Below are 115,343 nucleotides of genomic sequence, written 5' to 3'. Positions count from 1 at the left end.
TTTATGATTTTCTACCTTTGCCTGTACTATAGGCTTGGTGGAGCCAAGTTGAGAGTGGGTAGTTAATAAATGTGTAGGCGTAGCCCGTCGTAGACATTGCAACTGACTTTGCTCTGACGAATAAGCGGATGAGTCAGCTTTTTTGTGGATTTGTAGCCGTTCTTTCATCGCTAGTTTCAAAAGTCAATAGTGGGTAATCTATATATTATGTCACTTACTTAAAGATCCCCGACTTCTTAAAGAAGTCGGGGATCTGTGGATTGCGATAATTTCTACCGAATTAAGAACGCCGTACATTTAAGCAACACCATTCTTTGCGTTTCCACAGGGTAGCAACAACCCAGCCATTTTCTTCTAAAGCGTCAGCAACAGCTTTAGATTGTTCTAGTAAAATACCACTGAAGATTGCCCAAGTTTCAGGTTTAGCGATCGCACTCATTTCTGGAATTAATTCAATAATTACATGAGCCAAAATATTGCAGACGATACCATCCACTGGGCTTGCAATTAGTTTTGTCAAAACGTCTACACTTCCCAGTGCAGGTAGTAAACGTTCTGGATTAATATCGTTCAGCGCACCATTACTGATAGTTGATTGCACCGCCAAAGGGTCATTATCTACTGCATAGACTTTCTCTGCTCCCAATAGCAGCGCCCCAATGGAAAGGATACCAGAACCACAGCCAATATCCGCAATTACCAGATGTTCGTGTTTGCCACTATTACCCACAAACGACTGTGAAACTCCACTTAGCCGCATTTCCAGCGATTCCAAACATAGCTGAGTGGTTGCATGGTTGCCTGTACCAAATGCTACACCAGGATCGAGGCGAATTACTAACCGTTCCGTTGTTTCTGGTAATGGTAGCCAAGCGGGGTTAATTAAGAAGCGATCGCCTATTTCTTGTGGATGCCAATATTGTTTCCAGCTAGTCGCCCAATCTTCCTCATCAATTAACTGCCATTGCAAGGAAGGAGATGAAACTCCTACACAGATAGCATCTTGACGCAGCCACAGCGATAGGGCTGCCAAATCTAGTAGCTGTGTTTGAATTGTCGGCAGATAAGCCCTGACTAAAGATGAATTTCCTTTATTTTCACTAGCTGTCCCACGACAGCCAAAATCTTCCAGTCGCCAAAAGATCGATTCTTCTAGGTCTGGTTCACATAAAATATTCAGTTCCCACCAGGTGTTTGCCATTTTTGTGTGCTGTTAGCGCTAGCGGGGCGTTCAGCCCATGCTGAGTGCTGAGTGCTGAGTCAAGAAAAGTTAGGAGTGAATAGTTAGGAGTTAAAAGTTAAAAACTCCTAACTCCTAACTCCTAACTCCTAACTCTCTCAAACTCAGCACTCAGTACTCATAGTGTTACTGTATATGCGTCCCGAATACCAGGGACTTTTATAATCTCATCCAAAATGCCCTCTGGTAAAGGGTCATCTATACTCAGAGCCATTACGGCATCACCACGGACGATTTTACGACCTACTTGCATACTGGCAATATTCACATTAAAACTGCCGAGTAGGGAACCAAGTTTGCCGATAATCCCTGGCATATCGCGGTGCAGGGTAAACAACATATATTTGCTGGGTGGGACGTTAATCGGGAAACCATCAACGTCGGTGAGGTGGATTTCCCGCTCACCCAACAAAGCACCTGTGACAGAATGAGTACCTAAAGTACCCGTGGCTTCTAGATGCAGCGTGCCGGCATAGTCTCGAATGGAAGCATCGCGGGTTTCAATCACCCGAATTCCGCGTTCTTTGGCTTCTATGTTGGCATTTACGTAATTTACTCGTTCCCGCAAAGCTTGGTAAAGTAGTCCTTTGAGGGCAGCGACGATCAAAGGCTGACTTTTGTTGGTTGCGAGTTCCCCTTGCAGTCGAATATTGAGTACTTCCACCCGTCCGCCAGCTAGCTGTCCTACCAGATTACCTAGAGTTTCTGCTAGTTGCATATAAGGTTTGAGTTCTTCCAACACATCGGGGCCGAGTCCAGGAATGTTGACGGCTGAACGTGCTGGTAGTCCTAAAAGTACATCGCGAATTTGTTCGGCAACATCAATAGCCACATTCACTTGAGCTTCTGCGGTAGAGGCTCCCAAGTGGGGGGTGAGGATAACTTCTTTACCTAGCGATCGCAATTCCGATTCACCCAGTGGTTCTGACTCGAACACATCCAAGGCTGCACCGCCGATTTTACCCGCTTTCAGAGCTGCCGCTAAAGCTACTTCATCAATAATCCCACCACGAGCGCAGTTGATAATCCGAGCGGTGGGTTTCATCTTTGCCAAGGTTGTGGCATTGATTAAGTGGGTAGTTTCTGGGGTTTTCGGGATGTGGAGGGTGATATAGTCTGCTTGCTGGAAAAGTAAATCTAGTTCCACTAACTGACAGCCAAGTTGTTCGGCTCGTTCGGTAGAAATAAATGGGTCATAAGCTAGGAGTTTCATCCCCATTGTCTTAGCTACAGCCGCAACATGGGAGCCAATTTTACCCAAACCGACAACACCGAGAGTTTTTTTGTAGACTTCCGCGCCAACAAAGCTATTGCGATCCCACGCACCGCGTTTCACCGAGGCGTTAGCATCGGGGATGTGGCGAGACAAAGCCAAAATCATTGCTAGCGCATGTTCAGCCGCAGCAATTGTATTTCCCTCTGGAGAATTGACTACCACAATTCCCCGGCGGGTGGCAGCGGGAACATCCACATTATCCACACCCACACCCGCACGACCGATGATTTTTAGCTGGGTGCCGGCATCAATGATTTCTTGAGTGACGCGCGTACCAGAGCGAATCATCAACGCGTCATACTCACCAATAATTGCGATCAGTTCCGCTGGTTTTAGACCTAGTTTGACATCAACGGTTGCAACTTGCGAAAGAATGTCAATTCCAGCTTGGTCAATCGAATCAGAGACAAGAACCTTAGACATGATTACTTCATTTAAAGCTACAGGTTTTGCTGCACAAGACTTTTTAGTTTAGTCTTTATCTGTCGCAATTCAGCAAAAATTATTCGTTTGAATATCGACTTAACCTTAACTTACACTATCTGGTGGTGGTATCAAAGCATTAGTTGCTTCTGGTGGATACTGCCTCCTAAGTATTTGAAGGTGAGTGGCTATTTGCATCATCCTGTCGCTAAATATAAAGCATGAATAGCACTAAGCACCGATATATTTATTAATAGTTACCAAAATTTTATCGGCTGAAGCAACTTTCTGAGTGGGGTAAAAATGCCTGTATTCTTGACTGGGCTGCAACTTGAGATCGGGTAATGCTATAGACAACCACGAAACGAGCGAGTAACTATTATATCTATCAAATCTTGGCTATTTCTAAATACCACAAGTGGTATCCCTTAGTCAAAGCAAAATATTGCAACTTTTATCCCAAACAGGCGTTTAAATTCACCAACTGTTCAGCTTTTGATTTGTTCGTATCGCATATTACCAGAGTTAGTTTTCTGGTCAATGCCCCATCTTACCATAAAATGTTTGTGCAAGAGTCTAAGGAAGTCGTGAAAGCTTTCTGGGAAGTTTGATATTCTCTTGAAGATGAATAAAGCTCAATTAACTAACATCATCTAAGTCATTCAATTAAGTCATTCAATAATATTGAAGCTAAAACTAAAAATATTTACTTCCAAAAGCTGGAAGGCAAACAGGATCGTATCTATCTTTGTAAATAATTATTTTGATTTTTTTATTCCTAAAGATTCAACTTAATCAAGGCAGATTGCAGATAAAGATATGTCAATAATCTTGTATGATTTTTTCAGTAAGTTAACTATAAACAACAACAAATAGAATAACAAATACCTAGACTCGTAGGACAACGCTCTAATACTGGAGCAAATATCACCAGCTTAATCATTCTGCTCGCCATATTTGGGGTACTTTCCGAATACTTTGGTGTGATTGATATAGTTCCCGGTTTTGGACGAGAGGGACGATATTTTCAGCTGAAGTTTCAGGCGACTAACGAACAATTGATTCAACAACCAAATCAATAAAAATACCAGGGATATATATAATACTTAAAGGTAGTGATATTATCGATAAAGTGGTCGTCACCTACGACACAGGTAAGAAAATTGTCCGAATTATAGATTTAATTTTTGATCGGGAACGCAATCAACTTTTGGGTTTTCTAGTTGCAGAGAAGGGATTGTTTCGAGACGCAAAAGTGATTCCTCTACAAGAGGTACAAGCGATCGGGTCAGATGCGATCGTAGTTAACTCGAAAGAATCTGTTGTGAAGGCACATCGTGTCCCTGTAATTAAAGAGATTCTGCACCAGAATATCGTGTTGAGAAAAAAGAGAATTCTGACTACAGAAGGACTCGACCTGGGTGGATTGGTCGATTTGTTCTTTGATGAGCATAGTGGACTAGTGGAAGGATACGAAGTTTCTGGCGGTGTATTTGCCGATGCTTATTCGGGGCGATCGTTCGTTCCTGCTAGCGAAGCACTGAAAATTGGTGATGATGTTGCTTTTGTACCTCCAGAAACTGCTCAATTGATGGAAGAACAGGTCGGTGGTATCCGAGGAGCCGTTCAGGCAACTGGAGATAGATTACAGGACTCAGCCCAGACTACTAACCGCAGACTGCAAACAGCAGCTCAAACTGTGAACGAGCAACTGCAAAGCTCGGTAGAGAAAGTGAACCGCGGGCTACAGTCAGCGAGCCAGAATGCAGGTGAGCAATTGCAAGCCGCAACTGATGCTACTAGCAGCAAACTACAAGACTTCAATCGAGATGCAACTGCTTCCCTGACAAACAATTTGGTCGATCCTGCCGAACAAAAGGTATATGTGATTGGCAAGTGTGTGGAGCGGGATGTGCTGACTCCAGATGGAAATGTACTGCTACTAAGGAGTCACGCAAAAATAACTTGAACACTTTTAATTGGAAAGTAAGGCTGACAGCTTATTCAAAATTAAATTTGTACAACTTATTTTTACATGATGCCTAAAGGGTCAAGAAGTCACCCTCGTCAATGCAGAAGCGGCCGATCGCCTGGGTATCCTTGATGAACTCTATCGAGCCACGGGTGGCAGTCTGACTGCCAACATCAGCCGCAATTTACAAGCAGCAACAGAATCTGTTAGCAATCGAATTGGCAGCGTAACTCAGAGCAGCACCGCTAGTCTGCGTCACTCAGTTGATTCCTTGGCAGCAAATGTAAATGTAGCGATCCAGCAGGCAAGAAAGAGGGCGCAGAGTCTTGCGAACAGTGCGTACTGACGATGGCTTAATTATTGCGGCATCTGGGCAGATTGTGACAGAATCCCTTCTCGATCGCGCTCAGATTTACGCTAAAGAAATAGAATTGCTGAACGCTGTCGGGCTGAATCTGGCAACCGCAGTCCGTTCTACCGTGAGTGACAGATGGTTAGAAAACAAAGTTCAACTGGGCGATCGAGCAAGCATCGCTCAAGAGAATCTCAACACTTTCTGGCAAGCCTTGAAAGCGAAGGCAGAAAAGTTACAAAGACGTAGCAGACGGGCAATGAAAAATCAACGGATTGAACAAGCATTGGGTCGTCCAGTTACTCGTGTCATTCTTGACCCAGAAGAGAACGTGATATTGAATGTAGGTGAATTGATTACACATCGCGCCGTCAGTCAAGCTGAAACAAGTGGAGTTCTGAATATCTTACTAAGTTCGGTTTATAGCAAGGAGCCGCAAATCTCTGACAAGGAGTTACGTGCTTCAGAACATGGAACGGCAGCCTTAGTACATCATGGTAATGGGCGATCGCAACTTGAATCCAAATCGATCTTGTGACTTTGACCATAAAATAATCAAAAAGGTCAAGATGCTTATTTATCGTGTGCAAGTAAATTAGGTAGGGGACTTCCAACAAATAAATTACCCAATCTTGTGGGGTGGACGACACGAGTACCCTTGTATATCGGCGCTCATGTTGCTCACCCCACAAGAAGTAGTTGAGTATTTTTTTATTTGTCAGTCTCTAGAACAAAAATATGCACTAACGATTGATTTCTGCGAAGACATCGCTAGCAGATAAATCGCTATAATTCTGGTGAGCCAAATATCCTTTGAGTTTTGGGGAAACCAGCCATGTTAGAGTACAACTTGCCAAGGTACTTGCCCTCAGCCGAGGAACTACCAGACTCTGATGAAACGCCTGTGGATAATGAACTGCAAGAATTAATACCAGGCTTGCTAAAGGCGATCCTGCTGATACTTTGGTCAGAACGCATGGATGTTAGATTTATGTATTTTTCATAAATGATTGTTGAAATTTCTGCATCTCATCAATTAGATTGCACACGCTTGATGCAATTGCGTCCATGTAACTTAGCAGCATATAGCGCTTGATCTACTACTTGCAATAACTCATCAGTGGTTTTTCCATGATCTGGAAACACGGCCACTCCACCCGAAACCGTTGTATGTATTTCTTTATCTCCAGATTCCAAACACGCAGCTTGAAACGATAACCGGATTTGTTCGGCGAACTCAAATGCTTTCTCCTGTGTCAGTCCTGGTAAAGCTAATACAAACTCCTCACCACCATATCTGCACACAATGTTTTGAGAATCACTATAGTCGCGAAGAATATCTGCAAATACCTGAATTACGCGATCGCCAGTCTGATGACCGAATGTATCATTAATATTTTTAAAATAATCGATATCCATAATTATCAAGGCAACTTGCTCAGAATCCCGCATTGCTCGTATTAGTTTTTTTGGGAATATCTCGTCAAAATAACGCCGATTAAACAAGCCTGTCAGTCCATCCCGCATAGCCTGTTCTTGTAACTGAACCTGTAATGTTTTAATTTCAAGTACCTGTTTTTGCAAATATTCATTCGCGTGTCGGAGTTCAAATTCAGCCTGATAACGTTGGGTAATGTCACGCAAAACAAGTAAACGGCCTGTTAACTGCTTGCGCCGATTGTGTAATGAGGTAATTAGTAACTCTACATAACAAGGAGTTACCGAATCTATGAATATCTCTGTTTTGACGCTTTCATGAGTATGGTACAGCCTGATAATTTCTGGCCATTTTGCCAAAACTTGAGCGGCGGGTTGTCCAATATGCTGCTTTTTCACCCCAATAAGATGTTTGAGCGCCGGATTAAAGTCAATAATCCGGTTCTTGGCATCCAACACCATCACACCGTCACTCATATTCTCAATCAACGTGTCTCTAGCGACAGGAACGAGGTCAAACATTTGGAAGCGAAACAGGCTAACAAAATAGAACAGTCCAGCCAGCATAAAACTCATGGGAGTAATATTTAGACCAGGAGGAGTGAGGCGGAGCATATACAAGCTAGCGCCTAATATTGGTAATACTGCGCCAACTAATGCCATGCTTGACTGCCGACGATACAAAACTGATGGCACTAAGGCTTTCTGAATAAGCATTACTACCCCTGTAAGCGTGTAGATGTAAACACAGGTCATGATCCAAAAAAAACCAACATTATGTTGATAAATCACAAAATTACTTCCTTTGGGATCTGGCAAAAAGCCAGACCAGACTAAACCATGCCATTCGTTTGTTGCTACCAAAATCACATTGAAGGTAGGGATAGCCCACAGCAACGCAGTATTTCGAGGCGTTAGCCAACGATTTTTGTTCGTGAAGTGCATTGCAAATATGAGGAAGAGTGTAATTACACTGCCTGAGCCGACATACTCCAGCTTTGACCAAAATATTTTTTCTCGGAGGATAATTGCTGCTGCTTCCATTGCTGCAACTGTAGCGTATCCCGCGATCGCTAGCATCATCGAAATAAAAGGCTTGCTAGCCAAAGAAATTGAGCGACGCTGCCAAGCTGCAAACGCAACAGTCGTTGAGATGATTACAGTGAGACTCAGAAGAACAAAGTAGAGATTGTACTGAAAAAGCATAGTTACGAAGCATTTTATAGCTGATCTCAACTTTATGAGATAAGTTTGATCCAGTAATTTTTATAATTACTTCAAAGTGATCAAGTTACAGCATAATTCTGAATTCTGAATTCTTACAGAAAAACTATTGCTTTTTAGGGATAACGTTCCTGATTCCACTTTTAGAGCCAACAGTATCACCTTTGTAGCGAGGGATGATATGAATACTGGCGTGCATAATATTTTGACCTGCGGCTCTATTGATGTTCATTCCTACATTAAAGCCATCAGGCTCAAATTCTGTTGTGAGAATTTCTTGTACTTTATTCACCAAAAACCAGCAAGCAGATTGTTCTTTAAATGGTAGTTCAAAATAACTGCTAACATGACGTTTAGGAATAACTAAAACATGACCTTTAGTTATAGGATAGCCATCAAAAATAGCATAAGCAGTTGCTGACTCAGTTAATAGCCTGAGAGTTTTATAGGGATTACAGAATATACAATAGTTAGATGAATTTCGCTGATGATTATAGTGGATATATTCATATACTTCCCGATATTCATCTAAGCAAATTGAAGTAAAGGGAAGTTTGGCAATACACTGATAGGTAGGTTTTTTGTGAACATAATGTTCTCGAAACCCTTCCCTCTTGATATCCCTTCTTACAGCATAATAAGCTTTGCCTCCTGGTTTTAATAAGTGTGATATTTCCATTAGGACATTAGTTTGTTCTTCGGTAAATAAGACATTTAAAACATAAAAGCAAATTATTGTATCAAATTTAGTATCAGGATATTCTGGAAAATAATAAGGGTCATAGCCTGTAATATCACAACCTTTTTGGTGCAGTATTTTAACATCATTACCAAAGCCACAACCAAAATCTAAGATTTTGCCTTGGAGAAGGTTTTGATTTAACAAAAACTGCGCTGGAAATGATAGATAATTTCTTTCGATCGCAGTAAGATGGCTGAACTGATTTTTTTGCTGTTTCATGGAATGAATTTTGGTGCTGATGTACCAAAATTATTATTCCCAGCATTTGTTAGGTTATGCGATATCTACAACGGGTTACGCCTACGCATCAGGGTCAATACCTAGCTCACGTAACTTAGCTGCTAATATATCAGCACGTTGGCGTTCCTGTTCAGCTCGTTGGCTTTCCTGTTGGGCGCGTTGGCTTTCCTGTTCAGCTCGTTGGCGTTCTTGTTCAGCCCGTTGGCTTTCTTGTTCAGCGCGTTGGCGTTCTTGTTGGGCTTGTTCACTACTCCACAACAGCAAATTTCCTTCTGTATCCCACCAGCGCAGCCAATTCATGGTTTGGCATAATCTTTCACCTTGCCAAATTCCGAGAAATAACTCTAACTCAGGAATCCAAAAGCGTCCATTGGCGTCTGCTTGCTGCAAGGTATATTGTCCATTTTGCAAGCAGCGTAGTTCTATGCTTGGTTCGTAAGGGTCGTAGGTTACGTAGGTTGGAACTTGGAGAATCTTTTCATAATAATAGAGTTTACCGTAGGGTGAAGTTGAACGGACTGAGAGTTCTCCGCCTTCTGTGTCTGAAAGAAATTCCATCACCACAGCCACAGCAGCGCCTTCTAAATTCGGGGTGTAGCTGCGACGAACTACATTTGTTCCCACAGACTGCACTTGAGGAACGTAAAACCAGTCTGGGGCTTTGACAACGATTTTTTTGTTGACTGTGGCTACAAGTCCAAAGTTAGAGCCAATCAGCATCTGGGGTTGGATGCGTGCTGCGGTTCCCAAAGCATCGGTAAGCGCAGCAGCGATCGCAGGTTGTTGAATATTTTCCACTGGATCGTCAGGTAAAATGAAGTCGGCTGGAAGTGCTTCCCAAGTAACAGTTGGTTCTTTTTGGATGGGGTTAACTTGTAAAACCATAAAACTACTCCCAATATGAACGCACAGTATATAGGAATCCGATTTGATTTTTGATATGTAGGGGAGCCAGTGCTTTGTGGAGGTTCCCGCCGCTCGTTTCCCCTTGGGAGAAGGTGGCGTTGTGTTATGGCCGGATTAGGGGATCTGACCCCCTATTCGCCAGCTGTATCCTCAAAGGAGTTGGGAATCTGCGGGTTGCAATTCTCACAAATCAAATAAGATTTGAAAAGTTAGGAAGATGGTTAACCCAAGGCGGATTTTAACTCACTTTCCGCTTGTCCCAACGCATCTGGTAATTTGCTCGCATCGCGTCCGCCTGCTTGGGCTAAGTTCGGTCTTCCACCGCCACCGCCACCGCAGATTTTAGCGATCGCACCCACAAATTTACCAGCTTGCAGTCCTTTTTTGTTCACTTCTGGACTAAAAGCTGCAACTATACTAACTTTCCCTGCTTCAGGAACAGAACCCAGTACCACTGCACCGTTACCGATTTTTTGCAACAAGCGTTCGGCTGCGGTTTTCAATGATTCTGGATCAACATCTTCTAATTGGGCGACAATAATTTTATGGCCGCCTACGGTTTCTGCTGTTTGTAGCAAGCTGTCTGATTTAGCGATCGCTAGCTGTACCTTTAAGGTTTCTAATTCTTTCTGGCTATTTCTCAGTTCGCTTTGCAGACTTGTGATTCTGTCTGGTAATTCTTCGGGTTTAACTTTAAAGCGATCGCTCAAATCCTTAACTACTTTATCCCGAAGGTTGAGATAATCTAGTATTGCTGGCCCCGAAACAGCTTCAATCCGCCGCACCCCAGAAGCTACGCCAGCTTCCGAGATAATCTTGAACACGCCAATTTCAGCAGTATTACTGACATGAGTCCCACCGCATAGTTCCATTGATACGCTGGGAAAATCAATTACCCGCACTTCATCACCGTATTTTTCGCCGAACATAGCAACAGCACCTCTAGCTTTTGCTTCTGCTAAAGGTAATACTTCCACTTTCGCAGCATGGGCCTCAGCAATCCAACTGTTCACCTGTTCCTCAACTTGTTGGACTTCTTCTGCTGTCAACGCGCGGGGACAGTTGAAGTCGAAGCGCAACCTATCAAAGGAAACGAGGGAACCAGCTTGAGATATGCCCTCATCAACAATTTTCTTCAACGCCGCTTGCAACAGGTGCGTTGCGGTATGGTTAGCTTGGGCGCGACGCCGACAAGCCGGATCGATTTGGGCTGTAACATTATCGCCTACGCGCAGTGTACCGCGTTCGATGCGTCCGAAGTGAACAAAGAAATCAGATTCTTTCTTCACATCTTCTACGCGAACTACAATCCCATCACCAGAGATATAACCGCGATCGCCGATTTGTCCCCCAGATTCAGCATAAAATGGCGTTTTGTCAAGGACAATTTGCACCTCTGTTCCCGCTTCTGCTTCATCTTGCGAAACACCTTCTACCAAAATCGCTTCGACTTTCGCCGTCGCCGCAGGTTGGGTATAGCCTAAAAACTCGGTGACTTGGATGTGTTCTGCTAATTTGTCGAGGGAACCTTGCACAGTTAAATCGATGGTTTCATGTGCTGCTTTAGCACGTTCCACCTGCTTTTGCATTTCGGCATCAAATCCCGCGTCATCAACTGTTAGATTATTTTCCTCGGCAACTTCTTGAGTAAGTTCGAGGGGAAATCCGTAGGTGTCATAGAGGGTAAAGGCACTTTCACCGCTAATTTGAGTTTCCCCTCGCTGTTTCACCTCTTGGATGATTTCTTCTAGCAGTTTTTCGCCTCTATCCAGAGTTCTGAGAAAATTGGATTCTTCCCGTTGCAACTCAGCTTTAATTGCTGCTTCCCGTTGGCGCACATTGGGGTAAGCTGATTCTGAAAGAGCGATCGCAGTTTCGGCAACTTGGGTAGTAAATTCACCAGAAATCCCAATTAATCGCCCATGACGCACCACCCGCCGAATTAATCGCCGCAGCACATAACCGCGTCCGACGTTGGAAGCGCGAATTTCATCAGCAATCATGTGGATGACAGCCCGAATATGATCGCCAATGACTTTTAGGGAAGTTTTGGTTTTTTCATCACTGCTGTGGTAATCAACACCAGCAATTTGCCCTGCTGTTTGGATAATTGGGAAAATCAGGTCAGTTTCGTAGTTATTGGGCACTTTTTGGAGAATTTGCGCCATTCTATCCAAACCCATGCCGGTGTCGATGTTCTTGTTTTGCAGCGGCGTTAAACTGCCTGATGCATCCCGGTTATACTGCATGAAGACGAGGTTGTAAAACTCGATGAACCGGGAATCGTCTTCTAAATCGATATTTTCGTCACCGCGTTCTGGGTGGAAGTCGTAATAAATTTCGGAACAAGGGCCACAAGGGCCAGTCGGCCCAGATACCCAAAAGTTATCATCTTCGCCCAAGCGTTTAATTCTCGCTACCGGCACACCAATTTGATCGCGCCAGATTCCAAAGGCTTCATCATCATCTTTAAAAACGCTGACGACAAGATTTTGGGGGGAAAAGCCAAAGATTTGTGTAGAGATTTCCCAACCCCAAGCGATCGCTTGTTCTTTAAAATAATCACCAAAGCTGAAATTACCCAGCATCTCAAAAAACGTGTGATGCCGTTTAGTGCGTCCAACATTTTCGATGTCATTGGTGCGGATACACTTTTGCGAAGTCGTAGCCCGCTTGAATTCTGGTGTGCGCTGCCCCAAGAATATTGGTTTAAATGGTAGCATCCCCGCGATCGTCAGCAGCACGGTTGGGTCTTCTGGCACGAGGGAGGCACTTGGAAGAATTTGGTGTTCCCGTTGGGCAAAGAAGTCGAGAAATATGTTGCGAATTTCGTTACCGCTTAGGTACTGGGGATTTGAAGACATAGGTGTTTTTAACTTTAGACTTTAGACTTGGGCGTAGCGGCACTAGGTAGGTGTATTTTCATAAATAGCTTTATATATTCTTGCATTTTGTTTCATATTACTGCCAGCGAATTGTGCCAGTCGGTGAGCAAAATGCAGCAATTAGGATGTTTTTACACCATAATCTAACTCTGGTGAGATGCGGGAGCGCTTTTTGATGGTTAAGATTAATCCTTAAGAAATAGTTTAAAAAATCGATATTGAGGTAACAAATGGCACTAAAACTGAAAGTATCAAATATTGCTTGTGAGGGATGTGCAGACACAATTACTGAGTCTATCCACGTTATGGAACCTGAGGCTAAGGTGGATATCGATGTTAACGCTAAAACTGTCACGGTGGAGTCCGCAGCTTCTGAAGAGTCAATCAAACAGGTGATTGTTGCTGCTGGTTACACTGTTGAAGGTTATTGACTCGGTTCTAGGTTTTGACAAAAGGTTAGATTTTAATATCTCAGGCGACTCTGATAAATTTTTTTTATATTTATTCTGCTTTTTTACGGGCGGAATAGAACTAATTTACCCACATTAGGGGCAGGTTTTGACATCAAGTTTTTTATTTAGCTTTGTTTTCTAGATTTATGATGTTGCGGCAAATAAAAAAAGATGTGAGTTAAGTAAATAAAGAAACACAAATAAAGCGTAGGCAGAGATATTTTATTTATCTTGTTAACGCATGGTGAAACTTGGGTTTATCCTCACTTAAAACTGCGAATTTTACACTACAAATTCGGTCTGTATTTGTAGGGAATGTTAGTAGACAGGAAGCTACTATCCATAGCAGTAATTAGTTTTGCTGTCTATTTTTTTGCCATTCAATTCCTATATTGATACTTGATAAAAGCCTAGTTCATAAAGAAAAAGGCTGAAGTTCTCTATGGCAAATAACATTTTTAATTCAATGAGAAAAGTTTGGTTTTTATAATTCAATGAAAAAATTTTATATTTTCTTTATTTTTCTACTTGGGAATAAATTTATCTGCCTGATGTGACAGTGATGACAAACTATTTGTTTTGGTAGTTTCATCAGGAAAATAGCACTTAAGAAACTACAGGAATAGGTTTTCTACATCCCAATAATATTCAGTATTTTTACTGTTTTAAAAACAAACTCTAAAGAAGACATTAGTTGTCAGAAGTGGATATTTGAGAAACTGTAATAGTAAATATAAAGCCTTAAAAGGAGATTAAACTTGGAAAATCACTGTAAAATTGGCGTTCCAAAAATAATATATCAAGAAATATAACTCAGCCTCAAACATCATATTTAGTATTAGGCAATAAAAGCAGTAAGTTACTCAAGTTAATCTCTTGAAAATTTAAATAGGATAAAAAATAAAGCAATGAATATTTCTATTCTGGTCTTTGGAAAAAAGAATTTTATCGCCACACTTCCAGATCAGATCCGTTATGCGACTGCTTTTAGTGTAGAAGTTATGGACAATCTAAATCAGGCAGTGTCGCGAATTAAAATAACGCCTCCCTATATAATACTGGTGCAGGCTAGTCTGGATGGCAGTATGGAACTGTGCGCTTGGTTGAAAGACCAGACAAAATTATCGTGGATATACTGTATTCTCTTTGAGGATCGTTCGCAGCAGCTAACTGATCGAAATAAGGGTTGGCACAGGGAATTGGAAATGAGTGCTGCGACACTAAAGCAGGGAGCCGATGCTTATATTTGGCATCTGATTGAAGAAAAAAAAGATCATAGCTTGGCAGAGTTGACTGCAAATCATGGACTCATACTTGCTCAATTGACAGTTGGCTTGCGGAAAGCACACAAATACCGAGATTTGATTCGGACAAATGATATGTTATCTGCGATCGCCTTAGCAGATTCGTTGACAGAATTAAATAATCGTCGGGCTTTAGAATGGGACTTACCCAGACAAATTCAAAGAGCCAGGACTCAAAAAACTTCTCTGAGTCTGATTATTCTGGATGTAGATCATTTCAAAAAAGTTAACGATACTCATGGGCATTTAGTAGGCGATCGCATTTTGCAAGTATTATGTCAGCGTTTGCGCCACAATCTGCGCTGTCAAGATACAGCATTCCGCTATGGTGGTGAAGAATTTGTAATACTTCTGGCTAACACTAGCGATGACGAAGCATTATTAGTAGCCCGTCGTCTCAATCGCATAGTCAGCGATGAACCATTTGCACTCAACAATAAACTGACAATTAATATCACCATTAGTCTGGGCACAGCTTCTCTGCGATCTGAGGATGATGAGCAAGGAGAGAGTCTGCTGCATCGTGCCGATCAATGTCTGTTACAGGCTAAAACTTCTGGGCGTAATCGAGTTATTGACTCCAACTACCTATCTCATCATGGCTCACATTTGAAAGCTGTTTCTTCATGAAAGTGGGCATTGAGAATGAATTGGCTTTTGAAATTAGTCCTAAATATTGCATGAGGCGGACAACTGTTCGACCTTGCGGACTACCAAGCTATCCGATAAATTAACCCACGCAGGTGGGTTTTGTCTGTATAGCCGCGATTTCTAATCGCCTGGTTTATTAATAATTTCATTCCAAAGTTGCTGGCGGAATATTTTTTAATTGGAAGTACCTGGTTTAATTTTTTGCTGTTTTATCCATCCACCCAAATCGATGCCAATATCATTTAAAAGTTTTTGAGCATATTCATAACGCTCTGTCTTAATTAAGTTGAATTCTAAAAGTAGACGAGTTTGATAGCGTAAAATATCTAGCTTACTATTCAATGATTCTAAATGGGCTAATTTCTGTTTAGCATACTGTGCTACGATCAGAACATCTAATAAATCGTATAGTTCTGTAATAATCCTATTTCCTAGCAAAAATTTATGATCTCTAGGAAGGCGGTTTAAAATTGGCACATACCACTTGATCAAATCGTAAGTTTTTTGTATGATTGGTAAATCATTCACCTACGCAAAACTAGAAAATAAAAGCTAAAAAAAATTATCGAGCAGAGCGCGAGACATTAAGAAGTGTAAAGAAATAAAGGTTAGAGTGCTAAAGGGCGAGAGCGTAAAGGGCTATCAAGTCCTGCCCCTAACCACCACAACCCGAAAACCCACGTTGCCGCCCTTATTGACACGCGTGTAATAGTTGCGAAGCGCCGAGCGGCAATACCTGGGATTGAGGCGCCACGAACCACCACGCAGCAGGCGATTTTGATTATCATTATCAGATAACCAAGCACTTCCGTCTTTTGGCGCTCCGTTATAATTTTCGTGCCACTCATCCTGACACCATTCCCAAATATTACCATGCATATCAAATAAACCAAAGGGGTTAGCAGGAAATTTACCCACATCTGTTGTTTGCTTACGATATTCACCGTTTGGGGCAGAACCATAGGTATAGTTACCATCGTAGTTCGCTAAATCCGTTGTAATCGTTTCGCCAAAATAAAACGGCGTAGTCGTTCCCGCCCGACAAGCATATTCCCATTCTGCTTCACTGGGCAAGCGATAGGTTTTCTCAGTCTTTTTAGATAGCCGAGCGCAAAACTCAATTACATCATCCCAAGAAACCCGTTCAACAGGTCGATTAGCACCTTTAAAATTGGATGGGTCGGGATTTAAATCAATACTAACCTTGGGTAAGGCGGCAACAGCTTTCCATTGACTCTGAGTTACTGTAAATTTCCCCATAAAAAAGGGTTGAATGGTGACAGAGTGATGTGGGCTTTCCCTGCTAACTCTTTCTGGCTCACTCTCTAGTGAACCCATAATAAATTTACCACCAGGAATTGCAACCATTTCCAGAACTACGCCATTACCCAAGTTTTCTGTAAAAAACTCGGCGCGTCCACGGCTACGGTTAATTTCATAAGTTTTTTTCCCCATACCTAAAAATCCTGCTGATTTGGGGGTTAGAGTCGCTGTTTCAAACTCAAAAGGCTGAGTTTGAATACCTGGGGGAGATGATTCCCTTTTTAGTCGTTCTTGTAATTCTGCTTCCCGTTTTTGATTTTCGGCTCTTTCTTGTTCTTGGCGTAATCTTTCCGCTTCCTGTCTTTTATTTTCAGCTTTTTCTTGCTCTAGACGTAATCTTTCTGCTTCGCGTTGCTGGCGCTCATATTCTATTTGTTTTGATGCCAGCACTCGTTGTTCAATTGGTTGTATATCTTCATCCCGAAGATTCAAAATATTTTGTAAGCGTTTTAAGCCATTGCGGTCTTTATTACTGAGTGGATATTGTTTGATCTGAGATAAAGCTTGCTCATAACGCTGCAATTTTTGCTGGCGCTGACGATAAGGTTCCAAAACCTCAAACTCAATTGCATCAGCCTCATCAGTAGATAACCTCAGATTATTCCGAAACTCATTCAGATAAAAGCGGTTGCCTACAGAAATATCTCCTTCATCCTCAAGGGCAATATTATCAAATTCCTTGCGATATTTCAGGCTGGGGTCATCCTTGGACGACTTTGCCAGAAAAATCCGATAACCGTCCTTAAAAGGATAAAATTCTGGTGTCATAGCGGGGGATGCTTCTTGCACTTTGCTTTTTGCATACCTATGCAACTCGTCTACCGCAATCAAGCCATCCCCGTCTATATCCGCTGCACCTTTCTCAATTCCTTCTACCAGATAGTGAGTGTAAACTGAAAGTTCTAAGCCATCGGACTCAAAAGCATATTGCGTAGAAGTGGAAGCAGTGAGAATTGCCCTTCCCTCGCCTCCTAAATGCTGTTGCAGGTCAATAGTACCACTATCTTTAGCTGTCAAACCCCTGGCAAAAGCACCACTAAAGCAGCAATCTAAAATTACTACCAGTCGCCTGGAATTGCTCTGGTTCATCCAACTATGTACATTTGTGGCTGCTACGGCTGAAGTAGGGATTAATTTTCCCTGACTTTTCCGCGTGATGGAAGTCGAGAAGTAAAAATCACCACTTTCGATTCTCACGCCATGACCAGAAAAGTATAAAAGCAGCAAGTCATCTTTCTGACGATGGGCATACAAGTTATAAATAGCATCTTCCATCTCCTGCCGTTGGGGATTTTTCAGCACCATGACATCCGCCTCGGCAAAATCACCCATTTCTGGGTTTACCAAAACTCGCCGCATCGCCTCGACATCTTTAACAGCATTTGGTAGGGGGTTTAAACCTGGCTCATATTCACTAATCCCTATTAGCAGTGCGACTTTTGCCATTTAGCTGTTTGACTTATTGTTCAAAAAATCTTGTGCTTTCTGTAGCGCAAATTCAAACTCTTCTCGACTGCTGGCTTCGATATTGAGTTCTCTGCCATCAGGCGCTTTCACCCCTATCTATTCTGATGCTAGTGCGATCGCTGCATAAATATTGCTCGGCAAAGACAAAATATTTGAAGTTGGGGATATAAAATTGTGATCGCTATATGCTCTTATCTATTCTGATGCTAGTGCGATCGCTGCATAAATATTGCTCGGCAAAGACAAAATATTTGAAGTTGGGGATATAAAATTGTGATCGCTATATGCTCTTATCTATTCTGATGCTAGTGCGATCGCTGCATAAATATTGCTCGGCAAAGACAAAATATTTGAAGTTGGGGATATAAAATTGCGATCGCTGCATAAAATCGATAGGGTAACTTTTATCAAAAATCTATTCATCGTCCACATCTGCAAATATAGATTTTAAATCCCTATAACCGCTAATTACCCGCACAATCACAACGCTATCTTCAAAAACTCGATAAAATATAATGTAGCCATCTAAACCTATTCCTCTAAGGCTTGCATCAAATTTGCTGTAACTTCGTCCTATATTCGGAAATTGAGCTATGTTTTGGCACTTCTTATTAAATTCTTGAATAAATATTTCCCCTGCGTTGATATTGCGAACTAGAAAATAATCCAAAATTTCATCTAAATCTTGACTTGCTTCTTTGGCAATAAAATATTCCATTACCCTTGAGTCTCACGCGCTTTGCGTAATTTTTCTGACAGTCGCGCCATCACCACTTCACCATTTATTACGTCTCCACTTTCAATAGAAGCAAGCCCAACAGCTATTTTTTTATGGGTTTCTTCTTCCCATTCCTGATAACCATTCTCCCATTCTTCCAGCAGTTTCAATGCTTTAGCAATCACATCTTCAGCATTTTCATATCTACCTGTAGCAATTCGGGTTTGTATAAATTGCTCGTATTCCGCCTTAAGTTGGATGTTCATAATTGTTATTCCTAGTTAGCGAAGAGCATTCCCCAAACTATGCTCTAAAATTTATCTAAATTCATTAAAGCCTTAACTTATGCTTCTTACCGAACTCATACCGCTAGTTAAAGAATTATCCCACACTGATAAACTCTTACTAATACATTTCCTGGCAGCCGAATTGTTAAAGGAATCAAGTTTAGTTCCATTGGATGCTGAGGACAAAGTAGCTAGTCTTGGCTTATATGATTCTTTTGAAGCTGCTGCTGTTTTAGCGAAGGCATTAGCAGAAGAAAAAGCGGCAACACATTGTTGATAAAGTTAGATTTGCATTTACTGAAGTAAATCCAGAAATCGGTGCATTAAGTACGCTGCCTTATCTACCGCTAATTCTCACTTATCAGAATCGTTCGGTAAGTGTATCAGGCTTGCTAGATACAGGTTCTACTGTCAACGTATTGCCCTACGAAATCGGGTTAACGCTGAGAGCAGTTTGGGAACGTCAAAGACTCTCCTTTTCATTGGGTGGTAATCTGGCTAGGTTTGAGGCGAGGGCATTGGTGTTGATGGCGAATGTTGAACAATTTCCGACAGTAGAGCTAGCTTTTGCTTGGACAAGAGATAGAAACGCCCCATTGATTTTAGGACACATGAATTTCTTTTTAGCGTTTGATGTATGCTTCTATCGTTCTGAATTAGCGTTTGAAATTAGCCCTAAAATAGCCTGATGGAAATAGTGAAACCCAACATTATATTAGGTTAAAGTTGGGTTTCACTGCATTCAACTAGTTTGATTAGGCGGTATTTGCTCAGGTGGCGTTTCTGCTGGGGGAGCGAGTACCGCATCCGGCGCAATTTCTTCTACAGGAATCGGTTGCTTATCCTCAATTTCAAAATCTGGTTGCGCTGCTTCCACCAATTCAGGAGATGGGGGATGTGGGGGAATCGCTTCCGGTACAATCTCAGTTTTTGCTTCAGTGTCAGTAGTAACTGTCTCCTCTGCTGGTGGTTCTGGTATGACAATAGTTTTGTCGATAATCTCAATAGCAGGTTTTTCCGCCAAAACAGAGATAATATCTTCAGGTTTGGGGGTTGTGGGTGTCTTTTTACTCACAGTCTGCTGCACCTTGTCTTTCGCGCCACTGAACGTGCTACCCAGACCTTTTTGCAACTGGCCCAGCCGTTCCTGAAGGGACAACTTATTCACCTGTTCTTGAATGCCAGTTTTTACCGTCTCAGCACTGGGTACTTGGGTTTGTTGTGCCTGTGGGGTCAATTGCCGACGTAATGATAGAGTTTGCCAGCCAAACCAGACCAAAAGAGCCACACTAGCCACATGACCCAGCAACAAACCTCCAGTAATGCGTGGTGCAAACACCCATAAAACTAAAGCGTAGAACAGTCCCACACCACTCCATATAAAATCATTCTTACGATGGATTTCTGGGAAAAAGAAAGCTGCTGTGTAAATGGCTAAACTACCAAGACCGACCACCAAAGCTAGGACAAATGCCAGCATTATTTGGTTACTCCTTTGACTAGAGATTGGGGACTGGGGATCGGGTACTGGGGATCGGTTACTGGATATTAGGTATTAGGAAGAAAAACTAATTTAGTAAATTAAATTCCTTCCTAGTGCCCAGTCCCCAGTCTCCAGTCCCCAGTCCCTCAACTAACAATTTTGCAAATTTTGCCAGTCAATTGTTGATTTAGATACAATTTAAAATTAATTATCCATGTTAGTTGTGGATTTTTGTCGTTTATATCAAGTCTTAAGGTCTTCTTTAGGGGAGAACGGAAAATATCGGACTACCCTTATAGGTAAAGGATCTGCAAGAGTTAGCCAGAAATTTTTTATGACACTACAAAGCTTTGGTGTGATTGGATTAGCCGTTATGGGTGAGAACATCGCTCTCAACGTGGAGCGCAATGGCTTCCCAATTGCAGTTTACAACCGCTCCCGAGAAAAAACGGATGCGTTTATGGCGCAGCGTGCCACAGGACGGAACGTCAAAGCCGCCTTTACTCTAGAAGAATTCGTTGCCTTATTGGAACGTCCCCGCAAAATTCTAGTAATGGTGCAAGCTGGTAAGCCAGTGGATGCGGTGATTGCTCAACTCAAACCCTTGTTAGAAGAAGGCGATATCATTATTGACGGTGGCAACTCTTGGTTTGAAGATACAGAACGCCGCACTCAGGAATTAGAACCCGCTGGGCTTCGGTATCTTGGTATGGGTGTCAGTGGCGGTGAAGAAGGGGCGCTGAATGGCCCATCTCTGATGCCTGGAGGTACAACAAGCTCTTACGAGTTTCTATCGCCAATTTTCAACAAAATTGCTGCCCAAGTCGATGATGGCCCTTGTGTAACCTACATTGGCCCTGGTGGTTCTGGCCACTATGTCAAAATGGTACACAACGGCATTGAGTATGGCGATATGCAGCTAATTGCTGAAGCCTACGACTTGCTGAAAAATGTCGCTGGATTAGACCATAATCAGCTACATGAGGTGTTTGCTGAATGGAACACCACCGATGAACTCGATTCATTTTTGATTGAGATTACGAAGAATATCTTCCCATATCTTGACCCAGAAACAAATAAACCCCTGGTGGATTTGATTGTTGACGCAGCCGGTCAAAAGGGAACTGGACGCTGGACTGTGCAAACTGCATTGGAATTGGGAGTTGCTATTCCTACAATTACAGCAGCAGTTAATGCCCGGATTATATCTTCGATTAAAGATGAGCGGGTTGCAGCATCTAAAGTCCTTACAGGCCCCAGTGGCAAGTATGACGGGCAAACCAAGGACTTTATCAACAAAGTCCGTGATGCTCTCTATTGCTCAAAAATCTGTTCTTATGCTCAAGGGATGGCGTTGCTATCCACAGCTTCAAAAACATATAACTGGAATTTGGATCTGGGCGAAATGGCGCGGATTTGGAAAGGTGGTTGTATTATTCGCGCTCGCTTTTTGAATAAGATTAAGAAGGCTTTTAGCGAAAATCCAGCTTTGCCTAACTTGCTGTTAGCTCCCGAATTTAAGCAGACAATTCTTGATAGACAGACTGCTTGGCGGGAAGTGATTGCGACAGCTGCAACAGTGGGAATTCCAGTACCCGCATTTAGCGCATCCTTGGATTATTTTGACAGCTATCGCCGCGATCGCTTGCCTCAAAACCTAACTCAAGCACAACGCGACTACTTTGGCGCACATACCTACCTGCGTCTTGATAAGCCCGGAAGTTTCCACACTGAATGGGTACCCATTGCTGAAGCTAAGAAGTAAATTTTCACACATCTACACCAGGATATTGTGAAAACTTAAAAAGTTTCAGAATACAGTTTTAAGGGTGGCTCTGAGTTTCAGAGTCACTTTCTTTTTAGGGAACTCCAAAAAATAAATTTGTCTAATTAACAGTTTCCTCAGCAGCATTAGTCAGACAGTAATAACAGGGGCTTTGTAATTATCTAGAAGACGATTAATTATGTAGAAACGCAAAACATAGCGTTGATTTTACCAGATAAATTTTAAGGATTGTTATTACCAAGATATTTAGCTTTTAATTCTTCTAATTCTTCATCTATTTTGCTTTTATTAGAAGGCTGAGATGTAGGATTTGGTGGCTGTATTTTATTTACTTGAGGTTTGCTGTTACCCATAAATTGGGTTTTCATTTCTTCTAATTCCCGCTCCAGTTGACTAGGAGATTTCGATACAAAAGCGGCTGGAGAATTTGGTGGGGCTTGAGGGATAGCTTTTGGTGGGATCGCTGGCGTAGCCGCTACTTTCGGCTGTTGATTTAAGTCTTTGAAAACTTCATCTACTGTTTGATAACGCCGAATTGGAATACTTTCTAGCATCTTGTTGAGAATGCGACTCAACTGATTACTGATGGGAGCTTGCAAGTACTGCTGCCAAACCCATGTATCGTTGTTGGTATCATAGGAATCGAAAGGCGAGCGCACTGTTAATAAATTAATACAAGTCGCCCCCAAACTATAAATATCGCTGGCGAAAATAGCCCTACCTCTCATTTGTTCAGGGGCTACATATTCTGGACTACCAATACTAGTACCAGTTTTATTTAAGGCAGCGCCAGTGGCAGATTTAGCAGCACCAAAATCTACTAATACTAGTTTGCGATCGCTCTCGCGTAAAATAATATTTTCTGGCTTAATATCGCGGTGAATTACGTGTCTGGCGTGACAAAATTGTAATACTGATAATAAATCATTTAATAGTTGCCAGATTTGCGCTTCACTAAAAGCACCTCTATGTGCCAATTCTTGGGCTAAGTTTTGCCCGTCGATAAATTCCTGTACTAGATACTGCCGAGCTTCTTGGGTAAAATATGCCAGTAGTTCGGGAATTTGAGGATGCTTGCCCAATTCATCTAACTGCACTGCTTCTTGGTTAAATAACTCTACGGCTTTTGCCAGCGTGTTAGTGCCTTGGGATTGGGGATAAAATTGCTTAATTACGCAGCGTGGTTTTGAGGGTTTATCCTCATCCACAGCTAAGAAAGTTTTGCCAAAACCACCTTGTCCGATTGGTTTGATAGCACGGTAACGTTCTTTGAGGAGTAACTTGGAACCGCAAGTCACGCAAAAGTTGACATGATTGGGATTTTCAGGCTTGGGACAATGGGGATTAAGGCAGTAGCTCATACAGGCGATCGCTCTTATATGTCTTTATTTTCTCCTGTCCCAGGCAAAAGGGGTTTAGATTCGCCAATTATCCAGTATCAAGCTGCTGAAATGGGTAATTGACAAGTCATCACCCATAGCAGTGCTAATTAACCCATACCTTCCATAACTGGATGGAAGTAGAAGGCGAACCCCAATACTGTATAGGCTGCTAATAACAAAGTACCTTCCAGCCAATTGGACTTACCATCGGAACTAATACTATTGGCAATCAACACTGACACAACCACAGCTACTAATTCAAAGGGTTTGAAATCTAAATCCATTGGTTTACCTAATATCCGCCCTGCTATAACTAACACGGGTGCGACAAATAGGGCAATCTGCATACTTGATCCCACAGCTACCGAAAGGGAAAGATCCATCTTATCTTTCATTGCCACGGTGACTGCTGTGGCGTGTTCAGCCGCGTTACCGACGATGGGAACCAAAATCACCCCTGTAAATAGCGCCGTCAAACCTAGCTGAGATGTGGCTACTTCCAGAGAATCTACTAGCATTTCTGACTCAATTGCCACTAGCAAGGTACATACTAGCAACACGCCAACCCACAACATCATATTTGGTTTCGCGTGAGGGGTTTCCTGTTCTTCTGTCTCTGCTACACCCACATCATATAAATAGGAGTGGGTTTTCATCGAAAATAGCAGCGTTAGGGCATAAACCAAGATTAATACTACCGCAACAGCAATAGAAAGATTTTGCAGCGTTTCTTCGTTAATTCCTTGAGAGGTATAATTCATTGCCGTTGGCATCAAAATGGCAATCACCGCCAAATTCATCGAAGCAGCATTCACCCGCGCCACAATTGGCTGAAATGTCTGTTCTTTGTAGCGTAGTCCTCCCAAAAGCATGGAAAAACCCATCACCAGTAGTAAGTTGCTAATAATCGATCCCGTGATACTGGCTTTGACTACATCTATTAACCCAGCGTTCAGCGCTACTAGGGCGATGATTAGTTCTGTAGCATTGCCAAAGGTGGCGTTTAACAAGCCCCCCATTGATGGCCCGACTACCACAGCAATTTCTTCTGTGGCTGTACCCATCCAAGCTGCTAAGGGCAGAATTGCTAATCCTGCTGTAATGAAAACTGTCAATTCTCCCCACTCCAGAAAGTGAGCTGCTACAGAAACCGGGATAAACAGTAATAAAACGAAAAGAATAATGTTTTTGGTTGACATTTGTTGTTTTGGGTTGAGGGTATCATTCACAGCGAGCAATCCTAAATTTTAAATTTGGAGTGTTGAATTAACAATCACTTTCACTCAGCACTCCCATAGGATACTCTCAACCGTCTGTAGACCAATTCAGAAATTGTACTGTTTTCCCTTCACCGCTGCGGATGTTGTGTAAAATCAGATTGCGATATAATGAGTTTTCGTAATCTTTTGTTGCAAAAGTATGAATTTGAGCCAAAATATTACATCAGAAATGGGGTTTAATATATTAAAAGACAATTAAAATTTTGATTGGCGCTAAAGAAGAGAAAACCCCTAACTGAGGCTTTGTTCAATGGCTAATTACTTTGAGCCTTCAGGGAAAGGGCTGTGCGATAACGCAGATTTCCCACTACAATAAAACCGCTTGGTCAAAAATTTGGTTGGGTCTCATAGTTGTTGTTTATACCGGATTTTGTGTGAGAACTATTGTAGAAAGGTTTACGCACAATGTTTTCGGTGCAACTGCAAGTTTTTTGTTTTGGATAAATATACATGACTTCTGCTGCCCAAATGCCAGCTAACTCTGGCTCAACGTTAACATTCCATTCAGATCCTAATAACACCAAAGAAACCGATCCCCTGAACAAGGCTAATGGTGTTTATGTGACGGTGCATGGTCATTTTTACCAGCCCCCAAGGGAAAACCCTTATCTGGACGCAATTGAACGCCAACCGAGCGCTGCACCTTTCCATGATTGGAATGAGCGGATTCATTGGGAATGCTATCGTCCAAACGCCTTTGCCAGAGTCTTAAATGACCAAGGCGAAGTGGTGGGGATCGTCAATAATTACGAGTATTTCAGTTTTAATATTGGGCCAACGCTGATGTCGTGGCTAGAACGCTACGATGTGGAGGTTTATCAGCGGATTTTAGAGGCGGATGCCAAGAGTAGCGATCGCTTGCATGGTCACGGCAATGCGATCGCGCAAGTATACAATCACATCATCATGCCTCTGGCGAACGAGCGCGACAAATATACCCAAATTCGCTGGGGTAAAGAAGACTTCCGCTCCCGCTTTGGCCGCGATCCCGAAGGGATGTGGCTAGCAGAAACTGCTGTAGACTATGCCACCCTAGAAGCTCTTGTAGCTGAGGGGATTCGCTTCATCGTCCTGGCACCGTCTCAAGCACTGCGTTGCCGTCCCCTGCCCACTGCCGATCATCCCCATCCAGAATGGATTGAAGTCGGTGGTAGTCAGATTGATTCCACCCGTCCCTACCGTTGTTATTTGAAGCCCACACTAGATACTTCATCTTCACCTCTGAGTGCGATCGCCACTAGCTCCAAGGATGGTAGTACAGAAGAATTACCCTACATTGATATCTTCTTCTACGATGGGCCGATATCGCGGGACATGGGTTTTAGTGATGTCGTTTATAATTCCAGTCACTTTGCCGGCCGGATTGGTTCAGCTGTGCGTGGGGATCATCGTCCAGCACAGTTGATTTCTGTGGCGACGGATGGGGAAACCTTTGGACACCACAAAAAGGGAACAGAGAAAACTTTAGCCTACGCCTTTACCAAAGAGTTTCCTCAACAGGGTTGGACGGTGACGAACTTTGCCCACTACCTGAGCTTAAATTCTCCCAGTTGGGAAGTGGAATTAAAATCAGTCACAGCCTGGAGTTGCGCCCACGGTGTTGGCAGATGGGAAGATGACTGTGGTTGCGGTGGAGAAGGCTCAGTTTGGCATCAGAAATGGCGTCGTCCTTTGCGGGATGCCCTAAATTGGCTGCGGGATCAGCTGACTGAGGTGTATGAGGAACATGGTAGACAGTTATTTCGCGATCCCTGGCTAGCACGGGATGAATATATCCAAGTAATGCGCGATCGCTCTGCTAGCAATGTCAACCGTTTTCTCTCCCGTCATCAAACTCACAAACTAACCGCAGCCGAACAAGTAGACGCCCTGCGCCTGTTGGAAATGCAGCGTCACGCGTTGTTGATGTTCACTAGTTGCGGTTGGTTTTTTGAAGAAATTTCCCGTCCAGAGGGGACGCAAATTCTGCGCTATGCCGCCCGTGCTTTGGAATTGGCAGGGGATGTGGCAGGTGTGCAGTTAGAAAAAGGCTTCGTCAAACGTCTTGGTTTAGCCCCCAGTAATGTGGATGAATTCAAACACGGTGCGGAAATTTATCGCCAACTCGTGTTAACTGCCCAACTTGGCTTTAAGCAAGTGGCAGCCCATTACGCCATTACTTCCCTATTTACCAATCAGAAACCAGCAGAAACGCACAATTCCTTACCGAGAAAAGATGCTGCTGACAAACAGTCTCAGCGTTACCATAAGCGGGTTTATTGCTACGCTGCCAATGAGCTAGATTACCAACTGCAACGGATGGGATCGCTAACTGTGGCTGTGGGAAATTTAAAGCTAGTATCAGAGATTACTTGGGAAAGTGAGCATTTGGTATTTGCAGTTCTGCATTTGGGAGGCTGGGATTTCCATTGCGGCATTCAACAATTTACCGGGCGGCGTAACTACAGCCAATTAAAAGAAAAGCTGTTTGGGGCACTAAAACAAGCTAGTGCGGCTCATACGATCTTGGCGATGACACAGCTATTTGGAGAAGAAGCTTTCAGCTTGCAAAATCTATTTGCTGAAGAACGCCACCGGATTATGCGGTTGCTGAGTCAGGAAACACTGGCACGTTTAGGACAGTTGTATACTCAAGCCTACCGCGATAATTATGGTGTGCTGATGGCGTTTCATCGCGATGAAATCGCAGTACCGCAAGAATTGCAGGTTGCAGCCGATATTGCTTTAGGGCATCGCTGTCTAATGACATTGCGATCGCTTGAGCAAGATATCGCTGATCCCCAAAAGAGTTGGAGTCACATCTTAGAATTGGAGGCGATCGCTACTGAAGCAAAACATCTGCGTTGTCGGCTGAATATTCCCGACGGTAAACAGATGTTAGAACAGTTAATTGCGCGATCGCTCTGGCAATTATTGCACGATGCCAATGGTAGTTTTAATGCAGATATCCAACTATTGGAACGATTGATTGATGTCGGGGATCAACTAAATATTGACATTTCCCTACAGCGATCGCAGGAACTATACTTTAGTTGTCTGCAAAGTCAGATAGCGCCAGTGTGTATTACTAGCGTTGGGAATGAAGGAGATAATCAGTGTCTTCAGTTGCTCAAGTTGGGCAAAAAGTTAGCCGTTGATGTCAGCATCATTTCAAATCAATTGGGATAGATGTAGGGGCGCACTACTGTGCGCCCAAAGTGCGTAATGCATCCACACGAGAATCGTTATATAGCGCAATACAGTTCAGATAAGCCCAAAAACCTGATGTAGAGACGCGATTTATCGCGTCTTGAAAGACCAATTATCTACACCAATAACCCTTACACCCAAGCATATTTAAGAACCGTCATAAATCAAAATACCGCCGGAAACGGGGATCAATATTGTCTGTTTTCTGCTGATTACAGGTAAAGCAAAGAGTTTGGAGATTGCTGATATCGTTTTGACCGCCACGAGCGAGGGGAATGATATGGTCAATGCTGAGGTTAGTTTCTACAGTAGTTTTACCGCAGCTTCGGCATTGATATTGGTCACGTTGAAAAACATATTTCTTTACTTCCGGCGGGATACGAATGCGGGGAGTTTTGCTCATTTCCTTAGTTGCTAAGAAATCCTTCCAAGCTGGGTACGTCTACCCAACTTGCTTTTGTATGCGATTCATGGGATAAATCCATCAATAACTGAGAATAAATTCCTTCTCGCAGCGATGGTGTAATTTCCTGATTGCGGTTAATTCCTTGTATCCATTGGTCTACTACGCGGATAAATGCCGAAATGCGTCCATCAGCATAATTTTTAGGAAAAATTAACCGATTTGGTATTTCTATTTCCGTTAGAGGTTTACCTGGCTGGGAACCCCAAACACGAAAACCATGTATATAATCTTTTTGATTTTCACTGCCCACAATTAATGTACCGCGATCGCCATATACTTCTACCCAATGGGTTCTTGATGCATGAACAACCGCACTGATAGAAAGTTGGCAAGGTGTACCATTTGCTAATTCCAGCGTTAATATACAGTTGTCATCGGTATCCACTGGCTTGGATTCCCCACTAACAGGGTCAACTCGTGTGGGAATCGCAGTAGTTAAATGGGCGTTTAATCTACGGACTGGCCCGAATAACCAGTGAATGTAATCGAAGGCGTGGGAACCCAAAGATCCCAATGCACCGCCTCCTTTCTCTTTATCAGAATACCAATTCCAAGGGCGGGAAGTATCAGCACGAGAAGAACCTAACCAATCAATTTTAATTAGGCGTAACTCACCCACATAGTCTTCTGACAATAATTCTGCAAATAACTGCCATGCTGGTACAAAGCGGAATTCAAAATCTACAGTTGCAATCACGCCTTTTGCTTTAGCTAACTGATAAAGTTCTTTAGCTTCAACTGCATTTAAGGCTGTCGGTTTTTCTAGTAATAAATGTTTCCCAGCTTGCAGGACAGTTTTTGCCATTTCGTAGTGCAAAAAAGGCGGCGTAGAGATGCTGACTGCTTGCACTTCTGGTAATGCCACAATATCTACAAGTGAGTCGGAAGCGTGAGGGATATTATGGGATTCTGCTATAGCTTTAGCTTTATTGATATCTCGGTGATAAACAGCGACTACCTCAGTTTGAGGATGTGCTTGAAATCCAGGGATGTGGACTTTTTGACCAAATCCAGTGCCGGCGATCGCAACTCCCATCATATAATTTTTATTCCCATATTTATATCAAACAGTGATCAGTGACATTAGCGTTAACCAAAAAAGGCTTAATCATTTGTTATCGTAAAACTCTAATTGTGAGAGGGTAACGATAATACTCACCATTGTAAGCTTTGATAGCAGCAAAGGTCACTACAAATGATTGTAGTAACAGCTTTAATGAAATTAAAGACATGAGAAAAATTAATATGCTATCTAAGGTGGTTTTTATTTCATTAACTGAACCATTGGTAGTTACTGCTAGACTAAAACTTGTTAACACTAAAATTAATGAAATTACTATGACAATAAACGTGTATAGTGTTAAAGAAATTTGAAAATTTAATGATTCCTTTCCTTGGAAATCAATCCAGGGATATTGCGCTTTTTTGAATCGCCAAATTAGGAGTGGAACTAAAAGATTTAGAGGTAAATATAAAGGGATGCCAAGAAAGACTAAAAAACATAATAATATCCATCCTAATAAAGCCGAGAGATGACATAACATCGCCCATATACGCATTTTTTGTTTAGGCTTTTCTCTCATGGCTGTTTATGGGTAAGTGGATTTTCGAGATAATTCTCCACTGTAATTATCTATAAAAAAGCCAAACAAGAGCTTAAAATCTGAGGATTTCTCGGTCATAATTATCGGGAAGAGGTTCTATTTCCCAGACTATGCCTTCTCCTGGCAGTAGCGCAACTTCTACATAAAGTAGTTCTACGGCAGTTATAGCTATATCTTCGTTGTTGGCAAAGGGCTGTAAATCTTCTGTGAGGAGTCGGAGTTTAAAACCACCAGGAATGGCTGCCCCCACAATCAGGTTACGTAACTCAAAGCGCCAAACTGTTGTGTCTGATTCGCGTTGTGGTAAAATCAGCAATTCATAGATTTGACCTGCGATTGCTAGTTGGCGAGATAAAATAGATTCTGGTTGCCTTTGGTCAACACCCCGCGCCCCAGCCGCACTCAGTTGGAAATCAAAGCTTCCCCAACCGACAGCTTCCGCAACTTGGTCAACACCCCCTTGCAACCATTGCAGAACCGACCACTGTTCTGGTAGTCCCAAGCGTCGTTGATATAAGCTTTTTCGCCAACCGCCATGTTCAATTAACCCTCCCCATAATTGAAAAGGGATAGCTAGTCTCGGTATAAGTATTTCTGGATTTCCCAGACGGGTAATTAAGTTTTGTGCTTGTAGTTGCGGTATGGGAAGAATCTCTTCAATCGCGCTACGTGTTGATTCTTCTGGGCAAAGTTGCTGCGCCACCGCTAAAACGCTGATATCATTAATGATGTCGGCAGCATCAAGAGCATAAGTGCGATCGCTTGCATCATAACTACCCTGAGATTTGAGTTGTGCATGGGTGCAATAACCCCAAACTCTCACATAGCCTTCATCTGGTTCTACCTGCACAGCTAAGTAATAATCACCTACCCAACTAGGAATATCCACCCATTCTTGCGGTACTCGCAATTCACTTAAATCAATTGTTTCACTGGGAATCAAGATAAATCGAGTCGCCTCTGAGGTGATTGCGGTTCCATTTACTAGTTCCCAAAAACTGGATAAAACAGTCGTAGTTGGCCAGACTTTTGCTTGCGGTGTGACATCCTCTTGTAACCATAGCAAAACAGCACTTAGGCAAAGTTCATTAATATAACCTTGATAGCCAGAAGTGGGGTTAGAAAAAGATTGACTGTAAACATCCGCCTGATTTTGGGTGGCGGTGGGGATTTCTAAAATCAGGTCAGTTGGGTTAGCAAAAGTAAATATACTGGTGTCAGCAGTCATGGTGGTTATTCTGGTTTTGGGGATTAGTAATAATTTCTCAGCCATTCCTCCATGACTGTATTTATAGTTTTGAGTAGGTCTGAAGTAACAGAAATATGCAAATTATCTTGACTCCAGTTAGCTAAAGACCGCAACAAAACTTCCTGCGCTTTTTTTAGTCGCCGCGAGACAGTATACTGCTGCATTTGTAATTGTTTAGCAATTTTGTCTTGAGTTAGTTCTTGACCATAGTAAAGTTGTACAATCTCTTGTAATTGCGGTTCAAGTTGAGCGATCGCTACGACTAAAACTTTCTTAATCTCAGTTTGCTGAGAGATTCTAGTTTGTTCTTCTTCTTGGGCAACAATTTCATTGATTAGGGATTCTTGTTGACTTCCCGTGAGATTATCCAGCCACTCCCAGGAATCATCGCCACCTTTGGGGGTATTGAGAGACTCTGGGGTGGGATAACAATACTTGCGTACAGATTTAGCAGCATTTACCAGCCATTTTTCTAGAATTTGGGCATTGACTTGCTGACTACTTTGTGAATTATAAGCTTTAGCGATCGCTTCCCAAATTTTATCGTCAGGTCGAGAAAGTTGGCGAGAAGCACCAGTTTTCTTAGGAAGATATAGGGTTGTGAAACAGTTCCAAGCAAAGATATAAGCATTAATATTCTCTGGGGATAAGCCAGCATTTTGCAAAGACTCCACCAAAAGCTTTTTAGTGATTTTCCGTAATAGTCCCCAATCTGTACAAATATCAACTTCCCTTTTTTGGCGCAAAGTTTCGCGGATAGTACTGCTAAAGATGGCGTTGGCGTAGCTTTTTAAGGTAAAACCTTGATTGGGGTTAAAACCTTTGAGGACTTTATCAACTTGAGCGATCGCAATCTGAAAACAGTCTGACAGTTTATACTGAGTACTGGCAAAACTAGCAACCGTCTTTTGGGATACCCAATAACAAGGTTCTTGCAAATAAGCCATGAGATGTTGCCTAGCTAGTGACTCAGTTTCGGGAAGCTGCCAAAATTTATACCAATAAAGTGTCCAAAAATATTCAGAAGTTTCTTGTGGCGTATGGTTTAGACAACTTTGGATACTACGACGCAAACTTGATTCTATCGCCCAACGACTAAAGCGATCGCCAGTAAATTGCACAAAAGTTGAAAATATTTCAATGATGCTTTGTCGGGGTTGCATAAAAATTAGAAAATTCAAAATTAAGTTTAGTACACTGTGGCGTCAGTTTGCCTACCTGTAACCAGTTGTTCTGAAAGGATGTTTGAAAAGTTTTTTTGGTAACATCTAAGCCTGGAAAACCTAACCCCCCAGCCCCCCTTCCCTACAAGGGAATGGGGGTTTCAAAGCCTCTCCCCGAAACGGAGAGAGGAATGAAGAGGGGTTTTGAGTATACTTTACAACTTTTCAAACAACTTCTGAGCCTCTTGTCTGCACCTTGTCTTTTCACAACTCAAATAGGACTACTATATATAAGCCTTTATTCTCATCGTCAACATTGCAGCATTCCTCATCAACATTGAAACATTCCTCATCAACATTGAAACATTCCTCATCAACATTGCAACATTCTTCATAAACATTGCAACATTCCTCATCAACATTGAAATATTCCTCATCAACATTGAAACATTTCTCATAAACATTGCAACATTCCTCATAAACATTGCAACATTCCTCATCAACATTAAAGCAATTGTGAAGAAAAACAGGTAAAAACTAAAAATTAAGAAAAATCACTCAGACTTGCTTGTATTTTTTAATAAACATAACTATTCACTAATTTTACTGAACCAAAAAACAGCTTTACTAAGGCAAACTAGCTCTATAACTCTCTCTAAGGAATATATCTATGTCCCGTAAAAAACGTACATCCCGTATTCTCGAAAAAGCTGAATTGAGATCGGCTGGGCTAAAAGCAATTGATTTAAATATGAATTTTGGTGATGATTGCGATTTACAAAACCTGACTAAATCAATTGAGCAGTTACGAACTATGCTTGATGCTTATAACACTGCTTTAACTGTAATTGACTCTTCCAAAACTAAAATTGATGCAATGGAAAAAACCTTAAGTAATCTTACAGATAAGATGGTAAGAGGAGTTGCTTTTAAATATGGCAAAGACAGCAGCGAATACGAAATGGCGGGTGGCGTTCGTGATAGTGAACGTGTTCGCAAAAGCAGATTGAGCCGTCTGAAAGCTGTTGCAGGGGAAGTATCAGATGAAAATGCTAAAATCGCCTAAGAAAGTACTACCGGAAGCACGAAGCAAACGGTAAGAAAGCTTTTCCCAAGGGATATGGAGCATGAACAAACGCTACATCGTTCATTAAAACCATTATTTTGACTGCTGCGATCGCCTATAGTAAGGCGTAACCCATGACAATTTCTTCTATTTACTGATCCTCTTTGATAAGTAACAATTATATACAGCTAATATCAGGCATTTTCATGCATATTAGGTTATGCACTTTGTAGTATATTTTCATTTTTTACCATGTTGAAAATACTGCAAAATGGGAACTTAAATAATTTTACTTGTCTAAATACTGATTAGAGTTTATAGTGGTACGGTGTTTTCCGTTCCACTTGACTCGGCAGGTTTATACCATGATTTATTCTCGCAAATTACAGAAGTATTTTGCAGGTTTTTCCTTGTCTGTAATATTAGTAGCTGATTTAGTCCTCACACAAAAAGCTCCTCCAGCTTTAGCCGAAACAGTAAATTCATCTATCAAAAATGCTGTGACATTCAGTTGCAATGATAGTGAAGCGACAATCAAAGCTAAAAATGGGCCCAGAGTAGTTAATGGATCAACAAGCTTTTACATTGGTTATCAGCAACTCTCAAATAACAAAAACCCTGTAACTATCCGCTTCAATAATGGGATAAAAACATGGTGTCGAACTGATTACGAAACAACAAATGACGATGGTACAGGTTACGGATTGTATTGGAATGGAAGTGATGTTTTATATGGCATTTACTCTTCCACTGGCAGTCAGACGGGTAATGATTTTCGCCGCTTTGCTAGTGGACGTTGGTTGACTAGCTATGGTAGCGGAGGCGGGCCAAAAGTCGCAGTTATAGCCCGGATTAATCCAGCTAACGGCGAGGTTTCTTATGCCACATTTTTATCTGCAAAAAAGGCAGATAATGGACAAACCAACTCTTTAGTTGTTAACAACCTATCATGGAATGGTGCAAATTTGACTGTGCAAGCAAAGTCATGGTGGACTCCCCGTCGCGCTAATACAAATTCCATGAGTTGCTCTGGTTCATCACCTTATCCATACACAGTTATATTCACTGGTGATTTAAGAACAGTGACCTCGGCTTCAGCAAATACTTGTAGTTAAAAGGGAAAAATTCAGCTATCAAATTGAGGAAGTAAATTATTTTCAGTTGTTTAAGTAGTTAACAAAAGCCTTAGTGAATAGAATTCGCAGAATTGATATCAAGTCCGGTTAATTACTTATGATTACCGCATCCGTGCAAAAATCAGGAAAACCTCTTTCTCACTGCTCCCTGCCCTCTGCACCCCTGTGGTCTAAATGATAAGTCTTTACCCGAACATGATATGACGGGCACATAAACAAAGCCCACTTTCGTGGGCTAATAGAAAATCAAGCTTTTTTAACTCGCGCTAGCGAGTTTTGTCTGTGTAGATGCAGTTTCTCACCGTCAATTTCACTTCTGATTCCTAACTCCCGGATTCTGCTGCATCTGCCCCTAATTGTTTCCATTTGGACGCTGAATAATTGTCTCCACCACCCGCCGCTTGGCTTTAGGATCGATACCTACTAAGCGCACATATTCACCGCTATATTCTGACAAAGTTGCCTCTAAATTTGAGATGGCATCAGACTCAGCATCGATGTGGCTATGAACACAAGTTTGCCAAGAACCTGTGCGGAAGCGGCGCTCATCTACGTGTTCAATACTAATTTTGTAACCTTGAGACAATAATTGCCGAATCTGTTCTTGTGTCTCTAAAGTTAAATGGGCACTTGATGCTTGCTGTTTCTGGAATTGATTAGTTTTTACTTCTTTGGTTGCGCCATTTGACGGCTGACTAATTGGTGTTCCAGCAGTAGGTGGTGCAGATTGAGAATTTCTACCTCGATTTAGTCGGTTGTAATCATCAACCAAATGGGAATTTTCCACCCGTTTTTGTTCGCCAACCAGGAAGTTACCAGACTCGATTAAGTGAGACAGCCTGAAATCTGGCTTTTTAAATTCTGGTGGCCCTTGAGTGCTGTTAACCACATTCAAGGATATCTGCTCAAAACCTACTTTATGGATGTAGTTGCGGATTTGTTCGTCATAAATACGCGATCGCAAAGCGCTAAAAAAGTCAATGGACTGATTGACAAAAGTATCAACTAGCTGTTCAACTTCCTTCTGTGACAATCCATCCGGTTCAAAAATCCCCTTGACAATTCCCACCTTGTCATCTCTATCTGGTTCCCAGTAGAATTTCTCCATCCGTCCATCCCGAATTAACGGTGCATAGAGGGTAGAAAAATCATTACCTGTGACAATAATTGGCACACGATGTAAAGGTGTGGAATCATAGCTTCCCGGCAACTGCACATCTGTGGGATTATCAGCAATATTCATCAGCGTGGCATTCACCAACTGCGTGTTTACAGTATATTGAGTGCCTTCATCAAAGCGTCCAGCACCCGCATCTAAATCGTTAATCATCAATACACACATTTTGCCGCGTACCTTGATCAGTTCCGCTGTTTCCCGATAACGCAGCCGAATCAACCGCGCTGGATCTCCTGCATCTGGACTTTCCAATTCGCCGCCAGATACGTGAGTCACCTCGATCCCCATTTTCTCGAAGACTAATTGACATTGAAATGTTTTGCCTTCTCCTTTGCGTCCATGAATACCCAAAATCACAGGAACTCGCACGCCAGGAAGCTTCAGAAAATTTTTGGTGATGTGGACAGCGAGTTTGTCCAAAAAGCGGGGAGCGATGTAGTAACCCATGAGTTTGTCTTATGAAAAATTAACACTTCTAAGGTTAATGTTAAGTTTTTTTTGGGGATAGCGATCGCTTTTCTTTCACACAGGATACAGTTTAATAGTATTGTCAGTGGTAATGCTGACAATACTATTAAATTGTGGAATCTAGCCACAGCAGAAGAGAGGAAATCCGCACTCTCATCGGTCATTCCAACTCGGTTCTTTCCGCCGCCTCCAGTCCAGATAGCAAAACAGTTCTCTAGATATCTTTGATGTTAAAATGCCATTGGTTTTGGGTTACGCTGTAGCTTGACTCAACCGATAAGATCCGCGTTTGCATTCACGACCCGCATGAAAAATATAGCTCTAGTATCTGCCACAGTTCTGATCACCACATCTGGATTGTTGTTCCAGACAATGCAAGCCGCCTCTGCCTTAAATTGGAACTGGAATTATTCTGGTACTGGCATAGAGGCAAATGGTACTTTCACCACTAATGACACTCCTAACAATTTAGGTTTTTACACGATTTCTGGAATTACTGGTACACGAAATGGTGAAACGATTACTGGTCTGCAAGCAGCTGGGACTCCAATACCGGGAAATGAACCTTTTGATGTTGACAATTTCATCAGTCTTGATGCTCAACAGTTAACGGGTGACGGTTTTGGGTATTCCACTTCAGCGGGAAACTACTCTAGTCCGTTTTTCGCGAGTTTTTTGCCGACACCGGGTTATTTAGAGGTTTTTTCTGCACCGCCAATTATACCAGGGTTTGAAAATTTGGGTTCAGAAGATAGTGAGTTACCCATTAGTTTTACTGCAACCATAATCACCGTTCCTGAACCGACCTCCATCCTTAGCCTATTCGCCCTCAGCATTCTCGGCGCATCTTCAGCCCTGAAACGTAAGAAGTCATCCAAATTCACTCAAAATTAGCTCGGAAAAAGTCTCTTAAAAACCATCTATATAGGACTCTGGGTCTGCCTTCTCCATATATGCAGTTCTTTCTATCCATACCATAAGGACGGACTACCTGCCATCAAGTAGAATTTTTATAACTTGTTCATAACTCATCAATACTAATTGAGATTACATCCGGATCACACTGGTGCAAGCAAGTTTATTTATAGAAAAGGAAGAAAAGGACTGCTTGCATGATGATTAACAAAATTTCTGCTTTAGAAGCATGTTGGCATACTTCTGCTCCGTGGGGTCAAGCCATGCCTCCACTAGCAATTCAAATGCTCGAGAAAGTCTTTTTATCAAGCTCGAATTTGTCAGGCTACTGCTGCGGTGTTTACTGGGAGAAACAAGAGTGGATTTATGCGATTGTTTGCCAAAGTGAAACACTCTACTTGCCTCGAGAAGAATTTTATGGAACAAGTTTGCTAAAAAAAGCTCCGGTTTCGACTCCAATTTTTAAATTGGGTGATGTGGTGGAAGTTGATTTTGGTGAAAAACCAGCACATCGGATTATTCAAGGTGTTTTTAGCCTAAAAAACAATTGGCTTTATGCCGTAGAGTGGTGTTCTCCTACCTTAGAAGAAAAAGCATTAGCTCAAAGTAGAATTATCTGGCTTGCGGATGTGGATTTAGTCAAAGTGGATGCATGACTATGTTTTTGAAGTTATAGCAAAAAAGTGAGGGCGCTCCCTGAGCGTGATTCCGAAATTAGGTTGACAATAATCAATACACTCTATTTATCACTAAAACCCAACACTTCATGCATGGGAGCATAGGATTATTAAGTATTGTTGATATTTTTAGACAGAGGAATATGGTTGCAATAAGGTTCGGTTAAGAATATTTGTAGGTTTTGTTGGGTTTTACTTTGTTCAACCCAACAAAACCTACAATATGTTGGGTTTCGTTCCTCAACCCAACCTACACACTTTTATTTTTTGAGACATAAATCTCTTAATTATGTCTGATTAGCTAGTAATATAAATTACTTTTTCCAAATTATATCACAGCGATATTTTACTAAAAATCTGATCAAAAAGAGCTTTTTATCGGATATATACAGAATTTTTATTCCGTAGAATCTATTTTTAGATAATATAAAAAAAAGACTTAAATTAAGGAGTTATGTCCTAATATTTGGTCTGACAAACTTGATTTTTAATGTTTACTAAGAAAGAATGAATATTGAGTCTAACATCTTGTAGACACTCTTGGTGACAACTTAACCTTATCCAATGTCCAAAGTCCGCGAAAGCGGACTTTTTTTTATGCAGCCTCAAGCATTGTGAGGTAGTTGTGCTATTAATGGTTTCTTTGATTTGATGCCGTCCAACATATTCGCCACTACCGCTATCTGTCGCGCCAGCAGTTATTTCACTTCGTTAACTGAGCCGGGCTTTAGCTGGTGGGTACTGGTGTCGTCTAGTGTGAGCATTTGTGACAAAGTGCGATCGCCCTCAACGGGGTTTGGGCAAAGAGGCGATCGCATTTTAAGGTTATTTGGGTTTTTGGCTGTGATCGCAATTTACCTGTAAAGCAGTTCCGAGCCGATAGTTGAGCCTATAATTAGAATTGTTGGGGAGACTCCAAAGCATGAGTGAAACTGCGGAAAAACTTAAACTCGAACTATCTCAGCTTTCTGCAAAAGAACGTGCTGAAATTGCCTACTTTCTAATTCATTCTCTAGATGAGGGTATAGATGATAATCTAGAAACTGCTTGGGATACGGAATTAACCCAACGATTGGAGGATATTAATCGCAAAACAGCTATTGGAGAACCATCATCTCAAGTTTTTTCTGAGTTGCGAGAAAAGTACTCGTGAAGTTTATTGTTATCCACACCGAAGCTCGAAAGGAGCTTGACGCTGCAATAGCTTACTATGAAGCTCAAAAAGTAGGCTTGGGACTAGATTTACTGTCTGAAGTGGAAAAAGTTATTCTTAAAATTCAGCAAAACCCCAATTTAGGAACCCCACACAAGATTGGGGGAATACGTCGTTATGCTATTCAACGTTTTTTTCCCTATCTGATTTTTTATCCGGTGCTTGAAGAAGTTATTTGGGTTATTGCGTAGACGCTTTGCGACTTGCCATTAGGCATCGCACATAGTAAGCGCAAACCGAATTACTGGAAACAAAGAAATATTGAAATTTAATTAGCTAATATTAACCGTACTATCGCTGAGTGCATAGCAGTCAACCGCCGAACTATCTGGTCAATTTCCAAATCTAATATGCTGTAATCAATGACTGCCTGACGAATCGGTGTATGTCCTTGATTGACAGCTAGTTCTTCTATCCTGGCTGTACGCAGTGCTTGCAGGTGCGGTTGAATTTTTTGCAGCATTTCTTCCAAGTCAGGTAAGGGCGGTGGGGTAATTTGCTGCTGTACTGAATCAGCTAACTGCTCTAACACTAGCGAAATTTGGCGGACAAAGGTTTCTAATTCCGGGAGTGGCGCTGTTCCTCGAAAATGTTCCAGATGTACTGCCAATACTGTTACGGCGTTAGTAAAACGTCCCATATACAGCAGCAGCGTCATCACTGGTTCTACTAATTCTTTGTACATTTGGGGTTCGCGCAGCAATCCTTGGAAGGAAGCCTGGGCATTACCAATTGCCAGCCCAGTTTGTCGCCGTTGACTGATAATAGTAGAGTCCCGCTCCTTTGTACCTTGGTAAACAGCCATCACATTCCAAAAGTATTTGTGACATTCTCGTAGCGCCGTGGCGAGTTGACTGGGTAAACGATCGCGTTCCCAATTTGGCCATAAAAAGTAATGACTCGCAAAAGCGAGTCCCGCCCCTATTAATGTATTCAACACCCGAAAACCAGCAAGTTGCCAACTAATGGGATGACCAATATCGATAATCAGTAAGACAAAGATTGAGAAGAAAATCACTGAGTACCCATAGTTGAAACCGATCAGGGAAACGCCAAAAAATACTGTTAGCAGAATGATGATGTCTAATACAGGCTTACTCGTGATGGTTGCAAGTAAGATAGCAGCTAAGACAGCTCCTAAGATTGTCCCGCCAACTCGCTGGAAAAACCGTTTGAAAGTTGCACCCAAGTTTGGTTTCAGGACTAATATAATTGTCAGTGTTACCCAATAGCCCATTGGTAAATTTGTAACGCTGTATAAGATCACGCCTACAGTTAGACTCACACCAATGCGGAGAGCATGGCGAAAGATTGCTGAGTCTAAGGTGAGGTTTTCTTTAAGTAAACTTAAGAGCGATCGCTGTTCATCTTCAAATAAAAGAAGTCTATCTATATCTCGTTGACTCATTTTGCTACGATCTGCCAGAGATTTAGCTGTCTGAGCCGTGTATTGCAATTGCTTGATCAGTTTTTCGATCATCAGCACCAGGTTACTGAGAGCAACCAGGGTTGTGTAGTCGGTTTCACTCCCAGCAATTGCTTTTCTTTGCAGACTTTCTTGTTCTTTCAGGGCTTCATAGATGCGCTTGAGATTTCCCAAGTCGATGCTAGCAGGCTTCCGAGATATGACTTTTGCTATGGCTTGAAGAATGACTGATATTTCTGCGAGTGCATCGTCTACTAATTGCTGGACTGTATGATATTGCTGTTGTTGGAAGTTAGTTTCTAGTAATTCTGTTAAGGCAATAACTAAACCAAGCAAGCGATCGCCATCCTGAATTAGCAGCAAAAATGGCTCATTCACCCAACTCCGAGACGACTGTCCAATCCGTAATGTACCTAAAGTAGTGCGTGCTGTCTCTAACGCTTTTCTAATTTCGAGAATATTTTCAGTTGTTGCTACTTTACCTACAAATGCCTGAATGTAGTTGGCGATTGCACTGAAACAGTCAGCCAAAGCTAGCCGTATTAGATCGTAAGGTCTAAAAGGCCACATTACTAAGGAGAGTAACATTGCCCATCCACCAGCAATTAGGCATAGTAGCGATCGCACGAGTGCAACTTCCAAGTTTCCTGGCTGTGCGATCGTGGTAATAAATGATATCCCTACCACCAAACCGACATTGGCACCAGCATTACCGTACAGTGACGCAAAACCGGAAGCAAGTCCCCAGAGTAATGTCAGCACTACAGCTAGTACCGGAACTTGAGCGACTAGAGTACCCACAAATACTGAAACAGCTATTCCCAAAGTAGCCTGTGCCATCGCCTTAGCTTTGATTTGGTAAGGGCCACCAACATTCGCTAAGTTGACAAAGTGAGCCATTAAACCAACCAATAGTCCGCTTTCTCTTTGGTTAATGAGTTGCCCAATTAGCATGGGAACTCCCAACGCTAACGCAGCTCGTAAGCCGTTGGATATTGCTGGTTTTCCTGGCTCTGACTGGATCAGAAATCTGAGGAAATTACTTCGATTCAACTGCATTGTTTTTGTTAACAAAACAAAATTCTTATCTGAATTATCTTAATATTTTGATATATTTCAGATTTATTCTAATTCATCGTGGGCAATTAAGAGCTTTTCCAGAAACTAAATATTAGGATGCACATTTTGCCACTTATATAATTCATCCTTAATTATTCGTTAACAGATATAAGTTTTATCGTGGATAACGCACTATGGCTGTGGTTATCTGATAAAAAGCCTTATTCTGATGTAAATAGCTGTAGTTCAAAGTGACTATTATCAAGATATATAAATAATTTTGGTTGCTGATTGTTAATGTTTGAATAAATATTAACAATAAAACAAAAAAAGTAAAATAACGTCAACGAATTTGATAGAAAAAAATATAAAATCTGTCCAAAAGTAGAGATAATTTTTAGAAGATGAAAACAATAAAAACCATTTACTTGGATAAGGTTTGATGTCGAGAAACTGTTCCAACTTCAGGGGAGAATTCAGCAAGTGAAGGCTCCGGTGTTATAAACCTGAAGAGTAAATAAAAGAGGCGTTGCTGAATCAAGGGATGATTCTTGTAGGGTGGGCGTCTCGCCATTGGTGTCAAGTTAAGCTCAAACTTCCTATGTCAATAAGCATTTAGGCTTAAAAATTCGGTTTTCAAGGGACAAAAAACGAACTTTTTCATGGACTATTAATGCTTTGTTTATTAGCATCACTCCCAGCTTGCGTATAAAAGTCAGAAAAAAGTTCACCTTTATACTTCCTTCCTAACAAAACCTATCGTTGACAAATGGGTTTTAACCTTAAGTTGACACTAATGGCGTCTCGCCCATCCTGAAATACAAGGGACGGGCAAGATGCCCATCCCACAAAACTAGCAAAATCATTCCGCAAATATGCAACGCCATAAAAGGGACTGGGCATGGAAAAGAGGCATCGGGGCGGGGTGCAAAAGGGAAAACTCTTCTCCCTTGCTCCCAGCTCCCTTGCTTCTTCCCCAGTTCCCGATACATAGAGAAAAAGTTAAGCGCGAGGACATAGATTTAGTATGGCTAATAGCAGTGCAATCACCCCAGCACGACACTTGAGTGAAAAGTTACCTTTACCGCTCAAGCGTTTGGCAGATTTGGCTTATAACTACTGGTGGAGTTGGAGTGGCGATCGCATCTCCTTATTCCAAACAATTGATCCCCAAGAATGGGAACGCTGTGGACATAACCCAGTAGCGATTTTAGAGTCGGCAAGTTATGAGCGTCTGACGCAATTAGCAGAAGACCCATTTTACCTAAAGCAGATATCCGCCCTCGCGCGTGAGTTTGACCAATACATCAACCAGCAAGATACTTGGGTCAGTCGAGTTGCACCGCAAGTATCTGCATCTCGCCCCATTGCTTACTTTTGCGCCGAATTTGGCATCCATGAATCTCTACCCGTCTACTCTGGCGGCTTGGGAATTCTCGCCGGGGATCATCTGAAATCATCATCAGATTTAGGTGTGCCGTTGGTTGGTGTTGGCTTGTTATATCGCCAAGGTTATTTTCGGCAACGCTTGAACCGCCAAGGTTGGCAAGAAGATTATTATATTGACAACCCCTTTGGCCACATGCCCCTGGAGTTGATTAAAAATGAGCAAGGGGAATCGGTGACTATCGAGTTACAAGTTCGCCAACGGGTTGTGAAAGTGCAAATCTGGCAAGTGCAAGTTGGGCGAGTCACATTATATTTATTAGATAGCGATCGCAATGATAACGATCCCATTGACCGCTGGCTAACAGGACACCTATATGGCGGTAACTTGGAAACCCGCATCGCCCAAGAAGTCGTTTTGGGAATTGGTGGTGTTCGCGCCCTACACGCCTTGGGAATTGAACCTTCTGTCTATCACCTCAACGAAGGACACGCTGCATTCTGCACCTTAGAAGTTGCGCGGGTAGAAATTGAGCGGACTGGTAAATCCTTCTATGACATCGAAGCCAAGGTGCGGAACAGTTGTGTATTTACCACCCATACCCCCGTTCCCGCCGGTCATGATGTCTTCTCACCCGATTTAATCGATTCCTTCTTTGCCAGCTATTGGCCGCAATTGCGACTTTCCCGCGAGCAATTCTTGGCACTCGGTGCAAGACGATTGGGCGATCCTTGGGAACCCTTTGGGATGACCGTTTTAGCATTGCGGATGTCGCGTGCTTGTAATGGTGTGAGTGAATTACACGGTCAAGTTTCCCGTAAAATGTGGACAGTTCTCTATCCGCAGCGATCAGAAGACAAAGTACCAATTGGTTACATTACCAATGGCGTTCATGCACCCACTTGGACTGCACCCCTGTTAGGTGATTTATATAACGAATATTTGGGAGAAGACTGGAAAAATCGCGCCGTCGATCCCAAGATGTGGGCTAAAGTTGACGAGATTCCCGACGAGGAACTGTGGTCGCGGCATCTCATCCTCAAAGAAAGATTGATTGCCTTCACCCGTTATAAGGTGAAGAAATCACGGGAGTTGCGTGGCGAAAATCATGAACTCATTCAAGCAACAGAAAAACTACTCGATCCCAACGTATTGACAATTGGATTTGCCAGACGCTTCAGCCCTTATAAACGCGGGGATCTGATTTTGCGTGATGCCCAACGCGCACTGAAGATTTTTGGTAATGCTCAACGTCCAGTACAAATTATCTTTGCCGGGAAAGCGCACCCAGCCGATGAAGAAGGTAAGCGGATTATCCAACGCTTGATGGAGTGGTGTCACAATTCCGGGATTATCAACCGAGTCGCCTTTATTGAAGATTATGACATTTACACTGGTCAAAAATTGGTGCAAGGTGTGGATGTTTGGTTAAATAATCCCCGTCGTCCTTTGGAAGCATCTGGTACGAGTGGGCAAAAAGTCTGTTTTAACGGCGGTCTTAATTGCAGCGTTTTGGATGGCTGGTGGTGCGAAGGCTACCAAACAGGGCCAGATGGTAAAGGAATTAACGGTTGGGCAATTGGTGAAGATGCTAATACTAGCGATCAAGAATTGCAAGATCGGATTGATTCGCGATCGCTTTATCAGCTGTTAGAAGAAGAAATCGTTCCTTTATACTATGACCAAGATGCCCAAGGCATTCCCCACCGTTGGGTGCAAATGATGAAAACGTCCATTAAGACAAATGCGCCGTTATTCAACACCGACAGGATGATTGCCGACTACGTTTCACAGGTGTATGTCCCAGAGATTTCTAAGAGTGTGGAACCGATTTTAGCTAAAGTTCTGCTTTAGATAATTTTCAGTTTCCTGGTTAAATAGAGGGGCGGGTTTTCTGCCCCTTTTTTTGCTCTTAGTATCGCCTGCGATAAGATCGAGAATAAATTCATGCTGTGTTTATGGCAACCCAACTCAGCCAAGCCAAATCACCAACAGAACTGGTAATCTCTTGGGAAGCTTTGCCCAAAGATTTTCAACTAGAGGATGAACCAGTGGAGAATACCGGTCAGCCACTTTTGGCTGGTGCTTTGCGTGAAAGCTTAGAAATCATTGGATTCATCCAACCCCAGATATTGATAGCTTCAAACTTTGGTCTTTGTGCCACTATCAACGAGCAATTTATTGCCAAAGTACCAGACTGGGTTTATGTGCCGTCGGTTAATGAAGTGGTGGCTAACCGCAAAAGTTATACACCCAATTTAGAAGGAGATATTCCGGCGATCGCTATCGAATTTTTATCCGATACTGAGGGTGGAGAATATTCAGTCAAGCGAACTTATCCACCAGGAAAATGGTTTTTATACGAACAAATTTTGCAGATTCCCATCTACGTGATTTTTGAACCTTATGGCGGCTTATTAGAATATTATGAACTGGAAAATAAACGCTATGAGTTAAAGCAACCTGACGAAAATGGTCGTCATTGGATTGATGTAATGGGCTTATTTTTAGGAACTTGGCAAGGAACAAAAGAAGGTCGCACTGGGTATTGGTTGCGCTGGTGGGATCGAGATGGTAATTTGTTACCGTGGGCTGTAGAACAGATTGAACAAGAACGCCAACGCGCCGAACAAGAACGTCAGCAAAAAGAACGACTGATTGCTTATTTGCAATCACAGGGTATTGACCCAAATGACTTACCCCCGTTTTAGTAGATGATTGGTCTTTGAAGACGCGATAAATCGCGTCTCTACATCAGGGTTTTGGGATTATCTGAACTGTATTGTGCTATAGAAATTCTAAACTATTTGCATCAGGGATAACTTGTTTTAATCTTCAAGCATCTCTAATAATTGCGCCTCAGTTAGCTGCGTAATTCCCAATGAAATTGCTTTTTCTAACTTAGAACCGGCATCTTCTCCTAAAACTAAATAATCTGTTTTTTTACTTATTGAATCAGTCACTTTTCCACCAGCTTTTTGAATTAAAGCCTTCGCTTTATCCCGCTTTAAGGTTGGCAATGTTCCCGTAATTACAAAAGTTTTACCTGCAAACTTTTGATTACCATCACCAACTATTTTTGTTTCTTCAGCAGCAGTTAATTGCAATCCTTCTGCTTGTAGGCGTTCTATTAACCTTTGGTTGGCGTCAATCCGAAACCACTGGTACACAGATTGGGCAATTTCAGCACCAATACCGTAAATTCCTTCAATATCTGATTGCTTTGCTGTCGCTAACTGCTCTACAGTGAAATATTTCTGAGTCAATAATTGAGCATTTACATTGCCAACGTGACGGATGCCTAAACCATACAATACCCTTGACCAAGGTTGATTTTTTGATTGAGCGATCGCATCTATCAACTTCTCTGCCGACTTTTTCCCCATCCTTTCCAATGCAGATAATTTCTCTGCTGTCAACTCATATAAATCGGCAACGGAATGCACTAAACCTTTATCAACGAGTTGATATACCAGCTTTTCTCCCATGCCTTTAATATCTAAGGCATCACGACTTACCCAATGTTCAATGGAACCTTTGAGAATCGCCGCACAGGAAGCATTGACGCAGCGAGTCACCGCCTCACCTGATTCTCGCACCACCAATTGGCCGCAGACTGGGCAATGGGTAGGCATAACGAAGGGTTCGGTGTCAGCGGGACGGAGTTCTTTGATTACCCTTACCACTTCTGGAATGATTTCTCCAGCTTTGCGGACAATCACAGTATCACCAATGCGGATGTCTAATTGAGTAATGCGATCGCTATTATGTAAAGTGGCGCGGGAAACTGTTGTTCCCGCCAGTTGCACCGGGCGCATCTCGGCTAACGGTGTTAACGCCCCCGTTCTCCCCACATTCACAGCAATATTTTCCACACGGGTGGGTGCTTCTTCGGCTGGATACTTCAAAGCGATCGCCCAACGGGGGAATTTCTGGGTAAACCCTAGCTGTTCCTGAAGTTTAAAAGAATTCAGCTTCACCACTACCCCATCAGTCATGTAGGGTAAATTCAGCCGTTCTGTGTCCCAGTATTCATAATATTTTGCCACTTCTGCGATCGAGGCACACAGTTTGTGGTTGGGGTTGACTCGAAAACCCATCTTTTCTAATAACTCCAACGCTTCCCATTGAGTATTGGCAATACTGGTGTCATCTCTACCAGGAATGTGCAGCGTGTAGCCAAAGAAATCTAACCGCCGTTTAGCGACAATGCGGGAGTCTAATTGCCTGAGTGTACCAGCTGCGGCATTGCGGGGATTGGCAAATAATTGCTCACCTGCTTTTTGCCTTTCCTCGTTGATTTGTTTAAATACTTCCAAAGGCAAAAACGCCTCGCCTCGCACTTCCACCCTTTCCAGAATTTCTAAGCCTTCAAAATTCAAACGTAAGGGAATTGAGCGAATTGTCCGCACATTTTGGGTGATATCTTCACCCGTCACCCCATCACCCCTAGTTGTCCCCCTAACTAGAACGCCATTCTGGTAGGTGAGAGCCAGAGCAGAACCATCAATTTTAAGTTCAGTGACATATTCCACTGAATCTATTTTCGGTACTTGTCGCCGCCAGCGCTGATCCCACCCTTTCAACTCATCGATATTAAACGCATTCTCCAGACTGTATAGGGGGATATTATGCCGCACCGAGGTAAACTGCGTTGCTGGTCTCTCACCCACGCGCTGAGTCGGACTATCGGGTGCTGTCAACTCTGGATATTGAATTTCTAGTTGTTGTAATTCTCGATATAGCTGGTCATAGACTGCATCCTCCATAATTGGAGCATCTAGAACGTAATAAGCGTAGCTTGCTTGTTGCAATAACTGGCGCAATTCTTCTGTGCGCTTTACTTCAGGCTTAATCTGGGTCATTAGAATTATACAAAATATCTAGCGAATACAATTTAAAGATGATCGAGCCTGCTTTGGCAGACTTGGTTTAGATAGCCGCGACTGACCGTCGTCGAGTCAATGTACTTCACATAAAAATCGGGTTTGGCTAATTAGTTTGCCATTAGCAGAGGTACTTTGGGCAAACACTACGGACTTTTCCAGATTACTTAATTTAATCCCAATCCTCCCATCCATCGCTAGACCTAACATTTTACATACAGCGCTTTCTGACAATAAATCATTCCCTGTTCAACACCTCTAAATAGTTTTTTCTTATATAAGTAATCTTCATATACTAAGTATTATAGACCAATTTCTATTAGTATATTTATACCTGACATATCTAAACAAAATACCAGTATTCTGAATTCCGGAATCGTCTGTAAATCAAGGGTATCCACAATTGTCAGCACTACTACCTGGGTATTGCATAAAAAAACAAATGCCAACCTATTTAGTTAGTACAGCCAAAAACCCAATACATTTTCACAGTTTTATTTTACTAATATGTTCATGCGCTCTTTAACATTTACTGCCTCTAGTGCAGTCTTGCTTTCAACTTTAGTCAGTTCCGCTTTTGCTGCTCCCAGCAACTTTGCTAGTAATGTCAACAATACCGAAACAAACACAAAGGTACTTGCTCAAAATGTCATCCAGTTACAGAAAATTCCTCATGGCACAATACAAGCAATCGCTAACGGACAAAACCGATACGCCGCTATTTGGGTGAAGTCTGGCGGCCCAGCTTGGCAAGCACGACATGGATTGACCTCAGCCCAGTATCAAGCGACTTTTGACAAACTGGTTGGTGAAGGATATCGGTTGGCTGATGTCAGTGGTTATGATGTCAACGGACAAGGCCGATACGCTGCTATTTGGGTGAAGTCTGGCGGCCCAGCTTGGCAAGCACGACATGGATTGACCTCGGCCCAGTATCAAGCTACTTTTGACAAACTGGTTGGTCAGGGATATCGATTAGTTCACGTTAGTGGTTACAGCGTGAACGGACAAGATCGATACGCTGCTATTTGGGAGAAGTCAGACGGCCCAGCTTGGCAGGCGCGACATGGATTGACCTCAGCCCAGTATCAAGCGACTTTTGACAAACTGGTTGGTGAAGGATATCGGTTGGCTGATGTCAGTGGTTATGATGTCAACGGACAAGGCCGATACGCTGCTATTTGGGTGAAGTCTGGCGGCCCAGCTTGGCAAGCACGACATGGATTGACCTCAGCCCAGTATCAAGCGACTTTTGACAAACTAGTTGGTGAAGGATATCGGTTGGCTGATGTCAGTGGTTATAATGTCAACGGGCAAAACCGATACGCCGCGATTTGGGAGAAATCTGACAGTCCAGCTTGGCAAGCACGACATGGATTGACCTCAGCCCAGTATCAAGCAACTTTTGACAAACTGGTTGGTGAAGGATATCGATTGGTTGATGTCAGTGGCTACTAGTACAACAAGTCAAAAGAAAAAACACCTATGTAGTAAGCTTTTTGCCTATTTCAGATGGTAGCTTTATGTTTGCCATTCTGTGCTAGTATCTTTCTCTTTTATGCCAGTTTTGTGAGGCGGGGAAAGTAATGACTAGAATTTTGCCAGAGGCATCTCCAATTATTATTGCCCACCGAGGTGCTAGCGGTTATCGTCCCGAACATACTTTAGCTGCCTATGAATTAGCGATCGCACTAGGGGCTGATTATATTGAACCTGATTTAGTTTCCACCAAAGACGGTGTTTTAATTGCTCGTCACGAAAATGAGATTTCTGAAACCACGGACGTTGCTAGCCATCCAGAATTTGCTCACCGTCAAACCAGCAAAATAATTGATGGCGAATCGAAAACTGGCTGGTTTACTGAAGACTTTACCCTAAGAGAACTGAAAACACTCCGAGCCAAAGAGCGAATTCCCCAACTGCGATCGCAAAACACCGCCTATGATGGACTATTAGAAATTCCCACTCTCCAAGAAATCATCGATTTAGCCAAGGGTAAAAGTGCCGAAATTAATCGAGCTATCGGTATTTACCCAGAAACTAAGCACCCAACTTACTTTAAATCTATTGGGTTAGCCCTAGAAGCACCTCTACTTGCAACTTTGACAGCCAACGGTTATCAGGGAGCTAATGCACCTGTTTTCATTCAGTCTTTTGAAGTGAGTAATTTACAAGATTTATCTACAAAGACTGATTTACCTCTGGTGCAATTGCTGAATAACAGTGGTAAACCTTATGATTTTGTAGTTAGTGGTTGCGAACGTACATATACAGATTTAGTCACTGCATCAGGTTTAAGGGAGATTGCTAAATATGCACAGGCGGTTGGGATTCATAAAAATTTACTGGTTCCCAGAGACAGCAATGGTAAATTGCGTAGACGCAAAGCAGCTTGTCGCCAGACATCGCCTACATCTTTAGTCACAGATGCTCATGCGGCTGGTTTGCTGGTTCATGTTTGGACTTTCCGCAACGAAGACTGCTTTTTACCACTGGACTTTCAAGGAAATCCCCAAGGCGAATATGAACTATTTTTCAGTTTAGGTGTTGATGGCGTATTTAGCGACTACCCAGATACGGCTTTTGCAGTGAACCAAAACCTTCGATTTAAACTTTCAGATTTTTGAATTAGGGACTGAGGACTGGGGAATGGGAAGATTTGAATGGGAGCAATGCTCTAACTAGTGAGATGGGGAGGCAGGGGAGGCAGGGGAGGCAAGGGGAGAGAAACAAATAAGTATATTTCGATCTGTAATAGTCGTAAAAATTACTAAATATTTAGAAATATTTCTAAATATTTCTCTTTACTCCCCCTCCTCCCCCTGCTCATTTCACGATAATCTAACTTTTTCGCGTTGCTCCTGATTTGAATGGGCATTCATACCCCAACCAAATCTTAGAGGAATTTCTTGCCCAGTCCCCAGTCCCCAGTCCCCAGTCCCCAGTCCCCTAAATTTATTTATGGGGATTATATTTTTACTTTCAAAAAATACTACATTTGCGTTGCGCTTCAATTTGCCTGACTACTGTTAGCGCTGAATAACTTACCCCAGCAGTACCTTCCCCTGGATGGGTGGAGTCACCAACTAACCACAAATCCTGGATGGGTGTCCGGTTAGCAAAGCCAAAGGGGCCAAAGGTGGGTATTCTTTGACCAATACCACCAACTATACCGCGATCGCGGGCTGTGAAATGGGCAAAGGTGCGGGGTGTTGCTGCTTCTTGATAAAGAATAGTTTCTGGTTTGAGATAAAAGTATTGAGCAAGACGTGCGATCGCTTGGAGGGTAAACTTTTCTTTTAGTTCTTGATAATCTTCAGTCTGCCACCACTGTGCAGGATCGACAAATGAAGAAGCAATAATTGTCGCTTTCCCCTCCGGGGCGCGACCATCTCCAGGGTGACTGACAGAAACAAATAGGGAATTATTCTCGCCGATGGGGCCATTGACATCATACAGAAATTGGAGGTGGGGAGGACACCCAGCCGGAATCGCACTGGCGTCTACACCCAAATACACCACAAAAGCGCCTGATGCTTGAAGCAGTTTTTCCACCCGGTTTTTATAACCAGATGGCGCTTGTTCTCCCAATAACTGCACCAAGTTTTGCACGGTGACGTTACTAACTATATGGTCGGCTGCTTCTGTCCAGACTTCGCCAGTTTTCTGATTTCTAATGACAACAGCACTGGCTTTGCCGTTTTCTACTGTGATTTGTTCTACAGTGTGGCGCATCAATAATTTGCCGCCATCTCTTTCTAAAGATTGTACTAGGCGATCGCTTAATACTTGCATACTTCCCTGGAGGTGAAATAATCCTTGGGGCAATTGGGATACACTCAATGCTGTGGCGGCATAAAGTAATGCTGTCTCGTCTGCATTGACTTGGGAGTATAGCTTCAGTTGCAAATCTAAAAAAGTTCTTAGTCGTCGGTCATTACCCAGTCCACATAACCGTAAAGCATCTCCTACAGTAAACAAGGTGAAGGGTACGGTAATTAATGTACTGGGACGCACCGCTTGCATTAGCTGCCACAAATCCCATAAATTACGCGGTGGTAGTACCGGATCGCGTCCTTGAAATTCCCAACTAGCATTAAATAAAGTTGTCATTAACTGCCAAAACGGTTCGCTACCAGGAAACTGTTTTTGTCGTTCCTCTTGCCATTTCTCTTGGTCGCGCCAAACGTTGATAGGTGTACTTTCCCCAGGTAAATACACCGCACAAGCAGGGTCACAAGGCGTTGCTTGGGGTAAATCTATTGACAATTCTGAGAAAATGCGGTGGTGAATTCCCCCTGGTTCCAACCCCGCCACCTGAGTTGCTCCCACATCAAAGGTAAATCCTTGGCGTTTAAACGTCGAAGCACAGCCTCCTGGTACAAGGGCTTGATCCAAAATTAAGACACTGTAACCTCTATGAGCTAATAATGCCCCAGCAGTCAGTCCACCTATTCCTGCACCAATAACGACTACACGAGATTTACTTTTGTCAATAGAAATGCTGGACATTGATATTTATTTTTATAATTCTTAATATTGCTATTCATAATTTTACAGTGTTATCGAGATTAATGAGTTCATGGCTAAAGAAAGTAGTCAGCATACGGAGATGTGGAGATACGAGAAAATTCTTCTTTGCGTCTGTTGCTGATGCGTTCTACAGCCCTTCTCCTAAAGGAGACACTACGTGAACGGGCATCCTACGGCAGGCGTTTGCAAAGCGATCGCAGTGCTTATTTTCAGTCGCAGATAAGATAAAAGAGTAACATCGCTCCTCACACACAAGTAGCAATGACCTCAACCCTACGGAAATTTCCCCGTCTTAATGCCCCAACGCTGCACCAGTTGCCCAATGGTTTGACAATCATTGCCGAGCAAATGCCAGTTGAAGCCGTAAACCTCAATTTATGGATTAAAGTTGGCTCTGCTGTAGAACCTGATGCCATTAATGGCATGGCTCACTTTTTAGAACACATGATTTTTAAAGGAACAGAACGACTGGCTAGCGGCGAATTTGAACGTCGAATTGAAGAACGGGGTGCTGTTACCAATGCCGCTACTAGCCAAGATTATACTCATTACTATATAACTACTGCACCCAAAGATTTTGCCGATCTTGCGCCACTACAAATAGATGTAGTATCAAATGCAAGTATTCCTGATGATGCCTTTGAACGTGAGCGATTGGTAGTTTTGGAAGAAATTAGGCGTTCAGAGGATAATCCCCAGCGGCGTACATATCGGCGGGCGATGGAGACAGCTTTTGATCAGCTACCCTATCGCCGTGCAGTATTAGGGCCAGAATCGGTGATTGCCGAACTCAAACCTCAGCAGATGCGAGATTTTCATACTAATTGGTATCAACCCCAGTCAATTACTGCTGTAGCTGTGGGCAATTTACCTGTGGAAGAATTAATTGCAACCGTTGCTGAAGGATTTACGAAAGCTAATAAAACTCCCCATTCCCCACTCCCCACTCCCCACTCCCCACTTAGCCCTGAGTCACCATTTACAGAAATTGTCCGTCGAGAATTTACAGATGAAAGTCTGCAACAAGCAAGACTAGTGATGGTTTGGCGGGTTCCAGGAATGAGGCAGTTAGATCGCACCTATGGGCTGGATGTTTTAGCAGCAATTTTGGGACAGGGACGGACATCAAGATTGGTGAGGGATTTACGGGAAGAACGAGAATTGGTTTCTTCAATTTCTGTGAGCAACATGAGCAATCATCTGCAAGGCATATTTTATATTTCAGCTAAATGTGCAGTAGAAAATTTACCAGTTGTAGAAGATGCGATCGCTCAACACATTGGCAAAATACAAATAGAGTTGGTAAAAGAATCAGAAATTGCCCGTGTGCGGCAAAGAGTAGCTAACAGATATATTTTTGCCAACGAAACACCAAGCGATCGCTCTGGGTTGTATGGTTATTATCAATCTTTGGTGGGAGATTTAGAACCCGCCTTTAACTACCCAGCGATAATTCAGAGCCAAGATGCAACTGACTTGATGCAAGCAGCCAAAGAGTATCTTTCCCCAGATGCTTATGGTGTAGTTTTCGTCAAGCCGTAAATTAAAAATTTGGAATAGGGCATTGGGCATTGGGCATTGGGCATGGGGAAGATAATTAATAACTATTACCCAATGCCCAGTTACTAATCAAAAATCCAAAATATAAAATCCAAAATAGCATGATGTGGACTCAAATCGACGCGCATATTAGCCAGGTGACGGGCGAAAAATTTCAGAGTCAGCAACGGCGATCGGTTGGTGGCGGGTGCATCAACCAAGGTTATGCTGGCTCTAATGGTGAGATAACCTACTTTGTCAAGCAAAACCTTGCATCCCAAGTTGCGATGTTTGAAGCTGAGGCGTTGGGTTTAGAGGAAATGCTAGCAACAGCTAGTATTCGCATTCCCAAACCAATTTGCTGGGGTACTGCTGATAATTCTAGCTACATCGTCCTGGAATGGTTGGAACTTGGTAGTGGTAACAGCAACTCATGGGAAGAAATGGGGCGCAAGTTAGCAGCTATGCATAAAGCTAGCAGCAGTCAAGGTTTTGGTTGGAAAACTAACAACACCATTGGTTCTACACCCCAAATCAATACTTGGACAGCAGACTGGACAGAATTTTATATTAAACATCGCCTGGGTTATCAATTTCAATTGGCAAGGCGGCGAGGAGCTAATTTTCCCCAACAAGACAAGTTACTAACAACTATCCCTGAACTATTAGCGGATCATCAGGTGCAACCTTCCTTAGTACATGGCGATTTATGGGGCGGAAATGCTGGGTGTACTGTTTTGGGAGAACCAGTGATATTTGATCCAGCAACTTATTTTGCAGATAGAGAAGTTGATATCGCCATGACAGAATTGTTTGGTGGGTTCCCAGCAGCGTTTTATAAGGGTTACAACGAGGTATTTCCGTTAGATGCAGACTATGAACAGAGAAAAACGCTCTATAACCTATATCATATTTTGAATCACTTCAATTTATTTGGCGGTGGTTATAGTTCGCAAGCCAACCGGATGATTGACCAGATTTTACGCTAAGTACAGGATTGCAGAAAGAAATTAACATATTCATTATTCAGGAATATTAACTAAATGAGTCACAATGATTTGCTTTCTCGCATTCCCATCAATTGACAATAAAAAGGAAGCAAGTGCGTGAAATTGAAGCTAAATGAAAATATCAACTTGCGCGTTTTGACTTTATTGCAATTAGCCGGACACGATGTTGCTACACTACCAGGACAAGGTTTAAGTTCTGTCAATTTATAAGTATTATTTCTCCCACATCCACCGTGAAACACTATCAACAACAATCTAACGCCTTCCCCACCGATTACCTAAACAACTTATGGGGAGAAATCCAAGCTTGTCCTTATTTTGCTATCAACAACCTCAACCGCGATTTTGTCGCCACTAAAGGATTTTCTGTAGTATTTCAGCGTTCTGGATTACCAAAAGTAGAACAGCAGTTTCCCTATTTCAAGGCTTACCTAGATTTGGCTCTCCAGCCGAATTGTAATGCTTTTTACCTCAACCCTTTACAACTCAAAGAAGGCTCCCGTGTCGATCCGCATATCGATCGCTCCTTACGTTCCTACTCCAAAACCATTGAACCACCTGCGGTTGTCAGTGTCCTCTATGTGCGAGTCCCAGCAGATATGGAAGGAGGAGAACTGATATTGCGATCGCACAAACGCCAACTTGGGCAAATTAAGCCCCAATTAAATACTTTAGTTTATTTTCAAGGTGATTTAACCCATTCTGTTAACGCTGTGAAAACCCCAGGAAATCGTCTGAGTCTCGTTTGTGAACAGTATAGCTTGAGTGAAGCTGAACTCCAGGAAATCCCTGAATTCACTGTAGAGTCAAGAAGCACTCAGTCTACAACCAAAAAGAGAAAGTATTCCTCATAATTTAGTGTTGAATTTGCTACCTCAATCGCCTATTCCACCACAGTATCTTACAGGTAGACATCTCAAAGCTACTTGATCTGCCCAAGTTGCAGAACTCCTCCGAGATCATCAGCTTTTGAACAGATTTCAATTATGTGTATATTATTAATTCTTTGGGAATAATAGATCAGAAAATAACGAGAATATTATGCCCTACTCAGAGGATGTTTGAAAAGTCGCGAAGTATACTAAAAATTCATTTAAAAGCCTCTCTCGCCTTGGAGGGAGAGGCTTTTAACCCCCCTTACCTACGAGGGAATGGATGCTAAAAGGTTAAGTTTCTGAGATATTGTTTTTACCAACAATACTTTTCAAAAATCTTCTCGGTAACAAAAGATAAAAAGGATTTCTAAAAATGGATTCTTTCGGTATTTACACCCTTGCGAATGATGTGGTGTTTGACCAACTAGTAGCTTTGCTAAACAGCATTGAGGAGAATATTAGCGCAGATATTCCTATTTGTATTATTCCCTATGATGAGCGACTAGACCTAGTTAGGCAAGAAGTTAATGCTAGAAAGAATGTAATCCTGTTTGATAATTGGGACGTAATTCAACGCTGGGAAGAATTTGCTCATCAGGTTTGGGCTGCTCATTCGAGAGAAAAAGAGACAAAATTATCCCGCTCTAGCTGGTACAAAAGTCATTTACAAAGAAAGTTTGTTGCCTTTGAGGGGATTTTTGATAAATTTGTATTTTATGATAGTGATAGCTTGGCGATGAAGCCACTCAATAATGTAATTGACAAGTTAAAAACATTCGATTTTATTTTTGATGATTGGGAACACCTTAAGGATAGACCTGTTGCAGCATTAAATATTTCAGTTATAGAACAAACTGGACTGTATACAGAAGCGGATATACGTTCTAAGCTGCATTGTTCTAGCTTTTTTGGTTCTAAGCGAGGGTTATTTACTGCTAAAGAAATTGAAATAATGATGGAGAGATTAATTACTCATAGGGAAGTTGAATGGATTAATGGATATGGATGGTGGGATGATTCTTTTTTGTTTAATTATATGACTTTGCGCTGCGATCGCCCACTATTTAACTTTACACTTAGCCCCAATGCGGAAGATAGAACAGGTAACTGTGCCAATGTAGATCCCTTCGTGAATATTAATAATATTCTTTATAATCAGGATGGCTTAAAACGAATTCACCGCATCCATTATATGAGCTATTCTTCTCGTGATTTTGCCCACTTATGTCAAGGACAAGATGTTAATATATGTTATGCAAATGAGTTTTTACACTATCGTTTTCTTAAACAGCCAGAACAAAGACCAAAACAGCTAAAACCACTTAGTATAATTGCAAAAACTAATAATTTTTTAAACAAAACAATGAATAAACTTCAAAGAAGTATCCGCTAAATATGCATTTATTGGCGCGATGCGTGAAATTAGCAATTGATATAAATTTTCTATTTTCTCCAGTTATTAGTATATAACATGCCTAGAATTACTGTTTGCATTCCTACTTTTAATCGCGTTCATCTCCTGCCTTATGCCATTGATAGTGTACTCAATCAATCTGAGCAAGACTTTGAGCTAATTATTTGTGATGACGGTTCTAGCGATCGCACACCCGAATTGATGTCACAATATACAGACAATCGGATTAAATATATCCGTCATCAGCAAAATATTGGTAAAAGTAATAATATGCGCTCTGGCTTTGATGCTGCCAGTGGTGAATATTTTATTAAATTTGATGATGACGACCGACTAACACCTGATTTTCTCGCAAATACAGCAGCTATTCTTGCTGAAGGCTCTAGCATTGATTTTGTTGGTACAGACCATTGGATAATTGATATTAACAATGTCCGGGATGAGGCAAAAACTCAAGAAAATACTCATCGCTGGGGTAGGAAGAAGTTACCCGCAGGTGTTGTAAATAATTTGTTGGAAGTCGTATTTATTCAGCAAAGTTTTCAAGTTGGAGCGACATTATTTCGCCGTAAAACTTTGCAAGAATTAGGATATATGCAGCCAAATCTGCAAAATTGTGAGGATAATGATTTATTTGTGCGTCTGGCTTTGGCTGGAAAAAAGGGCTATTACTTACCAAAATTATTGATGGAATATCGCTACCATGCAGAGCAGCAAGGTATCAATCGAGCTATTCCTTATTTATTTGATAAAATCCGGTATTTAGAAAGTTATAAGTTTGAGTCGGAGAAATTAGAGAAAGTCAGGAAAAATCGTTTAACTGAAACACAATTATTATTAGGTTTGCGTTTAATTGAAAAGGGTGAAACGCAAAAAGGCAGAGAGCTAGTTTTGGCGGGACAGTCTTTTTCGACTGCTAAAGCTTGGACTGGTTTAGGTTTATCGTTGTTACCAGTTAGGTTGCGAGGTAAGGCGTTTAATGCACTGCGACAGGTGCGGGGTTAGACATTGACATTAACATATTGTGCAACTTACTTTTGATGTTATTTGGAAAAGCTGTGTAGGTTGGGTTAAAGAACGAAACCCAATATTAAGCGTTAATTGTTGGGTTTCACTTCGTTCAACCCAACCTACTAGCTGCATTAATGTACTTTACTAATTTCTTTAGTCAATTATTTTCTGACCACCGATCAACTATTTCGAGCATTTTTTCAATACTTATAGCTTTAACCATCCCTTTACCACGCGGGATTTTAACCCTTTCTACTACATCATTCAATGATTGAAATTGTTTCTTATTGCGCTCATTTTCTACTATTTCTGCTATTTGAGAAGCTTTTTTTTGATTAAAACCAGCATTTTGTAATTTTGAGACAATTTTAACTTGACTAAGTGTTTTAAAAACTTCTATTGGTTCAGTCTTATCAGCCATCTGCTTTTTAAGCTCTTTAACTTCATTTTCTAACTTTGCATTAGTAGTTGCTTGCTCTAATATTTGGTTCGTTATCTTTTCAAAACGTGATTCCAAATTTATTAAAAATTGTTCTATATCTTTTGATTGTAGAGATGTTTTTTCTGAAGAATCAGCTTTTTGTTGTCTAAATAATTGAACTTGCTTTGTTAAAGTCTCCTCATTTTCAGACTCAATAATAATTGCTCCAATCATTTCGCCTTTATGAGGCTCTATCTCTCTAGCTCTAGCAGCAGCATGATATTCAAAGTGTCCATCAACTACCTCAAAGGAATTGATACTTGAGCGACGAATAACTATAGGGTTAATAACTCCCGCCGCTTCTAAAATAAGATTTGCTGCCTGTTCTAGTTCATCATCTCCAAAACTTGATCGAGGTACAGTAGAAGTAATTTTCTTGATAGCAACAAGTGATGTAGATAATTTCATTAATTCAACCCTATTTTTTGTAAAACTTCTATTGCTAATAATTCAAATTCTTGTGCAGCAGTTGAATCTGGCTTAAAATCAAGCACAGAAATAGGATCAGCCACCTCCATCTCTCCTATAAGAAGAAACCTCTCAGCACATTTTGCCAGGTCATCTCTATCATAAATTACCGTATTCATCATCTCAAAATCATACCGTTTTGGAATAGCTTCAAGTCGTTTGGGTAAAGTATGTTTAACAAACTGGTTATTAGTAGATATTTTGCAAGCTAATACACCTAAAACTTCAATTTGAGGCTTTCTTATTTGTTTTCTAAATCCATTTATCTTTTTGAGAAATTCCCTAACGTTTATTAGTCCTTGATTAGCGAATGGTTTGAGATCAGAAGGAATAATAAGATAGTCAGCAGTAATTAGAGCAATTCTAGCGTACAGATTTAATGAAGGAGGAGTATCAATCAATACTACATCATATTCTTCTGCCACTGCATCTAGTTTTTGAGCAAGCATCATTTTACTATCTTCTTGCTGAATTAACTCATTTTCATAATTCATCAAACTAATATGAGAAGGAACAACGCTAATTTCTGGATTTGTGAATTGGGATTTTCTGGCGACTTGATTTATAGGAAAAAAATCTTCTGATTGCAAAATATGACGAATATTAGAATCTTTGATATCATCAAACTCTTCATCATCAAATTTGACTAAACCAGTAGCAAATGTAGTATTGGCTTGACTATCTAAATCAATAACTAGAACTCTTTTCCCCTTCTTTCTAATAGCAGCAGCTAAATTAACTACAGTTGTTGTTTTACCAACGCCACCTTTATTATGGTAAACCGCGATTGTTTTCATTGAATTTTCCCTTTTGGTTTCAAATTTGGAATTATTTTCAGTTATTTGGACTTCTGGCTTATTTACTAGCTGTCCTTCTTTAAGACTCTCTCTACCAATTAAACTTTTAATTTGATCTAACTTAATTTCAACTTCTTTGCCAGAACATTGAAATATTAACTGAATATCAGTCTGTAATTTTTGATAAATTCTAATCTCTTTGCCATTAGTCAACAATCCATACCTGACATTCAAGCTGGTTAAATAATGCCTGAGTCGGGGAACATGATTATTTAAATTTTGTTTGGGATGCTTTGCCTCCATGACGACACTCAGCGGTGAGTTGGCATCTAAGACAAAGGGAATCACTTGGGCAGCAAATGCCAAGAAATCTAAGCGGATGCTACCAATGGCAACCTCTTGATGCCAGGTGTCAGGAGTATAACCTAGCTGTGGTAGCAAATATTGCACTATGAGTTTGCTTTCAACTTCGCTTTCGTTACGGCACATCTCAGGATTAAAAGGCAATATTTTTCTACCTCTAAATAATTATTTGACTTGGGACAAAACCTGATAGTTGCTAGATTATTGCATAACCTTAATTATGTTGAGTGATATAAATCACTTAGAAAGATATAAATAATCATCATAAAAGTAGTACTTTTGCTGATAAAATAACCAATTCTGAGAACTAGCCATAATCAAAAGTAACAAGCTAGGTATGTATTTCCTCATTACCCTTGTAAATGGCTAGAATCAAAGTGTTTACCTATTTGCGCTAAAGGTTTTGGCTACTGTATCTTGTCCCCACTGCCATCAACTCGTTGATAGTCAAGCTATTAGTTGTCCCTATTGTCGGACTACACTCAAAGCTTACGGTCATCCCGGTATTCCATTGCACCGCGCCACTGGGGACGGGTATCTGTGCGACACCTGCACCTATCACGCTGATGATACTTGCAATTTTCCTAAACGTCCCTACGCCAAAGACTGTACCCTCTACCAAAATATTGAAGAGACAAAATTAGAGTTGGAACAGCAGCGTTACACTAACAGTTTTGCTGTAACTGTGAAAAGTTGGGTAAAACGCAATCAGGTTTTGCTGTTGCTATTAGGTTTATTGTTGGTCTGTTTAGTATTCGTTATTTCAACATCTTGATTTGTTTTTCCTGGGAAGTGAGGAGTAAGGGAAGCAGAGAGAGATGAGAGAGATGAGGGAGACAAGGAGGAATTATTCAATAAGTCTCTTTCTTGTCTCCCCCTCTTCCTTGTCTACCTTGTCTCTTTTCCATGTCCAATCTCCAATCCCTAATCTTCAAGCTGTGGTGATTTTGGATGCCTCTGCAATAGGTTCAACTTGTATCGGTGGCGCTTTTTCTTCAAAGGCGGCTAAGTCGAACCAAAAAGTTGTCCCAATGCCGACTTCACTCACGAGATGAACTTTACTACGATGTCTGTCGATGATATTTCTAACAATCGATAAACCTAAACCCGTGCCTTCTAGGGTGTGAACTCGGTTTTCTACGCGGAAGAAGCGTTCAAAAATTGAGTGTTGATCTTCTGTAGCGATGCCAATTCCTGTATCGGAAATTTCAATCCGCACTGGTGCAGATTCGGTGTGACTGGGTTTGAAATCTAGTTGGTAGGCGCGGATTGCTACTTTACCACCGGCTTTGGTGAATTTAAGCGCATTACCAATTAGGTTGCCAAACACTTGTACTAATAGATCGTAATTACCTAATACTAGCGGCAAATTAGGGGCAACTTCCTGAACAAGTTCAACACCTTTATCTTTTGCATTGAGTTGGTAAGTACGCAGGGTTTGCTCGATCGCTTGGGCTAAATCTACGCCATCGAAGCTGTAGCTACGACCAGATTCGAGTTTTGACAAATCCAAAACATCGTTAACTAGGCGGGTTAGGCGATCGGTTTCATGGTTGACTGTTTGCAGAAACTCTTGGCGTTCTTGTAAAGCTAAGTCTTCGCCGTAGTCGTGCAGGGTTTCAATATAAGTTTTAATGTTGAATAGAGGCGTTCGCAGTTCGTGAGAAACGTTGCTGATAAATTGACTTTTTGCATCGTTTAGTTCGACCTCACGGGTTATATCTTGAATAGTAATCGCAATACCTTTGATGCTTTCTCTTTGCAAGTTGAGTACTGTAGTCAAGAGAATGCGGATCGTCCGTGGGATGGGTTGGTTAATAAAAATTCGGAATTCGGCGCTTTCGCATTCGCCTGCTGCCATTTCGTACAAGGGACGGGTAATTTCGGTTTGTACTGATGCTGGTAAGTGATGTAAGACATTGCAACCTACCACATCAGCGGCTTCCCAGCCAAAAATTCGCTTTGCTGTGGGGTTGACTAAAATCACCTGCATGTTGTTATCAATCAATACAGCCCCATCTGCGATCGTGGAAACTAGGGTTTCTAGTTTGGCTTTTTCTGCGGTCAGTTCCTCAATATTCTGTTCTTCATAGCGCTCTAATCGCTCTGCCATTTCATTAAAACTTAAAATTAATTCCCCTAGTTCGCCCCCTAAAGGTAAATTAATGCGCTGCTTAAAATTCCCGGTAGCAATTTGCTTTACTCCCACTAGCAGTTCTTTAATGGGCTTGGTGATGGTCAAGGCGTTAATCACTCCTGCCAAAATCACCATTACCCAAATTGTGATAAAAACGGCAATGGTGACATCGCGGGTAAAATTGGTGGAGATAATAGCGGTCTGATTGGGGTTGATCCCGATCGCTAATACACCTAAGTATTTTTTATTGACAATCAGGGGAATAAATACATCGGTAACTATCCCATCTGGGGTTGTGTGTTGCCGCACCATCGGTTTTTCCCCATCGCCAGGGTAATCTTCTGGCAGTTGTATCCGCCGTTTAATGGTGAGGGAATTTTCTACCTCAGCTTCCCAAAAAGGTATGCCAAAAAAGATTTCCCCGTTTTCGTCAGCGTAAAGCATATAACGCACACTAGAGGTGCTGCTATAAAAGCGTTGGGAAAATTGGGCAACCTCAGTGAGATTATTGTCAGCGATTAAGGGGGCAACGTTGGCAGCAAGCAGCAGCCCCAAATCACGACCAAAGCGGGTGTCATTCATCCGCGCATCCTGCTGAATTGTATTTACAGCCCAGAAGGTCAAACCACTCATCACCAACGAAACTACCATTGTGGCCACAGCCAGCAGTTTAGTCTGGAGAGTGAACTCCGACCACCAACTTGCGATCGCATCTCGAATTGTTTTTAACAGACTTAGCATCTTAAATAAAGTTGTTAGTAGTCTTTGTTATAAAGCCCAACAACTTAAAAATTAACAGTTAATTTGACAAATATGTTAGAGAAAGAGGGAATGGGGCATTGGGCATGGTGAATAACTCCAAACTCCTAACTCCTAACTCTATGCCCAATATCTCTCCGGTAATACATCCCCTGAAACTGAATATGTTTGATACTAGCGTAGGCTTGGGCGATCGCTTGCTCAAAATTTTCTCCGATTCCCGTCACATTTAATACTCGACCCCCATCTGTGACTATTTCTTGTTGCTGGTTCAATTTTGTACCTGCATGAAATACAGTTGCTCCTGCTGCTTCTGCCTCTTCAATGCCAGTAATCACTTGCCCCTTCTCATATTCTCCTGGATAACCACCGGAAGCGGCAACCACAGTAGCAGATGCTCCCCCTTTCCAAGCAATGGGCGGCAATTCACTTAAGCGTTGCTGTACGCAGGCTAGAATTAACTCTTCTAGGGGTGTTTCTAACAGTGGCAAAATCACCTGGGTTTCGGGATCGCCAAAGCGACAGTTAAATTCCAAAACCTTCAAGTCGCCATCGGGTGCAATCATTAACCCAGCATACAACACCCCTTGGTAATCAATGCCTTTAGCTCTTAAGGTGGCGATCGCTCTTTCTAAGACTTCTGTTTGAATGCGTGCCATCAACTCTGGCGTAGCAATGGGTGCTGGGCTGTATGCTCCCATTCCGCCAGTATTTTCCCCCGTATCGCCGTCACCAACCCGCTTATGGTCTTGAGCTGGCAACAAGGGTCTAATTGTTAACCCATCGGTCAACGCTAAAACTGACACCTCTTGCCCAATCAAACATTCTTCAATGACGACAAATTTACCAGCACTACCAAATTGTCCCTGAAAAATTGCATCAATGGCACTTTCTGCCTGTGTAACTGTTTCAGCCACCGTTACACCCTTACCAGCCGCCAAGCCGTCAGCTTTGACAACAATTGGCGCTCCCTGAGATTTGACGTAAGATTTTGCTGCCGCAGCCTCCGTAAATACCGCAGCCCGCGCCGTCGGAATTCCTGCTTCTTGCATCAGGGCTTTTGCCCAAGCTTTACTCGCCTCAATTTGCGCTCCCGCTCTGACTGGGCCAAATACCATCAATCCTTTATCTTGGAGGTAATCTGTGATTCCATTCGCCAAGGGGACTTCTGGCCCAACTATTACCAGAGTTATGCCATGTTCTAGAGCATATCGGCTCATGCCCTCAAAATCATCTACAGGCAGGGGCAAGTTCTGGCAACGTTCCATACTTGCTGTGCCCCCATTCCCCGGTACACAGATAACTTGCTCAATTTGCTTAGATTGCAACAGTTTCCATGCCAGAGCGTGTTCGCGCCCCCCATTACCTACAACTAAAACTTTCACAGATTTCCTCGTGCGTTGCTTGCCAAACGAGAATACCTTAGTGGCTCTCGCGGATCAATTTTTTCATCTATTCTCACACTTGTGCAAGTCTCTTATAATTAAGTATATAGACATAAATCCATATAGATATATAAAAAATACTTTATTATGCATGTCTAACTTTATATTATTCCGATCTGCTGACCTGTTTTAGCTATTGAATCTCAACTGTATTTATTCTGAGAATTAAATTTTCCTAATTAGTTAATTGATAATTTTGATTGTTAGTAGTTACTAAATAAATTTAATAATATATCTTAAATACAAGTACATTCCTCTAATCATCTATTATGTGGAAAATCCTCAAATAATGGATAATCTTTTCCAACTAATAACTCATTATTGATTATAATTATTAACTTGTGAATATAGAGACTAATCAGGATATAAAAAAATAGGCAGCATGGCTAAAATTATCGTTACTGGAGCCGCCGGCTTTATTGGTTCTTATCTTGCAGAAATATTGCTGCAACAAGGAAACGAAGTGATTGGGATTGATGAATTCAATGATTACTACGATCCTATGTTAAAGCGTAACAATGTTGCACACATCCATCGGTCACCTGGCTTTACATTAATTGAAGGAGATATTCAGTTTTTAGATTGGCAGAAACTCCTAAAAGATGTTGATGTAGTTTACCACCAAGCGGCACAAGCAGGTGTTAGAGCAAGTTGGGGGCAAGCTTTTCGAGGTTACACAGAACGGAATATTAATGCTACACAAGTTTTACTAGAAGCAGCTAAGGATGCTAAACACCTGAAAAGGTTAGTGTTTGCCTCTTCATCGAGTGTATATGGTGATGCGGAAACATTACCTACCCACGAAGGAGTTTATCCTCAACCAGTTTCTCCTTACGGCATTACTAAGCTAGCAGCGGAGTTTTTGTGTGAACTGTATCACAAAAACTTTGGCGTGCCTTGTGTGACATTGCGCTATTTCACAGTTTATGGCCCCAAACAGCGCCCAGATATGGCATTTCATAAGTTCTTTAAATCCATTTTGCAAGATGAGGCAATTCCTATTTACGGCGATGGCCAGCAAACGCGGGAGTTTACGTTTGTTAGTGATATCATCGCCGCCAATTTAGCCGCCGCCACTGCACCCCAAGCAGTGGGAGAAATCTTTAATATCGGTGGTGGTAGTAGAGTGGTTTTAGCAGAAGTATTGGATACGATTGAAGAAATTGTTGGGAAAGCAATCAAAAGAAACCACATAGAAAAGGCGATGGGAGACGCCCGTCACACCGAGGCTGATGTATCTAAAGCGCATAAAATTCTGGGATATGAGCCGCAAGTCTCTCTGAGAGAGGGTTTGACAGAGGAATGGGAGTGGGTTAAATCTTTGTATTCACTCTAGTAATTTTTGTTATCTGGGGAGTTGGTTGGATTATCTGGGGAGGATAAGATTAAACCACCCCTGATAAATGCAAAGTTTTACCTTCCCCCTCTGTCAGGGTAGAAAATCTCCATTTCGTCACTTGTTAGCCCCAATCGGAGTATTCTCGTGGGTGATTTCACCCCTTCGCTGCATACGCTTATCGGGCAAACCCTGTCCTTTAGTGTCCGTTGCAGTTAATCTTGATTGGACAAACTAATTCACGCTCGGAGAATTGAATGCGCTTTGGTTTTTTTACTTTATGTGTTCTTGCACTAGCGACAACTTCTGGGCACGCCGCTCAGTCTCCCAAGATCCCAGCACTGGTGATGACCAGCCCAAATTCAGCTGACGCCAACTACGAAGATAAATGCAGCAACGGCGGCAACCTTGACCAGTTTAATCGCGATAAGTTTCTTAAACTTATGCTTGCTGATAAAAAATCAAAGCTTTCTCAACTGAAAGTAGCTCTCCTCAATGAAATTAAACAAAGTGGTGATGAGCCACGAGGCGAGGGTGTCCATATTGGTGAATGGAATCAAACCTTTCATGACCGAAGTGGTTGTGGCACAAACACTAACAGTTACTCAGCATTTGTTGTCACCGTGACTGGTGGAAATGCAAACCATACGGTCGTGAAATACCTAGTCACGATTGATGACGACGATAACGCAGGCAAAAGAACCCTCAAGATCCGCGACATCCGCCCAATTAACCTACGAAATGATAACTGACTAAGCCACTTTTCTTCGCTTCCTAGTTCCTGCCCTTGTAAAGATAAAAACCTGCATCTTCAAACTGTGTACCGTATCCCCGAACAGTAGAAGGAGGAATGAAATGAGCAGCTTAACCAGTTGATCAAAGCTAAAAAGTTTTCCATATCACGCATCCTTCCACCCTCTACTCGTAAAAGAGTGGACGGGCTGACACTACCAAACTGGGCAATCTTCCAATGCTGTCTCTCGCAGTCTTTTGCTGCCTCGTTTCTTGCGGACTAGACTTGCTAAACGTTCTACTGAGTAGCGATTGAGTAGTGTGATTGGCATCAAAGCCTGAAAGTACTGTCCAGCTAGGGGAGAGATAAATGAGTTTGGAATTGCACCCAATTGAGCAAGGGTAACGAAAATTAAAAATTGTTAATTTCTCATTTTTAATTGAGCAGCCCGCGCTCTCAAAATCAACATAGTTCCTCCTGTAAATAACATACCCAGTAATAGGGTTTTTAGACTGAGGTTTTTACCACTCTCACTTACTAAAATACCTTCCAATATTAGAGAAGGTATTAATATCCCTCCAGCAATCAAAAACTTAGAAAGTATCACTCTTCTTTTTGCTAGAAGAGTTAATATTGTTAAGCAAAATCCTAAAGGAATAAAAGTTAGTGCATAGTAAAAAATCCTCTGATTTTTGGGCATCAATTCCAATAAATTCAAGGAGTAAAAATTCTGCAAATTATCTACATATATTTGGATAGTTGCCCTGGAATAAGTGATAATTATATGGTGAGGGTTATTGTCTGTAAAAATATTAGGTATATTTAACGTTAAATCTGCCCCATTTTCTCCAGTCATCGGCGTTCGCAATCGAAAATCTAAGTTATTTCCCTGCTGTCCCAACGTCAAATTGCGATGTAGAGAATCGCCGGAAATGGAAATAATGCGGGCAGGGCCAAACTGCTCTGAGTTGGCAGTGGCAAGGGTAGTGCTGAGTGTAAATTCAGATGTTTTACTGATTCTTTGACTGAGAGACGCGACAGGAGTAGCTGTTTGTAGCCAATGACTAGAACTCAAAAAAACACCTTTACCTTCTTGTATATCTGAGGGCTGTCCTTGCCACAATAGTTCTGGCAATTGTTTAGTCTGTTCTTTATAGCAACATTTTCCCTTTAAGTGATAATTAGCTACTAGAGAATTACCAAGGTTATTAAAGTAACTTGAATCAGCTAATCCTTGTGCTATCTCATTCTGTGAGATGGCTCGATCAGCAATATAAATTTCAGACATGTATCCTTGCCAAGGTCTATCCCTCGTCTCTTCGTTGCCAATTAGCAGTGGATAATTTGCATCCCAATTGCTCAAATTTATCGTATTCTGCCACAAGAGCGAAATCAGAAATGTTAAAAATATATATCCAATACAAAATACTACTATCTGTTTAATTGATCGGCTAACTTTACTGTTTTCTATCTGTGCAACAGTATTATTAAAGGTTTGACTATTCAATAGATAAAAGCAAATCAAACCAATAAATCCACCGATAGTATTGTTCAAAATATCTGATGGTGTAGGCATTCTTGATGGGAGGAATACTTGCAAGACTTCAACTGTCAAAGATAAGCCAGCACTCACCAAGATAACTATAAAAATTTGTACTTTTGTTTTTATCCTTCGTTTCTGCAAGAGTCTAGTGAAGCCAAAACCTAAAGGCATAAACAACAAAAAATTATTTACCTGATCTTGAAAATTACTAGAGTTGTTAAAACTGGCAAAAAAATCTGGTGGAGAAAAACTATCTGGTATGGAAAAATTAAATGGATAAAGTGTAGCTAATAACACTAAAAAAATGTTAGCAATGACAATTAGAAAATTAAATCCTTGAAGAAAATTTGAACGTTGATTCATCAGATACTATGTTGTTATTATGACTAGTAATGGATAGCGCTAAAAGGAATTAGTTCTAATACATCAATTATTGTTGAGAGTCAGCACCGAAAATTTTTTATTACTTGTTCGTGCTAAGTACCAATTACTAATTACCACTAATAGATGCTTAAACCTACTGTTGAAGTGCATGTGATATTAACGCTGCTTTTATATTATTTACTAGTAGATAATTATGATCGTTAAAATATGAAGAATTCATCAAGCTCTTATGAAAATTACATATAGCTGGATTGTAAGCGTTCACAGAATATGAAGCTTCTAGAGGAGTTCAAGAATATTGGATTTTAAACTGGCAATTACAACAGGTTGAAGTGTATAGCCGAGAAAACGCAGTTCTGAAATTAGTAGCAATATGATTCGCAACAGATGATCTCTCTTGGCCTCTGTTACCAAATTTTGTTTGCACTGTGAGTGCTTCTCATTTGTATTCAATACACTCTGAACTCATTTCTATTGCTCTCTCTTAAAAGGCGAAAGGCTTTAAATCTTACTCCCCAGTCCCTAGTTCAATAATTGCCTCCCCTAGTTCTCCCCGATTGTTACCTAATCTAAAAATATCAACCTAAAATATTGAAATCAACACTTTTGGGGATACCAAACTTTTCAACATCCTATGAATGAAGATACAAAGTTCTTTCGTATATTTGGTTCAATATTCGGCGGTGTTGGCAGCATAATTGCCATCACAGGCATAATTATTGGACTGAATACTCGTTCCTTTGTGACCTCGGCAATACCAGCACAAGGGACAATAATTGATTTGGTGCAACGTTCATCAACTGATAACAAAGGTCGTTCTTCTTATGTCTACTATCCAGTGGTGAAATTTACCACTACCTCTGGTGAAACAACAGTTTTTGAAGCAAATTCAGGCAGCAATCCACCAGAATTTACTAAAGGTCAGCAGGTAGAAATATTATACAGTCCTGAAAAGCCAAATTCTGCCACGATCAACTCCTGGCTAAGTTTATGGTTTTTACCTATGATGTTTATCAGCTTAGGATCAATTTTTGCCTTAGTTGGAGGAATTGTACTAGTCAGGTCGTTTCCGCGTTTAATAAGTTCTAAATAAATGTATTTTGGGAATGGAATAGACTTATTTTTTAATCTCGCATCAAAATTACCACTAAAATCTGCATTAATAAAATCAAGAATCCGACAACGTAAATGCAATAAGCATTTGAGGCAGTAAAACCTATGCTTGAACCCCATCCTATCCGCACTGAAGCTGATTATCGTGCTGCACTTGATGAAATTGAAGGATTGTTTGATGCGGAACTAAATACACCACAGTTTCGCCGCTTGGAAGTTTTAACTACGCTTGTGGAAGCCTACGAGCAAAGGCATTACCCAAGGGAACTATTAGATCCTATTGAAGCAATATTATTTTATCTCGAATCCCGTGAGTTCTCTTTAGTTGAATTAGAGCCAATTAAACAAGGGATGTCTTATTAAAAGTCTCTGTAACTTCAAGTGTGAAAATTAACTCCACCCATTCGGAGCCAAAAAGGTGGAGTTAAAAAGTTGAAGAGTTGGTCAATTCTCCTCACAAATGACAACTAACTAAATACGCGACTTGACAAATTTTTCTAATCTATCCATTCCCTTTTCAATCGTCGCCATATCTGTGGCGTAGGAAAGGCGAATGTTGTCATCAGCGCCAAAAGCAATTCCGGGAATGACTGCAACTTGATGTTGTTCCAGCAAAGCGTCACAAAATTCTAGAGATTTTAGACCGGTTTTGCTGATATCAGGGAACAGATAAAAAGCGCCATCTGGTTTTGCGGTACTTAATCCGGGAATGGCGTTGAGTCTGTCTAGCATTACCTGTCGGCGTTTGGCGAAGGCTTGGCGCATTTCTTCGACACAATCTTGAGAACTTTGTAGCGCCGCGATCGCACCATATTGAGCAAAGGTACACACGTTAGATGTACTATGCCCTTGGATGGTACTGGCTGCTTTAATGATTTCCACAGGCCCCGCTAAATAACCTATACGCCACCCAGTCATGGAATAAGCTTTCGCAAACCCATTACTAATCAAAGTGCGGTCAAAAATTTCCTTCCCTAGAGAACCGATGCTGATATGTTCTGCACCGTCGTAGAGAATCTTTTCGTAAATCTCATCAGAGACAACAAAGATATCTGCATCAACTACTACCTGCGCCAGTGCTTTGATTTCATCTGGCGTGTAAACCATCCCTGTGGGATTAGATGGGGAGTTGAGGATAAATAACTTCGTCTTCGGCGTGATTGCTTTACGGAGTTGTTCGGGAGTAATTTTATAACCCGTCGTGGCATCTGTAGGGACAATTACCGAAACCCCGCCGACCAAAGTCACCATTTCGGGATAACTTAGCCAGTAGGGTGCAGGGATAATTACCTCATCACCTGGATCGATTAACGCCACTATTAAGTTGTACAGAGAATGCTTACCGCCATTGGTGACAATGACATTCTCTGACTTGTAATCAAGACCGTTATCAATTTTAAGCTTGTGGGCGATCGCTTCCCTTAACTTTGGTTCTCCGGCGGCGGCACCATACTTGGTTTTGCCTTCATCCAAAGCTTTGATTGCTGCGGCTTTAATATGTGCTGGGGTATCAAAATCTGGTTCTCCAGCGCTAAAACTACAAACATCTATTCCTTCCGCCTTCAGTGCCTTAGCCTTGGCTGCGATCGCTAAGGTTAATGAAGGTGTTACCTGACTTACTCTTGCTGCCAGCTTCATTCTTACTATTTTTGGCAAATCTTTCACTTATCTAAGGATATCCCAGAATCCCTACCAAGATTTGCTTTTTCTGAATTCCTTGGGGATTGGGGACTGGGAAAGAATTTTTGAACCTCGATTATTGACTCTTAATAATGTATCGTATATAACTTTATTTTTAGTGGAAACTAACTATTTTTATGCAGATTAAGAAACTTTTAATTGCATTTTCTCTGCTAATTACTGGTATTTTTATACCTAATGCTGCCATTGCTCAAAATCGCGGTACTCCGGGTAAATTTGATTTTTATGTACTGACACTCTCTTGGTCGCCGGATTATTGTGCGACAAATGGTACTCGTGACCCGCAGCAGTGCGGTTCTGGAAGGAAACTTGGTTTTGTACTACATGGTTTGTGGCCGCAGTACCAAACTGGTTATCCTACTAATTGTTCCACGCAAAAATTACCGTCAGAAGTAAAGCGACGGTTTCCTGATTTGTATCCTAGTAATAAACTTTACGATCATGAATGGGAAAAACATGGTACTTGTTCGGGGAAAACTCCTGCGGAATACTTGGGATTGAGTAAAAAATTAAAAGATGCGATCGTTATTCCCGCAGCTTACAATCGCCCTAATAAACCCGTGCGTACCACAATTACAAATTTTAAAAATTCATTTGTGAGTGCGAATAATCAAATTACTGCTGATGGTGTAGCACCTTTTTGTTCTGGTTCGGGAAGATTTTTGCAAGAAGTGTTCTTTTGTTATTCCAAAAACGGTGAACCTGGTATTTGTAGCGCCGAGATTTTGAAGCGATCGCAAAAAAGTTGTGGTCAGCCAGATTTCTTACTCAGAAACGTTAGATAAAAATGGGGCATTGAAAAGTAAAAAGTAAAAAGTAAAAAGGCAAAAGATTCTTTTCTTTTTACTTTTGCCTTTTACCTTTTGATTTGCTTGTCCCCCCATCTCCCCAGTCCCCAATCCCTAAGCTATCGTCACATCCGGCGATAAGTAAACATCTTGAATCGTATGAAACAGTTTTACACCTTCCTCAAAGGGACGTTGGAAGGTCTTTCGCCCAGAAATTAATCCTGAACCACCAGCGCGTTTGTTGATTACGGCGGTGCGTATTGCTTCGGCGAAATCATTTTTACCAGTCGCGCCACCAGAATTAATCAACCCCACACGCCCAGAGTAGCAATTTAGTACTTGGTAACGAGTCAAATCAATTGGGTGATCGGTTGTCAATTCTGTGTAAACCCGCTCATCGGTTTTGCCGTAACTCTTACCACTGGCTTTGGCAACTGCACCGTAACCATTGTTATTTTCGGGTAACTTTTGTTTGATGATATCGGCTTCAATCGTCACACCCAAATGATTCGCCTGTCCGGTGAGGTCAGCAGCAAGGTGGTAATCTTTATCTTGTTTAAAAGCGTTGTTCCGCAGATAGCACCAGAGAATTGTCGCCAAACCCAGTTCATGGGCGCGTTTAAAAGCTTTGCTAATTTCTTGAATTTGTCTGGTAGAATTCTCGGAACCAAAGTAAATTGTCGCACCTACGGCAGCCGCCCCTAAATTCCAAGCTTGTTCTACATCAGCAAACAATACTTGGTCAAATTGATTGGGGAAAGTCAGCAATTCGTTGTGATTGATTTTGGCAATAAAGGGAATTTTGTGGGCATACTTGCGCGAAACTATACCTAATGTGCCCAAAGTGGTAGCAACCGCATTGCAACCTGCGGCGATCGCTAGCTTAACAATATTTTCTGGATCGAAGTAAATCGGATTGGGCGCAAAAGACGCACCAGCTGAGTGTTCAATCCCTTGGTCTACCGGTAGAATCGAGAGATAGCCTGTGTTTGCCAGACGACCACTAGAATAAAGTAACTGGAGATTACGCAATACTTGAGGATTGCGATCGCTGTTGAGCCAGATTCGATCTACAAAGTCTGGGCCTGGCAAATGTATTAAATCACGAGAAACTTTTGCTTTGTGGGTAAGCAGGTCTTCTGCCTCTTTACCTAGCAATGACTCAATAGAATTAGACTCTTTGAGCGTTGTAGTCATAGTATTATCCTCAAAAACTGAGCAAATGACCTTGCCTTTAAGATAGCATTTCTAATATTGCTAACTTAGTTGTACGGTCATTAATGATGTGTATTCTTTTTGAATATATAGCAATCTTCTTTTAGAAATGAAAACCAAAAGGCTGAGATTTCCCACTTGTTTCAATAAGTCGAGAATCTTGTGATGAATGATTAAGTAAGGCTATACTACCGGAAGTATTAAATCAACTTTCGGAATTGATATTTTCAACTTCAGTTACCAACATCAAACAGTACAATCATACTATCTTGCGATCGTAACTGAAAATTGAAAACCCATCTTTCCCGGATTTGGGTAATAATTTTGAACAAAATAAATACAATTGTATGAGTAAGTTTCAAATCGATATCGACTTTAGCAATATAGATTTAGCTTCCCTTGAGACAGAAGAAGATTTTCAAAAAGAGGCAAAAATGTTACTCCCAAAGGCACTGGTCAAACTAGGTGAAAGTGTGGGTGAAAAGACCTGGGAAGAATTACAGCAAAAGCTGCAAGCAACTGGAGCTAAACTCAAATCTTCCCCCAGCGAGAAACGTAGGTTTATTCAAGAAACCGGAAGAACTTATCAACGAAATGCTAGTAATAGAGAAAAACAAGAACTGGAAGATTATATAGTAGAGCAATTACGCCAGCACAAGTAGTATTTGTCATCAGTTAACTTTACTGGACACGATTCAAATAAACCAGCGGCGAATCAACTCCACTTGGAAGCTATAGCCGTCGTCAACTTCCTCAATTAACTCACGTTGCAACAGCAAGTTGAAAGTAATCTCATTAGGAAACTGTTGTAATAGAGTTTGGCGGCTGACTATAGCCCCTTCCCCTTGAGCAGCGATAAAACGTAGAATAGCTTGTCCAGTCGCGTCTACTTGGTTGTTTTGAATGTCAGCAAAGAAAAAGCCGCCACTTTGCAAAGCTTCTGGTATTGCGGCTTCCACATCCGCTAAAGTTGCCAATCGCCGCATAGAGGGGTCTTGCTCGTTTTTGAGGACAATAATTTCTGCACAGAGTAATTGTACTAAGAATGGGTGACAACGGGTGAGTTGTAGCACTCGCTCAACGGCGTTGGGTTCATAGCAGAGAGTAAAATCTTTGACGGGATGTTCAATTAATTGTCGTGCTTCCGCTTCTTTGAGGTAGGAGATATGCACAACTTGGACATTTATTAGATAACTAGCCCAGCGCTGATATTCTTCGATAGTATGAGAGCCAGCCAGTAAAACCTTGAAACGTGGACGGTGTTGGATGAGGTGACGCAGCATACCCAAAACATCCTGTTCATCAAAGCGACCTTTGGCTATGGCGTTGTCTAGCACCTCGAATTCATCTAGCGCTAGTAAGGCGGTATTTTGTTCTAGAGCCTGTTCTACTTTATCTAGCCATTCATAGAAATAGGTGAAAGGGTCAGATTGTAGCACTTCGCGGGCTAGGGATGGTAGAGTTACACCTTGCTTTTTCGCTGACTTCTCCATCTCTCTAGCGAGGTTGTAGAGAAAACCTGTATGGTCACTAGCTGATGAAGATGCGCCTTGCAAGTCTACAAACATCGGGATGATGCTATTAGGTAGTAACTTCCCGATGTTGTTGAGGAGAGAAGTTTTACCCATACGTCGCTGACCATATAGTAGCAAAGGTGGGCGACGGCGATCGCGCAGTAGTTGCTCGATGCGTGTGCCGATGTCATCACACCCCGTGAAAATTTCTTGCTCTAGTGTAAGCGGTATGCCAATGATGTAAGGCGAGTCAATTTCTTGGCGGAGTTCAGTAATCTTTGCCAGATCTTCTGCATAGTTGTTTATTATTTCAAGCCATATTTTAGCGAAAGGGTAGAAGAACGAAGCGTATTTATTTTTAGTGCGATTAAAGTTTTCTAACTGTCTATTTAAACGGTCTGCTACAGTATTGAGAATTAGACGCTGATTATATTTACTTATTTGCTCTAATGCCGCATCTACATCCTTACTAGTATGAGTAAAGATGCTTAGTATAGAGCTAGGTAAGTTTTGTAGTTCATCAATCACTATACTGCTATGATACTGACGTATAGCTTGTACATCTGCACAGTTTCTTAATCTCAGTGCGTCTCTGCCAACTTGAACTACCCATTTTTGGGGACTATCATTCAAGTAATCAATAGCAGCTTGTCCCTCAACTGGGTTATGTGCAATTACGAAAAGGAGATGCTTGTCCAAACCAAGCAGATGTAAACTCTGCCACTCATCCCAGAAGGCGGAGTGAAAGCGTAATAAGCAAGGACTTCTACCATTACGCTCTTTGTCTAATCTATAAAGCTGATAATTCCAGATTGCCAGAAATGGAAAGGATAGAACAGGCCGCCATAAATTAATGGTTGCTCCCACACCTACGACCAGGCCTCCCGCCATGCCTTCCGCCACGCCTACCGCCACACCTCCCACCACACCTCCCACCACGCTGCCTTCCACTACACCCAACGCAATGTCTCCCACCACACCGAATGCCACACCGAACGCCACGCCTCCCGCCACTCCTAACGCTATATCTCCCACCACGCCGAACGCCACGCCGAACGCCACGCCGAACGCCACGCCGAACGCCACGCCTAACGCCACGCCTAACGCCACGCCTAACGGCACTCCGAACGCCACGCCTCCCGCCACGCCTAACGCCACGTCTCCCGCCACGCCTAACGCCACGCCTAACGCCACGCTCAATGCTACACAACACCCTAAGCTTAAGGTAAGAATAGAGAAAATATGTGGCAATGCCTGACCCAATGCCAAAAGTACTAAACCGAGGATAAAATTAGCCCAGAAAGGTACAATTAAATATCCTTGTAGCGCTGACTGCCACACAAGCCGTTTTTTTAAGTCGTCTACAGAGTGAAGCTCATTTCTAATACGTTCTGCGTGCTTATACCAAGCTTTAGGGCGAAAAAACAGCCAAAACAAGAGTTGTAAACCACCTAACGCCAAATTAGGGTGTGGTTCAGGTGAATGAGTGTATATTTCAACGTAGTTGGTAGATGAGTCTTGAGAAGGCATAATTTGCCTGCTTAGGTTAATAGTAGAGATATTGAAGATATTGTTGTCATTGCAAACACAGTCATTGCAGAACTTCCCAATCCTCTATAGGTACAGCAGGCTCAAAAGGATCATCATAGTGAATAACCGTTCCTCGTAAAGGATAAGGATTAGATTCTGAAGGTTGGGGAAAACGTTCTAAAACAATGATTTCTACTACTTCGCCTTCTTGAAACGGTAAATCCTCAAGAATCAAGGTTCCGTTTTTAGTTAACTTTGTTTCAATTCGGTGTGCTTTCATAATTACTCCGCTAGTTATGAATCTAATAAATGAGTAAATGATTTCATTTGTCGTAAACCTTCCTCACGCCAATTATCATCATTTTCCCCTTCTTCTAAGTTAAATAATCTTTCTCTACACAGAATTTGTAACAACAGTGGCCAACAACGACTTTGTGTCAAAATCCACTCTATATCTTCGTCAGTGAAGGGAATGGGCGAACTTGCTATCAATTGTCGCGCTTCTATCTCAGTCAATGCTTCCAGATATGCGGTGTAGCCGAAAATATTGAAAAAGGGTGAACTGTGTCCTGTGTTTCGCGCCATTTCCATCGGTGATTCGGGGGTAGCCAAGACAAATGCTAAATTCCCCTCTGTGCCGTTAGTTGCCAAAGACCGCAAACATTCCCAAAAGCCATCATCTAATTCTGGACAGCGTTGCAAGCCAACGCTAATCTCATCCAATAAGATGACTGTGGGAGAATGCAAATTATCGCTGACTACATCCATGAAACGATCTAAATCGCAAGGTATCGGCACTTCCATCTTCAGTGATTCTAGGATGTACTTTAGCAGTCCTTCTCGGCTTTGCATTCGTGCGTCTTGCAAGTCTACAAAAATCCAACAGTAATTTTCTGGATGCGGTAGCCAGTCGGATTTTTGAGCAGGACGCAATTGTTCTACTGGGGTGGTGGTGATATTTTTGAGATAGTGCAGCAGGGATGTTTTACCGCTACGCTTTTTGCCGATAATGGCGGCGTTTTGCAGGGGATGGTGTTTGAGTAAGTTGAAGAGGCGTTTTAATTCTTTTTCGCGCCCAAAAAAGTAACGCGGTTGGGTGATGGGTGCGCCAGTGATGAAGGGTGATGCTTCGCCGTTAATTGGCTGAGGTTTTGGCGGTTGAGTTTCTGGTTCTTTGTATGCAATGTCTTGCCAGTCTAACCCCAGTTTTTTGGTAAGTTCTACAAAATTTAGATAGTCAACAGGTCTACCAGTGAGAAAGTTTTTGACTGTGGAGAGAGAAAATCCTGTGTCAGTAGCCAAAGACTGCTGGCTGGGATAGCTATTGCGCCCAAGTGCTGACTTAACTTTTTCAATATACTCTGGAGCTACTCGGAGCGATCGCGCCATCATTCCTCATCGAGAAACTGCTGTGAGTATATCAGGTTTTTATACTCGCTAAATAGCAAAGCTGTTGAGCCATAACGTCTTGCACTCTAGATATTAGAGTCATCCTGAACTTAACCGATAATCAACTAAAACTTGTCTAATCGGTGACTGTTTCTCAACTCAGTTCTCAGCCAGCACCAAGTTGTAATGAGAATGTAAGGAATTAAGGGCTTTGAAAATGAAACGAGAACTGGGAATTCTGCAAATTATCCTATCACTTTGCGGAGTGATGATGTTTGGTACAGTAACTTACGCTGCGATTAATATGGTGAATGGTCAATACCAAGTTGAAATATCGCTCAATACTAAGGGACTCATTATTAAGTCAGATATTGACAAAAGGCAATGCAAAGCAGTAGAAGACATTGCCCAAAAGCAAGAAAGCACAAATTTAGACCAGAAGACAATTAATTAGAAGTAAAAATCAGTAATGAGTTAGAAGTTATTGATTCTAACTCATTGTGAATGAACCTTTGAGCTTCGTGGTTTTTTTCACAAACCGCAAAGGTTCATTCACGAGTAGCGTCTCGTAGAGAAGGACGCAAAGAAAGAGAAGAAATATATCTATAAATGAAGTGAAGCGGTGCGTTAGCCCTTGGTGTAACGCACCCTACCAAAACACTAAAGGAGTAGAAATTAATAAGGAGTTATAGCGGTTCCCATTCAGATGCGGTACAAAATTATATCGCGAGTTGTAGGGGCACGGCACTGCCGTGCCCCTACGGGTATACTTCGCTAGGTCGGGAAACGCTATAGGAATAAATAACTCCTAACTCCTAACTCTTGTAGAGACACGATTAATCGCATCTCTACTTTTTACAACGCACAACTCAACTCGCCGGCTTTTTGACTAAAGCGGTGATTCTCCCGATAATCTACGGGACAATCTATCACGGCGGGCACATCTTGAGCGAGGGCTTCTTTCAAAGTGGGAATCAAATCTAAAGCCGATTCAACTCGGTAGCCTTTTAAACCCATGCTTTCGGCTAATTTCACAAAATCAGGATTGCTAAAATGCACAAAGGATGAGTTTCCTTTGCCAAATTGATTTTCTTGCTTCCACTCAATTAAGCCATAGCCACCATCATTGAAAATTATCGTGACAAAGGGTGTACCGACACGCAAGGCTGTTTCTAATTCTTGAGAATTCATCATAAAGCCGCCATCGCCTGTTACAGCAACGACTTTGCGCTTGGGATGAACCAGTTTTGCTGCTAAAGCGCCAGGAATGGCAATACCCATAGCTGCGAAGCCGTTGGAAATTATGCAAGTATTGGGACTATGGCAATGATAATGACGCGCCATCCACATTTTATGTGCGCCAACATCAGAGATGACGATATCATCTGGCCCCATCACTTGCCGTAAGTCATAAATTAACTTTTGTGGCTTAATGGGAAATCCGTCATCATGGGCATATTGTTCGTAATCAGCCCGAATCTCTGACCTTAAGCTGATAGCAAAAGGATCGGGTTTACCTTGTCTGTCTGCTAATTTTAATATTTCATAAAGGGAATCGGAAATATCTCCCACTACTTCGGCGTTGGGAATATAACTACTATCAATCTCTGCTGGACTTACCCCAATATGCACAATGGGAATTTCACCATTCCGATTCCATTTCTTGGGGGAAAACTCAATCAAATCATAGCCGATCGCAATTACTAAATCTGTGTTATCAAAGCCACAGGTAATGAAATCTCTTTGCTGTAATCCCACTGACCACAAAGCTAATTGATGTGTGTAGGGAATCACACCTTTACCCATGAAGGTATTGGCAACAGGTATATTCAGCAAGGTGGCAAATTGCGTGACAGCATCACTGGCGTGAGCGCGAATTGCCCCATTTCCGACTAAAATTAATGGGTTAACTGCTTGGCAAATTGCGGCGGCTGCTGCCCGAATGCTAGCAAAAGATGCATAGGTTTTTTCGCTATTATCCTTACGCAAAGGTTTGCCTTCTACAGGCATGGCGGCAATATTTTCTGGTAAATCGATGTGAACTGCACCAGGTTTTTCAGATTGCGATCGCTTGAATGCTTTCCGTACTACTTCTGGTGTAATACTGGGTCGCACAATCTGTTTATTCCACTTGGTAACAGGGGCAAACATTGCCACCAAATCTAAATATTGATGGGATTCAATATGCATTCTATCTGTTCCCACTTGACCAGTAATCGCCACTAAGGGCGCACCATCGAGGTTAGCATCTGCTACCCCAGTCATCAAGTTGGTTGCCCCAGGGCCAAGAGTAGAAAGACACACTCCGGCTTTTCCGGTTAAGCGTCCATAAACATCGGCCATGAATGCTGCACCCTGTTCATGACGAGTCGTAATAAATTTAATCGAAGAATGTTTTAAGGCTTCCAAAACGTGCAGGTTTTCTTCACCAGGGAGTCCAAAAATATATTGCACTCCTTCATTTTCTAGGCACTGCACCAATAATTCTGCTGTATTCATTTTATTTCCCGACAACTCTATTAACGAATAAGACTTTTGTTCTTTGTCATTAGTCATTTGTCCTTTGTCATTTGACCTCTTGCATAAGTCGAATAGACCCCCCTTTATCCCCCCGATATTTTGGGGGAAAACTTGAAATCTTGCCCCCTCCTCTTCACAAGGGGAGGGTTGGGGAGGGGTGATTCAAGGATTTTTGCAAGAGGTCTAATGACTAATGACCAATGACTAATGACTAATCACTTCACCCAGACTGTTTTAACATTTACAAACTCATGTATACCTTGGATACTCAATTCTCTGCCATATCCAGAACGCTTGATGCCACCAAAGGGCAATCGGGGATCAGATTTGACCATACTGTTGATAAAAACGGCACCGGCTTCGATTTCTTCAACCAAGCGATCGCTCTCTTGGTCGTTGGTTGTCCAAGCACTTGCACCTAAGCCAAAGGGTGAGTCATTAGCGAGTTTAATGGCAGCATCGATATCTGGAACCCGGAATAACAAGGCTACCGGGCCAAAGAATTCTTCTTTTGCAATTGGTGTGTCAGTAGGGATATCTATGATAATCGTTGGTGGATAAAAGTTCCCTGGACGATCTGATAAAGGATTTCCACCAGTGAGGACTTTACCACCGCAGCTGATGGCATTTTGCACTTGTTGGTCTAAATCCTGGAGAATACCAGGTGTCGCCAGTGGGCCTAAATCGGTATCTGGTTGCATAGGATCGCCTACTTTCAGCGCCTCAAATTTTTCTAAAAGCAATTTTTCAAATTTGTCTGCGATCGCATCTGCGACAATAAAACGTTTCGCTGCAATACATGATTGCCCGTTATTTAACATCCGCGCTGTAGTTGCTGTGACAACTGCTGTCTCTAAGTCAGCACTTTCTAACACAATAAACGGGTCACTTCCTCCTAATTCCAAAACTGTTTTTTTAATTTGTTTGCCGGCGGCGACGGCCAGGGATGCGCCGGCTGGTTCGCTTCCTGTCAAGGTAGCAGCTTTTACGCGGTCATCAGCCATTAAATCGGCAACTTTGGCAGCGCCGATTAATAGAGTTTGAAACGCACCTTCAGGAAAACCTGCCCGTCGGATAATATCTTCAATTGCCAAGGCGCACTGCGGCACATTGGAAGCGTGTTTGAGTAAGCCGACATTTCCCGCCATCAGGGCTGGTGCAGCAAAGCGGAACACTTGCCAGAAGGGGAAATTCCACGGCATCACCGCAAGAATTGCACCCATTGGTTGATAACGGACAAAACTCTGGCTGGCATCAGTTTTTACACTGACATCAGCTAGAAAACCAGGGGCGTGTTCGGCGTAGTAGCGACAGACAACGGCGCATTTTTCGACTTCCGCGATCGCAGCTTTAAATGGTTTACCCATTTCTAGAGTCATTAACTTAGCAAATTCTGCTTTGTCTTGCTCTAAAATGTCGGCAGCTTTTTGCAGCCAGTGCGATCGTTCAGAGAAACTAGTCTGACGATACTGTTCAAAAGTCTGATTAGCTAAATCGAGTTTAGCGGCAATTTCTGCATCATTGAGCGCCTCAAAGGTTTTGAGCGTCTCCCCAGTGGCGGGATTAATGGTGGCGATCGCCATTACCTGACCTCCCGTTAAAATATAGCTTCGGTAGGCTTCTTAGTGTTACACAGATCAATTCTGGAAGCTACCACCCAAATTCTAGTCTTTTAACCTAGAATTTGTTGCTGAATATGACAATTTTGCAATTATTTTTGAAATAAAATATACAGATTAACTATGTATTTATCGCGATAAATTAGTAATCATTAGCCATTAATCAGCTGTTAATTGTTTTTCTAATACCCCATGCCCCATACCCTCAAGACTGCTGTTAGCGGATAGCTAGGGTTTAACCCGTAATGAGTGCTGAGTGAGGAATCTCACTTCTTTACTCAGAACTTGGAACTGTTTTGCCCCGATCCCTAAAGATTAATGATTGGAGCAATGATTGTTGGCACTTGCTGCAAATTTGTCTGATAAACCTTAACTAATCGCTCAATACCTTTGAAACGATAATCTCCCATTTCCTGGAAGTCTGAGGGTTGTGAAAGCATTTTATGGGTGGCTTCACTAATCACGCATTCGCTAGGGGGACAAACTGCTTCCATCCGAGCAGCAAGATTAATCGTCGCGCCTAATGCCGTATAATCTACCCTTTGGGAACTACCGACATCTCCCACCACAGCTTTACCGCTATTAATCGCAATGCGTAATTGCAGGGGTTCGTGCCAAAAACCATTGGCATTAAGATGTTCAAGACGAGTAAGCATTCCCTTAGCAGCAGCAACAGCGCGATTGGCATGATCTGGTTGCGGTTCTGGAGCGCCAAAAAATGCCATAATACAATCGCCAATATATTTATCTAAAGTGCCACCCCAACCAAACACTTCTTTAAGCATTTCTTCAAATAAATTATTTAATAGTTGAGCGATCGCAGTTGGGGTTAACCGTTCAGAAATTGCCGTAAAGCCAACCAAATCCGCAAACAAAATACTGATTTCGCTCTCAGATGGCGCTAAACGACCACCCGGTAATCCGCCTACAGAGATCAACTGCTGTACGACTGCGGGAGAATGATAACGTTCTAGTCGGTGACGAATCATCTCTTCAGTTTTGAGTTTCTCTACCAGTAGCCAACGCTGCACGCTAGAAGCCACAAGGTTTGCTAAAGCTGAAAAAAAGCTCAGTTCTTCCTCACCTTCATTTGCCCAATGGTAAGAAGAAAGATTGGCATCGGCATATAGTACGCCCACAACTTTATTTTCATCCCATAAAGGCACCGCCATCGCGCTACGAATGCCTTTAACTAAAATACTCTGTTCACTAGCAAACCGTTCATCCTGATGAGTATCAGCAGTTTGAATGACAACTTTTTCGTCAAATACCTTTTGACAGATACTACGACTAATCCAACTACCATCAGAGGCGAGATGTTTCTGTTGGGAAACGTTTCTAGTGGCCGCATTCACTAATTCCAACTGGCCGCAACTATTGACATCAATTAATAACGCCAAGCGATCGATACTATCAAGGTAACGAAAAACTACTTGCTGTACCTGAGAAAAAATCTCTTCTATAGAGGCTGCTGCACAGAGATTTTTCGCTATGTCCACTAGGTCTTTGAGACGAGCAATGGTTTTGTCCTTATTGCTGATGTTGCCATCTTTGCTATCAGCTGCGATCCATTGCTGTTGGAGCTGTTCGACATTGTGAAGAATTGTTCTTTGCTCATTAATGTCGGAAATTTCGGGATATTTAGGTGTCGTTTGGGAAACAGGACTTGTGAGCAGTACTACCAGGCTAACATTGCCCAGCCAAATGATATCGCCGTGATGTAACTCTTGGGGATAGTTAACAAGATATTTATTAACTTGCGTTCCATTTTTGCTGCCCAGATCCTCAATAGTCCACACACCGTCAGATGTTTTCACTAGGCGAGCATGGTTGCGGGATACTCCAGCAAAAGGTAAGTACAAGTTACATTCCGGCAGACGACCAATTGTAAACACATCTTGGTCAACTGCGATCGCTGTCTCGGTATCTCCCTCTTGTAGGCGTAGCGTGAGTTCAGTCATGAGTGTGATAGATCCATCAAGGCTAGAGGTGCAAGCAACTCTCAGATAAGTTATACCCTACAGGTTAACCTTCACTTTTTCTTTATGACACTGTTAATTGCATTCCGACAACTGTATGTAACGGATATTACATTGAACTGGGAATTGGGGACTGGGGACTAGGGATTGGGAAGATTTTAATCGGGATTTAGACCCCAAGCAAATCTTAAAAAATTTCTTCCCCAGTCCCTAGTCCCCATCTGACTTTTCACGGCATCTGGAAAACCTCACTTTTATTTCTCTCTCCTAAAAGGAGAGAGAAATAGAATTTTCCCCCTTCCCGCGTCGGGAAGGGGGTTAGGGGGTTAGGTTTTTGGTGGATTTTTCCTAACGTGAAAAGTCAGATTATCCAATACCCAGTCCCCAGTCCCCAGTCCCCAGTCCCCAGTCCCCAGTCCCCAGTCCCCTTTTCATGCATGATGATGAAGCAGCGTTAGCAAGTTTTTCGAGCCTCATCCCGAAGAGGTAAAAATTTGTCATCGGGACTGCCTGCTTTCTTCTTTGATAAAATCCTCAGGAGGCGCGTACATCTGTTATTAGTGTCAACTTAAGCCCAAACCTAATCTACATCAACTCCATCTCCCGTAACCCCTGGCGTAGTCTGTTTGCCTCTTCGGGATTATACCTTTCATGAAGGGCGATCGCTTTTCTAAAAGCTGTTAAACTATCTTGATGATTGCCAATTTTCAGCAACACTACCCCTAAATTTTGATAGGCTTCGGCATAGTTGGGATTTAACCCGATTGCATTTTGATAACATGCGATCGCATCTGTAAATAAACCCAAAGCTTTAAATATCATCGCTAAGTTATAATGTCCAACAACAAAGGTCGGGTCAATTTTCAAAGTTGTAGCGTAAGCAGTTTTCGCACCATTTAAATCTCCTGCTGCTTTGAGTAAGTTACCCAAGTTATTGTATGCTCCTAATTTGAGCATGGGATAGATTGGCAATTTGATGGCAGCTTGATAATGAGAAATAGCCTGTGGGGATTTTTGTAACCGACTGTAGGCAATGCCTAAATGATAATGGAGTTCATATAAAATATCGTAGTTTTCTTCAACAGCGGTGATTCCATGTCTGAGCAACTCCATACCTTGGGTAATTTTCCCAGTTTCCACATATAAGGCCCCTAATTTACTGCAAACATAGGGATCATCAGGATGAGTCGCCAGAAATCCTTCCATCGCCGTAGCGGCTTTGGCATATTTGTTATTTTGAGCGATCGCACTTTTTTGATATCCTACGTGTAAAAGTGCTACCCCTGGTAAATAACCTACTTGCCAATGGGGTTCTTTGGTTAAAATTGCTGACACACTATCATCCACTAAAGCATGGTAAGGACGGTCAAAGCGAATATCTGGATGATTGCGGAATAGCCTAGACACCAGAGAATAGGGAGATTGTTCAGCACCAACTTCGTGGCGAACGAGGTTGATGAGCAGATATTCATCTCTAGCGATCGCCTCTCGCAACTGCGGTACAATTGCTGGTGTCAGAGTTTCATCAGCATCTAATACTAAAATCCAATCACCAGTGACATATTTGAGAGCTGCATTCCGAGCAGCACTGAAATCATTACACCATTTAAAATGATGGACTTTTGCACCGAGTTGTTGGGCAATATTGGGAGTGCGATCGATTGAGCCTGTATCCAAGACTACCATTTCATTCACTACTTTTCTGACACTGCTCAAACATTTAGGCAGTGTTGCTGCTTCATTTTTCACAATCATGCACAAACTGAGTTTCATATTGCCAATAAATTCTGGGTTCAGATTTTTTGCTGTAGTGACCAACTTTGATTTTGTGCCGACGTAGCATCAGATCATCATAATATGGCGAGTTTTTCACAAAAGACAGGATGAAAAAGCCTCCGTTGTCGGAACAGGCGTGGAAACTCCCAGACACTCTTATGCGAACGCGGACTCGTTGGCGCAGTCTCTTCGTCTTTGCTCGGTTGCGCTATCCGCTAAAGCGTTTCACACCCCTTGCTACAATGGGGAGAATGTGCTGGCTGCCCAATGCACTGCCTCGCCTACATTAAGCTGTAAAGTGTAATTTTGATTTGTGTCACACTATTGACACATAATCTACACACCTTATTCATGATATTGAAATAAATTAATTTCTCGTAGTTAATTTTTTGTTACAAAAATCAGAGTCACGATTTACTATACTAGTTTTTTATCTTTACTCTTCATCAAAGTAAGTTGGCATCATAAAACTAAGCTATGTCAAGAAATCAAAATAATAGATTTATCTAATGAGTGTTGGATGATAGTTAATCATATTTTGAGTATTTACTATCCATTTTACCTGCTTATATAAATATAATAGACATTATATAGATAGGCATATATAATGTCATGAAAAATTCCTTCCCAAAAACACCAGCATTACTTCGCCAAAGGCTCAAAGAATACTGGCGATATCTTAACCATTGGTTTTTAAATACACCAGAAAGGGCACTCTTAGAAGCTCAACAAGCGGCTCAGAGAATTAGAAACATCGAGATAGAACATTTTGATAACAAAAAAATATCTTCAGAATCAGTAAAATATACTGAAAATGTCATGTCATATTGGCAAGGATACCTTGATAAAAATTTAACTATTATCAAGCTCAGGCTTGCAGAATTCCAGCTTAGTCGGGGAATTATCAATATTTCTAACTCTGTTTTATTAGAAAAACTAAAGGTTATTGATGAAGTTGTAGAAAAGTACGCTATCAAAGATGAGCAAATTAGCAACAGCGGATTAGGATCAACTTATCAGCCCCTACAAATTAAGCGCAGCGAAATCAAAAAACAGCCAGATTCATCTAATATCAATGATATTAAAGCAACGCTCCCACCTCAAAATACTGGGGTTTTTCCGAGGTCTATCAGAAAAACAGTTAATAGAATTAAATCAGATTTGGCTCCGCAGGCAGAAGAAGAATTTGTCAGAAATTATCGAGTTTCTAGAAATAGAACAATAATTGCCTTGAGATTTATGATAATTCTAATTATTGTACCACTTTTAACTCAGTATTTATCTAAAGAATTTTTAGTAACTCCAATATTAGAAAGGATTAGAGGAGAGAGTGCAACTCAAATTTTCATAAATTCTGACATGGAAAAAGAAGCTCTCCATGAATTACATAATTTTCAAGAATCACTGAGATTTGAACATTTGCTTAATCAAGCACCACCACTTTCTTCAGAGCTAACACAAGAAAAAATCAAAGATAAAGCATTTGAAATCTCTGAAGAATTTCGTAACAAAAGCAATAGCAATATTGGTAATGTTTTTGCTGATTTAATATCACTAGTTTCTTTTGGTATAGTTATTGCTCTAAGCAAAAGAGAAATTATGATTCTTAAGTCTTTTATGGATAGCGTTGTCTATGGTCTCAGCGATAGTGCTAAAGCTTTTTTGATTATTCTGGTTACAGATATATTTGTAGGATTTCACTCACCAGATGGCTGGGAAGTCCTTCTGGCAGGATTGGCAGAACATTTAGGTCTACCAGCCAGTAGAAATGTCATATTTTTATTTATTGCTACATTTCCTGTAATTTTAAACACTATCTTTAAATACTGGATATTCCGCTATCTCAGTCGTTTATCTCCGTCGGCATTAGCTACATTAAAAGAGATGGACGAGTAATTTATAATTACCTCAAGCATAAAATCGCTTAGTTTGAGCAAAGAAGATGTTTTTCTGAGAAATCAATGAATTAATTACGAATTACGTTAGCAAGTCCGCGTTTGCTTTTAGCGTCTGTCTGCGACACGCTGCGCGAACGTAGAGAGCGTCATTACGAATTTATTTTGAGGCATTTGTCTCGTGATTCGCTAGGCTATGTATATTCTGGTTATTCCGAAGCGTACTATGTTTGAAAGCAAAGTCAATGCTCCAACTCCTAAAGACAATATAGAGTTTGCTCAACCAACTACTACCCGTAAACCACTGGAATTGCTGCGAGATACTGAGGCTTTGTTACGTCGCCCCACTGTAGCAACACTGACGCCGATTTTGCCACCAAAACTGAGTAATAGATTCCAAGCAAGCTCATCTTTAGCAGATGACTCCTTTAAGGAACTGGCAGAAATTGACCTAGACAGTATTAGTGATTTTGAACTGCGTCCAGCACGAATTCTTGTCGGCTTGAGCTTTGTTGGTTTTGGGGCGCTGATGATATTGATGCTGCTGCTGTATTTAAACACGTTGCATCCACAACTCAATACAGTTGAACAGATTCGGCAATATTGGTATCAATATGTTTAGTTTGTCAGTTTGGGTGTTACGGGGATGTTTCTCTTGGGTCGGGAAGCGATGCGTCCAATGCCAAAGCGACGAAAGTAATTTGTAATGACACTCTCTACGAGATGCTGTGCGTAGCTTGCTTCTTTGCAGGAGTATGCAGACTCGCTTTGCGTAGCGCTAATATAATTAAGTTTTGTTAGAAGGATTGAGAAAGAGTCACAAAACTTACTGATGATAAAGTAGGGGGACTTAAATCCTCAGAATTGGTTCAAAGTTATAAATTTTGAATCAAAATTTTAATAAATTATAATTTTTAGAAATTAATACTTCAAAATGTGCTTGTGTATTAAGTAACCGTTAGGAAATTTTATACATGAATCATGATGCTTTCATTGTTCCACCAGGTTCAAAGATTTCTCTGAAAAAAAACTATGACCCAGCTTATAAGACTGATTTTCATGAAAAAAGTGATGCTGCAAGCAAATTACAGGCAGATATTGAAAGACTAGCTAATTATCAAAATATTCTCTATGCTCAAAACACCTATGCTTTGTTGATTATTTTTCAGGCAATGGATGCTGCTGGTAAAGATAGCACTATTAAACACGTGACCTCTGGCGTGAACCCGCAAGGATTTCAAGTGTTTAGTTTTAAGGGGCCCAGTGCCGAAGAATTAGACCATGACTACTTGTGGCGTTCAATGAAGGCTTTGCCAGAAAGAGGAAGAATTGGCATCTTCAACCGTTCATATTATGAAGAAGCACTAGTGGTTCGTGTCCATCCAGAAATGCTGCAAAAGCAACAACTTCCTCACTTCCCTAATGGAAAAAAGATATGGAAACAGCGTTTTGAAGAAATTAATAACTTTGAAAAATATCTGGTTGATAATGGTGTAATCATTCTCAAGTTTTTTCTAAATGTCTCTAAGTCAGAGCAGAAAAAACGCTTTCTAGAACGCATTGACTCTCCTGATAAAAATTGGAAATTTTCAGATAATGATGTCAAAGAACGAGCTTATTGGGATGATTATATGAATGCTTATGAAGAGGTTTTTAATAACACTAGTACTAAATGGGCCCCGTGGTATATTATTCCTGCCGATCGCAAATGGTTTACCCGTCTGACCGTTGCCAATATTATCTGCACAAAATTAGAAGAACTAAATCTGCAATACCCAACAGTTAGTGAGGAACATAAGCAGCAACTTATACAGGCGAAACTGATTCTAGAGCAAGAAGATTAACCTGTTAATTTGATAGGTAAAGGTAAAAAAATGCTGAATTAGTTCAGATATCCTGTATAATTTATATAGATAAGGATAAAAAATTGTACCTTTATTAATGCTATTTGTAACTAAAGAAGTTCCGCAGATAGTCATAGGCGCAAAATCATGATTCAGATGGCAGAAAATGCCAAAAATCATCCACCTCACTTTACTAATGCTGCCTTTGATATAGTGGCGATCGCAGCCTCAGCAGGCGGACTGACTGCTATAGTTAAAGTGCTATCGACTCTAAGAGCAGAATTTCCAGCCGCGATCGCTATTGTGCAACACTTGGCTCCGGGACATCCGTCGTTCATGGCAGAAATTCTCAGTCGGCGCACAGATATTACTGTTAAACAGGCACAAGAAGGAGATTCTCTTAGCCCAGGAATGGCTTACGTTGCGCCACCCAATCGTCACTTGTTGGTTAACGGTGATGGCACACTTTCCTTATCACAGTCGGAATTAGTAAATTTTTTACGTCCTTCGGCTGACTTATTATTTGAATCGGTTGCAGCCACTTACAAAGACAGAGCGATCGCTGTTGTCCTAAGTGGAACAGGTAGCGACGGTGCGATGGGAGTAGAAGCGATAAAAAAAATGGGCGGTACTGTGATTGTCCAAGACGCAAAAACTGCCGAATTTTCCGGGATGCCCTCCGCCGCAATTGAAACTGGCAACGTAGATTTTATTCTCCCCCTTGATGAAATTTCCAGCACCCTGGTGACTTTGGTTATGGGAGAATGTGACTAAGCAGGGGGGCAGGGGGGCAGGGGAGACATGTTTTAGAATGCAAGTTAGTGTCACCATACATTAATGAGGCTTTGAACTCCTGTAATGAGTCTTTGAACTCCTGTAATGAGGCTTTGAACTCCTGTAATGAGGCTTTGAACTCCTTTAATGAGTCTTTGATACTCATTAATGAGCCTTTGATACTTGCGGACGTAGCTTGGAACTTTTCCCCCTGCCCCCTGCCCCCCTGCCCCCTGCTCCCCTGCTCCCCTGCTCCCCTGCTCCCCTGCTCCCCTGCCCCCCTGCTCCTCTGCCCCCTGCCCCTCCCTACCCTATGACTTCCGTAGAAAAAGATCCCAAATTTGAAAATCTACTGACTTATCTCAGACAAAGCCGGGGATTTGATTTTACAGGCTATAAGCGCTCGACTTTGATGCGTCGGGTATGCAAGCGGATGCAGTCATTGGCGATAGAAAACTTTGAAGAATATCAAGACTATCTAGAAGTTTATCCAGATGAATTCAATTATCTTTTCAACACTATTCTAATTAACGTTACCGCTTTTTTTCGAGATTCATCATCTTGGGAATATATAGCAGACCAAATACTGCCTAATCTGATTAAGAATAAAAAAGCTTATGACCAAATCCGCATCTGGAGCGCTGGCTGTGCTTCTGGGGAAGAAGCTTATACATTGGCAATGTTGATGGCTGAAATGTTGGGTGCAGAGGAATTTCGCCAACGAGTGAAAATCTACGCCACAGATGTAGATGAAGAGGCTCTCAACCAGGCTAGGCAAGCTGTTTATTCAGCAAAAGATATCCAAACGATACCAGATGAACTACGGCATAAATACTTTGAGATTGTCGGAAACCGCTATGTCTTCCGCCAAGACTTGCGCCGCTCAGTGATTTTTGGTCGCCACGATCTGCTTCAAGATGCGCCGATTTCGCGCTTAGATTTGCTGGTCAGCCGCAATACATTAATGTATTTTAATTCTGAGACTCAAGGGCGAATTCTAGCCCGGTTTCATTTTGCACTAAACGATCATGGCTATCTGTTTTTGGGAAAAGCAGAGATGCTATTGATGCATTCTAGTTTGTTTACACCACTAGACTTGAAAAACCGGATATTTACTAAAGTATCGACGGTGAATCTACGCGAGCGCCTCTTAGTTATGGCAAATTCAATAGATGACCAATCTAGCAGCCGTTTGGCTCGCAACCTCCGGCTGCGAGATATGGGTTTTGATACAGCTCCAATCGCCCAAATAGTCGTTGATATCAATGGCACTCTGGTACTAGTAAACGAGCAGGCGCGGACTTTGTTCGCCCTTTCCCCTAAAGATTTAGCTCGTCCCTTCCAGGATCTAGAACTTTCTTATCGGCCAGTGGAATTGCGATCGCTAATTGAACGGGCTTATAGTGAACGCCGTCCTGTCAGCCTGACAAATGTAGAGCGCTATTTATCTAACACAGAAACGCAATATCTGGATGTGCAAATTACGCCTTTGCAAGAAATAGACAACAGTTTTTTAGGAGTCAGCATCTCCTTTCATGATGTCAGCCGTTATATTAAACTCCAAGATGCCCTGCAACGATCGCAACAGGAATTAGAAACTACCAACGAAGAACTCCAATCCACCAATGAAGAATTAGAAACTACCAACGAAGAACTCCAATCTACCAATGAAGAATTAGAAACTACCAATGAAGAACTCCAATCTACTAATGAAGAATTGGAAACGATGAATGAAGAACTGCAATCTACTAATGAAGAATTGCAGACAATTAATAATGAACTGAGCGAACGCACCACAGAACTTAATCGCACAAACATTTTTCTCGCCTCTATTCTCAAAAGTCTGCAAACTGGAATAGTGGTAATTGACAGTAGCTTTAATATCTCTATTTGGAATTACATGCTAGAAGATTTATGGGGCTTGCGGACTGATGAAGTTTTCGGAAAGTCTATCTTCAGCCTAGATATTGGGCTACCTGTCGAGCAGTTGCGATCGCCTATCCGCGAATCCCTATCCGGAAAAAAGCAATTTCAAGAAATGATCATCGATGCTACCAATCGTCGAGGTAGGCAAATAAAATGTTACCTGGCAATCACTCCGCTGCTTGGCATTGAAATGCAAGGAGTAGTTTTAATGATGGTAGATATAGATAGAGTCAATAGTATGATTTCTACTGAAGAAATGGAGGTACGGCGGCAGCAGGAATAACAATTAAAAATTAAAAATTAAAAACAAAGATTTAAATCCTGACTGTGGCAAGAACCCCCAGGATAACTGATGCTATATCTAGATATAGAGGTCTTATATAGGATTCATATTTGATTTTTGAACAAAACTCAGTACACCTTTATTCCTTCTTCCCAGAGTCCCCAGTCCCCAGTCCCTTACCTCTACGAGTGATTCAGAAATAAAATCGGATTGCTATATCAGGTTCGGTTAAATACTTATAACATCTGTAGGTTGGGTTGAGGAACGAAACCCAACGCTTGATCCCTGTTCATGTTGGGTTTCACTGCTGTTCAACCCAACCTACATTGATAAATTTTATTATAAGTGATCACCCGAACTTGATATTAAACCCTTTTATTTACGATAAGAGTGTTTCACTGAAGGGTATTGGATTAAACTATTGCTCGCTCTGGTCGCTTTACTGAAGCAGAGGTCAGTTTTACTTCTGCGTTTCTTGATAAAAGCAATCATAAGAGAAGACTGCAAATGACTAAGGAAAATTTTAAACAAGCGATTGTCGAGGCGCATCAGCGACTGGAAAACCTTTCGCAGCTTGCAAGTCTCGCAGCAGATAAATCTATAGAGCAGGATTATCCTATAGAGCTTTTGCAACAAGCGATTACCGAAATATCTATTTCTCTAGAAGAGTTACAGCAACAAAATGAGGAATTGATCGCTACACGCTATTTGGTAGAAGAAGAACGTCAACGTTATTACGATTTATTTAACTTTGCCCCAGATGGTTATTTAGTTACAGATGGTACTGGAATTATTCAAGAAGCTAACTATGCTGCGGCTAAGTTATTGAATATGCGCCAGTCTTACCTGATTGGTAAACCAATGGCTGTGTTTGTGCATCAGACAGAACGGCAGAAATTTCGTCAAATCATGCTGCAATTGCAACAGCAGGGGCAAATTCGCAGAGAAGAGTTACAGATTTTTCATAATCAAGGAAGTATAGACTTTCCAGCAGAACTAACTGCGATCGCTGTGGAAGATAGTCAGGGTAAAACCGGAAACTTACGCTGGCTATTCAGGGACATTAGCGATCGCCACCAGCAAGAACAGAAAATTCGCGAACAAGCTGCCTTACTAGACATCACAACAGACGCAATTATTGTAGAGGATTTGCACAACCAAATCTTATTCTGGAACCAAGGCGCAGAGAAAATGTACGGCTGGCAAGTTCAGGAAGCTCAAGGAAAGGACGCTTGGGAACTTTTATCTAAAAAAACCTCACCTCAACTATCAGCGGCTCAGAAAGCTGTTATTGAGCGGGGAACATGGCAGGGTGAGTTGCATAAATTCACAAAAGATAGTGGAGAAAGAATCATTGCCAGCCGATGGACGTTGATGCTTGATGTCGTAGGGTTGCCTAAATCAATCCTGATTGTTGACACCGATATCACCGAGAAAAAACAACTGGAAACTCAGCTATTGCGTAGTCAACGCTTAGAAAGCTTAGGCATTCTCGCCAGCGGTATTGCTCATGACCTCAACAATCTTCTTACCCCAATCTTGGGAATTGCTCAACTGCTGCCCCTAAAATATCCCCATCTTGATGACGTTTCGCTGCAAATGTTGAAGATCCTAGAAACCAATGCCAAACGAGGTGGTGATTTGGTGGGGCAAATTTTGTTATTTACCCGTGGTTCTGAAAGAGAACACACAATCGTGCTTGTATCGCAACTGCTCGAAGACATCAAGCAGATAGCCCAACAAACATTCCCCAAATTCATCGACATCAACACAGATATAGCGCCAAATATCGGGATGGTTGTCGGAGACAGCACCGAACTACATCAGGTGTTGATGAACCTAGCAGTCAATGCTTGTGATGCCATGCCCAATGGCGGTAAATTCTCTATTTCTGCTACCAAGGTGTTCATCGATGAAAACTATGCCAGGATGCACATAGGCGCAACGGTTAATTCCTACGTGAAAATTACGGTTGCTGATACTGGAGTTGGGATTAACTCAGAAATCATTGATCTGATTTTTGATCCCTTTTTCACTACCAAAGATGTGGGTAAGGGGACGGGACTGGGTTTATCTATATTGATGGGCATCATCAACAGCCACGGCGGTTTTGTGGAAGTAGCCAGTCAGGTAGGAAGTGGCACTAAATTCCAAGTATACTTACCAAGCAAGGAGGGCAGCACTTCTCAAGTAATAGATGAGGTAAAACTGCCAATAGGTCAGGGAGAATTGATTTTAGTTGTCGATGATGAAGTAGCGATCGCTCAGATCACCAAAGTCACACTGGAAACCTATAATTACAAGGTATTGACTGCCCAAAATGGGATTGAGGCCCTTGCCCTCTACACCCAGCACAAAGATAAAATTAGGCTGGTGCTGATAGATATGATGATGCCGTTAATGGGTGGGCAAACAGCCATCAGTACTTTGCAAATCATCAATCCGCAAGTGCCAATTGTTGCCATGAGTGGATTAGCTACGGCTGAGGCATTGGTACAATCTACGGGTATTGGTATCCAAGGCTTTTTAGCGAAACCCTTCACCAGCGATCAATTATTGAACTTTGTTCAAAAAATATTCCGTTAAAATCAATTTGCTGGACTATTTAGCTAAATTAAAATTCTGGAGTTTTCTGACTCTGTGCTTACTCAGTTACCAACTATCAACGCCCTGAAACAGCCCACTAGCTCTGCTTGGGTTGAACAAGCGATCGCTAATTTAGATATCATCTTACTCGACCACTCCCACTGTGAACGCAAAGCAGCAGGCGTGGCCTTGAACATGATGTTTCGCTACCCTTCTAATACTAAAATGGTTCGGGAACTAACTGCGATCGCCCGCGAAGAACTAGAACACTTTGAGCTAGTTAACCAATGGTTAGAACGCCGAAATATTCCCTTGGCTCCCTTACCACCGCCTCCTTACGGTGCGGGTTTAAAAGCTGCTGTCAGACCCAAAGAACCTGAGCGATTTCTGGATTCCTTACTAGTCACTGGTTTGATCGAAGCTCGCTCTCACGAGCGTCTAGGACTATTAGCTGCTCACTGTCCAGAGCCAGAGTTAGCAAAATTTTATCGGGGGCTAATGGCATCCGAAGCGCGTCACTACGGTATATATTGGGTATTAGCTGCTACTTACTTCGACAAAGAAATTGTCATGCAACGGCTTGATGAATTAGCAATTGTCGAAAGTGAGTTGTTGGCGACTTTGCACCCAGAACCTAGAATTCACAGTTAGTAGACGAAGGCAACAGATTATGAAGCTTCAGTTAACACACCTGAGACTGCTTGTCTCCAACTATAAAGATTCTTTTCTGTTCTACCGGGATCTGCTGAAATTTGATGTCGATTGGGGCGATGAAGATAGCGGATATGCTGAGTTTAATACCGGATATCTCAAACTGGGTTTGTTCAAAAAAGAATTAATGGCTGAAGTAGTCCCAAGAATTGAACAGCCTTCTTATGTTGTCAATCGAGATAAAGTTGTCTTAATTTTCGCCGTTGATAACGTGGATGAGGTCTATGAGCTAGTAAAAGCTCAGAATGCGATCGTTGTAACTCAACCACAAGATCGCCCAGACTGGGGAATTCGCACAGCTCATTTTCGCGATCCTGATGGCAATCTCATCGAAATCTACAACAATCTAGGAATTGTCAGTTAAAAGTTCGCTGCCAATAACTATAACAATCCTGAATCAAACGCGCATAAACAAGATCCCCGACTTCATAAAAGTTGCCGGGGATATGTGGGTTGCAATTCTCACAAATTAAGTAGAATTGCTATATCCAAATGGCCACCACATAACCATTGATTTTTCTTGCTTTATTAGATTATTTGTGCTGCATAAGATAGTAGAAATCAATAATTAGTAGGTAGGCGTAAATATTTGTTGTTGGGATAAGGCAGGAGGGAAGAGGGTTTTAGCCTCGTTCATTTTTGAAAACATAGTTTGGTTTGATTCTGCCGACCTACTTTTATAAAATTAATTCTTTTCTTTCCTTGTTTATATAGCCCCAAACTTTAAGCAGTGGGTTTCTTTGAAGTATCTATGCATAATTTTGCCAAAAAAAAGCAAATTTTAGATAAATTCACCTTTTATTGACTAACCCTAAGTTAAATTAAGCATTACCCAAACTTAATCAAGATCAAATATTTTTTTCTCAGCATTATCTTCAGTAACCAAAACATTCTCATGACATTTTCAAGACGTAAATTCTTTGCAATAGCAGGTACAACTGCTGTCGGCACCTTGATGGTGTCTCCTATGGAAGGTCTTCTTGCCAGACAAACTTTTGGTTCAAGACACGGTAGAGGATATGGGTCACTTGTACCAGATTCCAATGGCTTGTTAGATTTACCACATGGATTTCAGTATCGAATCATATCTCGCACAGGCACTCTCATGAGCGATGGGACTCCAGAGCCTAGTAATCATGATGGTATGGCAGCTTTCCCTGGCCCCAAAAACACAACAATCCTGGTTCGTAATCACGAACTTAGCATCAATTCTAGTACACGAGCACAAGTGCCGAATCCCTACGATCCCATTTGCAGAGGTGGCACTACTACCCTGATTGTAGGACGCGATCGCCAACTGATCAAAGAGTTCACTTCTCTGGGTGGAACCATTCGTAACTGTGCGGGTGGTCTAACTCCTTGGGGTTCATGGATTAGCTGTGAAGAGGATGTAACTATTCCGACTGCAACGAATGGAGTTACTAAGCCACATGGTTATAACTTTGAGGTTCCAGCTAAGGCCACCTCTCCTGTTGAGCCAGTACCTCTAGTTGCAATGGGACGGTTTAATCATGAGGCTGTAGCTGTAGATCCCAAAACTGGGATTGTTTATCAGACTGAAGATAATGGGAGTAGTCTCTTCTATCGTTTTATCCCCAAACAGTATGGCAATTTAAAAGCAGGAGGCACTCTCCAAGCTCTGAGGATTAAAGATAGACCTGGGGTTAACACCAATACCGGTTTTGTAGTCGGACAAAAATTGGATGTAGATTGGGTGACTATTCCTGAACCAAATCCTACGACTGTAGATAATGTCAGAGTGCAAGGTCGCAACTTAGGCGCAGCCCAGTTTAACCGTGGGGAAGGCATCTGGTACGATGACAACAAGGGCAAGAAAGACAAGAAGGGCAAAGATGATAAGAAAAGCAAAGGTGAATTTTACTTCACTGCTACCAGTGGTGGCCCTGTAGGGGGTGGTCAGGTCTGGCGCTACATTCCGAGTGAAGAGACAATTGAATTGTTTGTCGAGTCTCAATCTAAAGATGAACTCGATATGCCTGATAATCTCGTTGTTGCACCATTTGGGGATCTTATCCTCTGTGAAGACGGAGGAGGTGACAATTTCTTAATCGGTATTACTCCCAATGGTGAAATCTACAAATTTGCACGTAATGCCCTCCAAACCGGCGAGTTTGCTGGAGCCTGCTTTTCACCTGATGGTCATACTTTGTTCGTCAACATTCAAACCCCTGGTATTACTTTAGCTATTTGGGGCCCTTGGCACAGGTCATAGGGGAACTCCAAGAAATAAATTATCCAATATTGTGGGGTGGGCATCTTGCCATTAGTGTCAACTTAAGGTTAAAACCCATTTGTCAACGATAGGTTTTGTTAGGAACGAAGTATAAAGGTGAACTTTTTTCTGACTTTTATACGCAAGCTGGGAGTGATGCTAATAAACAAAGCATTAATAGTCCATGAAAAAGTTCGTTTTTTGTCCCTTTCAAACCGAATTTTTAAGCCTAAATGCTTATTGACATAGGAAGTTTGAGCTTAACTTGACACCAATGGCATCTTGCCCGCCCAGTCTATAGGGCAGGCGAGACGCCCACCCCACAAGAGTTAATTGAGTATTTTTTTATTTGGAAGTCCCTAGAGACTATCAAGTCATAAGATCAATGTCAGCGTAGCCCGCCGCAGGCATCGCTACCATCTCGTTGAATTGTCGTTGCTACTGTGGCAAGTTTTATTAAAACAGTTAGGGACTTCCAAATAAGAAGTCTCTAATTGTGATTTTGCCGGATGGGTAATTTATTTGTTGGCAACCCCTCGCTTCCCTTACCCCCTTTTTTTACTCTCAGATGATTATCATTTTCATAACCAGCTATTTAAGTAGATTAACTGATTGAGAAAAGTTACTTAAAATCTTACGAATGTAGAAAATTGAAGCGCAAGAACTCAATTCTGGCGAGAATATACCTGACTCTGCGTTGACGATGTAGATGTAGAGCCAACTTATTTGGTAAAGATAATTTTTTCCAGGACTGGCGGAATTCACGCCTTGAGAGTCTCGGCTGAAATCGACTCTGCAAGAATTGCTATTTGCTGGGTAAATTGGGATATAGATGCGGAAAATTTTCTGTGTAAACTTGACCAGCAAATGGTATGAAAAACTATTATCAAGATTTTATAATTCGTGATTGGGTGGAAAGCGATCGCACAAGGGCCGCCGAAGTCATCAGTTATGTGTTATCAGAATACGGTCTGGGATGGGAACCAAAGGGCGCTGACCGAGATGTGTTGCAAGTCGAGGAATGTTATTTAGCTACTGGGGGAGAGTTTTGGGTAATTGAACACCAAAGCCAGTTAGTAGGCACTGGAGCATACTACCCCATACACCGAGGCCAAAAAGCTGTAGAAATCCGCAAAATGTATCTTTTGCCCAGCATCAGGGGTTTGGGATTAGGGAAATATTTGTTACAACAGCTAGAAGCAGCGATCGCAAAACGTGGATTTGGGCAAATTTGGATTGAAACCGCCAGTGTTTTGGTGGAAGCAGTCAAGCTGTATGAAAGCAACGGCTACACTCCAGCAACGGGAGTAGAAACAACAAGGTGCGATCGCGTGTATGTTAAGTCATTGGTCAAAGACTAATGACTAATGACTAATGACAAAGGACAATTCTAAATGCACACTTGGATTAAAAATCTCACAGGCTTACTGAATCTTTTTCTCCAATCCCATTGCCCCCTATGTCAACGCGCAACCTCCCAAGAATTCTGTGACAACTGCACCAGACAACTGCAAAAATGTCAACGTAAAGACCAGATTTCTCTATGGCAAGAGCCAATACCAGTGTTTGGCTGGGGGGAGTATGGTGGCCCCGTGAAACGAGCGATCGCGGCGATGAAATACGAAAATCAACCCCAAATAGCTCGTCCTTTGGGTCAATGGTTAGGAGAAGCATGGTTGTTAAATTCACCGAGGCGAGATAGCCAGCCTGTGGTAGTTCCCATCCCACTCCACGCTAGCAAACAAAAGCAACGTAAATACAATCAAGCCGCACTCATAGCACAAAGCTTTTGCGAAATAACTGGATTAAAATTGAAACTAAACGGTTTAGCAAGAGTGCGAGAAACTGAAGCGCAGTTTGGTTTGTCGGTATCTAAACGAGAAAAAAACTTGGTCAAAGCTTTTGCTGTTGGGCAAGAATTTCGCCATCGTCCCCCAAATGTTCCAGTGCTGTTAGTGGACGACATTTATACTACTGGTGCTACTGCCAGGTCTGCTGTGCAAACACTTCGTCAGTATGGAATTGTGGTCTTAGGATTAGTAGCAGTAGCCACTGCCGTCAAAGACGGATAAATCAAGAATTAATCGCCAAGCTTTGACAGATAAGTGCATAATTTGACTGAATTACCCTATTTTTGTGGAAACATTGCTTGAAATGTATGAATAAAGTTTTTGCGGCAGGTTTAAAACAACTCATCATCATTCCTGCCACATTGCTGGCAATAGGCATAAGCACAAGTGCAGCTTTTGCTCAAAATAAGTTGTATAGTCCAATTCCTTTATCTAACAGTACTGAACTTTCCGATAGCCTCTCAGACAAAGACATTCCCACAGGTCAAGGTGGGTTTGCTCGTGATTACACAGTGAAGTTGCAGAAGGGCGATAATTTAGCAGTTGACTTGTCATCAGAAAGCTTTGACAGCATCATCACACTGTTGGCCCCTGATGGTTCAACTCTGGCAGAAAATGATGATGGCCCTGATGGTAGTAGCAATTCCCTACTATTTACTCGCATCGTAGAGACAGGGAATTATGTTATTCGTGTCCGGTCTTTTGGAGAAACTGGGATTGGGGCTTTTAAACTCAAGGTGACAAAGTTGCAACCGATTAAATGAAGTAGTCATTTGTCATTTGTCATTGGGCATGGGGCATTGGGCATTGGTTATTAATTCTTTGCTCCCCCCACCTCCCCTGCTCCCCTGCTCCCCAGCCTCCCCAGCCCCCATTTCTTAAAAAACGGTCAATACGCACAGGAATAAGGCTTCAGTCCACTCAACGACTGCGCCGTAGGTATCTCCAGTGTGTCCGCCTAGTTTGTGGTTGAACCATGCACCAGTTAAAGTGGCGATCGCACTTCCAACAACTATCATTGTCAGTGCGAGAAATAGCTGCTGTTTATCTATCAGCACAAGTAAACCACTCAAACTAAATAACAACAACAATCCCGGTAACAAATCTTTGTAAGAACGAATGGCTTGTTTGTGAAATGCGCCTTTACCAGTTGCTTTCAGATAAGGGTATCGAGCGATCGCTAGCTGTTGTCCCCAACGTCCCCAGCCACAAGCAGCCATCAGCAACAACCAACGGTTTTCTGGCATATCCGTCAAAGCTGTTATTTTCAGTATCACCAAGGCGCTCGCAGCCATTGCTCCAAAGGCTCCTGTGGCACTATCTGCCATTACCTCTAATCGCCGATCTGGGTCGCCTACTGCCAAACCATCAGCAGTATCCATTGCTCCATCTAAGTGTAGTCCTCCAGTTATGGCAATCCAAATACTTACTACTAAAGCACTACGAGTTAACACGGGCATACCCAAATAATTCATCCCCGTATCCAAAAATCCTAAAATTCCCCCAATTATCAACCCGACAAGCGAAGCAAGACGTGCCACTCCCTGAAAGTCCAATCCGTTCAAATACGGTAGTGGAATACTTGTGTAAAATATAATACTAGCTGCCAGCTTTAACAGCAGCTTTTTCCACCACTGTTGCTGTTTCGTCATCTGAATTACATTAAAATTTGGTAAATTGCTAGATAATATTATTGATATTCGGTAAAACCGACATGGCCAGACTTTAAAACTTTAGATAAGATTTACTTCCATCAGACATTCTCATTGAAAATTTTGTTATGCTGGTCTAAGTGGTAAATAAATAACTTTGAGTATTTTTTATACAAAGACAAGCGGTTTAGGAAGTTAAAATTCCATCAGGGAGCAAAATTTGTGTTTTGTATTCATTAACTAAAAACTTACTCCAAATTATTAGACCATTGCTCCACAAAATTGATATTTTTTTAAATGTAGGGAGTGAACAAGCTATTCAATTATGACAGTTTAGCTATGTTGTCACTCTCCTTAGCTCAATCGCTATTTTCCTATGAGTCACCATCTACCCGACACCAGGATACCAGCTCCGTGCATTATTAACACGGGCATCATTGTGAATAAGCTCGACATCCGGCGATTGCTGGCAGATTTAGGTCGAGTCCACTACATCTACACCCAAGAAGATAAGGTACTGAGCGAGGGTGAGGGGGATGTGATGGAAGTTTTTGCCAATCCGCAAAGGTCTACCTTAGTAGCTAACCACGCGCTATATTTGAATGTTTGGAGTTTTGATTACTTGGAACTAAAACAGTCGTCGCAACAAGAAACCTTCTTTGATTTGATGCAAGAAGGAGTGTGTCTGCGGTTGATTCCCCGCTCAACCCCCCTACAAGAGCGACGAGAGCGAAGCTTCAATGTCAGCGCCATAGAAGCGATGATGGAGCAAGTCCTCTCAGCTAGATGGGATGCTGAAATCGACGATGACTGTTCTGATTCTTTCTAAAGAATAATTATTGCAGTATATACTCGTAAAGTTGGTAACTAGGTTAGTGGTGAATGCTTAAGTGTTCACCAAAACTCAATTACCAGTTCTTAACTTTGTCCATAATTTAGCCAAATAATCTTAATTTTGCCCTAATACCATTTGGTTTTATGGCTGCTAGTTATGGATTTCTGAAACTCTTCACCGATTAGCGTTTCACAATCCAAAATCTAAAATCCAAAATGGCATGAGTGCGAATTTTTCTTTTCAATGTCTTGCTAGCTGTAGCCAAACCAAAGCTAGAGCCGGAGTGTTTTTCACCCCTCACGGTCTTGTAGAAACCCCCAGATTTATGCCAGTGGGAACCCTGGCTAATGTCAAAACTATCACCCCGGCGCAGCTACTAGATACTGGGGCGCAAATGATCTTATCTAATACTTATCATCTTCACTTACAACCAGGAGAAGCGATCGTGGCTGGAGGTGGTGGGTTGCACAAATTTATGGGTTGGAACGGCCCAATGCTCACAGATTCGGGTGGGTTTCAGGTCTTCAGCTTAAGCGAGATGCGAAAAATTTCTGAAGAAGGCGTAACTTTCCGATCGCCTCATGATGGACGAATTATTAACTTGACACCAGAACGCTCCATTGAGATTCAAAATACTTTAGGGGCAGATGTGATTATGGCCTTTGATGAGTGTCCGCCCTACCCAGCGACTCGCCAAGAGGTAGAAATCGCAACTGAGCGCACTTACCGCTGGTTAGAACGCTGTATAACGGCTCATCAACGCAGCGATCAAGCCTTGTTTGGGATTGTGCAAGGGGGCGTATATTTGGATTTGCGTTGCCGTGCGGCGGAAGCTTTGGCTAAGTTGGATTTGCCCGGATATGCTATCGGTGGCGTGAGTGTGGGAGAACCGCCAGAATTGATGGCTGAGATTGTAAAAGTGACAGCACCACTTTTACCCCCCGAAAAGCCGCGTTACTTGATGGGTGTGGGTACTTATCGGGAAATGGCGATCGCGATCGCATCTGGGATAGATTTATTTGATTGCGTAATTCCCACCCGCTGGGCCAGACATGGGACAGCGATAGTCCAGGGCGGACGCTGGAATTTAAAAAATGCTAAGTTTCGTGAAGATTTTACGCCATTAGATGAAACTTGTTCGTGCTACACTTGTCAAAATTTTAGCCGTGCTTACATATCTCATTTAGTGCGATCGCAGGAAATTTTGGCTTATACCTTGTTGAGCATTCACAACATTACCGAATTAATTCGCTTTACGCAGCATATTAGAGAAGCAATATTGAGCGATCGCTTTGCCACAGAATTTGGTCACTGGCTAAACTCATCTGAATCACCACCAGATGAGGGAGAAATTACAAATGACTATTGACAAATGATCAAGACGCAAACCATGTTAAGATATTTCTCAATTATGAAAGCTGTGTTGGATAGGTGGATTTAAACAAACATGGAAGCAGCACTTTTATTAGCAAAACTGCCTGAAGCTTACCAAATCTTTGATCCCTTGGTGGACGTTCTCCCAGTCATCCCCGTATTCTTCTTGTTGCTTGCTTTCGTTTGGCAAGCAGCCGTAGGATTTAGGTAAGTTAATTTATTTTTCAATTAGATAGGACAGGTAAGTACCTGTCCTATTTTTTTGTAGCGCCGTGTTTTATAAAATTAATATTTATTAATATTTTGTAATGAATTAATATAATAAATATGATGTTAATCAAGCCATGTCAATATGAAGCCTTGAAAGCCAAGCTTACAGTCAAGGAGGAGTCAGTTATGGGTAATATCAAATTCGTTAAAGAGAATAAAGAAATAATAGCGGCAGATGGTGCTAATCTCCGGCTCAAGGCGATACAAAATGGCATTGACATATATACATTGATTGGCAAGATGACCAATTGCGGTGGTAATGGTCAATGTGGTACTTGTGTTGTCGAGATAGTCGAAGGACTAGAAAATCTTTCTCCCCGCACAGACGTAGAAAACCGGAAATTCAAGAAAAAGCCAGAAAATTACCGCCTTGCCTGTCAAACTTTAGTGAATGGCTCAGTCAGCGTAGTCACGAAGCCTTAAATTCTCAAATCTGCCATTGCTTCAATTTGTATCCAGTCAGTAGTCAAAATACTTACCAAAATTGAGTTTACTCATTTTGAATTTTGTTAGCGAGTCCGCGAGTGTTACTTTGAATTTTGAATTGGTATAACTCTGTCATCGATGATGCTATCCTAATGTTGTTGACTGGAAATTCAAGAGAGGTTTTCTTGCCATGCAAGTTAATGACCTGGGATTCATAGCGAGCATTTTGTTCGTACTTGTTCCCGCTGTGTTTTTACTAATTCTTTACATCCAAACTGCTAGCCGCGAAGGTGGAAAAGATAGTTAAGAGTTTGTGTATAAAATAAATAACCCCTGCACCAGTAGTGCAGGGGTTATTATTTATCAATCACCAACTCGTTACTCAACACTTTTGACCTTAAGCGATTGTCCGCGCCAACAATACCGGACAAGTGGCATTAACTCGAACATAGTCAGACAACGAAGAGCCGATGAGTCTGTCTATATCAACAAAACTCTTCGCGATAGATGGACGACGATCTGGAGAACCGAGCAATAATAAGTCTATATTCAACTCCTCTGCCAACCGACAAATTTCTTCACCAGGTTTGCCACTACTGATATAAGAACGAGATTGGACGCCCTGTTTTTCAGCTTCTGCAACAGCGGCCGCTAAAACTGGATTTTTATCTGAGTTAACCTTGGTTATTTCCGATTTTTTACCGCCTAAATCTGTACTAATATTTGCCAAAATTAACTCGCCGCCCGCAATATCTCGCAGTAAAAACAGTGCCAATTTCAAGCAGTTTTTTGCTGAATCAGAGTTATCTATTGCCACCATAATGCGCTTAATTCTTTTGACATAAATATCATCTTTTACCAGCAGCATGGGGCGAGAAGATAGTTGGAAAACATACTGACTGACAGAATTCGATAAAATCGATTGCAGCCGCTTCAGTCCGCGTGAACCCATAATAATCAAGTCAGCGTCGATTTCATCAGCTACTTGGCAAACTACATCTTTGGGATCACCTTCACGCAAAATTGAAGAAACTTGGCTAGGATCTAAGTTCAAAGTTTGAATGGCATTCGCCAGAATTTTACCACCATTTTCCCATTTAGCTGTCATGGTAGCAGCAGTACTTTGTGCATGAACAACATGCAAAATTGTAACTTTTGCAGATTGAATTGAAGGGATTTCTTTCAGGGTTTTGAGCATTTCTTCTGCGTGTCCCAATCCCGATACAGCCAGCAAAATTTTGCTTATCATCTTACGTAATTTTTGTTAAGTTTACTTTTGTTTTCGCTGTTAGTACTTGGCTCTGGTCAGCTTTTTACCGCCTTGCTCGACAACCTAGTTCGTAAGTTGGTACAAATAAACTCTGTTTTTTGGTATTTAACACTCAAACAAATGGCAAATTATAAAAAACTCAACAAATGTTTAAGTTTATTTGCACCTAGTTACTTAAATTATCAACTAGACTTCAATTATTAAGCATACTCTCAATTTAGCCCGAATAACTTAATAAATTATGATGCTAGTTATCATTTTTAATCTATGTTCACTTTTTTTAATTAGAAGTTAGTTAAGTATTGCAAAGAAATGCCAAAAAAACTCTTCAAAAAAACTGATTTAGTGTAATCTTTAACAGGCGATCGCTTCCAGCTTGAATAGTCTATACTACTCCTAAATTTCCCATATTCTCCGCTTTTTTTTAGTCTCTTGCAGTTTTTGTAACTCAGATCGGATAGCTATATCCGAATAGTATCCGATCGGGATGTTCTAATAGTCGGAGTTATATTTCATACTATATTGAAACCCCCCAGATTCTATTTGGGAGGTTTATTTGATTGCTTGTGAGATTTGCTTAACTGAGATATGCTCCTGGTTGTCCGTTTTGGACTACAAACGAAGCTAGGGTTTTCACAGAGGCATTCAAGTCAACGATGCTTGAGACAACGCGGTAGTCACTTTGCCAGCCTTTTGGGGTAAGGTTGCAGCGAACGTATCCTCGGTAAGCACCGTCAAAAAACTTAGTATGGGGATTATTACGTAGGGAAGCTTGAACTGGAGCGATAAATGCGGTGGGAAAATCAGAGGTAATTGAGGTTCCGACAAACTCAGTGCCTACCGTCGCTGAGTTTGGGTTATTAAAGTCAAGCTTCAGGTCGTGTACCCAACTAGAATGGATGTCTCCGGTAATCACTACTGGATTAGAGGGTTGGCGCTGGTTTAGAAAACTTAAGAGCCGATTCCGTGCAGCCACGTAGCCGTCCCACTGATCCAAATTGAAGACACCTGCACCTGAACTACTATTAAAATTGTACTCGGCTAGCATTGTCTGTTGAGCAATCACATTCCAACGCGATCGCGACTGGTCTAACCCTTTTTGTAGCCACTGCTCTTGTTTTGAGCCGGTCATGGTAGCATTGGGATCAAAAGCTTGGGGACAGCGAGGCTTCAGTCCATCATCGCAAGGTTGATTAGTGCGATACTGCCTAGTATCTAGGACATTGAACTCAGCTAAATTACCAAAAGTCAACCGCCGATAAAGCAGCGCATCTGGGCCCTTGGGCAATGAAGACAGACGTAGGGGCATGTGTTCGTAGTAAGCCTGGTAAGCATTGGCTCGCCGTTTCCTAAAAGCCTCTTGGGTTTGGTTGTCTTCGGGGATTAAGTTGGCATAGTTATTGTCAACTTCATGATCATCCCAAGTGACAATCCAGGGAAAAGCTGCATGAGCAGCTTGAAGATTCGGGTCATTTTTGTAGAGGGCGTAGCGATCGCGGTAGTCGGCAAGAGTGATAATTTCTGGACTATTATGCTGGCGAGGGCCACCGGATTGTGGCCCGTATTCGTAGATGTAGTCACCCAGATGAACCACCAGGTCGAGATTTTCATCAGCCAAATGCCGATAAGCCGTATAGTAGCCATTTTGCCAGTCTTGACAAGAGACAAAAGCAAAGTTTAGTTGTCGGATAGGGGCATAAAATGCTGGTGCTGTGCGAGTCCGTCCAATGGGACTAGCTTCCTTACCCGCTTGAAATCGATACCAGTACCAACGGTCAGGGTCTAGTCCAGAAACATCAACATGGACTGAGTGTGCTAACTCTGGTGTCGCCAGCACTGTTCCTTGACGCACAACCCGTCTCATGTTTTCATCCAGAGCAACTTGCCACCGCACTGGAACATTTACGAGTGGCATTCCACCTCCAGAGAGTGGATTTGGAGCCAGTCGTGTCCAGAGAACAACACCATCCGGCAAAGGATCGCCAGAGGCAACACCAAGACTGAATGGATAATCAGAAAACCTAGATTTAGCCAATACCGGATGCCATTGGCTAGCGATTGTTAATCCCGTTAAGAATCCTGCACCCAATAAAAAACTCCGCCGTCTGCACCGATTTGCTAGCAGGCGATCGCCATCCATAAGTTCCATATTCACCCCTACTCAGATGTAAATACAGTTGGCATTGAGGAGGGTCAGTTGTGAAAAGCACAAACAGTGGCTTGATTTGACTTGTCTCCCAATTGCTGCTCAACCAAACACAAGGAACTTAGCAACCCAGGATCAAGCAGAAATTAAGATTTTGTTAAGTTTAAAATTGATTCGGGCAGGGGGCAGGGGAGGAAAGAGAGTTATTTTATTATTAAGCAATTTCTCTTCCCCTGCTTCTCTTCTTCCCCTGCTCCCCCTGCTTCTCTTCTTCCCCTGCCCTCTGCCACTTTTTTTAGAAATTTATTTAATTCCACCAAACAACGAATGGGCAAACAAAGCAGCTTGAGTGCGATCGCGTAAACTCAACCGACTCAGAATATTGGTAACATAATTTTTAACAGTGTTTTCTGAAAGAAACAGCGATTCAGCAATCTCACGGTTATTGGCTCCACAAGCAATTAACCGCAATACATCTAATTCTCTGGCTGTGAGTTGCGCCAATTCTGGAGGGGGTTGTACAGCTGGGACAGGTGCGGCAATCGGTGTGAGTGCTTTCTCAAACAATCCTGGGCCGAGTAAGGTTTGTCCCTTGTAGACAGATAGAATTGCCAACATTAGTTCATCTGGTTCAGTGTCCTTGAGCAAATAGCCCTTTGCACCCAGCCGCATCGCCTGGAAAACATACTCATCATCATCGAAGGTGGTGAGGACGAGAACCTTAATGTCAGGATATTGTTGAGCGATCGCTTTTGTGGTGGCAACTCCATCCATTACAGGCATTCGGATATCCATTAGCACAATATCGGGTTGTAGTGCAGCAATTTGTTCGAGGGCCCGTTGCCCATTTTCCGCCTCACCGATTACCTGCATCTCTGCATTGGACTCAAGCATACTCTTAAGTCCCTGGCGAATAAGATGCTGATCGTCAACTAATAAAATCTGAATCATAAGCATTAGCTTACAGCAATTTTTAGGTATTTAGACCACAACTGATATCGTGTCCGGTTCAAGACTTATCATTAAGACGGCAGGGGAGCAGGGGGCAGGGGGGCAGGGGAGCAGGGGAGCAGGGGAGCAGGGGAGCAGGGGGAAAGAGAGTTTCCTGGTTTTTGCACAGATGCGGGAATTATAACTAATTAGGCGGACATGATATGAGATGGGGAGTAGGGAGTGGGGAGTAGTGTAACTCAATTACTTGAAAAGCCATCTAACAACAGCTTTGATAGTGGTAAAGAAACAGAAATACAGCAACCTGTTCCTAGTTGACTATGGAGATTTAACTGACCGCCCAGTGCAACCGACCGTTCTCGCATTCCTTGTAATCCAAAGCCGGTTGTATTTTGAGTGGGGTTAAATCCTTTTCCATTATCTTCGATTGACAGATGAATCATCCCAGCGTGAGCCAGAAGTTTAACGGTGACACTCGTCGCCTGAGCATGTTTGCAAATATTTGTCAGCGATTCTTGCACAATCCGGTAAAGGGCCGTGTTTACTTCTGTTGGTAAAGTGTGCGGTAAATCAATTTTACAGGACGGTTCAATACTTGTAGTTTGCTGAAAATCTGTCAGTAGCTTTTCAATGGCTGATTTGAGAGATTGCCCTTGCAAAGGATTTGAACGCAAAACCGAAAGCGATCGCCGAATTTCTAGCAGCGCCTCAGCCCCCAATTCTTTTGCTTGTTTGAGAAATGTTAATGCTTTGTCATTATTTGATTGCCAAAATAACAAAGTATTATTAATTTGAATGGTTTGGGCGGCGAGAGTGTGTCCTAACCCATCATGAATTTCGCGGGCAATTCGGTTACGTTCCTGCAAAGTTGCCTGATCTTCAATCCGTAGCGCATACTGACACAGCTGTTGATTGGTGATCTCTAATTGCTGATGGGCAATTTCTAACTGCTCTCGACTTTGGCGCTCTGCAAGCAGGGCATTAATTAACAATAAAGCGAATACCAACGTTAAGCTAAACAATAATATATTACTCAATCGCCAATCCCAGGACATGAGGATCAGCTTATCTGGCATAAAATTCTCAGGTACAATCGGTCTTGATAAAAGCAGTGTTCCATAAGAAAGCAGAGATAAACCCAAGACAGCCAACTGTCCCGATCGCTTAAATATGAGACAACTCCGCATCACCAGTACCAGACACAGCAGGAAAACGGAGCGAGTCGATAAAGTATGTTGAGTTGCTGGCAGCAAAATTAAACCGAATTCCAGGGCTGTATAAATTAATTTTCTTTCCAGCTTCACCATTGGTAGTCTCAAACCCATCAAGCTGAAAGTTGCGATCGCCAGAACTCCTAGCGGCAAAGACCAGGACAACTGAAACGGCAGCAGAACTTCCATGAACACTGCCGTGGCTAATAACAACCACTCTAGGTAAAGCAATAGACGAAACGATGGGTAGGTCAAGCTAACCATAGAACTGTTCCAACTTAATGGACTTTGTGACAAAACCATAGGTATTTTCACAATTTTAGAGGTAAAGGAGGCAGGAGCCTGAGAGATGGACGCTGTTGAGATGAAACCCTCCTTTTTATATAACGAATTTGTTTCTAGTATTGGTAGAGCCGTTCCGACTGATTAATTATTTCTAAATTAGGAAAAAAGTCACAAAAACTTGAGTACTTTTTTACTGGTCAGGTTAGGAATTCTAGCTCATGTGCAAATTCATTCCAACTTCTAAGATTAGCTGGTGTGAGTAAAGCAGCAACTTTTTAAACATCTTCTAAACAGTCATAAACCGAAATTGAGTCAGAACAGTTCTATTACACACAACAAAAACAACAGAAGTAAATGATTAAAAAACAGATAATTTTACCAACCCTGCTACTGGCAACTATCCTGATTGGAGGAATGACAGGTTGCAGCAGTTCTAAGTCTCCAGATGTGTCTCAAGGGAATGATTCTGGCACAAAGGTATCTGATACTTCTGTGCCAAACTCTCCAGCAGCGAATACGCCAGAACGCGCCCAGAAGCGCGAAGAAGTTCGCAAGCAAGTTGAGGCAGTTCTGACCCCAGATCAGGTAAAGGAATTGTCAACGAAATTACAACAAGGTGAAAAAATGCGTAAAGCAGTGTTGAGCCTGAATCTTACTGCTGAACAAAAGACAAAAATTCAGGATATTTTTAAGACTGCCTATCCCCACCGCAAAGGGAAATCTCAAGATAATTCTTAGTAGTATTATCAAAACAGAATTTATGAGTCAGAATTCCGAAGGAATTATCTCCGATTGGAAGTATTCAGCCCTTCATTGATTGCATTCTGAATTCTGGATTATTCTTCAAGAGTTCAAATATGTTTAAACAAAAATTGCTTGTCAAGATAGAACTGGCTGTTATAGCAGCAATCCTTGTAGGAACTAGTCTCTACACTTCCAAAGCTCTAGGGAAAGCCCAACCTAGCTCTCAACAACTGGTGGATGAGGTGTGGCAAATCCTAGATAAAAATTATGTTGATGTCAGTTTTAACCATCAAGATTGGAAAGCTATTCGCCAGCAGTATCTTAGTCGTTCCTATAGTTCCAAGAAACAGGCTTATGGAGCGATTCAAGAAATGGTGGCGAAATTAGGCGATCGCTACACCGAGTTTTTTGACCCCCAGGAATTTCAAGCCCTAAATAACGACATTTCTGGCAACCTCAGTGGTGTAGGGCTGGAACTGGCCCAGAATGAAAAAACTAAAGCCTTAACCGTTGTTGCCCCGATTCAAGGAACCCCTGCTTTTAAAGCGGGTATTTTGCCGGACGATGTAATTGTCCAAATTAATGGTCAAATAACTCAAGGGATGAAAATTGATGATGCCGTGAAGCGAATTCTCGGCCCCGTGGGAACTAAGGTAGTACTCACAATTCAACGGGGTAGCCAATCCCAAACTTTCAAACTTACCCGTGCAAATATTGCCATCCATCCTGTAACTTACAACACGCAAACAACGCCAGCAGGCAAGATTGGTTACATTCGCTTGCCAGAGTTTACGCAAACTGCACCCGCAGAGATGCATCGCGCAATTCAAGCATTAGAAAAACAACAGGTGCAGGGCTACGTTTTGGATCTGCGTTCCGATCCAGGTGGACTACTGGATGCGAGTTTGCAAATTGCCAGTATGTGGTTGAAGCAAGGAGCGATCGTGTCTTTGGTAAATCGAGACCAAGTGAAAGAAAGCTACAATGCGTCGGGACATCCTCTCACGGACAAACCCTTAGTCATACTCGTTGATAAGGGATCTGCTAGCGCCAGCGAAATTCTGTCAGGAGCGTTGCAAGATGATCATCGCGCCACGTTAGTAGGGACTCGCACTTTCGGTAAAGGTTTAGTTCAAGCAGTAGAGCCACTAGAGGATGGTTCAGGGCTGAAATTAACGATCGCTAAATACTACACACCGAAAGGTCGAGATATCAATCATGTCGGCATTGCCCCAGATATTAACGTGGCATTAACCGAGGCACAACAGAAAGCATTAGTGCAAAACCAAACCTTGGGGACATTAGCCGATCCTCAGTATGCTAGCGCCGTTGCTGACCTGAGCAAATTGATTCAGTCTGGGGCCAATCATGTGAGTTTGCAGCGTGGGGAATAAAGGAGGCAGGACAATACAGTTCGGTTAACAAAGTTATCTGTTGAGCGGAGCAGGGAGAGAAGAGAAGCAGGGGAAGAGATAATAACTCTCTTTCTCCCCTGCCCCCTGCCTTCCTTAATAAACACTGTCGTGAACAAGTCAGGAACCGTATCTTTCTATCATGTCAACCCGCAAAGCCCAACGACTTCAAATTTGTGAACCAGTCCCAGGTCTGCAAATCTTGGTTCAACTTAGTAACACTCCTTTAGTGCGGACAATCATAGCTATTGTTACCCACCATCAGCTAGCGATCGTCGGGCTTGTATTTGTTGCCACCTTGGTTTTTTCGATGCGGGAAAATGCCCCCTGGCTGACAGTACCTAAACAGGTAGCGATTGAATTCTTTTCTGCTGTATCCCAGTCTTTAGCTGCTTTATTGGGAGTGTTAATTGTTTTTCTCACCTTTACTAGTCAGTTGATTGCTCAAAGGAGATATGAGGACTACTATACACTTCAGATTCAGATTGACCAACTCATTCGTCTAACTCAATCTCTTCCCCCCGAACTTAGTAACTTTGATGAAACTCTGATAGCACTGATTAACTATTTAGTTCCCTTGCATTTAAAGGATTTTCCCATCTGGGCAACTAGCTCCCAGGTGCTACCTTGGGACAAGCTTTTAGATAATTTCAAGAATGAACATGAGTTGACGCAAGTGCAGCAACAATGCTCCTTAGCTACCCATCTGCACCGACAACAAATTTCACTTGTCATCAATAACATGGAAGAAATACTGGAAAGATTTTCCAGACTTTACAATCGCATCCTAGAGATGAGCCGTTTCATTCTTGCGATCGTCAAGTTGTCATTCCTCTTAGGAGTTTCTCTCGTGTTTTTGCTGTTATTTGGCATTATCGATTTGCAAAGGAAGTTTCCCGATCTCAGCCTACCTGTAATTGTTTCTTTAGCAATTTGGGTATTAATTGCTCTTTTGGAGCTAGTACTTGATACCTGGTTTTTTTATAAAAACCTCTATGGCTCGTCGAGTCACTATCTACGCTTTTTCCCGAATAAAAAATACCCTAATTAATAAGCAGAGGCTAACTCAACATGAGTAACTTAACATTTACAGACACCAAAGTTAGTAACACAAGCAAAGTATCTCAATCTCCAACTGATACAGTCCGTGCTTATCTTCAAGAAATTGGCCGGATACCTCTGTTAACTCAAGAGCAAGAAATTTTTTTTGCTCAACAAGTTCAGCAGATGATGAAAATACTTGCTGAATCGGAAAAACTGACTGTTGAATTAAACCGTACACCCACACCGTCAGAATGGGCTAAGCAAATGCAGTTAAGTGAACAAGAACTACTTCAGCAGTTAAATCAAGGGAAAAAAGCCAAGCAGAAAATGATCGCGTCTAATCTCCGGCTGGTAGTATCAATTGCCAAGCAATATCAGAGACGGAACTTAGAGCTAATGGACTTAATTCAAGAAGGGACTTTGGGTTTAGAGAGAGGGGTTGAGAAATTCAATCCGGCTCTAGGCTACAGATTTTCAACCTACGTTTACTGGTGGATTCGTCAAGGAATTACTAGAGCGATCGCCCAGCAAGGACGAGCAATTAGATTACCGATTCACATCAATGAAAAGTTAAACAAAATTAAGCGTGTTCAGCGAGAGTTATCTCAAAAGCTGGGTCGCATTCCCACCAGTACAGAAATTGCTGATGCACTTTCTTTAAAGCCTAGTCAGATTAGAGACTTTCTACTTTTGGCTCGTCAAACTATCTCCCTCGATCTGCCAGTGGGGGCAGACAAAGATATACAATTACAAGATTTAATAGAAGATTATAGATATTCTGACAATGGCTATACAAATAGGGAATCTCTCAATCAGGAAGTTGAAGCTTTATTGTTAAATCTAAATCGTCAACAACAAGAAGTATTAAATTTACACTTTGGTTTGACAGATGGAGATGAACTTTCTCTAGAACAGATTGGTCAGCGGATGGGTATTAGTCGGGAAAGAGTCAGACAGATAGAAAAACAAGCTCTACAACTTCTATATCGGCAGCTAAATAAGTAAGAAATAAACACATAAAATTTGGATAAGCGGGAGTTGAGGTGGTAAAGGATTTCACTGTTTTTAATAAACTAAAATGCATTGGAGGTTCTGATGAACCATGAAATTTCTAACGAGAGTTTGACTGAGAACAGTATAGAACCGGAGCTACCGCGATCGCCAAAAAAGAAAAAGATTCGGTTGGTAATTTTGGGGGTGATATTGCTGGCTGGGCTGGGGCTTTTTGGTATCCATGCAAGTACAGCCAAGTCAGACAAAACTGAAAAATCTGGCCGTAATAAGCAGCAAGTGACACCTGTAACTGTGGCAATGGTGACACAAAAAACGGTTCCGGTACAATTGCAGGCGATCGGTAATGTGCAATCGGGTTCTACAGTTGCAATTACACCCCAAGCTAGTGGACGGATTATTGGAGTTTATTTCAAGAAAGGTCAAGAGGTGAAAAAGGGACAACTTTTATTTACCCTAGATGACCGATCGCAAGCTGCTGCAATCCAGCAAGCTCAAGGTACTGTCGCGAAAGACCAAGCCTCGGTACAACAAGCCAGAGATACATTAACTAGAGATTTGGGTCAGGTAGACCAAGCTAGAGCCACTTTAATTAAAGACCAAGCCTTGGTGCGACAAGCCCAGGCGAATTTAGCCAAGGATCAAGCGCAAGCAGAATTTGCTCAGGGACAGAGCGATCGCTATAGTGCATTGTATAAGAAGGGCGCGATCAGTTTAGATCAAGCAC

Annotated in this window: 99 protein-coding genes and 3 pseudogenes (2 of these 102 only partly in view); 59 read left to right on the top strand and 43 right to left on the bottom strand. The window is 41.9% G+C overall.

All coding sequences use genetic code 11. The annotated features are described in order from the left end of the window. From HWQ44_RS22430 to serA, 3 genes are all read right to left on the bottom strand, one after another. Window positions 1-168 carry the beginning of a hypothetical protein gene (locus tag HWQ44_RS22430; protein WP_292723205.1) on the bottom strand. Its footprint begins 1,122 nt before the window's first position, so 168 of the gene's 1,290 nt are visible here — the first part of the coding sequence; it begins with the start codon at window positions 166-168; its stop codon lies beyond the left edge, outside the window. Window positions 169-280: 112 nt separating this feature from the next. Further along, on the bottom strand, window positions 281-1,201 hold the full coding sequence (gene prmA, locus HWQ44_RS22425) for a 50S ribosomal protein L11 methyltransferase (protein ID WP_292723202.1): 921 nt from the start codon (window positions 1,199-1,201) through the stop codon (window positions 281-283). Between the two features lie 157 nt (window positions 1,202-1,358). After that, window positions 1,359-2,939 (bottom strand): phosphoglycerate dehydrogenase, encoded by a 1,581-nt coding sequence (gene serA, locus HWQ44_RS22420; RefSeq protein WP_292723199.1) that lies wholly within the window; start codon window positions 2,937-2,939, stop codon window positions 1,359-1,361. Between the two features lie 1,057 nt (window positions 2,940-3,996). On the opposite strand from serA, the gene HWQ44_RS22415 reads away from it, so the two are divergent. The 3 genes from HWQ44_RS22415 to HWQ44_RS22405 all read left to right on the top strand — a co-directional run bounded on the left by HWQ44_RS22415 (window position 3,997) and on the right by HWQ44_RS22405 (window position 6,269). Further along, window positions 3,997-4,908, top strand: a complete 912-nt coding sequence (locus HWQ44_RS22415; RefSeq protein ID WP_366931397.1) for a PRC-barrel domain-containing protein — start codon at window positions 3,997-3,999, stop codon at window positions 4,906-4,908. Window positions 4,909-5,246: 338 nt separating this feature from the next. Continuing rightward, window positions 5,247-5,801 (top strand): hypothetical protein, encoded by a 555-nt coding sequence (locus tag HWQ44_RS22410; protein ID WP_292723197.1) that lies wholly within the window; start codon window positions 5,247-5,249, stop codon window positions 5,799-5,801. 297 nt (window positions 5,802-6,098) lie between these two features. After that, window positions 6,099-6,269 (top strand): hypothetical protein, encoded by a 171-nt coding sequence (locus HWQ44_RS22405; protein WP_292723251.1) that lies wholly within the window; start codon window positions 6,099-6,101, stop codon window positions 6,267-6,269. A 26-nt stretch (window positions 6,270-6,295) separates the two neighbouring features. Here the strand turns inward: HWQ44_RS22405 and HWQ44_RS22400 are convergent, their stop codons facing one another. The 4 genes from HWQ44_RS22400 to alaS all read right to left on the bottom strand — a co-directional run bounded on the left by HWQ44_RS22400 (window position 6,296) and on the right by alaS (window position 12,676). Continuing rightward, a complete protein-coding gene (locus tag HWQ44_RS22400; protein ID WP_292723194.1) occupies window positions 6,296-7,906 on the bottom strand; it encodes a histidine kinase N-terminal 7TM domain-containing protein in 1,611 nt (536 codons plus the stop codon). A 124-nt stretch (window positions 7,907-8,030) separates the two neighbouring features. Further along, a complete protein-coding gene (locus HWQ44_RS22395) occupies window positions 8,031-8,885 on the bottom strand; it encodes an HIT family protein (protein WP_292723191.1) in 855 nt (284 codons plus the stop codon). An 81-nt stretch (window positions 8,886-8,966) separates the two neighbouring features. Beyond that, the gene (locus HWQ44_RS22390) at window positions 8,967-9,791 is read right to left on the bottom strand and encodes a Uma2 family endonuclease (protein ID WP_292723188.1); all 825 of its coding nucleotides are present in this window, start codon (window positions 9,789-9,791) and stop codon (window positions 8,967-8,969) included. Between the two features lie 242 nt (window positions 9,792-10,033). Then, window positions 10,034-12,676 (bottom strand): alanine--tRNA ligase, encoded by a 2,643-nt coding sequence (gene alaS, locus HWQ44_RS22385; protein ID WP_292723185.1) that lies wholly within the window; start codon window positions 12,674-12,676, stop codon window positions 10,034-10,036. Window positions 12,677-12,927: 251 nt separating this feature from the next. Between alaS and HWQ44_RS22380 the strand changes: the two genes are divergently transcribed. Both HWQ44_RS22380 and HWQ44_RS22375 read left to right on the top strand, forming a co-directional pair. Further along, window positions 12,928-13,128, top strand: coding sequence for a heavy-metal-associated domain-containing protein (locus HWQ44_RS22380; RefSeq protein ID WP_292723182.1), 201 nt, complete (start codon window positions 12,928-12,930; stop codon window positions 13,126-13,128). 929 nt (window positions 13,129-14,057) lie between these two features. Beyond that, window positions 14,058-15,083, top strand: a complete 1,026-nt coding sequence (locus HWQ44_RS22375; protein ID WP_292723180.1) for a diguanylate cyclase — start codon at window positions 14,058-14,060, stop codon at window positions 15,081-15,083. Between the two features lie 195 nt (window positions 15,084-15,278). On the opposite strand, the gene avd is transcribed toward HWQ44_RS22375, so the two are convergent. From avd to HWQ44_RS22350, 5 genes are all read right to left on the bottom strand, one after another. Further along, window positions 15,279-15,632 carry a diversity-generating retroelement protein Avd gene (avd, locus tag HWQ44_RS22370; protein WP_292723178.1) on the bottom strand — a complete coding sequence of 118 codons (354 nt, stop codon included), beginning with the start codon at window positions 15,630-15,632 and terminating at the stop codon, window positions 15,279-15,281. A gap of 114 nt (window positions 15,633-15,746) precedes the next feature. Beyond that, window positions 15,747-17,873, bottom strand: coding sequence for an SUMF1/EgtB/PvdO family nonheme iron enzyme (locus HWQ44_RS22365; protein WP_292723176.1), 2,127 nt, complete (start codon window positions 17,871-17,873; stop codon window positions 15,747-15,749). A gap of 315 nt (window positions 17,874-18,188) precedes the next feature. Beyond that, a complete protein-coding gene (locus tag HWQ44_RS22360) occupies window positions 18,189-18,317 on the bottom strand; it encodes a hypothetical protein (RefSeq protein ID WP_292723174.1) in 129 nt (42 codons plus the stop codon). Further along, a complete protein-coding gene (locus HWQ44_RS22355) occupies window positions 18,310-18,612 on the bottom strand; it encodes a type II toxin-antitoxin system RelE/ParE family toxin (protein WP_292723172.1) in 303 nt (100 codons plus the stop codon). The genes HWQ44_RS22360 and HWQ44_RS22355 overlap by 8 nt, the downstream gene beginning before the upstream one ends. Further along, window positions 18,612-18,878, bottom strand: coding sequence for a type II toxin-antitoxin system ParD family antitoxin (locus HWQ44_RS22350; protein ID WP_292723170.1), 267 nt, complete (start codon window positions 18,876-18,878; stop codon window positions 18,612-18,614). The genes HWQ44_RS22355 and HWQ44_RS22350 overlap by 1 nt, the downstream gene beginning before the upstream one ends. Before the next feature lie 79 nt (window positions 18,879-18,957). On the opposite strand from HWQ44_RS22350, the gene HWQ44_RS22345 reads away from it, so the two are divergent. Then, the gene (locus HWQ44_RS22345) at window positions 18,958-19,176 is read left to right on the top strand and encodes a hypothetical protein (RefSeq protein ID WP_292723168.1); all 219 of its coding nucleotides are present in this window, start codon (window positions 18,958-18,960) and stop codon (window positions 19,174-19,176) included. Next, window positions 19,169-19,588: a hypothetical protein gene (locus tag HWQ44_RS22340; protein ID WP_292723243.1), complete on the top strand. Its 420-nt coding sequence runs from the start codon at window positions 19,169-19,171 to the stop codon at window positions 19,586-19,588. Before HWQ44_RS22345 ends, HWQ44_RS22340 begins: the two co-directional genes overlap by 8 nt. A gap of 53 nt (window positions 19,589-19,641) precedes the next feature. Here HWQ44_RS22340 and HWQ44_RS22335 read toward each other — a convergent pair whose 3' ends face one another. Then, on the bottom strand, window positions 19,642-20,379 hold the full coding sequence (locus HWQ44_RS22335; RefSeq protein WP_292723166.1) for a Ycf66 family protein: 738 nt from the start codon (window positions 20,377-20,379) through the stop codon (window positions 19,642-19,644). A 337-nt stretch (window positions 20,380-20,716) separates the two neighbouring features. Between HWQ44_RS22335 and gndA the strand changes: the two genes are divergently transcribed. Then, window positions 20,717-22,147, top strand: a complete 1,431-nt coding sequence (gndA, locus tag HWQ44_RS22330; RefSeq protein WP_292723164.1) for an NADP-dependent phosphogluconate dehydrogenase — start codon at window positions 20,717-20,719, stop codon at window positions 22,145-22,147. Between the two features lie 242 nt (window positions 22,148-22,389). Here gndA and HWQ44_RS22325 read toward each other — a convergent pair whose 3' ends face one another. Together HWQ44_RS22325 and cax are read right to left on the bottom strand one after the other, a co-directional pair. Next, window positions 22,390-23,529, bottom strand: coding sequence for a serine/threonine-protein kinase (locus HWQ44_RS22325; protein ID WP_292723162.1), 1,140 nt, complete (start codon window positions 23,527-23,529; stop codon window positions 22,390-22,392). 128 nt (window positions 23,530-23,657) lie between these two features. After that, the gene (gene cax, locus HWQ44_RS22320) at window positions 23,658-24,749 is read right to left on the bottom strand and encodes a calcium/proton exchanger (protein ID WP_292723160.1); all 1,092 of its coding nucleotides are present in this window, start codon (window positions 24,747-24,749) and stop codon (window positions 23,658-23,660) included. Window positions 24,750-25,280: 531 nt separating this feature from the next. Between cax and HWQ44_RS22315 the strand changes: the two genes are divergently transcribed. Further along, the gene (locus HWQ44_RS22315) at window positions 25,281-27,998 is read left to right on the top strand and encodes a DUF3536 domain-containing protein (protein ID WP_292723158.1); all 2,718 of its coding nucleotides are present in this window, start codon (window positions 25,281-25,283) and stop codon (window positions 27,996-27,998) included. Between the two features lie 178 nt (window positions 27,999-28,176). Here the strand turns inward: HWQ44_RS22315 and HWQ44_RS22310 are convergent, their stop codons facing one another. From HWQ44_RS22310 to HWQ44_RS22290, 5 genes are all read right to left on the bottom strand, one after another. Then, window positions 28,177-28,422 (bottom strand): HNH endonuclease, encoded by a 246-nt coding sequence (locus HWQ44_RS22310; protein WP_292723155.1) that lies wholly within the window; start codon window positions 28,420-28,422, stop codon window positions 28,177-28,179. 4 nt (window positions 28,423-28,426) lie between these two features. Beyond that, window positions 28,427-29,524, bottom strand: a complete 1,098-nt coding sequence (locus HWQ44_RS22305; protein ID WP_292723153.1) for a Gfo/Idh/MocA family oxidoreductase — start codon at window positions 29,522-29,524, stop codon at window positions 28,427-28,429. Between the two features lie 76 nt (window positions 29,525-29,600). Then, the gene (locus tag HWQ44_RS22300) at window positions 29,601-30,068 is read right to left on the bottom strand and encodes a DUF4870 domain-containing protein (protein WP_292723151.1); all 468 of its coding nucleotides are present in this window, start codon (window positions 30,066-30,068) and stop codon (window positions 29,601-29,603) included. A gap of 73 nt (window positions 30,069-30,141) precedes the next feature. Then, window positions 30,142-31,317: a DUF1822 family protein gene (locus HWQ44_RS22295; protein ID WP_292723149.1), complete on the bottom strand. Its 1,176-nt coding sequence runs from the start codon at window positions 31,315-31,317 to the stop codon at window positions 30,142-30,144. A gap of 23 nt (window positions 31,318-31,340) precedes the next feature. Continuing rightward, the gene (locus HWQ44_RS22290) at window positions 31,341-32,501 is read right to left on the bottom strand and encodes a sigma-70 family RNA polymerase sigma factor (RefSeq protein ID WP_292723146.1); all 1,161 of its coding nucleotides are present in this window, start codon (window positions 32,499-32,501) and stop codon (window positions 31,341-31,343) included. A gap of 670 nt (window positions 32,502-33,171) precedes the next feature. Between HWQ44_RS22290 and HWQ44_RS22285 the strand changes: the two genes are divergently transcribed. Next, a complete protein-coding gene (locus HWQ44_RS22285) occupies window positions 33,172-33,567 on the top strand; it encodes a hypothetical protein (RefSeq protein WP_292723144.1) in 396 nt (131 codons plus the stop codon). Between the two features lie 365 nt (window positions 33,568-33,932). Beyond that, window positions 33,933-34,682 (top strand): hypothetical protein, encoded by a 750-nt coding sequence (locus HWQ44_RS22280; protein WP_292723142.1) that lies wholly within the window; start codon window positions 33,933-33,935, stop codon window positions 34,680-34,682. Window positions 34,683-35,055: 373 nt separating this feature from the next. Here HWQ44_RS22280 and HWQ44_RS22275 read toward each other — a convergent pair whose 3' ends face one another. Further along, the gene (locus tag HWQ44_RS22275) at window positions 35,056-36,327 is read right to left on the bottom strand and encodes a ribulose bisphosphate carboxylase small subunit (RefSeq protein ID WP_292723141.1); all 1,272 of its coding nucleotides are present in this window, start codon (window positions 36,325-36,327) and stop codon (window positions 35,056-35,058) included. A gap of 327 nt (window positions 36,328-36,654) precedes the next feature. Here HWQ44_RS22275 and HWQ44_RS22265 point away from each other — a divergent pair, with 327 nt between their 5' ends. The 5 genes from HWQ44_RS22265 to HWQ44_RS22245 all read left to right on the top strand — a co-directional run bounded on the left by HWQ44_RS22265 (window position 36,655) and on the right by HWQ44_RS22245 (window position 39,344). Further along, window positions 36,655-37,242, top strand: coding sequence for a PEP-CTERM sorting domain-containing protein (locus HWQ44_RS22265; protein WP_292723138.1), 588 nt, complete (start codon window positions 36,655-36,657; stop codon window positions 37,240-37,242). 218 nt (window positions 37,243-37,460) lie between these two features. After that, entirely contained in the window at window positions 37,461-37,919 is a 459-nt protein-coding gene (locus HWQ44_RS22260; protein ID WP_292723135.1) for a DUF1392 domain-containing protein, read from the top strand. Window positions 37,920-38,591: 672 nt separating this feature from the next. Further along, complete coding sequence (locus tag HWQ44_RS22255) at window positions 38,592-38,804, top strand: hypothetical protein (RefSeq protein ID WP_292723133.1); 213 nt, start codon at window positions 38,592-38,594, stop codon at window positions 38,802-38,804. A 58-nt stretch (window positions 38,805-38,862) separates the two neighbouring features. After that, a complete protein-coding gene (locus HWQ44_RS22250) occupies window positions 38,863-39,093 on the top strand; it encodes an addiction module protein (RefSeq protein ID WP_292723131.1) in 231 nt (76 codons plus the stop codon). Continuing rightward, on the top strand, window positions 39,090-39,344 hold the full coding sequence (locus tag HWQ44_RS22245; RefSeq protein ID WP_292723129.1) for a type II toxin-antitoxin system RelE/ParE family toxin: 255 nt from the start codon (window positions 39,090-39,092) through the stop codon (window positions 39,342-39,344). Before HWQ44_RS22250 ends, HWQ44_RS22245 begins: the two co-directional genes overlap by 4 nt. A 77-nt stretch (window positions 39,345-39,421) precedes the next feature. Here HWQ44_RS22245 and HWQ44_RS22240 read toward each other — a convergent pair whose 3' ends face one another. After that, complete coding sequence (locus HWQ44_RS22240) at window positions 39,422-41,638, bottom strand: FUSC family protein (RefSeq protein ID WP_292723127.1); 2,217 nt, start codon at window positions 41,636-41,638, stop codon at window positions 39,422-39,424. A gap of 1,027 nt (window positions 41,639-42,665) precedes the next feature. Here HWQ44_RS22240 and glgP point away from each other — a divergent pair. Together glgP and HWQ44_RS22230 are read left to right on the top strand one after the other, a co-directional pair. After that, window positions 42,666-44,879: an alpha-glucan family phosphorylase gene (glgP, locus tag HWQ44_RS22235; RefSeq protein WP_292723125.1), complete on the top strand. Its 2,214-nt coding sequence runs from the start codon at window positions 42,666-42,668 to the stop codon at window positions 44,877-44,879. 104 nt (window positions 44,880-44,983) lie between these two features. Continuing rightward, window positions 44,984-45,736 carry a Uma2 family endonuclease gene (locus tag HWQ44_RS22230; RefSeq protein ID WP_292723122.1) on the top strand — a complete coding sequence of 251 codons (753 nt, stop codon included), beginning with the start codon at window positions 44,984-44,986 and terminating at the stop codon, window positions 45,734-45,736. A gap of 117 nt (window positions 45,737-45,853) precedes the next feature. On the opposite strand, the gene ligA is transcribed toward HWQ44_RS22230, so the two are convergent. Next, entirely contained in the window at window positions 45,854-47,890 is a 2,037-nt protein-coding gene (ligA, locus tag HWQ44_RS22225; protein ID WP_292723119.1) for an NAD-dependent DNA ligase LigA, read from the bottom strand. A 528-nt stretch (window positions 47,891-48,418) separates the two neighbouring features. Between ligA and HWQ44_RS22220 the strand changes: the two genes are divergently transcribed. Together HWQ44_RS22220 and HWQ44_RS22215 are read left to right on the top strand one after the other, a co-directional pair. Next, window positions 48,419-49,369 carry a hypothetical protein gene (locus HWQ44_RS22220; protein ID WP_292723117.1) on the top strand — a complete coding sequence of 317 codons (951 nt, stop codon included), beginning with the start codon at window positions 48,419-48,421 and terminating at the stop codon, window positions 49,367-49,369. 128 nt (window positions 49,370-49,497) lie between these two features. After that, complete coding sequence (locus HWQ44_RS22215) at window positions 49,498-50,538, top strand: glycerophosphodiester phosphodiesterase (RefSeq protein ID WP_292723115.1); 1,041 nt, start codon at window positions 49,498-49,500, stop codon at window positions 50,536-50,538. Between the two features lie 355 nt (window positions 50,539-50,893). On the opposite strand, the gene crtD is transcribed toward HWQ44_RS22215, so the two are convergent. Further along, window positions 50,894-52,423 (bottom strand): C-3',4' desaturase CrtD, encoded by a 1,530-nt coding sequence (gene crtD / locus HWQ44_RS22210; protein WP_292723113.1) that lies wholly within the window; start codon window positions 52,421-52,423, stop codon window positions 50,894-50,896. A 102-nt stretch (window positions 52,424-52,525) separates the two neighbouring features. Between crtD and HWQ44_RS22205 the strand changes: the two genes are divergently transcribed. The 7 genes and pseudogenes from HWQ44_RS22205 (at window position 52,526) to HWQ44_RS22180 (ending at window position 58,287) form a co-directional block, all read left to right on the top strand. Further along, window positions 52,526-52,672 (top strand): hypothetical protein, encoded by a 147-nt coding sequence (locus HWQ44_RS22205; protein ID WP_292723111.1) that lies wholly within the window; start codon window positions 52,526-52,528, stop codon window positions 52,670-52,672. A gap of 33 nt (window positions 52,673-52,705) precedes the next feature. Next, window positions 52,706-53,986, top strand: a complete 1,281-nt coding sequence (locus tag HWQ44_RS22200) for a pitrilysin family protein (RefSeq protein WP_292723108.1) — start codon at window positions 52,706-52,708, stop codon at window positions 53,984-53,986. Between the two features lie 122 nt (window positions 53,987-54,108). Beyond that, the gene (locus tag HWQ44_RS22195; protein ID WP_292723241.1) at window positions 54,109-54,972 is read left to right on the top strand and encodes a fructosamine kinase family protein; all 864 of its coding nucleotides are present in this window, start codon (window positions 54,109-54,111) and stop codon (window positions 54,970-54,972) included. A gap of 254 nt (window positions 54,973-55,226) precedes the next feature. Continuing rightward, a complete protein-coding gene (locus HWQ44_RS22190) occupies window positions 55,227-55,847 on the top strand; it encodes a 2OG-Fe(II) oxygenase (protein WP_292723106.1) in 621 nt (206 codons plus the stop codon). Further along, window positions 55,837-55,917, top strand: a pseudogene (locus tag HWQ44_RS33630) (hypothetical protein); the annotation flags it as partial. The gene HWQ44_RS22190 and the pseudogene HWQ44_RS33630, both read left to right, overlap by 11 nt. Window positions 55,918-56,241: 324 nt before the next feature. Beyond that, window positions 56,242-57,261: an Npun_R2821/Npun_R2822 family protein gene (locus tag HWQ44_RS22185; RefSeq protein WP_292723103.1), complete on the top strand. Its 1,020-nt coding sequence runs from the start codon at window positions 56,242-56,244 to the stop codon at window positions 57,259-57,261. 78 nt (window positions 57,262-57,339) lie between these two features. Further along, window positions 57,340-58,287, top strand: a complete 948-nt coding sequence (locus HWQ44_RS22180; RefSeq protein ID WP_292723102.1) for a glycosyltransferase — start codon at window positions 57,340-57,342, stop codon at window positions 58,285-58,287. 163 nt (window positions 58,288-58,450) lie between these two features. Here the strand turns inward: HWQ44_RS22180 and HWQ44_RS22175 are convergent, their stop codons facing one another. Then, window positions 58,451-59,182: a hypothetical protein gene (locus HWQ44_RS22175; protein ID WP_292723100.1), complete on the bottom strand. Its 732-nt coding sequence runs from the start codon at window positions 59,180-59,182 to the stop codon at window positions 58,451-58,453. Then, window positions 59,182-60,546, bottom strand: a complete 1,365-nt coding sequence (locus HWQ44_RS22170; RefSeq protein WP_292723098.1) for an AAA family ATPase — start codon at window positions 60,544-60,546, stop codon at window positions 59,182-59,184. The genes HWQ44_RS22175 and HWQ44_RS22170 overlap by 1 nt, the downstream gene beginning before the upstream one ends. Window positions 60,547-60,805: 259 nt before the next feature. On the opposite strand from HWQ44_RS22170, the gene HWQ44_RS22165 reads away from it, so the two are divergent. Next, entirely contained in the window at window positions 60,806-61,177 is a 372-nt protein-coding gene (locus tag HWQ44_RS22165; RefSeq protein ID WP_292723096.1) for a zinc ribbon domain-containing protein, read from the top strand. Between the two features lie 156 nt (window positions 61,178-61,333). Here the strand turns inward: HWQ44_RS22165 and nblS are convergent, their stop codons facing one another. After that, on the bottom strand, window positions 61,334-63,280 hold the full coding sequence (nblS, locus tag HWQ44_RS22160) for a two-component system sensor histidine kinase NblS (protein WP_292723093.1): 1,947 nt from the start codon (window positions 63,278-63,280) through the stop codon (window positions 61,334-61,336). A gap of 125 nt (window positions 63,281-63,405) precedes the next feature. After that, window positions 63,406-64,683, bottom strand: coding sequence for a phosphoribosylamine--glycine ligase (gene purD, locus HWQ44_RS22155; RefSeq protein WP_292723092.1), 1,278 nt, complete (start codon window positions 64,681-64,683; stop codon window positions 63,406-63,408). 442 nt (window positions 64,684-65,125) lie between these two features. Here purD and HWQ44_RS22150 point away from each other — a divergent pair, with 442 nt between their 5' ends. Next, entirely contained in the window at window positions 65,126-66,079 is a 954-nt protein-coding gene (locus HWQ44_RS22150) for an NAD-dependent epimerase/dehydratase family protein (protein WP_292723090.1), read from the top strand. A gap of 257 nt (window positions 66,080-66,336) precedes the next feature. Next, the gene (locus HWQ44_RS22145; RefSeq protein WP_292723087.1) at window positions 66,337-66,831 is read left to right on the top strand and encodes a hypothetical protein; all 495 of its coding nucleotides are present in this window, start codon (window positions 66,337-66,339) and stop codon (window positions 66,829-66,831) included. A gap of 402 nt (window positions 66,832-67,233) precedes the next feature. On the opposite strand, the gene HWQ44_RS22140 is transcribed toward HWQ44_RS22145, so the two are convergent. Continuing rightward, entirely contained in the window at window positions 67,234-68,718 is a 1,485-nt protein-coding gene (locus tag HWQ44_RS22140; RefSeq protein WP_292723084.1) for a VanZ family protein, read from the bottom strand. Window positions 68,719-69,011: 293 nt separating this feature from the next. On the opposite strand from HWQ44_RS22140, the pseudogene HWQ44_RS22135 reads away from it, so the two are divergent. The 3 genes and pseudogenes from HWQ44_RS22135 to HWQ44_RS22125 all read left to right on the top strand — a co-directional run. Further along, window positions 69,012-69,116, top strand: a pseudogene (locus tag HWQ44_RS22135) (Uma2 family endonuclease); the annotation flags it as partial. 257 nt (window positions 69,117-69,373) lie between these two features. Next, window positions 69,374-69,832, top strand: coding sequence for a DUF3592 domain-containing protein (locus HWQ44_RS22130; protein ID WP_292723081.1), 459 nt, complete (start codon window positions 69,374-69,376; stop codon window positions 69,830-69,832). A 125-nt stretch (window positions 69,833-69,957) separates the two neighbouring features. After that, window positions 69,958-70,215 (top strand): hypothetical protein, encoded by a 258-nt coding sequence (locus HWQ44_RS22125; RefSeq protein WP_292723078.1) that lies wholly within the window; start codon window positions 69,958-69,960, stop codon window positions 70,213-70,215. A gap of 108 nt (window positions 70,216-70,323) precedes the next feature. Here HWQ44_RS22125 and HWQ44_RS22120 read toward each other — a convergent pair whose 3' ends face one another. Beyond that, window positions 70,324-71,490, bottom strand: a complete 1,167-nt coding sequence (locus HWQ44_RS22120) for a pyridoxal phosphate-dependent aminotransferase (RefSeq protein WP_292723076.1) — start codon at window positions 71,488-71,490, stop codon at window positions 70,324-70,326. 179 nt (window positions 71,491-71,669) lie between these two features. Here HWQ44_RS22120 and HWQ44_RS22115 point away from each other — a divergent pair, with 179 nt between their 5' ends. Further along, entirely contained in the window at window positions 71,670-72,338 is a 669-nt protein-coding gene (locus HWQ44_RS22115; RefSeq protein ID WP_292723073.1) for a ribonuclease, read from the top strand. Between the two features lie 117 nt (window positions 72,339-72,455). Here HWQ44_RS22115 and HWQ44_RS22110 read toward each other — a convergent pair whose 3' ends face one another. After that, complete coding sequence (locus HWQ44_RS22110; protein WP_292723070.1) at window positions 72,456-73,538, bottom strand: class I fructose-bisphosphate aldolase; 1,083 nt, start codon at window positions 73,536-73,538, stop codon at window positions 72,456-72,458. Window positions 73,539-73,903: 365 nt separating this feature from the next. On the opposite strand from HWQ44_RS22110, the gene HWQ44_RS22105 reads away from it, so the two are divergent. After that, window positions 73,904-74,218 (top strand): hypothetical protein, encoded by a 315-nt coding sequence (locus tag HWQ44_RS22105; RefSeq protein ID WP_292723067.1) that lies wholly within the window; start codon window positions 73,904-73,906, stop codon window positions 74,216-74,218. Between the two features lie 33 nt (window positions 74,219-74,251). Here HWQ44_RS22105 and HWQ44_RS22100 read toward each other — a convergent pair whose 3' ends face one another. From HWQ44_RS22100 to HWQ44_RS22090, 3 genes are all read right to left on the bottom strand, one after another. Further along, window positions 74,252-76,600, bottom strand: coding sequence for an AAA family ATPase (locus HWQ44_RS22100; protein ID WP_292723065.1), 2,349 nt, complete (start codon window positions 76,598-76,600; stop codon window positions 74,252-74,254). A gap of 61 nt (window positions 76,601-76,661) precedes the next feature. Next, window positions 76,662-76,880: a hypothetical protein gene (locus HWQ44_RS22095; RefSeq protein ID WP_292723062.1), complete on the bottom strand. Its 219-nt coding sequence runs from the start codon at window positions 76,878-76,880 to the stop codon at window positions 76,662-76,664. Between the two features lie 14 nt (window positions 76,881-76,894). Beyond that, window positions 76,895-77,992 (bottom strand): ATP-binding protein, encoded by a 1,098-nt coding sequence (locus HWQ44_RS22090; RefSeq protein ID WP_292723059.1) that lies wholly within the window; start codon window positions 77,990-77,992, stop codon window positions 76,895-76,897. Window positions 77,993-78,206: 214 nt separating this feature from the next. Between HWQ44_RS22090 and HWQ44_RS22085 the strand changes: the two genes are divergently transcribed. Continuing rightward, entirely contained in the window at window positions 78,207-78,443 is a 237-nt protein-coding gene (locus tag HWQ44_RS22085) for a hypothetical protein (RefSeq protein WP_292723056.1), read from the top strand. Window positions 78,444-78,844: 401 nt separating this feature from the next. Here the strand turns inward: HWQ44_RS22085 and HWQ44_RS22080 are convergent, their stop codons facing one another. The 4 genes from HWQ44_RS22080 to HWQ44_RS22065 all read right to left on the bottom strand — a co-directional run bounded on the left by HWQ44_RS22080 (window position 78,845) and on the right by HWQ44_RS22065 (window position 85,880). Next, window positions 78,845-80,488 carry an acetolactate synthase large subunit gene (locus HWQ44_RS22080; RefSeq protein ID WP_292723238.1) on the bottom strand — a complete coding sequence of 548 codons (1,644 nt, stop codon included), beginning with the start codon at window positions 80,486-80,488 and terminating at the stop codon, window positions 78,845-78,847. Between the two features lie 236 nt (window positions 80,489-80,724). Then, window positions 80,725-82,092, bottom strand: coding sequence for an NAD-dependent succinate-semialdehyde dehydrogenase (locus HWQ44_RS22075; RefSeq protein WP_292723053.1), 1,368 nt, complete (start codon window positions 82,090-82,092; stop codon window positions 80,725-80,727). A gap of 344 nt (window positions 82,093-82,436) precedes the next feature. Beyond that, a complete protein-coding gene (locus HWQ44_RS22070; protein WP_292723051.1) occupies window positions 82,437-84,089 on the bottom strand; it encodes an adenylate/guanylate cyclase domain-containing protein in 1,653 nt (550 codons plus the stop codon). A 603-nt stretch (window positions 84,090-84,692) separates the two neighbouring features. Further along, window positions 84,693-85,880 (bottom strand): glycosyltransferase, encoded by a 1,188-nt coding sequence (locus HWQ44_RS22065; RefSeq protein WP_292723235.1) that lies wholly within the window; start codon window positions 85,878-85,880, stop codon window positions 84,693-84,695. Window positions 85,881-85,990: 110 nt separating this feature from the next. Here HWQ44_RS22065 and HWQ44_RS22060 point away from each other — a divergent pair, with 110 nt between their 5' ends. From HWQ44_RS22060 to HWQ44_RS22000, 13 genes and pseudogenes are all read left to right on the top strand, one after another. Further along, window positions 85,991-86,173: a hypothetical protein gene (locus HWQ44_RS22060; RefSeq protein ID WP_292723048.1), complete on the top strand. Its 183-nt coding sequence runs from the start codon at window positions 85,991-85,993 to the stop codon at window positions 86,171-86,173. Between the two features lie 322 nt (window positions 86,174-86,495). Beyond that, on the top strand, window positions 86,496-87,779 hold the full coding sequence (locus HWQ44_RS22055) for a proton extrusion protein PcxA (RefSeq protein WP_292723045.1): 1,284 nt from the start codon (window positions 86,496-86,498) through the stop codon (window positions 87,777-87,779). 225 nt (window positions 87,780-88,004) lie between these two features. After that, window positions 88,005-88,478, top strand: a pseudogene (locus tag HWQ44_RS22050) (hypothetical protein). 274 nt (window positions 88,479-88,752) lie between these two features. Further along, on the top strand, window positions 88,753-89,622 hold the full coding sequence (locus tag HWQ44_RS22045) for a polyphosphate kinase 2 family protein (RefSeq protein WP_292723043.1): 870 nt from the start codon (window positions 88,753-88,755) through the stop codon (window positions 89,620-89,622). A gap of 147 nt (window positions 89,623-89,769) precedes the next feature. Continuing rightward, window positions 89,770-90,396, top strand: coding sequence for a chemotaxis protein CheB (locus tag HWQ44_RS22040; protein WP_292723040.1), 627 nt, complete (start codon window positions 89,770-89,772; stop codon window positions 90,394-90,396). A gap of 313 nt (window positions 90,397-90,709) precedes the next feature. Next, window positions 90,710-92,605, top strand: a complete 1,896-nt coding sequence (locus tag HWQ44_RS22035) for a CheR family methyltransferase (protein ID WP_292723037.1) — start codon at window positions 90,710-90,712, stop codon at window positions 92,603-92,605. Between the two features lie 507 nt (window positions 92,606-93,112). Next, the gene (locus HWQ44_RS22030; protein WP_292723034.1) at window positions 93,113-95,191 is read left to right on the top strand and encodes a PAS domain S-box protein; all 2,079 of its coding nucleotides are present in this window, start codon (window positions 93,113-93,115) and stop codon (window positions 95,189-95,191) included. 54 nt (window positions 95,192-95,245) lie between these two features. Continuing rightward, a complete protein-coding gene (miaE, locus tag HWQ44_RS22025; RefSeq protein WP_229486691.1) occupies window positions 95,246-95,842 on the top strand; it encodes a tRNA-(ms[2]io[6]A)-hydroxylase in 597 nt (198 codons plus the stop codon). A 19-nt stretch (window positions 95,843-95,861) separates the two neighbouring features. Beyond that, window positions 95,862-96,266 carry a VOC family protein gene (locus HWQ44_RS22020; protein ID WP_292723027.1) on the top strand — a complete coding sequence of 135 codons (405 nt, stop codon included), beginning with the start codon at window positions 95,862-95,864 and terminating at the stop codon, window positions 96,264-96,266. Between the two features lie 531 nt (window positions 96,267-96,797). Then, window positions 96,798-98,135 (top strand): alkaline phosphatase PhoX, encoded by a 1,338-nt coding sequence (locus HWQ44_RS22015; protein ID WP_292723024.1) that lies wholly within the window; start codon window positions 96,798-96,800, stop codon window positions 98,133-98,135. A gap of 872 nt (window positions 98,136-99,007) precedes the next feature. Further along, window positions 99,008-99,496 (top strand): GNAT family N-acetyltransferase, encoded by a 489-nt coding sequence (locus HWQ44_RS22010; protein WP_292723022.1) that lies wholly within the window; start codon window positions 99,008-99,010, stop codon window positions 99,494-99,496. Window positions 99,497-99,529: 33 nt separating this feature from the next. Further along, entirely contained in the window at window positions 99,530-100,207 is a 678-nt protein-coding gene (locus HWQ44_RS22005; RefSeq protein ID WP_292723019.1) for a ComF family protein, read from the top strand. An 86-nt stretch (window positions 100,208-100,293) separates the two neighbouring features. After that, on the top strand, window positions 100,294-100,749 hold the full coding sequence (locus HWQ44_RS22000) for a PPC domain-containing protein (protein ID WP_292723015.1): 456 nt from the start codon (window positions 100,294-100,296) through the stop codon (window positions 100,747-100,749). A gap of 114 nt (window positions 100,750-100,863) precedes the next feature. Here HWQ44_RS22000 and cobS read toward each other — a convergent pair whose 3' ends face one another. Beyond that, complete coding sequence (gene cobS / locus HWQ44_RS21995) at window positions 100,864-101,637, bottom strand: adenosylcobinamide-GDP ribazoletransferase (protein WP_292723013.1); 774 nt, start codon at window positions 101,635-101,637, stop codon at window positions 100,864-100,866. A 376-nt stretch (window positions 101,638-102,013) separates the two neighbouring features. On the opposite strand from cobS, the gene HWQ44_RS21990 reads away from it, so the two are divergent. The 5 genes from HWQ44_RS21990 (at window position 102,014) to psbM (ending at window position 104,849) form a co-directional block, all read left to right on the top strand. Further along, on the top strand, window positions 102,014-102,466 hold the full coding sequence (locus HWQ44_RS21990; RefSeq protein WP_292723010.1) for a hypothetical protein: 453 nt from the start codon (window positions 102,014-102,016) through the stop codon (window positions 102,464-102,466). Window positions 102,467-102,692: 226 nt separating this feature from the next. Further along, window positions 102,693-103,841: a tRNA guanosine(34) transglycosylase Tgt gene (tgt, locus tag HWQ44_RS21985; RefSeq protein ID WP_292723007.1), complete on the top strand. Its 1,149-nt coding sequence runs from the start codon at window positions 102,693-102,695 to the stop codon at window positions 103,839-103,841. A 78-nt stretch (window positions 103,842-103,919) separates the two neighbouring features. Further along, entirely contained in the window at window positions 103,920-104,057 is a 138-nt protein-coding gene (locus HWQ44_RS21980; RefSeq protein WP_006195022.1) for a photosystem II reaction center protein K, read from the top strand. Between the two features lie 185 nt (window positions 104,058-104,242). Next, entirely contained in the window at window positions 104,243-104,539 is a 297-nt protein-coding gene (locus HWQ44_RS21975) for a 2Fe-2S iron-sulfur cluster-binding protein (RefSeq protein WP_292723004.1), read from the top strand. A 193-nt stretch (window positions 104,540-104,732) separates the two neighbouring features. After that, complete coding sequence (gene psbM, locus HWQ44_RS21970) at window positions 104,733-104,849, top strand: photosystem II reaction center protein PsbM (protein ID WP_084227279.1); 117 nt, start codon at window positions 104,733-104,735, stop codon at window positions 104,847-104,849. A gap of 90 nt (window positions 104,850-104,939) precedes the next feature. On the opposite strand, the gene HWQ44_RS21965 is transcribed toward psbM, so the two are convergent. From HWQ44_RS21965 to HWQ44_RS21950, 4 genes are all read right to left on the bottom strand, one after another. Further along, a complete protein-coding gene (locus HWQ44_RS21965; RefSeq protein WP_292723001.1) occupies window positions 104,940-105,791 on the bottom strand; it encodes a universal stress protein in 852 nt (283 codons plus the stop codon). Between the two features lie 598 nt (window positions 105,792-106,389). After that, the gene (locus HWQ44_RS21960) at window positions 106,390-107,961 is read right to left on the bottom strand and encodes an alkaline phosphatase (protein WP_292722998.1); all 1,572 of its coding nucleotides are present in this window, start codon (window positions 107,959-107,961) and stop codon (window positions 106,390-106,392) included. A 300-nt stretch (window positions 107,962-108,261) separates the two neighbouring features. After that, window positions 108,262-108,909, bottom strand: coding sequence for a response regulator transcription factor (locus HWQ44_RS21955; RefSeq protein WP_292722995.1), 648 nt, complete (start codon window positions 108,907-108,909; stop codon window positions 108,262-108,264). Between the two features lie 239 nt (window positions 108,910-109,148). Next, complete coding sequence (locus tag HWQ44_RS21950) at window positions 109,149-110,384, bottom strand: sensor histidine kinase (RefSeq protein ID WP_292722991.1); 1,236 nt, start codon at window positions 110,382-110,384, stop codon at window positions 109,149-109,151. A gap of 375 nt (window positions 110,385-110,759) precedes the next feature. On the opposite strand from HWQ44_RS21950, the gene HWQ44_RS21945 reads away from it, so the two are divergent. The 5 genes from HWQ44_RS21945 to HWQ44_RS21925 all read left to right on the top strand — a co-directional run. Then, window positions 110,760-111,143 carry a hypothetical protein gene (locus HWQ44_RS21945; protein ID WP_292722988.1) on the top strand — a complete coding sequence of 128 codons (384 nt, stop codon included), beginning with the start codon at window positions 110,760-110,762 and terminating at the stop codon, window positions 111,141-111,143. A 119-nt stretch (window positions 111,144-111,262) separates the two neighbouring features. After that, window positions 111,263-112,543 (top strand): S41 family peptidase, encoded by a 1,281-nt coding sequence (locus HWQ44_RS21940; protein WP_292722986.1) that lies wholly within the window; start codon window positions 111,263-111,265, stop codon window positions 112,541-112,543. Between the two features lie 160 nt (window positions 112,544-112,703). Further along, a complete protein-coding gene (locus HWQ44_RS21935) occupies window positions 112,704-113,612 on the top strand; it encodes a hypothetical protein (RefSeq protein ID WP_292722983.1) in 909 nt (302 codons plus the stop codon). Between the two features lie 20 nt (window positions 113,613-113,632). Beyond that, window positions 113,633-114,610, top strand: coding sequence for an RpoD/SigA family RNA polymerase sigma factor (locus tag HWQ44_RS21930; protein ID WP_292722981.1), 978 nt, complete (start codon window positions 113,633-113,635; stop codon window positions 114,608-114,610). Window positions 114,611-114,700: 90 nt separating this feature from the next. After that, window positions 114,701-115,343, top strand: partial view of an efflux RND transporter periplasmic adaptor subunit gene (locus HWQ44_RS21925; RefSeq protein WP_292722979.1) — the 5' portion only. It continues 968 nt past the right edge of the window; 643 of the gene's 1,611 nt are visible here — the first part of the coding sequence; the start codon lies at window positions 114,701-114,703; its stop codon lies off the right edge, out of view.

It is taken from the genome of Nostoc sp. JL34, assembly GCF_017114945.1.
GTDB lineage: Bacteria > Cyanobacteriota > Cyanobacteriia > Cyanobacteriales > Nostocaceae > Nostoc.
Note: the sequence above shows the minus strand (reverse complement) of the source record. Positions and strands in the feature narration are given on the sequence as shown.

What these genes read in the sequence shown, in the direction of transcription:
- HWQ44_RS21950 (WP_292722991.1), bottom strand. Translation starts at nt 110,384, where the DNA reads ATGGTTAGCTTGACCTACCCATCGTTTCGTCTATTGCTTTACCTAGAG.
- HWQ44_RS21940 (WP_292722986.1), top strand. Translation starts at nt 111,263, where the DNA reads ATGTTTAAACAAAAATTGCTTGTCAAGATAGAACTGGCTGTTATAGCA.
- ligA (WP_292723119.1), bottom strand. Translation starts at nt 47,890, where the DNA reads ATGACCCAGATTAAGCCTGAAGTAAAGCGCACAGAAGAATTGCGCCAG.
- HWQ44_RS22215 (WP_292723115.1), top strand. Translation starts at nt 49,498, where the DNA reads ATGACTAGAATTTTGCCAGAGGCATCTCCAATTATTATTGCCCACCGA.
- nblS (WP_292723093.1), bottom strand. Translation starts at nt 63,280, where the DNA reads ATGCTAAGTCTGTTAAAAACAATTCGAGATGCGATCGCAAGTTGGTGG.
- HWQ44_RS22090 (WP_292723059.1), bottom strand. Translation starts at nt 77,992, where the DNA reads ATGATGGCGCGATCGCTCCGAGTAGCTCCAGAGTATATTGAAAAAGTT.
- alaS (WP_292723185.1), bottom strand. Translation starts at nt 12,676, where the DNA reads ATGTCTTCAAATCCCCAGTACCTAAGCGGTAACGAAATTCGCAACATA.
- HWQ44_RS22010 (WP_292723022.1), top strand. Translation starts at nt 99,008, where the DNA reads ATGAAAAACTATTATCAAGATTTTATAATTCGTGATTGGGTGGAAAGC.
- HWQ44_RS22365 (WP_292723176.1), bottom strand. Translation starts at nt 17,873, where the DNA reads ATGGCAAAAGTCGCACTGCTAATAGGGATTAGTGAATATGAGCCAGGT.
- HWQ44_RS22125 (WP_292723078.1), top strand. Translation starts at nt 69,958, where the DNA reads ATGCTTGAACCCCATCCTATCCGCACTGAAGCTGATTATCGTGCTGCA.
- HWQ44_RS22315 (WP_292723158.1), top strand. Translation starts at nt 25,281, where the DNA reads ATGACTTCTGCTGCCCAAATGCCAGCTAACTCTGGCTCAACGTTAACA.
- HWQ44_RS22080 (WP_292723238.1), bottom strand. Translation starts at nt 80,488, where the DNA reads ATGAATACAGCAGAATTATTGGTGCAGTGCCTAGAAAATGAAGGAGTG.
- HWQ44_RS22120 (WP_292723076.1), bottom strand. Translation starts at nt 71,490, where the DNA reads ATGAAGCTGGCAGCAAGAGTAAGTCAGGTAACACCTTCATTAACCTTA.
- HWQ44_RS22275 (WP_292723141.1), bottom strand. Translation starts at nt 36,327, where the DNA reads ATGGGTTACTACATCGCTCCCCGCTTTTTGGACAAACTCGCTGTCCAC.
- HWQ44_RS22360 (WP_292723174.1), bottom strand. Translation starts at nt 18,317, where the DNA reads ATGAATAGATTTTTGATAAAAGTTACCCTATCGATTTTATGCAGCGAT.
- tgt (WP_292723007.1), top strand. Translation starts at nt 102,693, where the DNA reads ATGAGTGCGAATTTTTCTTTTCAATGTCTTGCTAGCTGTAGCCAAACC.
- HWQ44_RS22240 (WP_292723127.1), bottom strand. Translation starts at nt 41,638, where the DNA reads ATGCAGTTGAATCGAAGTAATTTCCTCAGATTTCTGATCCAGTCAGAG.
- HWQ44_RS22195 (WP_292723241.1), top strand. Translation starts at nt 54,109, where the DNA reads ATGTGGACTCAAATCGACGCGCATATTAGCCAGGTGACGGGCGAAAAA.
- HWQ44_RS21930 (WP_292722981.1), top strand. Translation starts at nt 113,633, where the DNA reads ATGAGTAACTTAACATTTACAGACACCAAAGTTAGTAACACAAGCAAA.
- HWQ44_RS22060 (WP_292723048.1), top strand. Translation starts at nt 85,991, where the DNA reads ATGAAAAAGCCTCCGTTGTCGGAACAGGCGTGGAAACTCCCAGACACT.
- HWQ44_RS22070 (WP_292723051.1), bottom strand. Translation starts at nt 84,089, where the DNA reads ATGACTGAACTCACGCTACGCCTACAAGAGGGAGATACCGAGACAGCG.
- HWQ44_RS22375 (WP_292723180.1), top strand. Translation starts at nt 14,058, where the DNA reads ATGAATATTTCTATTCTGGTCTTTGGAAAAAAGAATTTTATCGCCACA.
- gndA (WP_292723164.1), top strand. Translation starts at nt 20,717, where the DNA reads ATGACACTACAAAGCTTTGGTGTGATTGGATTAGCCGTTATGGGTGAG.
- HWQ44_RS22305 (WP_292723153.1), bottom strand. Translation starts at nt 29,524, where the DNA reads ATGATGGGAGTTGCGATCGCCGGCACTGGATTTGGTCAAAAAGTCCAC.
- cobS (WP_292723013.1), bottom strand. Translation starts at nt 101,637, where the DNA reads ATGACGAAACAGCAACAGTGGTGGAAAAAGCTGCTGTTAAAGCTGGCA.
- HWQ44_RS22115 (WP_292723073.1), top strand. Translation starts at nt 71,670, where the DNA reads ATGCAGATTAAGAAACTTTTAATTGCATTTTCTCTGCTAATTACTGGT.
- HWQ44_RS22000 (WP_292723015.1), top strand. Translation starts at nt 100,294, where the DNA reads ATGAATAAAGTTTTTGCGGCAGGTTTAAAACAACTCATCATCATTCCT.
- HWQ44_RS22145 (WP_292723087.1), top strand. Translation starts at nt 66,337, where the DNA reads ATGCGCTTTGGTTTTTTTACTTTATGTGTTCTTGCACTAGCGACAACT.
- HWQ44_RS22055 (WP_292723045.1), top strand. Translation starts at nt 86,496, where the DNA reads ATGAAAAATTCCTTCCCAAAAACACCAGCATTACTTCGCCAAAGGCTC.
- HWQ44_RS22020 (WP_292723027.1), top strand. Translation starts at nt 95,862, where the DNA reads ATGAAGCTTCAGTTAACACACCTGAGACTGCTTGTCTCCAACTATAAA.
- HWQ44_RS22405 (WP_292723251.1), top strand. Translation starts at nt 6,099, where the DNA reads ATGTTAGAGTACAACTTGCCAAGGTACTTGCCCTCAGCCGAGGAACTA.
- HWQ44_RS22285 (WP_292723144.1), top strand. Translation starts at nt 33,172, where the DNA reads ATGTCCCGTAAAAAACGTACATCCCGTATTCTCGAAAAAGCTGAATTG.
- HWQ44_RS22290 (WP_292723146.1), bottom strand. Translation starts at nt 32,501, where the DNA reads ATGCAACCCCGACAAAGCATCATTGAAATATTTTCAACTTTTGTGCAA.
- HWQ44_RS21975 (WP_292723004.1), top strand. Translation starts at nt 104,243, where the DNA reads ATGGGTAATATCAAATTCGTTAAAGAGAATAAAGAAATAATAGCGGCA.
- HWQ44_RS22400 (WP_292723194.1), bottom strand. Translation starts at nt 7,906, where the DNA reads ATGCTTTTTCAGTACAATCTCTACTTTGTTCTTCTGAGTCTCACTGTA.
- HWQ44_RS22220 (WP_292723117.1), top strand. Translation starts at nt 48,419, where the DNA reads ATGTTCATGCGCTCTTTAACATTTACTGCCTCTAGTGCAGTCTTGCTT.
- HWQ44_RS22110 (WP_292723070.1), bottom strand. Translation starts at nt 73,538, where the DNA reads ATGACTACAACGCTCAAAGAGTCTAATTCTATTGAGTCATTGCTAGGT.
- HWQ44_RS21980 (WP_006195022.1), top strand. Translation starts at nt 103,920, where the DNA reads ATGGAAGCAGCACTTTTATTAGCAAAACTGCCTGAAGCTTACCAAATC.
- HWQ44_RS22355 (WP_292723172.1), bottom strand. Translation starts at nt 18,612, where the DNA reads ATGGAATATTTTATTGCCAAAGAAGCAAGTCAAGATTTAGATGAAATT.
- HWQ44_RS22250 (WP_292723131.1), top strand. Translation starts at nt 38,863, where the DNA reads ATGAGTGAAACTGCGGAAAAACTTAAACTCGAACTATCTCAGCTTTCT.
- HWQ44_RS22085 (WP_292723056.1), top strand. Translation starts at nt 78,207, where the DNA reads ATGAAACGAGAACTGGGAATTCTGCAAATTATCCTATCACTTTGCGGA.
- HWQ44_RS22350 (WP_292723170.1), bottom strand. Translation starts at nt 18,878, where the DNA reads ATGAACATCCAACTTAAGGCGGAATACGAGCAATTTATACAAACCCGA.
- serA (WP_292723199.1), bottom strand. Translation starts at nt 2,939, where the DNA reads ATGTCTAAGGTTCTTGTCTCTGATTCGATTGACCAAGCTGGAATTGAC.
- HWQ44_RS21990 (WP_292723010.1), top strand. Translation starts at nt 102,014, where the DNA reads ATGAGTCACCATCTACCCGACACCAGGATACCAGCTCCGTGCATTATT.
- HWQ44_RS22075 (WP_292723053.1), bottom strand. Translation starts at nt 82,092, where the DNA reads ATGGCGATCGCCACCATTAATCCCGCCACTGGGGAGACGCTCAAAACC.
- HWQ44_RS21955 (WP_292722995.1), bottom strand. Translation starts at nt 108,909, where the DNA reads ATGATTCAGATTTTATTAGTTGACGATCAGCATCTTATTCGCCAGGGA.
- HWQ44_RS22150 (WP_292723090.1), top strand. Translation starts at nt 65,126, where the DNA reads ATGGCTAAAATTATCGTTACTGGAGCCGCCGGCTTTATTGGTTCTTAT.
- HWQ44_RS22260 (WP_292723135.1), top strand. Translation starts at nt 37,461, where the DNA reads ATGATGATTAACAAAATTTCTGCTTTAGAAGCATGTTGGCATACTTCT.
- HWQ44_RS22310 (WP_292723155.1), bottom strand. Translation starts at nt 28,422, where the DNA reads ATGAGCAAAACTCCCCGCATTCGTATCCCGCCGGAAGTAAAGAAATAT.
- HWQ44_RS22140 (WP_292723084.1), bottom strand. Translation starts at nt 68,718, where the DNA reads ATGAATCAACGTTCAAATTTTCTTCAAGGATTTAATTTTCTAATTGTC.
- prmA (WP_292723202.1), bottom strand. Translation starts at nt 1,201, where the DNA reads ATGGCAAACACCTGGTGGGAACTGAATATTTTATGTGAACCAGACCTA.
- HWQ44_RS22345 (WP_292723168.1), top strand. Translation starts at nt 18,958, where the DNA reads ATGCTTCTTACCGAACTCATACCGCTAGTTAAAGAATTATCCCACACT.
- HWQ44_RS22325 (WP_292723162.1), bottom strand. Translation starts at nt 23,529, where the DNA reads ATGAGCTACTGCCTTAATCCCCATTGTCCCAAGCCTGAAAATCCCAAT.
- HWQ44_RS22015 (WP_292723024.1), top strand. Translation starts at nt 96,798, where the DNA reads ATGACATTTTCAAGACGTAAATTCTTTGCAATAGCAGGTACAACTGCT.
- HWQ44_RS22040 (WP_292723040.1), top strand. Translation starts at nt 89,770, where the DNA reads ATGATTCAGATGGCAGAAAATGCCAAAAATCATCCACCTCACTTTACT.
- HWQ44_RS22395 (WP_292723191.1), bottom strand. Translation starts at nt 8,885, where the DNA reads ATGAAACAGCAAAAAAATCAGTTCAGCCATCTTACTGCGATCGAAAGA.
- cax (WP_292723160.1), bottom strand. Translation starts at nt 24,749, where the DNA reads ATGTCAACCAAAAACATTATTCTTTTCGTTTTATTACTGTTTATCCCG.
- HWQ44_RS22100 (WP_292723065.1), bottom strand. Translation starts at nt 76,600, where the DNA reads ATGCCTTCTCAAGACTCATCTACCAACTACGTTGAAATATACACTCAT.
- HWQ44_RS22265 (WP_292723138.1), top strand. Translation starts at nt 36,655, where the DNA reads ATGAAAAATATAGCTCTAGTATCTGCCACAGTTCTGATCACCACATCT.
- HWQ44_RS22030 (WP_292723034.1), top strand. Translation starts at nt 93,113, where the DNA reads ATGACTAAGGAAAATTTTAAACAAGCGATTGTCGAGGCGCATCAGCGA.
- psbM (WP_084227279.1), top strand. Translation starts at nt 104,733, where the DNA reads ATGCAAGTTAATGACCTGGGATTCATAGCGAGCATTTTGTTCGTACTT.
- HWQ44_RS22255 (WP_292723133.1), top strand. Translation starts at nt 38,592, where the DNA reads ATGCCGTCCAACATATTCGCCACTACCGCTATCTGTCGCGCCAGCAGT.
- HWQ44_RS22295 (WP_292723149.1), bottom strand. Translation starts at nt 31,317, where the DNA reads ATGACTGCTGACACCAGTATATTTACTTTTGCTAACCCAACTGACCTG.
- HWQ44_RS22035 (WP_292723037.1), top strand. Translation starts at nt 90,710, where the DNA reads ATGACTTCCGTAGAAAAAGATCCCAAATTTGAAAATCTACTGACTTAT.
- HWQ44_RS21935 (WP_292722983.1), top strand. Translation starts at nt 112,704, where the DNA reads ATGTCAACCCGCAAAGCCCAACGACTTCAAATTTGTGAACCAGTCCCA.
- HWQ44_RS21960 (WP_292722998.1), bottom strand. Translation starts at nt 107,961, where the DNA reads ATGGAACTTATGGATGGCGATCGCCTGCTAGCAAATCGGTGCAGACGG.
- HWQ44_RS22005 (WP_292723019.1), top strand. Translation starts at nt 99,530, where the DNA reads ATGCACACTTGGATTAAAAATCTCACAGGCTTACTGAATCTTTTTCTC.
- HWQ44_RS22045 (WP_292723043.1), top strand. Translation starts at nt 88,753, where the DNA reads ATGAATCATGATGCTTTCATTGTTCCACCAGGTTCAAAGATTTCTCTG.
- crtD (WP_292723113.1), bottom strand. Translation starts at nt 52,423, where the DNA reads ATGTCCAGCATTTCTATTGACAAAAGTAAATCTCGTGTAGTCGTTATT.
- HWQ44_RS22200 (WP_292723108.1), top strand. Translation starts at nt 52,706, where the DNA reads ATGACCTCAACCCTACGGAAATTTCCCCGTCTTAATGCCCCAACGCTG.
- glgP (WP_292723125.1), top strand. Translation starts at nt 42,666, where the DNA reads ATGGCTAATAGCAGTGCAATCACCCCAGCACGACACTTGAGTGAAAAG.
- HWQ44_RS22300 (WP_292723151.1), bottom strand. Translation starts at nt 30,068, where the DNA reads ATGAGAGAAAAGCCTAAACAAAAAATGCGTATATGGGCGATGTTATGT.
- HWQ44_RS22390 (WP_292723188.1), bottom strand. Translation starts at nt 9,791, where the DNA reads ATGGTTTTACAAGTTAACCCCATCCAAAAAGAACCAACTGTTACTTGG.
- HWQ44_RS22230 (WP_292723122.1), top strand. Translation starts at nt 44,984, where the DNA reads ATGGCAACCCAACTCAGCCAAGCCAAATCACCAACAGAACTGGTAATC.
- HWQ44_RS21965 (WP_292723001.1), bottom strand. Translation starts at nt 105,791, where the DNA reads ATGATAAGCAAAATTTTGCTGGCTGTATCGGGATTGGGACACGCAGAA.
- HWQ44_RS22380 (WP_292723182.1), top strand. Translation starts at nt 12,928, where the DNA reads ATGGCACTAAAACTGAAAGTATCAAATATTGCTTGTGAGGGATGTGCA.
- HWQ44_RS22095 (WP_292723062.1), bottom strand. Translation starts at nt 76,880, where the DNA reads ATGAAAGCACACCGAATTGAAACAAAGTTAACTAAAAACGGAACCTTG.
- HWQ44_RS22335 (WP_292723166.1), bottom strand. Translation starts at nt 20,379, where the DNA reads ATGCTGGCATTTGTCCTAGCTTTGGTGGTCGGTCTTGGTAGTTTAGCC.
- HWQ44_RS21945 (WP_292722988.1), top strand. Translation starts at nt 110,760, where the DNA reads ATGATTAAAAAACAGATAATTTTACCAACCCTGCTACTGGCAACTATC.
- HWQ44_RS22065 (WP_292723235.1), bottom strand. Translation starts at nt 85,880, where the DNA reads ATGAAACTCAGTTTGTGCATGATTGTGAAAAATGAAGCAGCAACACTG.
- HWQ44_RS22180 (WP_292723102.1), top strand. Translation starts at nt 57,340, where the DNA reads ATGCCTAGAATTACTGTTTGCATTCCTACTTTTAATCGCGTTCATCTC.
- HWQ44_RS22130 (WP_292723081.1), top strand. Translation starts at nt 69,374, where the DNA reads ATGAATGAAGATACAAAGTTCTTTCGTATATTTGGTTCAATATTCGGC.
- HWQ44_RS22175 (WP_292723100.1), bottom strand. Translation starts at nt 59,182, where the DNA reads ATGAAATTATCTACATCACTTGTTGCTATCAAGAAAATTACTTCTACT.
- HWQ44_RS22105 (WP_292723067.1), top strand. Translation starts at nt 73,904, where the DNA reads ATGAGTAAGTTTCAAATCGATATCGACTTTAGCAATATAGATTTAGCT.
- HWQ44_RS22185 (WP_292723103.1), top strand. Translation starts at nt 56,242, where the DNA reads ATGGATTCTTTCGGTATTTACACCCTTGCGAATGATGTGGTGTTTGAC.
- HWQ44_RS22280 (WP_292723142.1), top strand. Translation starts at nt 33,933, where the DNA reads ATGATTTATTCTCGCAAATTACAGAAGTATTTTGCAGGTTTTTCCTTG.